Origin of the sequence: Bacillus sp. FJAT-45350 (assembly GCF_002335805.1) — a bacterium.
GTDB lineage: Bacteria > Bacillota > Bacilli > Bacillales > NISU01 > FJAT-45350.
On the sequence record NZ_NISU01000001.1, the window covers coordinates 2505268 to 2620610 of the forward strand.

Here is a 115343-nt window from a genome sequence, read left to right on the forward strand (position 1 = left end):
AAATATGTGCTTAAGCCCATTCGAACCATTTCGTGGTCATCCACAAGCAACACCTTAATCAATCAAGCCCTCTCCTTTACGATAGGAATCACCGCTTCAATTTGTGTTCCTTTTCCTTTAATAGACACAATTTCAAATACTCCCCCTACTTCATATACACGTTCACGCATCGTTTGTAATCCATATGAGCCCGTTTTTTTAGTAGACGTATCAAAACCAACTCCATTATCTATTATTTTTAAACGAATTTGCTCGTTGCTTTCCCGTAATTGAAGTTCCACCTTCTTTGCCTTCGCGTGACGTAATATATTCGAAAGTCCTTCTTGAACAATTCTAAAAAGGTGGTCTTCGATTCCTTTAGCGATATGGTCTGTAAGTTCATCAATTTTCCAAGTAATCGCTAATTCGTTTTTTGATTTTAGTTCAGTTAATAACTCTTCAATTCCTTGCTTTAACTTTTTTCCTTCTAAATGAGTTGGTCTTAAATGTAATAGCAACGCTCTCATTTCCGATTGAGCTGTGGCTGCCATAGTCTCCACTAATTCTATTTGTTTTTCTCCTTTGACTGGGTCTTTCTTCAACGTCGTCTTTAATGCTGCTGTCATCATTGAAATCGCGAATAGCTGTTGGCTGACCGCATCATGCAAGTCTCTTGCTAATCGTTGCCTCTCCTCACTAACTGCAGTTTGTTTAATGGTTTCCTGCCATCTCGATCGCTCTGCCGATAGCCTTTGGAGGGATGCAACTTGCTCTTCAATTCGGGTCGCCATCGTATTCATTCTCTGCCCCATTACGCCAATCTCATCATGACCTAATTCTGAAATACGATGGGCAAAGTTTCCTCGTTCATACGCCATCGTTCCTTCGGTTAATTGTTCTAATCGTTTTTTTACTCCATTCCCAATTAAATAACCAAAGATAGAGCCAATACTAATACATACGAAGGGAATCAGTAAAAAAAGTGGTGTCCCGAGGAGCTTTTTTTGAAACAAAACAGCAAACCCTTGCTGTTCACCATATGTTAAAACAAAAACAATAAATACACCTGTTAGTAAGCTAATCCAAACAGAGTTACGCATATATTGCCATTGTAAATTGACTAATTTATGATTCTTCATTACACATACCTCACATCAATATCACCAATAAATAGAGAAAGGACGATCTTTACCCTTCTTTCCGCTTCTTTATAATCTGATGTTGAATATTCAATGGTTGGGTTAAAGCCACTTTGTCTACTTTCTAGAACATTTAAATCCCCAATTGTCACCATTGACTGTACATGGACATCTAAATCATATGGAATATAAATATCTATATCACCTATCCACCCTTGAATAATAACGACCGTTTCTCCTTCAGGAATAATAGCCTTCGAAAGGTCAATTTTTATATCGCCAATTCCGTTTCTTATATTCATATCACGTAATTCAAACTGGTGATGCAATAGGTGAAGATCGCCAATAAACGTACTTTTAAAGGTTGGAGCTGTTAGAATCTTTTCCTTCTTTTTCTCTTCCTTTTGCTTCACACTTTTTTCTTCATATATTGTCTTATCAATTTCTTCGCTAAACCAGTCATCATCCTCTTTGCTTCTCTTTTGACTACCTGTTAAAAGGCGATAACCAAAATAAATGAAAGCAAGTGCCACTAATATACCTGCGATATTGATTCGAAAGACATTTTCAAATAGTGCAATGACTGCAATTAGAAAGAAGATAAGGCTAATAACCTTACGCTGCTTTTGATAGAAAAAAAGACCTATAACAAAAAAGATAAGGGGACCAATTATACTACCAAGATTGAAATTAAGATGGAACGTATTAAATAATACGCTTACTCCTATTAAAATGATAATCATACCTATTAATACATTTCGCGACGTTTTCACTTTAACCGTCCCCCTTTCTTACCTAATCACTACTTCTCCTGATGAAGTTCTAATATTGATTTGATTTGCTCCATCTCCAACTGTTCCTATATAATTCCTCTTCCCTAAGCTCGTATAAGATATTGGCAAGTTACTTACTACACTTCCTGAAGACGTATTAACTTCTAAAGTGAATGAAGGTTGTGGAATATGGAGCTCAATGTCTCCGGAGCTTGTTTGAAAGTCAATTGTACCATTTTCATTTATATAGGATAAAAATACATCCCCGGAAGATGTCCTTCCTCTAATCTCACCTGAAACTCCATCAATTACGATATTACCAGAGCTACTTGAAAGCGAGATTTCATTTGTTTGTAATTGAGTACCATTGAAGTCACCAGAAGAGCTTACAAACGTTAGCATATTAATCGTACCTCGAACACTTTTTACATCACCTGAGCTCATTTTAGCTGAAAATACATCTAATGTAACCTCATCATGAATTGAAATATCCCCAGAGCTTGACGTTATATGGAGCTCCTGCTGAAATTGCTCTGGTAAATCTAACTTTAAACTTACATGCGAACGTCCAAAGGAAAACCACCGATTTCTTTTGCTTACTTCAACCCTCAATGTAGAGCCTACTACCCTCGTAACTAAGTCCACGTCACCTTGTGATGAACGACCATGAAGATCTACTGTAATACCAGAATCAGACGTTGAAAAAATATTAACATCTGTACTTGAAGTCACAATTTCTACCTTCTCAATCTGCTCCAAACCAAACTCTTGTTTATCTTGTATATTCACTTGTTTAGAAAAAGATTGTGTAACTGTCATAATCCCCACTACAGCGCCAATAAAAATTAAAAGTATGCCGACGATCTTCTTCATTTTTCCAGCCTCCACCATTTTTTACTAACTAGCAACAGTTTACTATAACCCTTGATAAGTGCGTACAACAAATTAATAACAATCACTTTAATAGTTGTGAATTTGTAGTAATTTGTAATGATGCTGGGAGAAAAGGTCCGTTTTGACCTTTTCTCCCAGCATCGAACCTCATAAAAAATTCTTGACACCTTAATTAGTGACCCTCTGCTTGAGGTTAGTAAATTCCTGTTCTAGTTTTTCATCTAATAGTACAGGAGTTCCAACAAATTCTTTCTCGTCTACCATTGATACACGATTTCTTGTTTCCATTTCAAAGATTCGCTCTTCCATTCTTGCAAAACCTTTTTCAGCTTGTTCACTATCAAATTTAACGATTGCCTCATGCATTTTTTCTTTAGTTCGTGCTGCATTTGCTCTCGCAAGTAGAGCATTTTTCTTATCACGTAACTGAGTGAACTTCTCTAACATTGCCTCTAGATTTTCTTTTAAATCCAATACTTCAATTTGATTCTTTTCGGCTAAATCCTTGTAATACTCAGCCTTTTCTTCATATCGTTTCTTTTCATAGAATGCCTTACGAGCTAGTACCTCTTCTCCTGCCTTCAATGCTAATTCAGCCTGTTTTAATCTTTTAGCAGCTAGGAGCTCCATTTCTTGTTGTTGATTTTGAAATTTTGACTCTAACATCATTTGTTTAGTAATTGCTTCTTTTCCTTTGTTAATCTCCTCATCTAAATCACGTAAATACTGGTTTAACATACTTACTGGATTTTCTATTTGATTTAATCCCTCGTGAATTGTTGCCATTGTAATGTCTCGAATTCTTCTAAATACCATTATTTATTCCTCCTAAAATTTTGATTTTATCTTACTAATAAAACCTTATTTTTTCTCCATAATTCTTTCCCACTCATCATCAAATGAGCTTTCAATCTTTGCACCTTTTCCATCAATAATTACTTCTCCTTCGTTTGAATCAGCTTTTTGTACATAAGAAGAGCACTTAATCAAACGATAACCAAAGTAAATGATAGCTCCAGATACGAGTATCCCGATAAAAAGATGAGATTTCCCAATTAAGATAAGTGTACCTAAAGCTAAGACCACACCTCCAAAAAATTTCTGTCCATTCTGGATTTTGCTATAACCATAGATGATTAGTAACGCAGATAATGCTAACCCAATTAATCCGCCTAAATGAATCCCTAAAGTGGAAAGTAATAAGCTTCCACCGACGAATAACAAGAGCAAGCCTACGAGCGCTTTTCCTGACCAGTTCATTCAATATCGCCTCCTTCTGATTTCAGTTTAGGTCCTTTTTGTTTTTCGCAAAACGCTCATAAGAAGGGTTTTCATCTCAGTCTCTAGACTGAATTACAATGTGACACTTTACTGAATTAGTAGTCAGGTTAATATCATTTAAGATATAAATTCGGTATAATTACACTACGATGATAGAATAATGTTTTATTCTTTTACATACACATCAACATGATGAAAGTATGGACTATTACTGGAGGTGCTACATTAGTGTCAGAATTATCAATATGGCTTGCCTTTTTAGCAGGTATCGTCTCTTTTTTATCTCCATGTATTTTTCCGCTAGTTCCTGTCTATTTAGCTCAATTAACAGGGACAAACATTAGTGATAATCAAATCCATGCGGATAGAAAATTGATACTCACGAGAAGTATCGGTTTTATTATCGGGTTCACGACTATCTTTTTACTTTTAGGAGCATCCTCTTCCTTTATTGGACAAATTTTCTGGGAGAATCGTAAGCTTTTTGAACAAATTGGTGGAATTATTATTGTAGTGCTCGGTTTACAAATGTATGGAATTATTTCTATCCGAATGCTAATAAGCGAAAAAAGATTAAAAGACAATCCAAAGAAGTCCTCAAGTTTTGCTAGCTCAGTATTAATAGGCTTTCTCTTTGGTACAGGCTGGTCACCATGTATTGGTCTTGTTCTTTCTTCAATTCTTATACTAGCAAGTCAAGCTGAGACAATGTTTTATGGTATGTTTATGTTGTTTGTCTACTCTATGGGTCTTGGTATTCCATTTTTAATCGTCGCACTTATTTACTCTCGTTCATTAAATAAAATGAGAAAGTTAAACAAGATTTTACCTAAGATTCAGAAAATCAGCGGTGTCATTATGATTATTCTTGGTATTCTTTTATTTACTGGACAATTTGCTGTCATTTCAGCTTATTTAGCACGATTTATCCCAATAAACTTTTGAGAGGTGAGCTATTCATATGAATCAACTGCTTAACAAGGAGTTAGATGGACTATTTCAAGAAATGGTAGAGATTAGGCGTCATTTACACCAACACCCTGAGTTATCTTTTCAAGAAGTAAAAACGCCCGCTCTTATTGCGGAATTTCATCAAAATCTTGGTCATGAAGTCCGTACAAATGTCGGTAGTCGTGGGGTTGTGGCTACATTAAAAGGAGCAAAGCCAGGGAAAACAATTGCATTACGCGCTGATTTTGACGCCCTTCCAATTCAGGATGCAAAGGACGTATCTTATAAATCAACGATAGATGGTGTTATGCATGCATGTGGTCATGATGGACATACAGCCACACTCCTTTGTCTTGCGAAAGCGCTAAATAAAATACAAAAAGAACTGTCTGGTACGATTGTATTCATCCACCAACACGCAGAAGAATACGCACCAGGTGGAGCAATTGAAATGATTAAAGATGGATGCTTAGATGGTGTTGATTACATTTTCGGAACTCACTTATGGGCAACAGAGCCTTTAGGTAAATTACAATATTGCAAAGGTCCAGTTATGGCAGCCGCTGACCGATTTGAAATTACGATTCACGGTCAAGGTGGACATGGAGCGCAGCCTCACCTTACAAAAGATGCAATCGTTGTTGGGTCTCAGCTAGTTATGAATTTACAACAGCTTGTTAGCAGAAAAGTAGACCCATTAAAATCAGCTGTCCTCTCCATTGGCTCCTTTGATGCTAGAAATGCTTTTAATGTTATTGCCAATTCAGCAAAGTTAATTGGGACTGTTCGAACATTTGATGAAGGTGTTCGTGATTTAATGGAAGAAGAAATAAAAAGAGTCGTTGATGGAACATGCTTAGCTGCTGATGTAACAGCAGACTATGAGTATATTCGTGGATACCCTGCTGTTGTCAACCATGACGAGGAAACAGATACACTAGTAGAAATAGTATCGACCATTCCTGACCTAACAGAACTAGAACATATGACTCCTCAAATGGGTGGAGAAGACTTTGCCTACTACTTACAGCATGTCAAAGGTTCGTTCTTCTTTATTGGCGCTAGAAATCCAGAGTGGCAAGTTGCCTATCCTCACCACCATCCTAGATTCGATATTGATGAACGCTCAATGCTGATTGCAGCAAAAGCATTAGGAGAAATTGCGTTACACTATACAAATATCCAATAACTTTAGGAACAAAAACGGCAAAGCGGTCTTTTGTTTAAGTATTTTTTATTTTCCTAAGCCAGAAAAGGGCCGCTCATGATTGAGCGACCCTTTTCATATAAAACTCGTTATCAAACTTTTTGAGAAACATCTCCTAACACACGCAAGCGATATCCATTTATCGCTGTTTCACCTAGTACATCTAAGAAATGATAATTGGCAGCGGCTCCAACGATCGCACCAACCCCAGGTATCAACTGGAGCATTTTTAATAAATCAATATGGTCCCGGTATTCTAATTGAAATTCCTGCCAATTAATGTTCTTTAGATATGTTTTACTATCTGGTAAGGTCTTAACATACTCATTCCAGTTTGTTACAATTTCATATACTTCTTTTCGCTTTTCCACGCTTGAAAAAGCTAATTGAAACAAATAAAGAATATAGAGGCGCTCTCTGTAATCTTTTACATCATAACCATAGCTACTAGCTGTATCAAACAAGAACTTCATTTTAATTCCTAGTAGAAGAGGAAAGTCAGCTAGCCCAAGAAGAATGCCACCAGCTCCAGTACCTGCCCCTTCTGCAGCTGCTGTTTTCTTATATGCGTCTAGCGCTTTTCGAACCTCTTGTTCTCTTTCTTGTAAATTACTGCTTTCTAACGGTGTTTTTTTTGCTGTATATTCAGACCCAACAAGAGTTGCTTGAACCATATTTCTTATACTCGTTGTTATTACTTGGTGAATCTTTGCTGGTATCATTCCATTCATTTTCTTTTGAATTTTTTTTGCATACTTTGCCGTCATCGATTGCTGTTTTGTCATTTTTCTTTTCCATCGCTTTAACTCATCTGCTGCTTGTTGTTCGTAACTATTCATTTATCGACCTTCTCTCTAGAGCTTATTCACAATGGGTGTGTAAAAGATACCTTTAGTAATTCTTATGCGGCTTTCTTTCGCCGATGCACTAATTTATAGCCATATGTATAACTAAAGATAGCACCAATTAGTAAAAGAAGAATACTATTTAGACCTTCCCCAAGAACGAACAAGTAGGCAGATAAAATGATTGTTTTGATGACTAGTAACACAAAAACGACAAATGAAAATGCGGATGTTTTACTCTCTTTTTTTATAGGATATAAGTTCACCCAAATTTTTGTATCATGATGATGCCATAGTGTTGATAATTGCAGGCCGGACATATACAAAAATAACAGAAAGACAAGTAATCGAATAAAACCTTCGGGTACAACAGCTAGTAAAATGGCTGCAATGACTAATAGACGTATGTAAACCCCAAAATAATCATTTGCACGAACAAAAGATTTTATATATAAACGTGAAAACGTACTTCGTTTATTAAACGGAATGAAATCAACGATTGCATTAACCCACATTCTCCTTTTCACTGTAGATCGTAGTTTCGGTACATCTGTAAAAGCATTAGCCACTCGATAAAATAATGTTAACATTCGTTCTTCAACTTCTAGTAAATGCTCCCACTTCAAGCTATGCTTTAAGGACAACTTACGATAATATACTAATGATAATACGACCATCAATACACCGATTGCTGCTAGATAAGTAAAAGATGCCTGTACAAAAAGTAAAAACGTAAAGCTTACATTAATAGCAAAACGCAAACAAGCATGCCAAAAGCGCTCCTGTTGCGATGGAAGCATTTGTTCATACCAGCTGCTATGGACATTCCAAAACTTCACAAACAATAATAGAATTAATGTCATATAATAAACCATTCTTTCATCAACAATCCTCTGGGTAAACAAAGGCCCTAATACAATGAAGAAAAGAATAATAACAAAGGCTTGAAAGATGAAAGAATAAATCAGTGAAGCCCGAAAGTACGATTTCAGCCTAGGTTCTAATGGTAATAAAAATACGAGATCACCATGTTTGACAAATGTCCGCACCGGACTTCTGTTTAAATAAAATGCAAAGAAGAGAGTAAAGAATAATGGCACTGGCGCTGATTCAGGTAGCCAGCTTAAAAACACACTGTAATAATAGCCACCTATAATGATTAGTAAGTAAATCGTAAATAAAAATCCACTGTTTCCGATTAAGCGGAGATAACGTATTGCTTCATTCCAGTACTCTTTTACACGTATATTCCAAAGGTCTTTTACATCATTCATTCTAACTCTTCCTTTGTCACTTCAATATAAATATCATCCAATGTAGCGTTAGACATTCCTAACTTCCTTCGCATTTCTTCTAACGTTCCTTCAAGTACAATACTTCCTTGATGAAGAATAATGAATCTGTCACAATAACGCTCTGCCGTAGCAAGGATATGAGTAGACATTAGAACCCCTGCCCCTTTTTCTTTCATATCCTGTATTAAATCTAAGAATGCTTTAATACCAAGTGGATCTAATCCAACAATTGGCTCATCGACAATATAAAGACGTGGATGAACTAAGAAGGCACAAATAATCATTACCTTTTGTCTCATCCCTTTTGAAAAGTGACTAGGAAACCATTTTTTCATTTTTGTCATATTAAATTGTGCTAATAGCTTGTCTGCTCTCTCTTTGTACAGATTTTCTTCAATACCGTAGGCTAACGCAGTTAGCTCAAGGTGCTCCATCAACGTTAATTCCTCATACAATATAGGAGTCTCGGGTATAAAGGCATAGGATGAACGATACTTCTCAGGATTATCAAAAAAATGTTTACCATTAATTTTAATTGTTCCTTTTTTCGGTTCCATTAAGCCCAATATATGTTTAATTGTCGTACTTTTTCCCGCTCCATTTAATCCAATCAGTCCGACGATTTCATTTTCCTTTATCGAGAAATTCACATTTTCTATCACAGGCTTTTTCGGATGATATCCCCCTACTAAGCCTTCCACTTCTAATATCGTGTTCATTTCACTTCCCGCCTCTTCTAACTTGACTTGTTCTTTCTTATCCTTCTTATTGTAAAGAAAGATTTAGCTTGTGGCAAAAATCTCTTTCCTACATTTTCCGATATTGATCGACTTTTGGTCGATGGTAGGTACCTATTGAGTCACTACACAATCAAAATAAGCTAAAAAGCTAGAAATTCTCCTTAGCTTTTTAGCTTATTTTGTAGATTACTCTTTTATATAGGTAGGCATCGGGGTTTTCGTTGGTGGAGCAAAACCTTCTTTATATGATTCATCAATATATTGACGAATTTCCATTGTACTTACTCCTGCCTCACTCATTTGCATAGAATAATGAGCTGTTTCTAAACAAACTCCGCACTTCATCCCATGATCATCCCATACAACTGAATCGTCTCCACTATGTTCATTAATAAAGCAAGCATATACATCTCTATGACCAACAGTATCACCACAACCACAATAACATGGAATATATTCTAATACATCTTGATGATGTGGAACTCTTTCATAAACAGAAACTATATTTTCATGAACTTCATCCAAAAAGGTAGGAAGTACCTCTATCGATACTGTCGCTTCACGAATATCCCCCATAAAATGGTCATGCGCTGAACCTTCATTACTTGCTTCGTTATAACAACCAGCAAGTGTAAGCATAGCTATAATAAGTAGTAAAATGAGCTGCTTCATAGTCATCTCCCTCTAAATCTATATGTTTACAACTCATATTCTACCATGTAACTAATCACGAGAATAATTCAATTTTGTGAAATAATAAAGGACGGCTTTGCTGTCCTTTATTAAATACAATGTGCGAAGTCGCTGCTTTTCTTGAAGACCCATGACAAGTGGGTTTCTTGTCATGGGTCTTGCAGCGGACGAAGCCATTGCTCTTCTTTGAACACGCTATATGCACTGCGTTCTTAATCCCTTGCGTTGTTCTCCAATAAAAGACCCCAACAAAAAACATCCGCCCAACAATTGTCAGACGGATGTATGTTTAATTAGTTAACCAAACGTCCTTCGCCCCAAAATTCTTTGCGAATTTGGACCTTTTGGATTTTACCAGACGCTGTTTTTGGTAACGCATCAGCAAAAGTAATTGATTTTGGTGCTTTGAAATTGGCTAACTTACTTTTGGCAAATTGAATGACTTCCTCTTCTGTTAAGCTATGACCTTCTCTAAGAACAACAACTGCATGTGGGACCTCTCCCCACTTTTCATGAGGCACAGCGACAACAGCAGCTTCTAGTACAGATGGATGGTCATAAAGAACGCCTTCTACTTCGATTGATGAAATATTTTCTCCACCACTAATAATGACATCCTTTTTACGGTCTACAATATCAATATATCCATTTTCATCTACTGTAGCCATATCCCCTGTATGTAACCAGCCGTTTCGAATCGTTTCCGCTGTTGCTTCAGGGTTCTTTAAATATCCTTCCATTACTCCATTTGTTCTCGTAACAATCTCACCTATTGATGAACCATCATGAGGAACCTCATCTCCATTATCATTAACAACCTTAACTTGAGACCCTATCATCGAGTACCCAGCCTTGGCTTTTAGACGATACTGCTCCTCTTTTGGTAAGTCTAAATGATGAGAGCGAATTTGAGACGTTGTGATTAATGGTGAAATTTCCGTCATACCATATACTTGAATAAACTCCCAACCTAAGTCCTCTTCCACTCTCGTAACAAAAGCTGGTGGCGGAGCCGAACCTGCAATAACAACTCGAACATCTTGCTCAATTTTTGGCTTAGACGCATTGAATTCTTCTAAAATCATATTTAAAACAGTAGGTGCCATATGCATTACTGACACATTATGCTGTTGTATTTTATCAAGAATAAGCTTTGGATCGGCTTTACGTAACATAACTTGTGTTGCCCCATTTGCAGTATAATAAAATGGAGAACCCCAACCATTTACGTGGAACATTGGTAGTATATGAAGTAATGTATCACGATCGGATGTACGTAAATGATGCATTGTACATAAAGCGTGTAAATAATTTGAACGGTGAGTTAATAATACACCCTTTGGATTTCCTGTTGTACCACTTGTATATAACAAGCTAGCAATATCAGTTTCTTCTAGCTCCACACGTTCGAAACTATCTGGAGTATACTGGCTTAACCACTTCTCATAGTTTTCACAACCATCATACTCTTTAGTTGCCCCATGAACTATGATTTTCTTTAAAGTGGTTAACTGATCACGAATCGGTTCAATCAAAGAATATAATTCATAATCTACAAATAAAACCTGACTCTCACTATGATTTAAAATGAATACATAGTCTTCTGGCTTAAGGCGTGTATTTAATGGTGTCATAACTCCACCAACTTGGAATACTCCGTAAAAACCTTCAAGCATTTCAATTGTGTTAGGAGCTAAATACGCCACTTTATCGCCTTTATTTATCTTAAGCGCTTTCAAACCATGTGAAAGCTGATTTACTCTCTGATTTAACTGTGAATAAGTAAATGTTCTAGTATCATCAATTAAGGCTGGCTTATCCCCATACAAACTTACTGCTCTGTCCAGAAAACTTGTTAATACTAATGGTACGTGCATACTAGTTCCTCCTTTTAATACTCTCCCCACACTTATATGTGTTATTATTTAAATTTTCAAAATAATTATAGCATAATTACCAATATCTGTACCCCATCTTTCAACAAAAAAATAAACTGTTTTATAACAAAGTAAAGTAAAGTAAGGTAAGGAGATTACTTCCTATTAAATATGTCACTAGGTTGCAACAAACTTTCTCAAACGTTATTCTAATTATCATAACAAAGCTATAGTAGAAAGGTTGATTTTAATGACATACGAATCAAACTGTATTTTTTGTAAAATAATTAAAGATGAAATCCCCTCAGCAAAAGTATATGAAGATGAGAATGTACTTGCCTTTATTGATATTAGTCAAGTTACAAAAGGGCATACACTTGTCATCCCTAAAGTACATCAGGAAAATATATTTGAGCTTAAACCAGAAGTGGCTGCTCATCTATTTTCAGTTGTACCCAAAATTGCCAATGCGGTAAAGAAACAATTCAACCCAGTCGGATTAAACATTTTAAATAATAACGGTAAAGCCGCTGGACAAGCTGTATTCCATTATCACCTACACCTTATACCACGATACGGCGAAGGTGATGGCTACGGAGGCGTATGGAAGGATCATAGTAGCGAATATACTTCAGAAGATCTTCAACAAATAGCAAAAACAATTAAAGCAGGACTTGAATAAAAATATATCTAATTTCGAAATACATAAGGATATACGTACAGGCAAATTATTAGCCAAACGTATATCCTTCTTTTATTTATCTTTTCCTCAATTCAGATTTCTTTTTATGCTCATCTCTCCCATCACTTTTTTCTCTATCCCTATTCTCTTTTACTATTACTAAAAAGTGTCTTATTTAAAAAATAACGAATCTCTTCACCAATGAATATACTTTTCACATTTTATATACTTGCAATATTATTATTCAATGATAGAATAAATACAAATTTATTAAATATTTAAAAAGTAATAGATACGCTACTTAAATCATGTTACGATGAAACTATCATTTTTAACATTAATGTGTTAAAGAGATAAAGGAGTGGGGAAACCAAATGGAGAGAGCTTATAATTTTAATGCTGGACCATCAGCATTACCACTAGAGGTGCTACAGAAAGCACAAGCAGAGCTTATTAATTTTAATCAATCTGGCATGTCAGTTATGGAATTAAGCCACAGAAGTAAGGATTACGAGGGTGTTCATAACAATGCAAAGCAATTACTTGTTGAGTTGATGGGTATACCTGATAATTATGAGGTCCTATTTTTACAAGGTGGAGCAAGCCTGCAATTCTCAATGATTCCAATGAATCTATTAACTGCTGGTAAAGTAGGAAACTATGTTTTAACAGGATCATGGTCTGAAAAGGCAATTAAAGAAGGAAAGCTAATTGGGGAAACTAAGATTGGTGCTAGCAGTAAAGGAGCACAGTATAACTTTATCCCGAAAGCTGAAGACATAGAAACATCTGAGAATGACGCATATTTACACATTACATCTAACAACACAATCTATGGTACGCAATGGAACCAGTATCCCGTCATTGAAGGTGCAAATTTAATCGCTGATATGTCAAGTGACATCTTAAGTCGATCTGTCAATGTAAAGGACTTCGGAATGATTTATGCTGGAGCACAGAAGAATTTAGGTCCTTCTGGTGTAACTGTTGTAATTGTACGTAAAGATTTAATTGAGCATACTCCAGACAATGTTCCAACGATGCTTCGTTACGATACACATGCTAACTCTAACTCTTTATATAATACACCACCTACTTTTGGTATTTATATGTTAGCTAATGTATTAGAATGGGTAAAACAGCAAGGTGGAACTAAAGGAATTGAAGCTCGTAACATTGAGAAGGCAAACATAATCTATAAGGCAATTGATGAGAGCGATGGCTTCTATACTGGTCATGCAGTAAAAGATAGTCGTTCATTAATGAACATAACGTTTAACCTTCCATCTGACGAATTAAATAAGGCCTTCCTAGCGGAAGCAAAAGAGCGAGGATTTGTTGGTCTAAATGGACATCGTTCAGTAGGTGGTTGCCGTGCATCAACATACAATTCTGTTCCACTTGAAGCTTGTGAAGCATTAAGAAACTTTATGCTTGAATTTAAGGGTAAACAATAGCTTTTATACAAATGACAACAAGCACCTACCGCTACAACTATAACGGAGGTGCTTTCTTGAAAAACTATATTAGATTTCAAATATACTATGAAGAAGCGAGCCAGATAGCTATAATCAGTGAAACTAAACTTATTAATGCTTGTTTCATGCTATAAAAACGCCATTTCTTTTTTTCTGAATCTTCATTAGCTAACCGATAAGCTCGTAACAATGTGTTGGCAGTTCCATATGCGAGTAAAAGGGATATGGTAAATAGCGCAAAAATAAGTCCATTCATAGTAAGTCACCCTCCTTAATCAATACTATGATGGATGAGCATTATTCATGAATAATAATAGGTTAAAATAAAACTAGCATATTGTTAGATAAGGAGGCGATAGTATGTCTAAGAGATCATTGATGTATGGGATAATTGCCGGTGGAGCTATCGGAACTATTTGTGCATTACTTACAACACCTTCATCAGGGAAAAAACTACAAGCTTGTTGTAAAGATGGTTATAAAAAACTTGTAGTAAATTTTGAAAATGCAAAACAGCAAACACTTTTCTTAAAAAAACAAGCAGAAGAAACTGCAAAAATAAGTTCTTCATCAATTAAAACTGTTTCACAAGAACTAAAGGCTTCTGTTGATGAATGGAAACAAGAGGTTGAACCAAACCTTAAACAATTAAAAAATAATATCTCAGAGCTACAAGATACAATAGAGGATTCACGCAAGAGATAAATTAAAGTGTAGATTTTTTTGACAATATAGTGTTTTCTCTTTATTTCGAATTACTTTATTGTCAAAATAAAAAGAAAAAAATTTAAAAGATTATTGGGGGAGAACTATGGACAACAACCTGCCTTACTCCACAAAACAGTCGCTTTTGTTCAGTCACAAAGTTGCTCAGTTAAGTAAAGCTTTATGGAAGTCTGTAGAAAAGGATTGGCAAGCATGGATTAAACCATATGATCTAAATATTAATGAACATCATATCCTTGTTATTGCTTACCAACTAGAGGGAGCTTCTATTTCTGATATTGCTAAATTTGGCGTGATGCATGTATCAACTGCATTCAACTTCTCAAAAAAGCTCGAGGAAAGAGGGTACCTTACATTTTCTAAACGAGAAAATGATAAACGTAATACGTATATTTACCTAACAGATGAAGGAAAAGAGTTATTACTAAAGACACTCGAAGACTATAATCCAAGCAGTTATAGTGTGTACAGTGGTGCACTTCCTATCAAAGACTTATACGGTAAATTCCCAGAATTTTCGGAATTAATGAGTATTGTTCGCCATATATACGGGCAAGATTTTATGACTATTTTTGAAAAGTCTTTGGAAAAGTTTGATGAAGAGTTTACTGACGATGAAGGGCCTTTGAAGCCAAAGAAAAAAGAAGCTGAAATGAGCTAATCACTATACATGAGTACTCGTTCAGCTTTCTTCTATATTATGTTCTATCAATGCCTTAAGTAACACATCCATTAATGAACCGTACAGTGACTGTTGTTGCATTGCTTCAATAACAGCTTTTGGTTTAAGCTTTATTGTAAGCATCCCGACAAAATGAACGAGGAGTGAAGTATGTCGCACGTAGCCTAACTCCCTTTGCTCCTCTAATAGTTCATTTAATTCATTACATAAGATAAACAATTCCTTCATTTCTTCCTCAGTTACACCATTTCTAATCACTAACTGATAAAAAGGAAACTTCGATGTGTCCACCATATCTAATAATAGAGTTTGATAAAACCCTAATCTTCTTACTTGTGCGTCCAACGATTCCACGTCTACTCACCTTCTTCTTGTGAAACATTATCTTCCACTAGTTAAATTTACAATTCGACATGTAATTAATCTTTAATTTTTTTTGTCGAAACTATTGATTTATTATGTAAAACGTCGTAAATTAGTCAAGTCATATTAGTTTGGAGGTGCCTATTGTTTTGAATTGCTTAAAAACAATCAACATAACACGGGAATATGGCGTGTTACGTATAAATCTATTTTCAGTATCCGCGATTATTTTTTCATTCTTACTTCTTTACTTGTTTTTTAGTACACTGTTTCCAACACAAACAGTAACAGAATATGGCATCTTACCTTTGATTATTGGATTACTATTCATTTTACCGATACATAAAGCATTACACTGTATCCCTGTATGGATGTTAGGAAAGAAAGCTTACTTATCCTTTCAAAAGAAACATTCAACTTTATCTGGTATGATCCATTGTTATATTCCTTCTCCTTTATCAAGGAATGTATCTATTATCACACTTTTGTTTCCTGTAATCATTATAACTTTACTTTGTGCAATCGGCGCATACCTTTCACCTGAGCATATGCATTATTTTGTAATCATCTCATCGATTAACATGGGTATTAGCGTATATGATTTTGTGTATGTTTCCCATTTATTTAGGGCTCCAAGAAATTCTTTCATAGAAGATTTTCCTGAAGGATTTCATATCTTAGTCAATCGTACAAATGTTATCTTTACTGAAGGAGAGAGAGAATCTGTATAATTCCCTCTCCTTTTTCATATTTTAGACTGTCCTGACACTTTCATTTAACGAATACTCATTTCAAGTTCAAATTGATCTGTTTGCAAATCAAATTCAATAAACTGAAAGGCAAGACCTTGAGCTTTACCTACTTCACCCATATCCACATAAACTAGTTGCTCTACTGGATAAATTTGTACCCATTCAGGCAAAGTCCCATGGTTGTCTATTAATTGTAGAATTTGATCACTAGGCAATTGAAAGACCGCCACTGACAATGAGTCTACCTTTAGTACAATATTACCTCCCTCAACTACTTCTGGTAACAAACGCATTTCTATAGGGATAGACCTCCCAAGAACGGATATATTACTTTGGAATAAAACACTGGATTCCGTTAACTGAACAGAATATGGACTTTCATTTACCTTTGAAGCAATGACTCTGTTGAGATTCTCTCTTGTTGTCGTAATCGTAAAATGACCTTCTTCTAGGCTTCCATGTTCAACATGAAATGGCTTATCTTCTATAGCCGGAAAAATCCGAGTCAATAGTGAAAGGGAAAGTAATATTACGATAAATAAGAAAGCAACTAATGAAAAAAATGCGAGCTTCCAAGGACTATTTATTTTTTTAATCACAATTACCCTCCTCTTCAATTTAAGAGCATTCCTAGCTATTCTTATCATACTACGAATATTTCCAATTCGTCATTTTAAATTTATAAGTAATTCTCCTATCTTTTTTAGCCAACTTTTGATAAAGTTATTTTAAGTGAAGATGAATTGGAGGCAGACGAATGCTTTTCTTTTATATGATGTTTGCTTTATTTTTTTTATTTATCATTAATTCTATGACTAATGCTCTCTGTTTACAAAAAGAAATTCCTGAAGAGCGGCAGCCAAAAGTGTTTCGGACAATCAATGTGTTAATGACTATTTTATTAACATCAACTTATGTAAAGATTCTTTTTACATAAAAATGAACAGACTCATGTCCCACTTTTAACTAACATTTTACTTGTATATAGAATGGAAAAAAGGATGAAGTGTCAAGCACTTCATCCTTTTTTCTATTGATAATTAATACGTCCAAGACGCACCAATGATAATTAACAAGATAAACAACACAACGATTAACGCAAATCCTCCAGTGTAAGCGTGGCTCATGAATATTACCTCCTATAAATTAGTTTGTTATTTTACTAATGGCTGATATAAACATTAAGCTCATATCACGTTTCTTCACCTTAGCACCATGCAGCACCAACGATGATTAATAAGATAAACAACACAACGATTAACGCGAAACCACCATAGTAAGGAGTAGTCATTTTCTTACACCCCCTCATTTCGTTGTTACTTCATCCTATGCAAACCTGGCTAATACGTACTAGGCTGATAACCTATTTTAACTAACTTATTGATTTTAACCCTACAAAACCCTTGCTCTAGAGGGACTTTCAAAGTTTTTTCCAAATCATATATAAATGTGATATAGTAAAGATTGTGTAAAATGTACATTGATAACAAGAAGATTGAGGAGTGGACAAGCATGAAGAAAAAATTATTATTAACACTTAGTTTAGCAGGGGTAATTGCACTCGCTGGATGTAATGGCAATGCTGCTGAAGATAAAACAATAGTTGAAGTAAACAACCAAGTGATTACTGAGTCAGAATTTGTTGCAGAGTTAAAAGAAAGACACGGTGAGCTTATCCTTCGTGAAATAGTACAACGTCACTTATTACAACAAGAGGCAGAAGCATTAAATATTGGCGAAGACGCTGTAGATGCTGAATTGAACTCTATCAAAGAAGATTTCGGTATAACAGAAGATAGTGAATTACTTGAGCTATTACAAGGTACTTTCCAACTTCCTGTATCGTCAATTGAAGAGTTCCGTGAGCAATATGTGAAGCCACAATTAGTCCTACAAGAGCTTGCTAATGAAGGAGTAGACGTATCCGAGGTTGAAGTCGTAAGAGCAAGTCATATCCTTGTAGAAGATGAAGAAACAGTAGCAGAAGTACTTGAAAAGCTTGAAGCTGGAGAAGACTTTGCTTCATTAGCTGAAGAATATTCTACAGACCCTGGTTCAGCTGCTCAAGGTGGAGATTTAAGCTATTTCACAAGAGGAAAAATGGTTCCAGAATTTGAAGAAGTAGCATTCACTCTTGAGGAAGGCGAAATTAGTGAACCAGTAGAATCTCAATTCGGATACCACATTATAAAAGTTACTGAAAAAGACGTTTCAGTTGATGAGTTACCTGAAGCTCAACGTGCTGAAATCATTCAAGATCAAGCACGTCCAATTGAAGAAGTAATTCAAGAACTATTTGAACAAGCGAATATCGATGTAAAAGACCCTGCATTCCAAAATTTATTCTAATAAAATACTAAAGAAGCCTCCGATACATATCGAGCCCACTGAAAAAGTCCAATCTAGACGATTCGAGAAGTGGTAATGGCTCCGCACGTTGCACGCTTGCTATGAAAAAACCACTCATAGCGCGCTTTTGAAAAGAGGCAACGGCTTCGCGCATTACTTAAAGGCCGCTGAAAAAGTGAAAATCACACTTTTTCAGCGGCCTCATACATATCGGAGGCTTCTTTAGTTACGTTCAATATACAATTAACCTTGAGGCAAATTCTTTCTTTCCTTTTCTTCTTCCATACGTCTAATGAATACTTCTCCTTCTTGCTCAATCCATTTTTGCTCCATTTTACGGTCTTCAACAGAATACCTTAATGCTAAATATCCACTTAAGACGATACCAACTATCGTCACATGAACCCAAAATGGTGCTGCAAGTATAGAACTAACAACTGCACTTTCTCTAGTTGAAACAACAATTAATAATAACGCTATGATACCTAAAATTAAAGCATGTCCTTTTTTTGGCTTATTCATTATCTACACCTCACCCTAATAGCTATACTTAAGCCTATGCTTGTCTACTTCGGGATATGAACAAAATGATTAAATTCTGAGTTATGAGTTTTTAATTAAATTCCAAAAACTATGAATTCTAATCTCCTTATAAAAACAAAAAAAGCAAGCCCTTGGCTTACTTTTTTTTAAATTCATAATTCATACCTCAGAACTCATAATTCCACTCATAAATCTAGTGGTTTTTCATGGAAGCTAGGTTTGTACATGGAGCGATTTTCTAATGCCATCACTCGTTCAGAAAACTCCCCTGGCATTACTCCTTCTAAAGCTCTATCCATCATATTCATTTTTGCATCTACATTATCAATCATATGCAAAATTTCAGCTTCTCTAATAAGAGGTGGTTTTGGGCTTCCCCATTCGCCTTTGGAATGGTGACTAAGGACAAGATGTTGAAGTATTAAAATCTCTTCACCTGTAATATCAAGTTCTTTTGCTGCTTCTCCTATCTCATTAACCATAATTGAAATATGTCCTAGTAATTTACCTTCTAACGTATATGTAGTATCAACTGGCCCTGAAAGCTCTCGTACCTTACCTAAATCATGAAGGATAACCCCTGAATACAATAAATCTGTATCAAGACTAGGATATAAAGTAGCAATAGCTCTAGCTAAATCCAACATGCATACTACATGATAAGCAAGTCCCGAGACGAATTCATGGTGATTTTTCGTAGCTGCGGGGGATTCAATAAACGCATTTTGGTGCTTTTTCAGTAAATGCCTTGTAATTCGTTGTATATTTGCATTTTTCATCTCAAAGATATATTGCGTAATCCTACTTAGCATTTCTTCTGGGTCAATTGGAGCTGAACGAATGAAATCAGCCATCTTAACATTATCCATTGCCGTCGTTGGGCGAATACTAGAAATCTTTAATTGATGTCGACCTCTATATTCAATAACATCCCCACCTATATGAACAATAGACATATTCACAAACGTAGCTTCATCCTCAGGAGAACACCCCCAGAGCTTAGATTCAATCTCACCAGTATTATCAGCTAAAACTAATGTCAAAAAAGGCTTCCCATTACTTGCTAAGCCCTTTGTAGCAGTTTTGATAAGAAGATAACGTTCGACCCGCTCACCAACCTGAAAGTAGTTTATTCCTTTACTCATTTGGTACACCCCGATTTTTCACCGTATATTTTAACAAAAGTATAGCATAGATTTGTCCATTTGAATCTGTTAAAGTGGATGAAAACTTACAATTCTATAAAACTGCTATCACTAACTTTTCTCTCTTTTTCTTTACTGTCCAAGAACAAAAGAGTTTGTCTCAAAAAGGTGATATTAACCTCCTGAGACAACTAACTTGTTTTACTCAAGTATTTTTCCTCACATCAACAGGCATTTTTACGCCAAATGAAACTCCTCTATCGGTATTCTCAACATAAGGTGTACCAAAATGAAGCTCTGCAATTCTTTTTACAATTGCTAGCCCTAAGCCAAATTGACCTTTGTTGCCTTTATGGAATGGAACAAAAAGAACAGACATATCTTCCTCATCTATTTTTTCCCCATTATTTTCAACAGTAAGAATGACCTCATCATCTTCAACAATCGCTCTAATCCATATTTTATCTTTTGCATATCTTAGTGCATTTTCAATAAAATTTTCTAGTAACACTTGGATTTGTTCAGAATCTCCCCAAAAACGCACGTCCGCACCCTCAATCATAAATGTTACATCTTCTCTCTGTACACGAAAGCGCTCTTCTAATTGAAATGCAACCGAACCAAAAATGACCTCATCTACTTTAGGCTTTACTTCAGATAGAGAATCTAGTTTCGTAAAGTAAATCATGTCCTTTACACGACGCTCCATTCTCTGTGCTTCCTCCATAATTACATCCATTGTTTGTTCGATATTCTCTTTCGGAAGAATCCCATCTTTTACTGATTGAGCGTAGCTTTTTATGATCATAATTGGCGTTTTAAGTTCATGTGAAGCATGTTGAATAAAGGTTTTCTGCGCTCGGTCATATCTCATTAAGTTTTGTCTCATCATCTCAAATTGGTCAGATAGCTTTTGGAAATCTTCGTCACCTTTCCATTTAAACGGTTCCTGCCAATTCCTTTTTGAAATTTGCTCGAAATGATTCCCTAGTATAATAAGGGGCTGACGTAAGTAGCCCTTTAACCAAAGAGCTGGAATTAAACTTAATGCACTCGTTACAATCATAATATAAACAAGCCTTTCCCACATGCGATTAACCATCTGGTCTCTATATGTATCCCACATGTAGGAAATTTGATAGGCTTCTTCATTCGATGTTTGAACTTTAGAAATAACGTAAAACAGTGTCGCTCCACCGTAGGTTAGCTCGTAACGCCCTCTTCTCGTTTGCTGTTTAAATGCGTTCTCACCCATTTCCTGAACAACTTCATTAGGCACAGGATCGCCACGTAATGTCCCATATTGATTTAGTAAAAATAAATGGCCTACTGAACGTTCAGCCTCTCGCCGCTCAATAAAATCAAGCTCAGATGTCGGTGGATTGAAATAATCACTATAGGGATTCGCAAATCTTGCCTGCTCTTGTTCAATAATTCGATACGTTTCCTCTGTGAGTGTTCCTTTAATAGAAATCGGATAGATAAGGACGATTGAAAGTCCTACTAAAACAATTAACGAGATAAAAGAAAGCCAAATACGTTGTGTTAAATTAACGCGAATCATGAAGAGAGAATCCTATACCCATAACCATATAAAGTTTCAAGATGAATTCGCTCCATTTTCTTACGGACTCTCCTCACAACATCATCGACTGCTCTTTCTGAACCGTAATAATTTTCTCCCCATACATGTTCTATTATCTTTTCTCTTGATAACGCCTTACCAACTTCTGCTGTCAGTAATAGAATTAAATCCATTTCTTTCGTTGTTAAATCAATCGGTTGCTCACTATTACTAGTTTTATCAACAATTGTTCGAGCAACAGGGTCAATAACATACCCATTAAGCTCTATTTTCCTTTGACCACCTTGATTCGTACCATAAACTCTAGATAATAACCTCTTCGCACGAATAACTAGTTCCTGAGGGAGAAATGGTTTCGCTAAATAGTCATCACTCCCCATTTCAAGACCTAATACTCTATCCAAGTCTTGATCACGAGCTGAAATGAAAATAACTGGTGTATCATCAAAATTCTTAATTTCCTTTAGCAACTGGTACCCATCTGTCCCAGGAAGCATAATATCTAGAATCCAAAGATGAGGCTTTTCACTTACCATTTTCATTGCCTCATCACCATCATTGAATGTTTGAACTTTCCATTTCTCTTTTTCCAGATAAGCCTTTAATACTTGAGATAAATTTTCTTCATCCTCAACTAAATAAATGAGGTATTCACTCATATGATTTCCTCCTAAAAAAATTTTCTACATCTATTATAAAAACTATTTGGTAGTTAAACGCAATGTTACAATGTCTTTGACACAAAATTGTTTAAATAAATCAACAATATGAGCATGACATGTAAAAAATAATATCTGATGTTTTTCTGAAATAGATGCCATTAGTTTCACCGCAGTCTCTTTACGTGCATCATCAAAGTTGACTAATATATCATCCATAATAATAGGATATGGTGAAGGCGAGCGATAAACCGTAGCTAAAGCAAAGCGAATGGATAAGTACAGTTGCTCGGAAGTACCCTGGCTCAACTCTTCTGGAAAAAAGCGAACTCCATCCTTCCTCTCAACTATAAATGTTTCCTCACCCGCAGGGGCAAATACTTTTATATATTCCCTATTCGTCAGCTCTGAAAAATAGTTTGTCGCCTTTTGAAGGACTAATGGTTGTCGTTCATTTTCATATATTTCTTTTGCCTTTTTTAATAATAGGCTAGCTGCTCGGTATACTGCCCATTCTCTTGCCTGTTCCTTTAAATGATGCTTCTCAATCTCAAATGTTTGCAATAATTCGGAATAACTTTGTCCCTCTTCAAGCTGTTTCATTTCGTGCTCAATCTCAGCAAGTTGATTTATTAATTTATCTTCTTTTACTTCTAGTTCTTTAATGTTAGACTCTATATCTTGAATTTGAAGCTTTGTATCGTGTCCTTGATTTATCAAGTCCTCCACTTTATGTAATTCTTCTTTGCTAGTAATAGATACAACTAGTTGGCTTTCCACTAATGATAATTCCTGTTGTACAATTTCTCTATCGAGTACAGCTTTCCCTATCGCACGAAACTCATCTTCATCCTTTGCAGATATTAAGGCAAAAAGTTTCTCCTTTTCTTCATAATAATAATTCATTTTTTGGCTTAAAAGCTCTTGTTCATTTGAAATCTCCGCGAGTTGATCTTCGAGAGACTGTTTCCTTTGCCATATTATCTTTTCTTCATTTAATTTATCTGTAAGTTGATTTACAAGAAATATCACTGGCTGGTCAGCTTCAAAATTCACATCAGCACATAAAGTTTTCACTTTATTTTCAAACTGGTAAATTCTTTCATTCACTTCTTTCACTTGCTTTTGTAGATTTTGTTGATGTCTAATTAATTGCTTCCCTTTATCAACGATCGAGATAATTTCTAATACTGAATGATAACTATCTACAATAGCAAATTTATAACGATTTTTCCAACTTAAGTACATATCCTCCACTTGCATAATTTCACTTTCTACTTGATCGATCTGTTCTACGATGCTTAAATACCCTTTTTCTTCTTGCTCTACACGCATATGCTGTAATTCTAACTCTTGCTTTAGCTTATCATCGCGTTTTAATATATTCTCCACTTGTAACCAATCGTCTTCATCATCTCTATCTTGTAAATATCTTAACTCTTCTTCCGTTCTCTTTATCTTCTCTTTAAGCCCTTTGATTAACGTTTTTTTGTTAGTTTTTTTACTTATAAAGAAAACAATTAAACCAACAATAAAAAATAAAGTTGGAAGCAGCCAGTCTTGTCGATAAATGCCCCAAGTTAAGGAAAATACTACCCAAATAAATAAAAGATAAATAAGTGGAGATTGTTTTTGTTCTAAGACAGCAAACTCAAATTGTAACTTTTTTAGACTATTCTCAAGTACTCCTCTATTAGCAACAGACTGTTCTTTCTCTACAACTAGACGTTTTTCTAGTTGTACTCTTTCTTCGTTATCTAACAGTGACAGATGTAAATCTTTTCTTCTTGCTTCTGCCTCTTCCAAGATTAAACGCTTTTTTTCTAATTCATTACCTAAATATGATTTTTTTTGTAAAAGCTGTTCTTGCCATATGAGAATCTCTTTCACTTGCTCTTTAGCAGAAATACTTGTGTTTCCTTCAGCTACCATTTCAACTGTCCAAGGAGTACCAAGTGTTTCTAATAAAAGTTCAATTTCTTCATCGATACCTTGTATCTCATGAGTTAATCGTGTTACTTCTTCTTTCCAGCCTGTATATACGTTTATATTTTTATCCAATTCAGAAATACTATCTTCTTTCTCTATCAGCAAATATGAAGTTGGAAGATTTTTTAGTTGAAGATTCATATTCTTCTCTTTTGTTTTCCACTCAATTTTTCTTTCTTCTAATCCTTTCAATGTACCTTGAATTACTTCAAGCTTCTTAACGCCATCTTCTGGAAATTTCCTATCAGGTAAATGATTAAACTGCTCTAGTAGTATTTTCTTCTTTTTTAATGTAGGTTCAAGCAATTGAACCTTCTCCCACTCCCTTAGCAACTTCTTCTTATGTGTCTTATTCGTAGCCGTAGATTCGTGCTCCAACTCGATTTTACTTTTCTGACTATGTAACTCCTCGTATTGGCTATTTTTATTTTGCCATTGTAAGATGTTACTCTCGATTTTTTCAAGCTCACTAATTCTTTGGTTCATTAGAGGCTTCTTACCCTGTGCTTTAAATAAATCTGCTTGCTTCTTTTCTAATGTCTTCTCTAATACTTTCATTGTAGCTCTCCCCGTCATACTCGCACCATAAATAAATTCTCCTAGTTGAGCTGAACGAAATTGCTCTACTCCTTGCAAATCATTCACACCAAAAGAAAAAACCCCTCGGAAGACACTACGATCCATTCCAGCAAATAATGATACTAATACTTCTTCTCCACCGCTTGTACCATCCTCAAATTCCACTCTTACATTACCAGTGGCTTTACCTTTTACACGTTCAATTGAAACAATTCCATATTTCTCATTTTGCAAGGTAACTTTTCCACCATAGGCTGAAGAAAATTTCGGTTCATATCTAAGCTCCTTTTGTTGCTTAGTTGGAAAACCAAATAATACACTTTGAATAAATGCCATAATTGTTGATTTTCCTGCCTCATTCTCTCCATAAAAAACTTGTAACGAAGGTGATAAATTATCTATGTAAACATCTTCTAATCGACCATAACCATAGATATGTAGAGAAATAATTCTCATTCCTCCCACTCCTTAACTAAAGTACTCAATATTAAATCTTCAGCCTCCTCAATAATCTTTTGTTCATCTTCACTAGTAAACTTCTCAAAAAAACGTTTTCCTTTAGAATGACTCATAATTTCTTTACAAACCTCTTCATGAAAAGCCTTGTCTTCTTTATATCTATCTACAAGATTAACTATATCTCCTGTAACATGTTCCTCTTGCCTAAGCTTCTCTCTATTCCAATCTGTTACAGACTTATTTTCAATGTCAACTACCCATACAAAATCCCGTCGATATTCTTCTCCATCATTTAAAATTTCCAAGAGTTCATCTTTTTGAGGAAGATGAATTCTATTTCTACCAAAATATTTTATTATAATTATTTTTCCATTATCGTTTCTTCTCTGTTCTTCTTTTTTCTCTTCAGCTGTGTTCATTAACTCTTGCAATGAATTCAAGTTAGAAAGATCGACTTCTATTTCATCCCAAATAATCTTTGCTGTGGGAAAAAAGGTTGTCTTTAAATCGTATGAAGTTAATTCAGCAAGGATACAACCTTTGTCACCAATTTCTTTCTTGTTTCGACCTTGAATATTTCCCGGGTAAAGTATAGAAGACGACAATTTCTGAAACTGATGGATATGACCTAACGCCCAATAATTAAAACCTTTTTCTACTAGTTCTTTTACAGTAAAAGGGGCATATGAGGCATGCTCAGTATTACCTTCTGCCTGACCGTGAAGCATGCCTATATGAAAATCAGCCTCATCTACCTTTTCGTATTGTTTTACTCGTCTCTCTAACACTTCCCTTGTCGGATAACTAAATCCATAGATGTGAACAATTGCCCCATTATCCTTCTCAAATCTTTTACACTCTACATCGTCCGAGAAAAACACGACATTACTAGGCCACTCTATAGGAACCCAATTTCCCGATAGGTGATCATGGTTACCATGAATAATATACACCTTTATATTCTCTCGTTCTAAACGAACTAGCTCCTTTTTAAATCTAGCCTGAGCTTTCAAGCTTCTGTCCTGTCCATCATAAATATCTCCTGCTATTAAAACAAAGTCTACTTTTTCTTTAATAGCATAACTAACAATTCTCGTAAAAGATTCAAAGGTACTTTCTTGGACCTGGCTATGTATTCTATCTGGCAAATAACGTAATCCTTTAAAAGGGCTATCTAAATGTAAATCTGCTGTATGTATAAATTTAATTGATTTCATCTACTCACTTCCTTCCCATCTCTTTCTAGTATTATAACAAAAGATAACAAACAAACGTTCTTAAATCAGTTTTTCTATATTGTTTTTTACTGTTTCATTTCTCACAATATAGCCGTTATACATAAAATGAGGTTGCTTAAGAGGATCGAACCCCTTTAAGACAACCTCACATACACTCATTAAAGTACAAATGGTAATACTGCTAGCGTTCCTAATGCTGCTAATGGTAGTGCCAATCGACGAAAGCCACCTGGACGTGGTCTTGGATAAGGATAGGGATAAGGACCGTAACCATATCCTGGGAATCCACCAAATCCAAAGCCTGGTCTTGGTCCATAAAATCCTCCATAACCAGCACCGAAACCTGGTCCATATCCCGGTCCAAAGAACTGTCGTTCATCAGCTGAACGATAATCTTGAGTGTCTTCAGGAACCATTAGATATACATTTTCATCATCAACATACTCAATATACCCTTGAATAGTTTGATTATCTAAGGTTTGAGCCATAACAGGCTGATGTAAATACTGCTGACACATTGATTTCATATAATCTTTATGATGCATAATAAGCCCTCCTAATAACTATTCTTAGGCATCATATTCATACCATAGGCGAATGGTTACTAGTTAATTATTACTCGGTGATATTAATAATTTACATTTAAAAAGTCTCGGATGGATAATATCCAACCGAGACACAAAAATTCTAATATTTTTTTATAAGTTTCTAATTAATAATTAACCATTTACAATGTCTTTACGATAGTAGACAAAATATGATTGGATTACCATAAATAAGTTACCAATGACCCAATATAATGAAAGAGCTGATGGCATTGCAACTGCAGCTACTAATATCATAATAGGCATAATATACATTGTAATTTTCATATTATCTGGTAAGGTACTCATCGTCATTTTAGTTTGCAAATATGTTGTACTTGCTGCCACCACTGGTAAGATAAAAAGTGGATCTGGGTTACCAAGGTCAAACCAGAGAAATGTATGCAAGGCTATTTCTTCTGTTCTCATTATTGCATAATAAAAAGCCATCATTATTGGTAACTGAATGAAAATAGGCAAGCATCCACCAACAGGATTGACCCCGTTAGTTTTATAAAGCTCTAACATTTCTTGTTGAAGCTTTTGTTGGGATTTTTGGTCTTTAGTAGCATAGCGTTTCTTAATTGCTTCCATTTCTGGTTGAAGCGTACGCATTGCTTTTGTATTTTTATTTTGCTGAAGCATTAGTGGCAACAAAATAAGCCTTATTAGGATCGTTACAATAATAATCGCTAGACCATAGCTACCATTCATCTGTTCAGCCATAAAAATAATCAACCATGACAATGGATAAACAAAAAAGTGATTCCAAATTCCTTCACTTTCTGCTGTAATCGGCTGTGCATTTTGACAACCTGATAGCACTAATCCCCCTATAAGGACCATAAAAAATAATAACTGTCTATTTAATTTCAAGAATATTCCTCCTTTGTATTATATCAATTGAAATAATACAAAAGGGACCCTTCTTCATCATCACTATGACTCTTGTCAGATTTTGATGGGATTTTTCTTTGTAAATACGTAAAGCGATTAGCAATGAGTGGGAGCTCAGTTAAACGAACTATAGTAGGCATACGTTTCTTTTCATTAAGAAATCTATTGTAATTACAATGGTCATATAACATCTTACCTGTCATACTCGCAACTACATATAGAAATAACATACCTATTATCATCCAGATAACCGGAAACTCAAAATACAATTCAAACACACTCATCGCCTCCCTTCTAACTACTTTGTATGGATTGTACCACAACTTTCGATTGATACAAAACAATAAAAAGTTATACTTTTCAGAACATTTTACTTGAATTATACTGAAATTGTTTTTACACTATTTTTAAGTTAGCAATATGATCCCCCTTATTACAACCGTCTTTATAAAATAATATTTTCGAGGTGAAGATTATGAAAGACTACTTTTTAACTGTATTTTCATCTGATGGTGAAAAGCTTTTAGGAGAAAATTTTCAGGCATCTACAGACGATGAAGCAAAGCAAATAGCTGAAAAGCGCCTTACTGAAGAAAATTTACAGGAACACACGAGTAGACTAACTAGTGCCGGTAAACTTCTCTTGTTTCACAGATAATACAGAGTCATAGAAAAAACGCCTCTAGGGCGTTTTTTCTATGACTCTATTCGTAATTGCTTTCTAAATACTTCTCTCACCATATAAGAAACACCATTCTGATTATTAGAGCGAGTAACCCAATCTGCTACATCCCTTACTTCCTTAGGGGCATTCCCCATACTTACACCTAGTCCCACTTGAGTGATCATCTCAATATCATTTACACGAGAACCTATTGCAACCATTTCATTTAATGAAATTCCTAACTTGTTCCCCAACACTTGTAAGCCTCTAGCCTTTGAAACTCCATCTTGGACAATATCTATACGTCCATCCTTTGAGTCAATTAGCTTGATATCAGGAACCATCTCTTGTAATTCTTTTAATGCAAGCTCTTTCTCTTTCTCTTCAAAAAATTTCACTTGAATCTTCGGTGGACTACTAGGGTTTTCAAGCATGTAATCACATAAAGAATCAACAAACGTGACTGGATAAAATAATGGGTCGCCGATGCCAATAGTCATTTTAGCAATCAATTGATTCTTTTGTTTCACTTTATTTCCAACTGAATAGCTTTCATTCAATAATCGAATATGACAATGGTAACTTTCAAGGATTTCAACTATATGAAAAGCCTTATCTTCATTTAATCGACGCTCAAATAATGGATCCTCTAAATCATTTGAAACATATGCACCATCAAGAGTGATAAGGTGCCCATCTAACTTCAGTGCTTTGGCAATTTTTTTTGCAGCAGGAAAGGACTGCTCTGTTGCAAGTGTTACATATACACCTTTTTTCTTTACATATTCAATTGCATCCTTCGTTTGTCGACTTAGACGAGAATTATCCTTTAATAATGTTCCATCAATGTTTAATGCAAGTAGACGATAAGTCAAAATGATCCCCCTTTTCAATTTCTCCGTCGTTTTCAACCAGTAAGTATAGTTTTCATTCACTTTCATTTTGACGGTTTTCGGCACTTTGGAATGACTTGTTTTGTCATTAGCTATGACTAAAACAACTTCTACCAGTAGCACTCGTTTATAGTAAAGCCTATGAGTAACATGTCTTGATTAGAACTAAATCACTATTCACTTGCACTAATAAGAATCCCAATACTAAAAAAATCTCCACTACCGATTGATAGTGGAGATTCTTCTAGATATTATTCAGCTTTTCCGTATAATTCTTCTAATGGTTCAGTAATGATACGGTTTAAGTCACCGATAATCTCACTTAAACGTTGCTCTGCTTCCATTAATTTCGAAATCGTTTCATGTTGTTGCACAAGTTCGAATTGTTGTTGAGCTTGGATTGCTTCCTCTTCTGTAATTTGAACTCCTTGCATTTGCTTTTGTTGAAGCTCAATTTGAAGGTTACGGAAGTTTTCAAGCATACGGTTTGCAACCTCATCATTATTCACTTCTTCATGAAGTTGTTTTAACTGTGTAAATTCAGCGCTTTCCTTAAGTACGTTTCCTAACTCACGTGCCTTTTCATTCAAATTTGACATTAAATGTCCTCCTAACAATTTTAATCTTACCGACTATAACATGTTTCGACATGAAATTCAGCTAATATGGTGTTATTTTATGTATAATTCTACTTCAGTCAGTCTAACCAAAGATAATATTTATAGACATTTATGCCATAAGTAACACGATAATTCCTTGAACAAACCCTATCGCTCCACCAAGTAGGGCTCCTAAGTAAGTAATCATTTTAAATTCTCTTCGTGATATGGAAAGAACCATTTCCTCCAACCTTTCAACAGAAAAAGTCTCTACCTGTTCTTTTACCACTTCATCTAAGCCAATTTTACGTAGCATTGGTTCAACACGAACTGATAGACCTTCCCCAATCATTTCAATAATTTTAGGGAGCCACTGTTGAGTAATCTTTGATTCATAATGACCTGTCCAAGCTGATAATGGCTTGTCTAGTAGTTGAAACAACGGAAGCTCTTCTTTTATTACACGAGTTAATGGCTGAACAACATCTTCTTTTTCTAGTTTCTTTAAAAATACATGAATGTCTTTGTCCTTTAAATTAATCCACTCTTTAGTTAGAAGCTTTTCGAGTAAGTCATTAGCACCCTTATCTTGGAGGAATTTAATGATTTCAGGCTGAACCTTATCCACTAATCGTTCATTACCTAAAAACATTGAGATCATGTTTCCTAGTGTGCCTTTTCCGTACAAAAATCGGTCAATCATATCGCTTAGCTTTTCTTTTCCTTCGCGACTTTCAAAAAAGTCTCTCCCCTTAATTAAAACCATATCTGCTAGCGTAGGAATAAAGCCTTCTATTTTAATCTGCCATTTATCTGGAACGACCTCTCCCACTTTCTTTCCTTGTAACTTAGCAAGAATTTCGTCATATTTTTCATCGATTAGAGAGTCTGTCTTTTCCTCTAACATTACTCTTACATTATCAATTGATAAATGTTCGTTTGCTAATTCGTTGATTGTCTTCTCACTTCTAAGAAACTGCAACGTTTCTTTTTCTGCAAAAGACGTCATTTCCTTTACAAAGGACGCATTCTTTAACTTTTTCTGAATACCTTCTGGGGTTAATAAATGCTTCATTACCATATGGCCTAATTGCTCAGCCAACTCCCCACGACGCTTAGGGATTAAACCTGGAGTAAAAGGCACACGCCATTTTCCAAAATATATGGGCTTGTACGGGCGAAACAGCATACGAATGGCTAGTGAGTTCGTCATACCACCAATTATAGCCCCAATTATTATCATCATTAAAAGTAAAAATAAAGTGCTCATTTTGTTCATTCCTCCTTTATCGTTCTTATCTTCACAAAAAAACCTATTGCCACATACAATACTTTATCAGCATATGCCTAGATTATATTCATTACAGCTTTACTCCACTATTCTCTACAAAAGTTGCAAAAATGTAAAGGAGATGTTGTAGAAACGTGTGTAAACAACACTAACGTGACAACTAATAAAATGAGGGAATACTTATGATTTCTTTCCAAAGAGTATCTATACAATCAATAGATGATTCATTGCTCACACATCAGCATGAAATACGTCTTAGTGAAAAGTTATTTAAGACATGGAAATTAAATTTGCATCAAGTAATTCCTGTGGTATGTGGAAACAAGAAAGTAGATGTAGAATGCATGCCTCTTGATCAAAATGATGAATTGATTTTACAATGCAGTTCATCTTTACTTCAAGAGCTCAACTTACCAGAAAAATTACTTTCTCTCCACCTGTCCTACCATAAAGAATTACTACAATTTCAGCTTGGACCTATTATCTCTGTTCTAACACTTGTCAATCAAAACAGAACAGACGAACCTTTTGGAACAGTGAGTAAATTTTGTGAAGAACTTGCTGACTATGCAAAGATGCACCATTTGTTCTTTTACGTATTTAGTATACAGCAATGGGATAATGAGAAACCAAAAGGATATATATTTGAAGATGGACAATGGGATGAAGTGAACGTACCTATACCTGATGTCATTTACAACCGAATTGGTTCTAGGAAGGTTGAACAGAGCACAAATATGGCTCAGCTACTTACAGAGTGTTCAATTTTAAACATTCCTTACTTTAATGAAAAATTTCTAAGTAAGTGGGATGTATACAGTACATTGCACAATTATATTGAGATTAAGCCACACCTTCCTACTACGGAGCTCTATACTGATGAACAAAGCCTAAAAACGATGCTAGATGCCTACTCATTGCTATTCCTTAAGCCTGATAATGGCAGTCAAGGTAAAGGTATTTATCAGATTGGCTATGATGAAAAAGAAGATCAGTATTTCATTCGATATTCAACACTTTCAGGTAAACAGGAAAGAATTTTTCAATCTACTAAAGTTTTACACAGTCTTCTTAGTAAACGAATTGGGAAGCGCTCTTATTTATTACAAGAAGCTATTCCGTTAAAGAAGTGGAAGGATCGTCCACTCGACTTTCGAATATTATGTTGCCGAACACTTAAAGGAGAGTGGAATGTAATATCTGCAGTTGCTCGAGTATCCGCTGAAGAGAAGTTTGTCGCCAACTTAGCCCAAGGAGGAGAAATTGTACCCGTTGATGAGGTATTACTTGAATGGTTTCCAACAGAAGAAAGCAAGCAACTAAAATCACTACTCTATGAAATAGCCCTTGAATCATCACGCTTACTAAACGAAGAATCTACAGGTGAATACGGTGAATTTGGTGTCGATATCGGGATAGATGAAGAAGGGTTTCCTTGGATTATTGAACTAAATACAAAGCCTTCTAAAAATGACTGGACTGTACAAGAAAAAAAGAAAATTCGTCCATCAGCAAAAACAGTTATTCAATTTGCTTTCTTCCTATCTAAGTTTCCTTATACTCATTTACGCTAGGAGGAATAACATGTTATCGCTAGGTATACTTTCCTTAGATGAAAACCAAGAGTCCCATTATTATAAGGAATTAGCTATCAAAGGAAAGCAATTTTTCTATGAAGTGGTTTTATTTCACCCTGCTGATGTAAATTTCGAATCTAACACAATTAAAGGAAGAGTTTATAACCAACAAAAAAGACAATGGGAAAAGCAGCGTTGTACATTCCCAACTTTTATTTATGACCGATGCTTTTACCCTACTAATACACAGTATAAGGAATATAAAACGACTATTAAACAATTACGAAGTAGAATTCCCTTTATAGGCTATGGATTACCAGATAAGTGGAGTATTCATGAAACGTTAATTAAGCAGCCCACTCTCACTAGCTTCATTCCAAATACAATTCATTTCACTTCAGCTAAGGACATTCTTCCTTTGATACAAGAACAGGGTGAAGTAGTTGTTAAGCCTGCAAGTGGTTCACAAGGACGGGGAATCTTTTTCATTCGATACAAAAAAGAACAAATAGAGGTTAGGACACAAGTAGGAGAATCTATCATATCGAGAAGGTCTAAAGATTTTTCTAGATTTATTAGTTGGCTCAATAACTTAATTGAAGAGTACACTTACCTTTGTCAGCCTAGCCTCTCTCTCCGAACATCTAAAAATGAGCCTTTTGATTTTCGAATTTTTCTTCAAAAGGACGGTGACGGACAATGGCAAGAACTAGGGAGAGCAGTTAGAAAAGGAGAAAAAGAGAAGCTCATTTCTAATCTACATGGTGGTGCTTCTTCTATGGACTTCTTTAAGTGGATACAAGATTACTCTATTGATACTCAAAAAGCGATTTGCAATCAAATTTGCAATTTAATAAACGATATTCCACCCATTCTAGAATCAACATATGGGCCATTATTTGAGTTAGGGCTTGATGTAGCACTTGACCAGGATTATAAACTCTGGTTACTAGAAGTAAACTCTAAGCCAGGTCGTAGCATCCTTCTTTCAAGTCCAAATTTCGAAAATGAAAAGCTATATAGAGCTCCCTTTGAATATATAACATTTTTAAGCCGAAACCTCAATGAAGATAATAAAAATCTGGTGTACTACAAATAAGGAGTTGGTTATCATGAGTAACACAAAAGCACTACCTTTGAAAATTATTTCAGATTATATAGAAACGATTTTCGTTCCTGAAAGCCTCTTTCGGACTTGGGTTATAAACAAAAGGTTCCCTGAGTATATCGCTTTCGGCTCAGAACGAATCCCTTGTAAGCCCGCTCCTCATCCAGATAAAAAAAATGAATATCTCCTTTCAGAAGACTGCTTTCAAGCTCTTTCATTACCATATGAAGGAGTAGTTCATGTATTCCAACATGATAATACATTGCATATTGGTCCACTAGTAGGAATTTTCACTGCAGGATTTCAAAGCTCTTCCCTTCGCCCGATTGGAGAGCGTTCCATGTTTTTTGCTCGATTGCTTTCTTCAGAGCAAAAGGTTGGTTCCTACTATTTCGTGTTTGGTGCACACCATGTTAATTGGGAAAGTGCCACAGTGAAAGGATACTTCTACACAGGAAAAGGGTGGAAACAAGTTACCGTTCCTTTTCCAAATGTAGTATATAACCGTTTACCAAATCGGCGCATTGAAAATGTAGAATCCTTTCAAAAGTTAAAGGAACGCTTTGAAAAAGACTATCTAATTCCTTGGTTCAACCCGAGCTTCTTTGATAAGTGGGATATTTATATAAAGCTTATGGATGACAAGGGCACAGCTATGTATCTACCAGAAAGCTTTTTAAATCCAACAAACGCAAATATTGAACAGCTTCTCGAAAAACACCATCACGTATATCTCAAACCAGCAGCCGGAAGCTTAGGCCTAGGTATCCACCAAATCATAAAATTAAAAGATGACCCTTATTATTATTGCCGCTTTCGAAAAGATGAACAAAATCGTTTAAGGCGGTACTCTTCTCTTGAACGATTAATGAAACAGCACTTCCCTAATGGAGTTAAAAACTTCATTGCTCAACAAGGGATCCATTTAATCAAAATTAAGAATAACCCTGTTGATTTTAGAATTCACACAAATAAGGATGAACAAGGCAAATGGCAAATTAGTGCAATTGCAGCAAAAGTAGCAGGTAAGGGCAGTGTTACGACACATGTAAAAAGTGGCGGTGAAATTAAAACAGCAGCTGAAACGATAACAGAAGCTGGATTGTCTAAAGAACAGTTAGAAGAGCTGAAAGAATGTGCATTACAAATTAGTAAAAGGATCGACCATACAACGGAAGGGTTTATCGGTGAAATTGGCTTCGACTTAGGCATCGACAAATCAGGGCATATATGGATGTTCGAAGCGAATTCAAAGCCTGGTCGTACGATTTTCTCTCATGCTAAGCTACGTCATAATGATTTAATGTCAAGACGTTTACCACTAGCATATGCTGTTTATTTAGCAAAACAAAGTATTACCCAGCCAGAGCTGTTGCTAACATGACCACCATTTATTTTAACCAAGAATCATCTACATGGGGGCTTCAGGAAAACGAAGGTTTAGTTTGGGGGTTCGATAAGAAGCGAATCCCTATGATTGCCCCCTCACCCGAATCGGTTCCATTTTACGTGAAAAGACATGAGAGAAGTCTAGGTCCAATTGTTGGCCTCTTAACAAGTGACCACTCCAAGAAATTGTTTTCTGGCAATAAACAAACATTTAGACGCATTCATGATGGGTTACAACAAACAGGTGGTCTTTGCTTTGTCATTACACCTGATACGATCTGTTATTCTCAACTACATGGGTATGTATTAATCAATAATAACTGGGTACTAACGGCTATTCCATTACCTGATGTCATTTACAACCGTGTCCCTACCCCACGTACTGAGAAATCAGAGAGAATGAAGCGTGTCTTTGAGTGGATCAAACAGATGAATATTCCTTTTTTTAATCCTCATTTTTTTAATAAATGGGATGTTCATCAAACCCTTTCAACAGAACCAACAATAGCTAATCATCTACTCTTTACAGATGTGGTCACTTCGAAAGAAACATTTAGAGAAGCTCTTGCCAACTATAAGTTTCTTTATTTAAAACCAAAAGAAGGACAAAAAGGAGATGGGATTTTCAAACTAACTACTGGACCTAATCAGACTTACTTGATTCACGATCATACAACATCGGTCACTTTATTTTCCTTTGAGTCTCTTTGGACTTCAGTTAATGACAAAGTTGATTTGTCTAATTACCTGTTACAAGAAGGTATTCATTTAAATCAATTGAACGATAAAAAATACGATTTTCGTATTCTATGCCACAAGGTTCAGGGTGAATGGAATACAAGTGGAATTGGTGTACGCTCTAGCAAAGGAATTACAACTCACGTACCAAAAGGAGGAATGATTCTATCCCTGAAAGACATTTCTCCCCCTATTAATTTTGAAAAAATTAACCTCTTAATTGCTACTATTGGAAAAAGACTAGAACAGTCTTATGGAAATCTTGGAGAGTTCTCAGTTGATATTGGTCGGGATACAACTGGTCGCTACTGGTTATTTGAAGTCAATGCAAAGCCGATGATTTTTGATGAGCCAACAATCCAAAAACAAGGCTTACACAACCTCATTCAAGCCTTTTATTCAGAAAGCGGTTATCTTGAGGAGTGATAAAAGTGAAGACCATCAATGTAGAAGTGAAAACTTGGGAAAAATATAGAAGACCTCTTTTAAATTTCGTCAAACGATATGATAAAAATGTAGACTGGATTTTTAAATTACGCAGACACCATTTAAGCCAAACAGGTACGATAATTAAATTAGCCTTATGGGAAGGAAAAATTATTGCTGCTTTTGCATTTTTAGATTATGGCACAAAAGAATCTCTATTTATAATTTCACCTAGCTACCAAAATACACACATTGGAACGAAGCTTCTGAAAGAAGTTATCCATGAATTAGGCGTTTGTTACACAAAGCTACCTTACGAACAAGCTGCTCTTCTTAAAACTGCTCTTCTATCAGGCATGGTAGCATTTAATTATACAGTTGATAATAATGGAAGTATGTTACTTTGGTTGGGTGGAGGACAATGGCATATTGATGACATTTCAGAACAAGAAGCCTCATGTGAATAGAAAGAGAAAGGGAATTCTCAAACCGTGGGTGTGAGAGTTCCCTTTTACATTAAACAATCACTTTTCTCCCGCTTTTGTTTATCATATAGTATGCTTATATTATATAGAAGAAAAGGAGCATGATTCATGATCTCACATTTTAATTGGAAAGAACGAGACGCAACACTTATAAAAAAAGAAATTCAATTCTCATTTTTCTTTAAAGGGGAATACTATCAAGGAATGTACTACTCAGATGGAACAATCACTTGGACTGAACGGCAGCCAGATGGACAAGCTAAAGAAAATTTAGAAATGCAAATCCATGATTTAATCTTATATCATGTTTACGAAGACCATTAAGCAGGAGGCTGGGACAAAAGGTCTTTTGTCCCAGCCTCCGAAGCAATGAGCGAAGTCGCTACATCTTTTACAAGGCTTGAAAGGAGTATTTTTTGCCTTTCAAGGCGCGTAGCGAACGGAGCCATTGCACCCTCTATATAAGACTTGTTTCTCAACCTCTCCAATTACATTTATTTATCTTTATAACAGAACCACCAATCTAAACAGTTAAACTTACCTTCTCCAGCAGCTTCCACTCGTTCTTTTGCTTTCATTATTAAGTCAGTATTTAACTCTTCAAATATGTTATTCGTCTATAGGTAAATGCGAACCGTGGTTATGTAATTATTTCCACCTTGTATATTTTTCACTATGTTCCTTAAACTAAACTGAAGGGGTGAGATTGAATGAAAAAAGCACGTAATGATTCTTATCAAAAAGCTGAAAAAGAGTACTATGATGATGTAGATCGTATGATTAATGAAGGGTTAGGTGGAGGAACAGTTGATATGAAGGATGACTCAGGTATCATTGAAGAAGCACCTGAAATCCCTGATGAAGAGCCACCTCCACATAAAGCATAATCTAAAAGGCTGACACATGGTCAGCCTTTTATTTGTACATATAAAATTAAGTATAAAAACTATTGTCCAAACCGTTCTTACTGATCTTTGTAAGTAATTTCTTTAACAAGCAAAGTCGATTCACTATGACAATTAGGACAATATAATATATGTGGACATTGGTGTTCACTATAATCATTTTGAATACCATCTATTTTTTTCATATCATCAATATCTAAGTAGGCACTATAATCGTCAAAGTAATCAATAATTCTCCCCTTATCTTCTAGAGCTGTACTACAGTTAGTACAAGAGATTCGTACAGGTTCCATACCATTACACAGCGGACACATATGTGGATTAAGCATTGTAATTGCCCCTTTAAAAATAAAGCTATTTACTGAAAAGAAGAGATGGGTACTCCCACCTCTTCCATGCCATATAATTATTATTGTTGTTGGTAACCACTCATTTGTTGTTCAGCCATTTGAACTAGGCGTTTCGTAATTTCTCCACCTACAGACCCGTTTGCACGAGAAGTTGCATCTGGCCCAAGTTGAACACCAAACTCTTGAGCGATTTCATACTTCATTTGGTCTAAAGCTTGTTGAACGCCAGGTACTACTAATTGGTTAGAGCTGTTATTGTTGTTCGTTGCCATGTGAATCACCTCCCTTTGTAATACTATTGTGAGACAAAAGGGCCTATCCTATGTAAAAACCTCATTAGTAATATTTAGGGAAAAGTCAAGATAAATTATGAGTTACGGGTTATGAATTATGAACAAAATCCGATAGCGAAATTTATTAAAAGCAATGTGGGAAGCCACTACATGTTTTCTTGTCACTGAACGAGTAGTGCGCGAAGCCATTGCCCTTCTTTGAATACACTTTCAATTTTCCACATTAAAGAATTTTAAAATTCCTAAGCAACAATGAAAAGCTACACAAAAGTAACCTTGGTTACTTTTGTGTAGCTTAAAAATTCATAACTCATAATTTATCATTACTAATTTACTTACCAAGTTTTCTTATCGCATCTACTGCTTGTGGATTTTCTAATGACGATAAGTCTCCTGCATCTTTATCTAAGTATGCAGCCTTAATTGCTCGACGCATAACTTTTGCATTCCTCGTTTTTGGGAGGTCTTTGACAAAGTGAATTGATTTTGGTCGTAATGCCTTACCCATCTTTTCTGCTACTAAGTTTAATAATTCTTTCTTTAGTTCCTCTGATTCTTCAACACCTGAATGGAGCACTGCAAAGCAAACTGCTGCTTCTCCTTTTACCTCATCTGGAATTCCAATTGTACCTGCTTCAATGACAGATGAGTGCTCTACTAAAATAGATTCAACCTCTGCAGGACCTAATCGTTTACCAGCAACATTCAAAATATCATCAGACCGTCCAGTAATTGTCCAGAACCCTTCATCGTCTTTTATAACCCAATCACCATGAACCCAAACATCACTCCATCGACTCCAGTAAGCCTCCTCATAACGCTCAGGCTCTTTCCAAAATCCATTTGTCATTCCTACCCAAGGTTTCGTCAACACTAACTCTCCTACTTCATTCGTAACAGGCTTTCCTTCATCATTAAATACATTAACGTCCATTCCAGGTAGTGGCGAATTAAACGTAATTGGCCCTATTGGTCTAATTAATACATTGCCTAAAATCCCACCAGATATTTCTGTTCCACCTGAATAATTAAATATAGGTATTCTAGACTTTCCAATTTTCTCGAATAGCCACATCCACGGCTCAGGGTTCCACGGCTCACCAGTTGACCCAATAACCTTTAAACTACTAATATCATGCTGATTAGCCCACGATTCTCCATGCTTCATCATACCTCTAATAAGAGTAGGAGAAATTCCGAGATGCGTTACCTTATGGTCTTCTACAAGCTTCCATAGACGGTTTGGCTCCGGAAAATCAGGTGTTCCTTCATAGAGGACTATTGATGCACCATTTAATAATCCACCAAAAACTAAAAATGGACCCATCATCCATCCCATATCAGTGAACCAAAACAGTCTTTCACCTTTTTGGACATCCATACCGATTCCAGCATCAAAAGCAGATTTCAAAGGAAATCCTGCATGGGTATGTACTGCACCCTTTGGTCTTCCTGTTGTACCTGATGTATAGATAAGCATAAGTGGATCGGAACTGTTCATTTTTTCTGTCTCATTTAACGGCTCTGACTCTGCAATTGCCTGCCAATCAACGTCACGTTTATCATCCCAAGGAATATCTCTTTCTAAGCGACGATATACTACTACTTTTTCAATAGACGGTGAAATCGCTACAGCTTTATCCGCCTCTTCCTTCATAGCGACAGGCTTTCCTCTACGCAAAAATCCATCCGCTGTAATTAGCATTTTTGCTTCAGATGCATTTAACCTTGTTGCAATTGCATCTGCTCCATAACCAGAAAAAACAGGAGAGTATATAGCTCCTATTTTTGAAATGGCTAGCATGGCAATAACGGTTTGAGGAACCATTGGCATATAAATCGCAGCAATATCTCCTTTTCCTAACCCATTTACTTTTAACCCTTTAGATACTTTAGCAATTTCTTCACTTAATTCGGCAAACGTATACTGTTCAACAATACCATCTTCACCTTCCCAGATGAGTGCGATGTTAGCTGCAGTTTCTTTATTTTGAGCCCATTTTTCAACAGCATTATGTACAGTATTCATTTCACCATTCACATACCATTCGGGCCATTTCATACCTTTTGATAAATCTAATGTTTGATTATATTGCTTGTACCAATCAATTTCTAGAACCTTTTCCGCCTCTGTCCAAAACCAAGAAACGTCATCTGTACATGCTTTTAGAAATTCCTCATAATCAGTAAACCCTAATTGATTCATCCACTGATACAATCGTGACGATTGAATTAACTCTTCAGTAGGAAACCAAACTGCTTTTTCTGTCATAAACATCACCCCTAAGAACAAAATTCGCAAAGCGAACTTTTATTGGATACAATGAGCGAAGCCACTACCTAGTTTAAAGTCCAGTGAGAAGCAATTTTCTTGTCACTGGACGAGTAGTGTGCGAAGCCATTGCTCATCTTGCATATTTGTATATACTTTTACTCCTTAAATTACTTTTGAATACTTTTTAGACAGGATATACTGGGTGTTTGCGTTCAGTAAATACTAAATATTTTGACATATATGCTGATAATCGCTTATTAAGTTCATCTCTTAATGAGTTTGCTGGAATAACACCATCAATAACCATTTCAGATGCTAAACGATAAATATCTATATTTTCTTTATACTCTTCACGTTTTTGAGCGATAAAATCTTGTCGCTCTTCCTCTGGTAATGCTGCTATTTTATTAGCGTATACTGCATTTACAGCTGCTTCAGGTCCCATTACGGCAATTTGTGCACTTGGTAATGCTAAGCAACAATCTGGCTCGAACGCTGGACCTGCCATTGCATATAAACCAGCACCGTATGCTTTTCGCACAATAATAGAAATCTTAGGTACTGATGCTTCTGACATAGCTGAAATCATTTTTGCCCCGTGACGAATAATCCCTGCTCGTTCTACCTTTGTACCAATCATAAAGCCTGGAATATCAGCTAAGAACACTAATGGGATGTTATAGGCATCACATAGCGTAATAAACTTTGCTGCCTTATCTGCAGAATCGTGGAACAATACGCCACCCTTCATTCGAGGCTGATTCGCAATAATTCCAACAGATTGACCATTCATTCTCGCTAACCCAGTAATTAATTCTGGTGCAAAAAGTTTCTTGATTTCGAAAAATGAGTCTTCATCAATAATTCTATTAATCAAATCATGCATATTAAATGGTGCGTTTTGATTTTTAGGAATTAACTCCTCTAATGTTTTTTCAAAATGCTTAGGTTCTTTAACCTCTTGAACTGGAGGCTTTTCACTATAATTAGACGGGAAATAGGATAGGTAATTACGAGCCATTTCAATTGCTTCCTGCTCAGTCTTAGCCAAAATATCACCACAACCAGATACTGAGCAATGCATCTTAGCACCACCCATTTCTTCTAATGACACTTTTTCACCAATAACCATTTCTGCCATGCGTGGTGAACCTAAGTACATTGAAGCATTTCCGTCTACCATCACGACAATATCACAAAAAGCAGGAATATACGCGCCACCGGCAGCTGATGGACCAAATAATAAACAAATTTGAGGAACACGACCTGATAACTTTACTTGATTATAGAAAATTCTCCCTGCACCACGTCTACCTGGGAACATTTCTATTTGGTCTGTAATTCTCGCGCCAGCAGAGTCAACAAGATAAAGCATAGGTACATTTAGCTTTTCTGCTGTTTCCTGAATACGAATGATTTTCTCAACCGTTCGCGCTCCCCAAGAACCTGCCTTTACTGTAGAATCATTTGCCATAACACATACCGTTTGGCCATTTACTTTACCAATGCCAGTAACAACCCCATCTGCTGGTAATCCTTCCGCCATACAATTCGCGAAGAAACCATCTTCTACTTCAACACCTTCATCAAACAATAGTTCTAAACGTTCACGTACAAATAACTTTCCCTTTTCAGCATTACTTTCATGGTATTTAGGAGAACCCCCCTTTTCAATTGCTTCGACACGTTCTTGTAAATCTTTTTCAAATGACATCTATTCCGCCTCCTTTAATAAGATATTGTCTATAGTAGGAATTTACGTTTGCTCTTATTTATTCACCTTTGTAACTCGGAGATCTTTTTTCCTTAAAGGCAGCTAAACCCTCTAACCTGTCTTTAGTTGGAATTGTGATTTCATACGCTTTTTGCTCTATTGATAAGCCAGTAGCAATATCAGTTTCTAATCCTTTTTCAATTGCAAACTTTGCCTGTTGAATTGCCACAGGACCATTTGCAGAAATTTGTTTTGCTATTTCTAATGCCTTATCCATTAGTAAACCAATGGGAACAACATGCTCTACTAAACCAATTTTTTCTGCCTCTATCGCATCAATTCGTTTAGCCGTATAAATCATTTCCTTCGCTTTTCCTTTTCCGACTAATCTTGGAAGACGCTGAGTACCACCTGCTCCAGGAATAATTGCTAAGGAGGTTTCTGTTAATCCCATCTTGCAATGATCTGATGCTATTCGAATGTCTGATGCAAGAGCTAGCTCTAACCCACCACCAAACGCAACACCGTTTAATGCAGTAATAACAGGCTGTGGTAATGCTTCTACATCATCAACATTCCCCCTTATAAGAGAAACCGTTCGTTTCACTTCAGTAGGACTCATAGTCGCACGTTCCTTTAAATCTGCTCCAGCACAAAATGCTTTTTCACCAGAACCTGTAATGATGACACAACGTACCTCTGGGTTAAACTTTATCTCCATCAATACTTCATGAAGGTCATAAAGCATTTGAACTGATAATGCATTGGCTGCATTGGCTCTATTTAACGTAACTGTAGCTACTCCTTCGTTAAGTGAAAAGAGAACTTGCTTTTCCATTTCCATCTCCTCCTCACTCAAATTGTCTAACTATGTAAGACAACCTGATGCTTTAGCTGCTTGTAAATTATGACTAGGCAACGGTTTTTCCATCTTTTCTTCAATCCATTTTGCTGCTTGAATCAGCTTATCTTGATTAACTCCAGTTTCAATTCCCATGCCTTGTAGCATATAAACTAAATCATCAGTTGCCACGTTACCTGAAGCACCTGGTGCATAAGGACAACCACCTAATCCACCAATTGCACTATCAAAATTCGTAATTCCCATATCAAGAGAAGCAACAATGTTTGCTAGGGCAGTTCCTCGTGTATCATGAAAATGCATCGCTAGCTGATCAGATGAAAAACGTTTTAGAAGAACTTCTAGCACTCGTTGTATTTGAGCTGGATTGGCAACTCCTATCGTATCTCCGAGTGATAGCTCGTCAATTCCGATTTCAAATAGCGATTCTGAAACTCTAATAACGTTTTCAACGTCAACATCATTTTCATATGGACAACCAAACACGGTTGAAACATACCCTCTTGTCGTTTTATCTGCTTCTTTCGCCCCATCGATTACTTCTTTTAAAACGGGAAAAGTTTCGGCTATCGATTTGTTTATGTTTTTCTGGTTATGTGTTTCACTTGCTGACATAAACACAGATACTTCATCGATATTGGCAGATAACGCACGGTCGAGCCCTCGCATATTCGGTACTAACGCTGCATAAATGATGTCCTTATGACGTTCAACACCCTTTGATACCTCGAGTGCATCTGCCAAGGCAGGAATCCACTTCGGATGAACAAAGGATGTAATTTCTATATAAGAAAGACCGGTATTTGAAAGCTGATTAATCCACGCAATTTTATCTTCTGTATCAATAAATTTTGTCTCATTCTGAAGACCATCTCTTGGTCCAACTTCTTTAATCTTCACTTTATTTGGGAACTTCATTGTTTCTCCCCTTTCTTGCCATCAAGATTATGTTCAACAGGGAATAACGAGAGAAAAATTTCAGTTAAGAAAACTGTCTCCCGTTCCCCAAACTTTGAACATTCACTGCGTGATCGTTTTTATTCAAGCTCTAGCAATACCTCGCCCTCATCAACAAAATCCCCTTCATTTTTGAATAGTTCTTTTACCGTTCCACTTTCTTCAGAAGCAATTGGAATTTCCATTTTCATTGATTCTAAGATTGCAACATCCTGTCCCTCTTCAACTGTATCTCCTACCTGAACTAATACTTTCCATAGGTTTCCTGCCATATTTGATGTAACTTGACTCATATATAATTCCCCCTAGTATGTTTGAATGATTTATTTTACTTTGTTTTTTTGTAGATACTCTTGAACAAAATTTGTTGTAACATTTCCATTTATAAACTCTTCGTGAGAGGCAACTTCCTTAAGCATTGGTATATTGGTTTTTATTCCTTCTACTTCATACTCTTCAAGCGCCTTTTGCAGATGATTAATTGCCTCAAGACGATTCCCACCTGTAACGACTAACTTAGCAATCATCGGGTCGTAAAACGGGGTAACAACTGAGCCTTCGCTCACTGCACACTCATGGCGAGTGTATGGCTGTTCTGGAAGTTTCAATTTTGTTATCTTTCCAGGTGATGGGAAGAATGTCTTTGGGTCTTCAGCATAGATACGAACTTCAATTGCATGCCCAAGCATTTGTACATCCTCTTGTGAGAAAGAAATAGCTTCTCCATTGGCAATCTTCAACTGTTGCTCTACTAAATCTAAGCCTGTTATTTCTTCAGTAACTGGATGCTCAACTTGAAGACGAGTATTCATTTCTAAGAAATAAAAATTCTTTTCACCATCTACTAAGAACTCAATTGTTCCAGCATTTGAGTAGCCAATTGATTTTGCTGCTCGAACAGCTGCTTCTCCCATTTTCTTTCTTGTTTCTTCGTCTAAAAATGGAGATGGTGCCTCTTCCACTACTTTTTGATGACGGCGTTGTACTGAGCAATCACGCTCCCAAAGGTACACTGCATTACCTTCTCTATCAGCCAAAATCTGTACTTCAATGTGACGAGGGTTTTCTACATATTTTTCAATATACATCGCTCCATCACCGAAGAAGTCAGTTGCTCTCTTCTTATTTCCTTCAAAAGCTTTAACCATTTCTGCTTCATCTCTCACCACTTGCATCCCAATTCCGCCACCACCAGCTGAAGCTTTAAGCATGACTGGGAAACCAATGTCTAGAGCTACTTGACATGCTTCACTTGCATCCTTTAACTCACGAGTTACCCCTGGTACAAACGGAACACCTGCTGCTTCCATCGCTTTCCTAGCCTCGATTTTACTTCCCATTTGAGAAATAACATCAGCATTAGGACCAATGAAAACAATCCCTGCTTCCTCACAACGTTTTGCAAAATCGGTATTTTCAGATAAAAGACCATAACCTGGATGAACTGCATCTGTCTTTGTTTCTTTCGCTACTTCTAAAATTTTATCAACATTTAAATAGCTTTCATTTACTCTTGGCTTTCCAATAAGAAACGCCTCATCTGCAGCCTTCACATGTAGAGAGTCTGCATCTGCTTCTGAATAAACAGCAACCGTAGCAATACCTAAACGTTGGCAAGTTCGAATAACACGTAAAGCAATTTCTCCTCGATTTGCAATAAGTACTTTTTTAAACAATGTCTATCACCTCATTTTTTTATTTAGGAGGGACTGACTCATAACTATGTGGTTGTTTGACCTTTATGAGTCAGTCTCCAGTTAAGCTTTTTTCGACGTAATCATACTTTTTTTGACAACGCTTACATTTTTACACGCCTGAACTAGATCTTGATAGATTGTACTGACTTATTGCTTGTTCTCTTAACTTAAACTTTTGAATTTTTCCAGATGCAGTCATCGGATACTCTTCAACGACAGAAATATATCGAGGTATCTTATATCTAGCAATCTTTCCTTTGCAATAATTACGTATTTCGTCAGCAGTTGCTGATTCTCCTTCTTTTAAAACAATCCAAGCAGAAACTTCTTCTCCAAATTTTTCATCTGGAACACCAACGACTTGCACATCTAAAACCTTTGGATGTTGATATAGAAACTCTTCAATCTCTCTTGGATAAATATTTTCTCCACCACGGATAATCATATCTTTCAATCTACCAGTAATGCGGCAATAACCATGCTCATCCATAATTGCTAGGTCACCTGTGTGAAGCCAGCCGTCATTTGTAATGGCTGCAGATGTTGCTTCTGGGTTTTTATAATAGCCTTTCATAACATGGTATCCTCTTGTACATAATTCACCTTGAACACCTCTTGGAACTTCTTCATCCGTCCCTGGCTGAACAATTTTCACCTCTACATTAGGTAAGGCTCTCCCAACTGTTTCTACTTTTCTTTCAAGCGAATCATCTACCCTCGTTTGTGTAATTACTGGAGAAGATTCTGTTTGTCCGTATGCAATCGTAATTTCACTAGCGCCCATTTTTTCTATGACTGCTTTCATTACTTCAATTGGACAATTGGAACCAGCCATAATTCCAGTTCGAAGTGTAGATAAATCATACTTAGCAAAGTCCTTACTATTTAATTCTGCAATGAACATTGTCGGTACACCGTGTAATGCCGTACATTTCTCAGCCTGAACCGCTTGTAAAACCAAATCTGGATCAAATTCTTGAACTGGTACCATTGTTGCTCCTACTGTTACACAGGCAAGAGTACCAAGTACACAACCAAAACAATGGAAGAATGGTACAGGTATACACATTCTGTCATTCGCTGATAAATTCATACACTCAGCAATATTTGCTGCATTATTCGTTAAGTTATTATGTGTTAGCATAACACCCTTAGGGAACCCTGTCGTTCCAGATGTATACTGCATATTAATTACATCATCTGGCTCTAGGCTATCCATACGCTCTTCTAATTCTTCGTCTGTTACCGCTTTGCCCATCTCTACAATATCAGACCACAAATACATCCCTGGCTTTCGTTCATCACCTAAGAATATGATATTTTTTAAGAATGGTAACTTCTCAGATTGCAATTGCCCCGGCTCTGAACCTCTTAATTCAGGAAGAATTTCATATAGCATCTCTGTATAGGATGCATCACGATATGAATCCATTAAAATTAATGTTGTTGAATCTGATTGCTTAAGTAAATACTCTAGCTCAGCTGTACGATAATTTGTATTGACAGTAACTAATACAGCACCCATTTTTCCAGTAGCAAATTGAGAAGTTAACCATTCAGGGCGATTAGTAGACCAGATTGCTACATGCTCTCCACGTTCAACACCCAACTTCATTAATCCCTTGGCTACATCCCGGCATAAATCATCAAATTGCTGATACGTATATCTCAACCCTCTATCAGGATAAACAACCGCCTCATGCTCAGGTTGGTTCTTTGCAATTTTCTCTAAAAGCCTGCCAACCGATAAATCAATTTTCTCAGCCAACACTAATTCCTCCTTATTAATAGTTTAAGAGCTCAATCTAAGGTGAAATCAATCTAATGATTTTGAACGAGTTTGCTCCAGCAACTTATCATCGACTGGAACAAACTCTATTACAAGACTCTTATTATGCTTTTGCCTTCACTTTTGGTTTGTCTCCACAACCTAACTGCCTTGCGATTACAAGTCTTTGGATTTCTGAAGTACCTTCTCCAATTTCTAATAGTTTCGCATCTCTTAGCATGCGTTCTACTCCATACTCTCTCATATAACCGTATCCACCATGTATTTGAATTGCTTGGTTACATACTCTAGTTGCCGTTTCCGAAGCATATAACTTAGCAAATGCTGACTCCTTCGTAAATGAACGGTTTTGGTCTTTTAACCATGCTGATTTCAATACCATATTACGAGCTAACTCGATTTCCATTGCCATATCAGCAAGCTTAAACTGAATTGCTTGGAAATTCGAAATCGATTGACCAAATTGTTTTCTTTCTTTTGAATATTGCAGTGCCGCATCAAATGCTCCTTGAGCAATACCAACTCCTAATGCTGCAATTGAAATTCGACCACCATCTAATGTATATAAAAATTGCTTAAATCCTCTTTCAGGATCTCCTAATAGATTCTCTTTAGGAACTCGCACATCCTCTAAAATTAATTCTGCTGTATCTGAACCTCGAACACCCATTTTTTCATAGTTACTATTAATCGTGAATCCAGGTGTATCCGTTGGAACGATAAGTGCAGAGATAATGTTCTTTCCATTTGCATCCTTACCTGTTACAGCAGTTACTATGACCGTTCTTGCAAAGCTTGCATTCGTAATCCAGCACTTCTCACCATTTATGACGTATTCATCACCATCTAATACCGCCTTAGTTTGAGTGCCACCAGCATCTGAACCTGCATTCGGTTCTGTTAACCCAAATGAACCTAGTGATTGACCCGAAGCTAACGGAACTAAATGCTCTTGCTTTTGTTGTTCAGTTCCAAAATAATAAAGTGGACTTGCTCCAAGGGAAACTGCTGCAGCATAGCTTAATCCAGTTCCACCACAAGCACGGCCAATCTCTTCAACAGCTAAGGCGTACGAAATAGTATCCCCACCAGAACCACCGTACTCTTCAGGAAAAGGAATCCCCAACATGCCAAGCTCCCCCATCTTTTTAAACGTTTCTTTTGGAAACTCAGCCGTTCTATCTACATATTCCGCATTAGGTGCTACCTCATTTTGTGCAAAATCTCTTACCATATCTCTAATCATTTGTTGGTCCTGTGTTAATTCAAAGTTCATAATTTGCTTCCTCCTTATAATAGATAGATTAGTTTTAAATAACTGAGCAAACGCTCAACATTGGAAAGAACATAAGTATTTGATCCTTCTAACATAAAAATAGTATGAAAACTCTTAAAACATTCCTATTATTTTATAAAACTAGATTTTACTTAGATGTGCATGTTCAAAAAGGGAATCATAAGCCTTTTTGAACATGCTATTCTTCTCAAACAAATCTTTTCACTCTTTTGTAAGACTTCACTTCACGGAAGCTCTTCTTACCTTCCTTACTCATTCCGAGATACGATTCGCGGACCCCCTCATTAGTCAAAAGACTATCAACTGGGCCCTCCATTACAATTCTTCCATTTTCCATAATATATCCAAAATCAGCAATGGAAAGAGCGACATTTGCATTTTGTTCAACAACTAAAATAGAGGTCCCTTCCTCCTGATTTATTTGCTTAATGTTTTGGAATATCTCCTTTACTAGTAATGGAGCAATTCCTAGTGATGGTTCATCTAATAATAATAGCTTTGGCTTTGCCATAATTCCCCGGCCAATAGCTAACATTTGTTGTTCCCCACCAGATAATAATCCAGCATGCCTATTTCGAAGCATTTTTAATTTAGTAAAATAATGATACACTCTCTCAAGATCAGATTTAATATTATTTCGATCTTTTCTCGTATATGCACCTGCCATCAGATTTTCTTCCACTGTTAAATGTTTAAAGACTCTTCTTCCTTCAATACATTGAAAGATTCCATCTTTTACAATACGGTCTGGATCAATACCATTAATGTTTTTCCCATCAAATTCGATTTGACCATCTACTACTTGACCGCCATCACTTTTTAATAAACCAGAAATTGCTTTTAATGTTGTTGATTTTCCTGCTCCATTACTTCCTAATAGGGCAACGATTTTTCCGTCAGGAACCTCAAGTGACATTCCCTTTAATACTAAGATGATTTTTGAATATACAACTTCAACATTACTAAGACGGAGCATGTGTCAACCTCCTATATTTTAGAAGTAAGAGAGGGCAAAAGATTGTTACCCTCTCTTAAAATTTCTTTAGTCGTTAATTCCGAAGTAATCTGTTAGCATTACCCATTCACCACTTTGTAATTGACCTAAACGAATTTGGTCAGTACCTGCATGGTTATCAGGTGAGAATGAAACATTAGCACCTAGACCACCTAAATCAAGATTATTAATTGACTCAATTGCTGCTTTTACATCTGAACCAGTTACTTCTCCACCTGTTTGCTCTACTGCTACCCGAACTGCTTCAGCATAGATTGCAGCTGTCGCCCAACCTTGAACAAACTTCTGGTTAATGTCATCAACTGATTGTCCTTTAGAGTCTAAATACTCAACGATAGCACCCATACCTGGAATGTCTTCACTAGGAAATGCATGTGTTACAACTGCAATAAAGTCATCTAACGCTTCAACCCATTGTGCGTTGTCACTACCTTCAGGAATTAGACCTTCCCCAGCAGTCCAGTTTAATCCCATAAATTGTGTATCCCAGCCTAGGAATTTACCATCACGAACGACATTCCTTGTTTGACCCCAAGTGTAGTTAATGATTGCGTAATCTGGAACATCATTATTTCTTTCCCATGATTGTAAAGTCGTTTGAGGGTCAGTATCACCAAGCTCAATTAAAATGTCTGGTGTAATTTCAATAACGCCAGCTAAATTTTCTTCCGCATATGCTTTAATGTCTTTAATTGGTGATTCACTAAATGGATGCCCCTCATGGTAAACTAACGCAACACTTGCAGGTGTGCTTCCTTCGTGGTTTTCAGCAATCCATTCAAGCATTGCACGGCCTTGATCCGAATAGCTTGCAGCTGTTAAGAAGTTATATCCACTTTGAGAACCTGTATCCTTTAAGTTCTCTGAATATGATCCAGAGAAAAATGGTATTTCATCGGCAATAATCTGACTACGTAATGCTTCTGTATCACCTGTTCCCCATCCAATAATTGCAGCTACCTCATGTCTATCTCTTAAAGATTGATAAATTTGTTGCGCTCGACTTACATCATACGCATAATCTTCTCCAATTAAATCAATCTTGAAGTCATTATCTTGAGAGTTGAAATATTCATAGTATGCTCTTGCTCCATCTGCGTATGGTGCACCTACATCTCCAGTGGCTCCTGTTTCATCAAAAATACCGCCAATTTTAACGACTGTATCAGATTCACTTATTCCATCGTCTGTAGAACCACCTGGTGTATTTGATGCCTCATTACCTCCACACCCTGCAAGTAACCCTAGCGCAAGCACTGAACTAGCTACTGCAGCAGTTACTTTGTTTAAACGAAACTTCTTCATCAAATTTCCCCCTTTTTTTTGATAGAGCATATATTGGATGAAGCCCTCAAACTATGTAAGAACCTCTAAATCCCTTAGTAGTGAAACTTTTCAAACTGATAGTAAACAAGTTAATCCTTTGGTGAGATAATAAGCTCCTCTCTAATACGAGAATGGCCAGAGCCTTATATAGTTCTTGAAATTATTCCATATATGAACCAATCCTCCAGGCTCGAAAATAAGGAATAGGATAATTACTAGACCAAAGACAAATTCACGGAACGATGTAAGCATGTGATAAGCGTTAGGCATATAAATCGTAAGGAACTCAACCATAAAACCTAACCCTACAGGCAATAATGTAATGAAAATTGCACCTAGAATTGCACCAAAGACACTACCTAGACCACCTACTAGAATCATTGCTAAATACTGAATTGAAACTTGGATACTATAAAGCTCGACTGTTACAACCATTGTGTAATGAGCAAGTAAAGCCCCACCAATCCCAACGATGAAAGAACTTATGGCAAAGGACATAACTTTATAGCTAAACAAGTTAATCCCCATAATTTGTGCTGCAACATCTCTGTCACGAACTGCTAAAAAGGCACGACCTGTACGAGTTCTAAATAGATTAAGAGCATAAATCGTTGTCAAAATCGCAATCGTTAAACATAAAAAGTAATAGCTATTGTGACTAGAGAATGTATATCCTCCAATAGATGGACGGCTTAAAAGCATTCCAGCTCCTCCACCAGTAAGGCCACTTGCTCGACCGATAATCCAAAGAATTACTACTTGAGCTGCTAAGGTTGCAATCGCTAAGTATAACCCTTTTAATCTCAATGATGGAATACCAAACAATCCACCAATAACAGCTGTAACTAGACCTGCTAAAGGAAGTGAAATCCAGAAGCTCCATCCAAGGGTTGTTGTTAATATTGCGGATGTATAGCCTCCTACCGCTAAGAACGCCCCTACCCCCACTGAAATTTGTCCTGTAAACCCGGTTAAAATATTTAATCCAATTGCCCCAATAACAGCAATCGCACATAATGTAGCTAAACCAACTACATAGTTTGAAGCGAATAACGGAAACATAAATAACAATATGACAATGACCAACATCCTCAGTTTTACTTGAGGAATCTTAAACAACTCCATATCCTTACTGTAACTCGTCTTGTAATTCCCACATTCCATGACAAATGGATTTTTCATTCATTCACACCCTTTCGATTCCACCTTTTCCAAATAGACCATGTGGTTTAAGCATCAAAATAATTGTTACAATAATAAACGGAATGACTTCCTTAATTCCTCCACCTAAAATCGGTTGTAAGTAACCTGCAGCTAGATTTTGAATAATCCCGATAATAAATCCACCAACGATCGCTCCTGGAATACTATCAAGACCACCTAAAATAACAACAGGTAACACTGTTAGACCAATCGTTGCCATGGAAGCGTTTACACCATTGATATTACCTAATAAAACCCCACCTACTGCTGCAACTAGTGCTGCAATACCCCAGGTAATAGCGTAAACCTGTTTAACACTTATCCCCATTGACAGGGCAGCCATTTGGTCATCTGCAACACTACGCATTGCAAGACCCATTTTTGAAAATTTGAAGAATAACGTAAAAGCAACAAGTAAAATCATTACGATGATGAAAGACCATAAATAGACTGGAGCAATGACAACGTCACCCATTCTGATTGGAGTGGCAGGAAAAATTGGTGGGTATGATTTTGTTTGGTGTCCCCAAATCATATGAACCAAACCGGCTAGTAAACTAGCAAGACCGATTGTTGCCATTATGACAGATATTACTGGTGCATTTATAAGAGGTCTTAGTACGACTCGTTCAACGGTCATTCCAAGAATGGCATTGAACACTAGTGTGATTAAGAGTGCTAGAATGAATGGAATATCATAAACTGCGACTAGAGTAAGACAGATATAGGAACCGATTAAAACGAATTCACCATTGGCTAAATTTAATGCATCACTAGCTTTATAAATAAGGACAAACCCTAAAGCTACTAATGCGTAGATACTACCAACAACAATCCCTGTAATAACCATCTGCAAGAAAAAGCTCATTTACTTATGCCACCTCCTTATTTGCTTCTAAATCAATGACTTGTAAGTCAGTTTCTGCATCATTTCCATCATTGATTTTGAGCCTGAGTTGAGAGCTTGACGAGTATAAACCATCAAAAACGATTTGATATTTTTCTTCAAGATAGCTTCTTCGTACCTTTTGTGTACGAGTTAGTTCTTCATCGTCGGCATCTAACTCTTTATGGAGGATAACTATTTTCTTCACACGCATAGATTCTGGTAAGTCTTTCATAATTGAAGCAACTTCTTTTTCGATTAAGCTGATTACTTCTTTTTTCGTAGATAAATCAGCATATGTTGTGTAGACAATTTGATTTTTCTCTGCCCACCTTCCAACATTCGCCATATCAATGTTAATCATTGACACTAAATATGGTTTTGCTTTTCCAAAGACTATCGCCTCTTTTATAAAACGGCTATGCTTTAGTTTGTTTTCTATTTCCGTTGGTGCTACCTTCTCACCATTAGATAGAATTTGAATATCTTCTAACGGATCCGTAATATAGAGATGTCCATTCTCGTCAAGTTCTCCTCGGTCCCCCAATGAAACCCAACCGTCCTGAACATTGTTTTTATATGAGATATCATCTTTATAATATCCTTTAAAAACACTAGGACTCTTTACAAGAACCACTTCATTTTCGGATAACATCACTTCTGTACTAGGTAGTGGTACCCCAACACTTCGTTCGTTAATATCATTATCCCTTTGTAAGAACGACACCCCACATACTTCCGTTGCACCGTAGCACTGCTTTACATTAATTCCATGTGCTTGAAAGAAGTGCACTGCATCTGTTCCTAAGGAGCCACCCCCACTATAGGCTCGTTTAATTCTAGCTAACCCTATATGGTCACGAATGGCACTGAATACTAGAAAATCTCCTATAACGTACATAAGCTTTGTTCCAAAAGAAATCGATTCATTATTTACTTTTGCCTTGGCAACTTTATCACCATATGACTTAAAGAAATTATAAACCTTTTTCTTTAACCAACTAGAACCATCCATTCTCAGTTTAAATCTAGAGATAATATTTTCGTATGTTTTTGGTGGAGCAAACATCGTATGTGGTCCAATTTCACGCAAATCACTAAGTACTGTCGTAGGTTCCTCTGAAAAATTTATTTTTACATTTTTATACAAGGACATTGTAACAGAGATAACCTGTTCCCCTATCCAAGCTAAAGGTAAGAAAGATAACTGGTCATTGTTCTCTTCGAATCTATCAACTTCTGATAACGAATGTGCAGTAGCAAGCAAGTTACTATGACTAAGCATAACACCTTTAGGTTTCCCAGATGTACCTGCTGTATAAGATATAATTGCGATATCCTCACTATTTACTTTGTTTACTTGTTCCTCAAAGTAGGTAGGATTCTTTTGAACAAACACTTCCCCTTTCTTCTGTAAATCTGACATATAAAAGAGTTTACTATTTTTATAGCTACGTAAACTTTTATCGTTGTAATAGATGATTTTCTCTACCAGAGGTATCTTTTCCTCTATTTCAAGTAATTTATCAACTTGCTCTTGGTCTTCAGCGATGACGATTTTTGCTTCACAATGATTTAAATAGTACACAAGTTGGTCTGGAAGTGATTCCTGATAAATTCCTACTACAATTCCACCAATACTTTGTGCTGCAAGCTCCGAATAAACCCAATGTGGTCTGTTATCACCAAGAATGGCAAGCCTATCACCTTTTTCAAAGCCACACTCACTAGAAAGAGCTGCACTAAGGTTTTTTACATTTTCTAGGTATTCTCTCCATGTAATTTCATTCCAAATCCCTAATTTCTTCTGCCTTAAAGCAACAGTCTCTTTTGACGTTGTACCTCTTTCAAGTAATAATTTCGGTAATGTTTTATCAGTACTCATTACTGTTTCCCTCCCTTCACTACATAGCTTCTTCTTCACCGATGTATGCTTTAATAACCTCTGGGTTACTCTGTATTTCTTCAGGAGTACCAAAACCTATTTGTTTACCAAAATCAAGTACAGCAATATTATCTGACAAGTCCATTACTACACCTAAGTCATGCTCAATTAACACAACAGTAATGTCTTTCAGTTCATGCATATCAATAATGAATCGGGACATATCTTCTTTCTCTGAGCTATTCATCCCTGCCATCGGTTCATCTAGTAAAATTAAGTCAGGCTCTAGAGCCAATGCTCTTCCTACCTCAACCCGCTTCTGCAACCCATAAGACAAGGTCCCAACTGGTGTATGACGAATATCTTGCAATTGTAGAAACTCAATTACCTCTTCAACTGCTAGACGATGCTTAACTTCCTCCTTCTGAGCCGAGCCCCAGTAGAGGCCGCCAGCTAACAAGCCTGATTTCATTAACGTATGTCTACCTAGCTTTAAATTATCCAAAACAGACATATGTGCAAATAATGCGATATTCTGAAAGGCTCTGGCTATTCCTAAAGCAGTTCGCTTATAAGGCTTCACACCTAAGATTTCTTTGCCATTATAGCGGATAGAGCCATTAGAAGGCTGATACAATCCACTAATGCAATTCAACATACTTGTTTTCCCAGCTCCATTTGGACCAATGAGTGAAAAAATTTCCCCTTTGTTAATATGAAAGCTAACATCATTTAAGGCTTTTACACCACCGAACTGGAGTGAGACGTTCTCAATCTCCAATATTTTTGTCATTCATTGTTCCCCCTTTTTTGTAGCAAATTAAATGTAAGCGTTAACATGATTTTAAAATGAGCAGGTGCTCAATGTCAATACACAATTATAAATTTTACGAAAATTCTAAATTGTCGAAAATTGGAGCAGTTTATCCTTTCCTGTCTTATCTCCCCCTACACGTAAGATTAATAGGCTAATGTTAGATTTACTACTTCTACTGTAATTACATGCTAGTGAAATAGTTGCATGTTATGATAAAAAGATAAATAAACAAAATCGTTCTTTTACTATAATATCTGTGAGGGGAATATCGTGAATTTATTTTTATTAGGTGGAACTGGAAGAGTCGGTTCGGAAATTTTAAACTTAGCAGTTGAAGAAAATTATAATATAACTGTTTTTACTCGCTCACCAGATAAAATTGAGAAGAGTTATGTCCAAATCATCGACGGTAATGTATTAGACCCTACCTCCCTTAGTAATCAAATGAAAGGAGCAGATATCGTTGTAAGTGCTTTAAGTACAGACGGCTGCGATACTATTTCCAAAAGTATGCCATATATAATAGAAGAAATGAATAAATCACAAGTGAATAGGATTGTTACAGTTGGAACAGCTGGCATTCTACAAAGTCGTTTAGAACCTTTGAAGTTTCGATTTCAATCTGCAGAATCAAAAAGGAAAAGCACAAAAGCAGCTGAGGATCACCTCAAAGCATATCTCCTACTAAAGAAATCAAGCTTATGCTGGACGATTGTTTGTCCAACGTATTTACCTGAAGGGGAGTATACAGGGATCTACCGTGTTGAAAAGGATTTTCTCCCACTAGATGGTGAAAAAATCTCTGTTCCTGATACCGCTGAGTTTACTTTTAAACAAATAACAAATACACAGTATCTAAATACAAGAGTTGGAATTTCTTATTAAAAATATGTTTGAAGTTTCCTGGATACCATCCTTGGTTACGTTCTATTAAGATAATAGTACACTAATAAACTATTAACGAATTAACGTTCCTGAATAGATTCTATTTTATGAAAAAATACCTATACCAATGTTCAATTTAATATTAAATGATTGGAACAAATGAAGTAAAAAACTTTATTTGTTCTTTTTTATTATAGAAAAAAAGCCATTTTCATATAAATGCTACTTAAAATGCCCTTGTTTCTGCACATTCAAGTCACCAAGGTAAATAAAGGAAACTATGTTAAAATAAAAATTTATCAGATTATATCGAATTTTATCGAAACATATGGTATATTATTTTTACTCATCAGATAATTTTAGTCATTTAAAGGAGGAATACGTTAGTGAATAACTTAAACGACCAAAACAGGGAACAGTGGGCATCACGTCTAGGTTTTATGCTTGCTGCCATGGGTTCTGCTGTTGGATTAGGTAATATATGGAGATTCTCTTACGTTACTGGAGAGAATGGTGGAGCTGCCTTTCTATTACTCTATATTATTTGTATTGTCATGATTGGTATCCCAATCCTGATGGCAGAGTTCACTATTGGTAGACGAGCTCAAAGCGATGTCATTGGCTCTTTCCAGAAACTATCCCCAGGAACGCCATGGGTACTTGGTGGGTTTCTCGGTGTAGCATCCGCATTTATTATTTTATCTTTCTATGGAGTTATTGCAGGTTGGACTTTACATTATTTCACAAGTTATTTAACAGGTGGGCTATGGTCACAACCTCAAGAAGGCTACGGAGATTACTTTGGGGGATTCATTACTGACCCTATCAAACCAATCTTCTGGCAAGTTATTTTCATGGCTTTAACAATAAGTATTGTTGCAATAGGTGTTAAAAAAGGAATTGAAACTACAAATAAAATATTAATGCCTCTTCTAGCTATCTTATTAATTATCCTTGCTGGTTATAGCTTAACTCTAGGTGGAGCTAAGGAAGGACTAGCTTTCTTATTCAAACCGGACTGGTCAGTATTATCTAACCCAGACGTTTATTTAGCAGCACTAGGTCAAGCCTTCTTTTCGCTTAGCTTAGGAATGGGTGCCTTAATCACGTATGGTAGCTATCTTTCTAAAAAAGAAAGGCTTCCAGGGGCAGCTGTAGGTGTTGCTTCATTAGATACGGTATTTGCAATTATTGCTGGTATCATGATTTTCCCAGCTGTATTCGCCTTTGGTATCGACCCTGCAGATGGACCCGGGCTTGTATTTGTAACTTTACCAGGTATCTTTGATAGCATTGCGTTTGGAGGAATTGTAGGGATTGCGTTCTTCTTCTTATTAGCTGCGGCTGGCCTTTCTTCTGCAGTTTCATTATTAGAAGTTGCTGTTGCCTACTTCATGCGAAAATTTCAGTGGAGCCGAAGAAAAGCTGCTGTATTAATTGGAGGTATAATCTTCTTACTAGGAATTCCTTCATCATTAGGAATTGGACCATTATCTCATGTTACATTCTTTGGAAAAGACATTCTTGATAGTATGGACTTCATCGCATCAAACATTTTCCTACCGTTAGGTGGTTTAATTATTGCATTATTTGTTGGTTGGGGATGGAAAAAAACCGAGGCATTGGAAGAATCAGATTTCGGTAATACATTTATCGGTAACGCTTGGTTATTAATACTACGTTATATCGCTCCAATTGCCATCTTAATTATCTTCTTACGCTCAATCGGATTATTTTAATAAAACAATAGAAGGATAGGCTATGCAGTGAGTAATATCTGCTTGGCCTATCCTTTTCTACTATCATAAAACTAGAGAATTAATCGTTCAGCATAAATAATGGTTTTTCAGTAGCCTAATTAATCTCTTTTTTCTTTACTCAACTATTTAATAATCTCACAGTTTTCTTCTTCTAGTTTATTATAAAGCCAGTCTAAGTCCATCCCATTTCCAGCTTCAATTCTCTCTATAGTTGCGATTTCTTTCTTTTCTATCTCCAGTGCCTTTTGTTGTAAATCTTTTGCATCCTCAGGCCTTACCACAATCACTCCATCACTATCCCCTATAATAATGTCTCCAGGGAAAATGACTTTTCTTCCAATACTAATAGGCGAATTGATTTCACCAGGACCATTTCGATATGGACCATTCGGTGTACGACCTTTTGCAAAAATTGGGATATCCATTTTAAGTAACGCATCATAATCTCTAATACATCCGTTAATAACAAAACCACCTAATTTTTTTGATTCTGCAAATTTAGCTAGTATTTCACCAACTAATGCACGTTCCATATTACCGTCACCATCAATTACAAGAATATCTCCTGGCTTGGCTTTTTCTACAGCAAGAAAAATCATTAAATTATCTCCACTCGGTACTTTCACAGTGAAGGCAGGTCCGAGTATATTTTTGCTGTTCATTTGATGAATCGATTCGTTAATAGCACCCATACGATTCATTGAATCATCAATATTAGCCACTTGGATACGTTCAAAACCTTTAATTAACTCTTTTGATGGTCTTTCAATTGTTTCAATAACACGATAACCTAGATTTGACATAAAAAAATTCACCTTTCTTAAATTTATTAAATTCATTAAATTTATTAAAAACTCTTTTTGCATTGTTTGAATAATAAGTGTGAAGCATTATTTTAATTAAATCAATATTAACATTCATCCTAGGGTATGTAATCATTATTAACATTAATGATTCTGACTAAACTACCTGTCCAGAAGTTAATAATATTCTAAATATAGAAAAGAAGTGGTTAAATTAACCACTTCTTTCATTTTTGTAATCTATTTATTCATTTTCTTATTCATACTTCTTGCAACCCATACCCCTGTAGCTCCTGCTTGAGCAAGTCCTCGAGTAATACCTGCACCATCTCCACCACAGTAAAGTCCTTCAATCTCTGTCTCTAGCTCTTCTGTTAATTTAGGGCGGGCAGAATAGAATTTCGCTTCTACACCGTAGAATAATGTATGCTCAGATGCTAACCCTGGAGTAACCTTATCAAGAGCTTCGACCATTTCTACTAAACTTTTCATTGTGTTATAAGGTAAAACTAACCCTAAATCACCTGGTACCGCCTCTTTTAATGTTGGTTCTAAAAATCCTTCTTTAATACGTTTCTCCGTTGAACGCCTGCCCTTCATGATATCGCCAAACTTTTGAACGATGACCCCACCATTTGATAAATCATTAGCACGTTCACAGATTTCTCTAGCATACTCATTCGGCTTCTCAAATGGTTCAGTAAATTTATGAGATACTAATAATGCAAAATTAGTATTTTCTGATCCTAACGCTTCATCTTTATAGGAATGACCATTTGCTGCCATAACTCCACTATGGTTTTCAACTACTACATGACCTGAAGGATTACTACAGAAAGTTCTAACTTGAGTACCTACAGACGTATTATAAATAAATTTCCCTTCATATAAATGCTTATTAATCTCACGCATAACAATATCAGACGTCTCGACACGTACACCAACATCCACTTGATTGTTATACATTTTTAATTTTCTTTTCTTCATGATATCTGTCAGCCATGCAGAACCATCTCTACCAGGAGCTATAAAAACAAAATCACTTTCATACACTTCATCATTTTTCAGTATGATTCCGGTTACTTTATGCTTACCATCTTCTTTAACTGTTGTAATATCTTTTACTTCCGTTTTGTAAAGCATATCAACCTTATCTGTTAGATATTCATAAATAGATTTTAAAATTTCAAGATTTTGCTCAGTCCCTAAGTGTCTTACTTGTGCTCTTAGTAGCTTAAGCCCTGCACCATATCCTCTTTGTTCAATATCTCTTACAGCTTCTGTAGTAGGATCAGTAATTGATTCTGTTGCACCATGCTTTAAATTAATCTCATCAACATACTTAATTAATTCGAGAACCTTTGAAGGTGTTAGATAATCTGTCATCCATCCACCAAATTCAGTAGTGATATTAAACTTTCCGTCACTATATGCTCCTGCTCCACCAAAACCATTCGTAATTGAACAAGCAGGCAAACATCCAGCAAAGTCTTTCTTTCCTGCAGCTGGTGGACATAATTTAATTTTATCTTCTAAAATTGGACAGCTTCTACGGTATATATCATGGCCCTTATCAACTAATAATACTTTTGTATTTGGCGCTTGTAATAATAGTTCATAGCTAGCAAAAATTCCCGCAGGTCCTGCACCAACTATAATTGCATCATATCTTTTCATAAGTAATTCCTCCAAAAGTAATCTATTTTTGGCAAAAAAAAATCCCAAACTATAAACGGGTACACTTTGCCCCGTTCGTAGTTAGGAATTATTGGTTCCTTCTAGAGACCCTTAAACCATATCATTAAGGATATACGAACTTTTTGTAATTGAATTTAATTTCTTATCCATAGATGATTATAAAGGATTTTTACACTATGTCAATAACAAATAACATTTTTATTCGTGTTTACATACCTTTATCTTTCATATACTAATTATCGATTAAATAACATCACTAAAAACCGAACATTATTACCACAACTCATTCCATAAGTTAAAATGTATATGGCATTAATCAAATGAGAATTGAATCTGTTAATTAGGAAGGTTCGATTTGTGATTAAAACCAAACTATCGACATGTACAAAATATGTAATATAATAACAATACAGGAAAGGGGGACTTACTATTTTAACTAAAAGGATTCTATGGACGATGTCTGTAGCTCAATTTTTAGCCATGCAAATTTGGTTTAACTTTTCAGCTGTTATGCCCGTTATTGAACAGGAATGGGGACTTACCCCAACTCAATCTGGTATCATCATCGCCTTTTTTCATGTAGGCTATGTCATTGCCATACTTTTCTACAGCTTTTTAATAGATAAATATAATCCAAAGTATTCCTTTGTCTTTGGAGCTTTAGTAGCAGGGATTGCTGGGATTATATTCGCCCTCTTTGCTCAAGGCTTTTGGTCTACTCTAATATTACGTATGATCTCAGGAATTGGGATCGCAGGAATTTATGTACCTGGTATGCGTATTCTTTCAGGTTTGTTTCCTCCTAAAGAACGTGGAAAAGCTCTTGGAGTATATGTTGGCTCTCTCGTAGTTGGTTCAGGATTTTCTCTTTTTGTTTCAGGTTTATTTATTGAATTTATCGGTTGGCAAGGTGTAATTCTCTTAACCTCTAGCTTCTGTATTATTGCTGCTATTCTCATGTATACACTTTCTATTCCAACTGTTAAGAGCACAGGGCAAAACCTAGCTCTACAATGGCAAACGTTCAAGAAAGTCTTTAGAAAGCCAAACCTACTTGTAAATGGAGGTTATGCAGGGCATTGCTGGGAGCTTTATGCAATGTGGGCATGGATTGGTCCATTTTTAGTTTACTATTTTACAGTTCAAGGCTTTGCACAATCTGACGCTATACGTTTTGGAAACATGGCTGGGGCACTTGTAATTATGATAGGTGGTATTGCTACATATATTGGTGGAAGATTATCAGACCATATCGGGAGAATTAAAGCTATCAATCTATTTCTAGTTATTAGCATTCTTTGCTCATTATTTATCGGTTGGTTAACTACTTTGCCACTGATTGTTATGCTTACCCTTGCTAGTATTTATGGTTTCACTATTGTTGCAGATTCACCAATTTATAATGTATCAATTACAGAAGTTGCTGACCCGGAAGTTCTAGGTTTAGCATTAGGAGTACAGTCAGTATTAGGGTTCTCTGTCACGATATTCTCTCCCATTATTTTCGGTATCGTATTAGAATCATTCAGTTGGGGTATGGCATTTACAGTAATTGGTATCGGTACTATCCTTGCTCCTATTTGCATGCTTTTATTAAGTAAAATACAACATCAGACGAACTTGCTTAGAGGTAGTAAATAAGATTATTTAAAAATCCAACCGACAGACTTTTCTAAATCTGTCGGTTGGATTTAATTATTTCCAAACTAATTCGATTGGTAAAACTTCTTGAATATCGTTAAATTGTTTCTCTTTTTGCTCTTCTGTCATCCAAATGTGAACAACGCCTTCATCCTCACTACTTCTTATTAAACGCCCAATCCCCTGACGTAAACGAAGTAGCATATAAGGTGCATCAACATCCTTTAATGGATCTTCTGCATGCTTCCTTTTTGCTTGGAACACGGGGTCATGAGGTGGAAACGGAAGCGAAGAGATAATGACCTGTGTTAAGGATTGACCTGGTACATCTAACCCTTCCCATAAATGATAAGCACATAACACTGTCTCTTCATTATTTTGGAATTGGTCTACAGTTGCACTGATCTCTCGGTCACCTTCATAAACAATGTCAAAATTCCAACTCTGTTCTTTCGCCCATATTCTGAAACGGTTCATCTCTTCAAATGATGTGAATAAAACTAACGATTTTCCTCCACGCTCAATTAAGTTTTGGCCAATTTGAGCCCACTTATCATCTTCCATCCCTTGAATATGACCATATAAACTCATTTGCTCTTCATAATCAAATGGAGAAGCTACAGTAAATGATAAATAATCGTTTATCCCCAAGTTTTTAGCTATGTAAGAAAAATCTCCTGCCCTAGATAACGTTGCAGATGAAAAGATAAACGGAATTTTTTGTGAGAAGACCTCTTTCTCCAAGATATCTTCCACTAGTCTTGGCATGATAACAAACGAAGATTCTGTTTCAGTTTCTTCAAGCCAGAAAATACCTTCGCCATCCTTTAATAATATCGATAACCCATAGGAAAAGAACTCTAAATATTCTTCTATTATTTTCACATGATAATCTTCTAATACGTGCAACTCAGCATCAAAAACGAGCTGTTCTAAAAGGTCTTGTACACTTTTATCCATTTTCTCAACGATGGCTATCATCGCTTCTGTCCGTGGCACTTCTTTACGGTTAGAACCTTCAACCATAACAGCTGCACCGCTTAATATATCAAACCATTCATCATGTAAGGCTAGAATATCTTCTATTAAATATAAAGACTCTTCCCTTACATCTTGACTCATATATGCGGTTAAAACTGTTGTTAATGTCTCAGAATGAAAACGATACGTTAATGCTTTTTGCGCGGAGAACTCCAATAAATGTCCTTCATCAAACACAACACAGCTTGCATCTGGTAATAATGTTAGCTGTCCCTCACGCTTCCTAGATTCCTTAGTCCACACATGCTCCATGTAAAAATCATGAGAACAAATAATGAGATCTGCTGCTTCTCTATAATAATTACGGTGAAGGGTTTGTCCACAACGGTGGCGCCAATCACAGGTTGAGCATTGTTGTAGAGTATCCCAGGCAACAGTTTCCCACTTATCATTTGGAACCCATGGGTAATCTTTTCTATCACCGTAACGCTCTAATAATGATGAGCCACTATCAAAAGCGAAATCAGGTATCTCATCATGAACACGTAAGATGTCGTCATCATCAGTTTGATTTGAAAGTTTGTCTAATTTCTTCACACATACGTATTGCTCTCTTGCCTTCGCTAAACGTACATCAACCTTCAGCCCTAATGCTTTTTGTAACTTTTCAATATCGCCACCCTCTTTTACAAGCTGCTCAATCAATGTCTCATCGGCACATGAAATAATTGCAGGCTTTCTCATATAGCGGGCATAACAAATTGCATAGAGAAGGTAAACAAAGGTTTTTCCTGTACCAACTCCAGCTTCAGCAAATATAACGCTTTTATTTTTAAAGGCTTGTTCTACTTGAAAAGCCATAAAGATTTGTTCGTCTCGTAACTCATATCCTTTTTCAGGTAGGATATCATAAAAAACATCACCAATATAGTCACCTAATTGGTCAAAGAAGTTTTCTGTTTTCGAGATTTTAAATGGAAGTGATTTTATCATAACTATCCCCTTTTCTTAACCATACATATCAGTCTATTAACTAAAATAAAAATTTGCAAGACATATTAGTTGAATACTTCTATACAGGGGTATCGTTTGCCTCTATTTGCTAAATAGTTTATACTAAAAAATGTTTTTTAATTACCTTTACTTTTCCATTTCTTTACATGACTTACGCTTATATTACACAAAATAGGGTAAACAGACTAATAGTTCGTCTATCTAGTTTCTTTTTTAGAGCTACTATTTCTAGTTCATTCTAACTACGAAAGGTTTTGATTTTATATGAATGAAGGGAAGGAACATACAAAAAACAAACCAGGTAGTGTACTTTATATCTCTGCCATTTTTGTTGCATTATTCGTTTTGTGGGGATTCATAGCACCACACCAGCTTGAAAGAGTAGCTAGTGATATGCTTGCCTTCACAATAGACACGTTTGGCTGGTATTACATGATTGTTGCTGCAATATTCGTATTCTTTATTATTTTCTTAGCTGTCAGTCCTTTTGGACGTTTACGACTTGGGAAACAAGATGACCGACCTCAGTATAGCTATTATACATGGATTGGTATGTTGTTTTCTGCTGGAATTGGTGTCGGCTTTGTCTTCTGGGGCGTTGCAGAGCCAGTTCTTTATTATCTCGATCCACCAGCCGGCATTGAAGCAGGAAGTAATGCTGCCGCACTTATTGGATTACGATATTCCGTTTATCATTGGGCACTTCATCCGTGGGCTATTTTTTCACTTGTTGCCTTAGCCCTTGGTTATGTTCAATTTCGTAAAGATCAACCAGCGCTAATAAGCTCAGTTTTCTACCCACTGATCGGTAACAGAGTAAACGGTGTATTCGGACGTGGAATTGATATTTTAGCTGTACTTGCAACTTCAACAGGTGTTGCTACAACCTTTGGTTTAAGTGCAATGCAAATTACCGGTGGTCTATCCTATTTAACTAATATTCCTAATACAGTAACAACACAGCTTGTCATTATTGCAATAGTGTCAGTTCTATTTATGCTATCTGCAGCAACAGGAGTAGATAAAGGTATCCGCTATTTAAGTGTTATCAACTTAACAATTGCTGGGCTTTTGCTTATCTTTATGATGATTGTTGGACCAACTGTTTACATTTTTGAAAACATTGTAACGACCATTGGTGGCTATGTGGCAAACATTATCCCAATGAGCTTAACAATGACTCCATTTACTGATAATCCGTGGCTCGGTTCTTTTACTATTTTCTACTGGGCATGGCATATAGCATGGGCACCATTCATGGGGCTATTTATTGCTCGAATATCAAGAGGTAGAACGATTCGTGAATTTGTTATCGGTGTACTATTAGTACCATCATTACTAGCAGTAATTTGGTTTTCGACTTTCGGTGGTTCAGCTCTGCATATCGAAGTTATCCAAAACGGGTCGATTGCAAATGCGATCGTAGACAATGTTGAACTAGCATTGTTTATGTTATTAGGTGAATTCCCACTCGGACAACTTATGAGTGGTTTAGCCGTGGTTCTCATTTTAATATTCTTTATTACTTCAGCTGACTCAGCAACCTATGTATTAGGGGCTATGACATCAAAAGGAAGTCTTTCACCAAGATTAGGTATTAAATTACTATGGGGTATTCTTATCGCTGGAACAGCTAGTGTGTTACTTCTAAGTGGTGGCTTAACTGGATTACAGACCGCATCTATAGTAGCAGCGTTACCATTCTCAATGATAATGATTGTAATGATTGCCTCTATGCTCAAAATGTTTACTGCAGATCTAAAAGAAGAAAAGCGTGAACGGAAGAAACAAGAAATAACACGTATTAAAAAAGAACTTATTAAAGCAATGGAACAAAACTTTGAAGGTAAGCTGGAAGAAAAATTCGACGATGCCTTTGACGAAAGACTTGTTGATAAACTTGATGATGCATTTAATGAGAAATTAGATGACAAATTTGAAGACGCATTCGAAGAAAAACTAGAAAATAAATTTGAAGATGCCTTCGAGGAAAAATTCGAGGACAAGATTGGAACTGTAATTGAAGATAAATTTGAAGAAGTGTTAGAAGACAAACTAGAGGACTATACGAAAGAACAAATTAATAAAGATAAAAAGTAAAAAAAGTCTGTGTCAGAAAATTACTTTTGACACAGACTTTCCTCTTTTACTGATTTACACGCTAGCTAAACTAAACCTTATTACTTATGATGTTTAGGGTGTTTACCAACTAAGTAAATAGCACTAATGATTCGCTTATTTATCCACTTTAAGTTTTCATGTGTATTCAAACTATTGAATACATTTTGTCTTCCCTCTTCAGATGTAACATAATGTACTGGTAGTGTATTAAGGCTTAAAGCAATAATATCATTTCTACATTTTAAACATTTACAGAACGTTTGAAAGTCAGCACCTAACATTTGGATATTAACTAACGTTTCTACTAGTTCTTCCATAACATTTTCATAATTGCGATTCATTTTTTTATCCCCATAATTATTTTATTTCGATGTATAGATAGTCTATTCATTCCCGTTACTATTACTTCCAATACAATTAATAAAAAGAATGTAAAAGAAGAATAAACACCACTCCAAATACTAGCATTGAACATACATATATTCCGTTCCACATAAGCCCAATCGTAATCCCATCCCTCTTAACAATCCCACTTACTAACATATTTGTTGCATTCAATGGACTTATAATTGATGACATCGACCATGCTAACGTAAAAAGTAAGGCTAGAGCTAGTGGACTTGTACCTATAACCGAAGCATCAATTTGCATTGCTAAAATAGGTACAACAACAATTTGATGAATACCAATAAAAGCAAAAAGAGAAATAATACCAATCACAAATAAAACAAACACTAAGAAAGAAAAAGATGCAATACTAGTTATAAACGCTTCCACAGAATTGGCAAAGACAGAATTAGCTAAGGCGTTTCCAAATAGACCAGCACAAAGAAATAACACAATCTCATTATTCATACTTCCTGAAAGACGTTCCTTATATTGTTGGAATTCCACCCTAAGAGATCCCCATTGTGTTGTAAATAATCCCCATACTATTGGAAATAAGATTGCAATTAAACTAACTAACAACAGCATTGGCAAAGGAGTAATATACTCTAAAAATAGTAAAAATAAAATTAAAAAAGCCAGCATGGATGCTAGTTTAAGTAGTTTAGTCTTATATATTACTTCTCCGTCTTTCTCTACTTTAGGTCCTTCCTTTGCACTAAAGGATTCTTTGTCCTTTTTCTCCCAAGACCGAAATAATAGATAGCCAACAATTAATTGGATAATCGCTAACGTCAGGCCAATAAACATATAATCGAGTATCCGAACATCTACATAGAACAAAACTAAGGCGACAGACGCAAAGTATGGTGACCAAAGCATCGTTGTAGAAAAGCCTACTAAATAGGCTTTAGCAAGGATAGCAGGTTTGATTTTTAAACTTTCTACCATATCATGCGTAATTCTTATACTCCCAAGGTTTAGAATCGGGCCAACAAGGGAAATGAACCCTGATAACCCCATATAGGTTTTTTTTGAATCCTTTTTCCATTGATCCATGTAATAACTTGCCGCTTGGAAATAGCCACTCATTTTCATTGGTATTGCAATTAATGGAACTAAAAGGAGCAACGTTAAAATAGGCAAGTTAATCAGCAAACCTTCTAAGTTACTAAAAAGTCCATTTCCACTTCGATAGTTAATCAATATACCTAATGAGACTAGTGTAAGCCCTATTACTCTAGGAACTATCTTTACTGAAAACATACTAGAAACTAAGACGAAAAAAGTGAACACCGCAAGACCATAATAAAAAGCATTTATTGGAATGAAATAATCAAATATATAAAGCAAACACATTCCCAAAATAAAATAGCTTTTTAAACTAGTAAATAGTAACTTATTCATTTTCATACTCCTGAACACACATATATCTTCCTATTATTATGTTCCTTACATTGATTCATGTATACAATACGATTTCTATTCATTAATAGAAACCACTCCTTTTTTCTAAGACTGTAGTAAATTATGACATACTATACCCTATTTGAAAATATTTCACATGCTGTTCAACATGTCTGTTACTTTAAAAGAAAATTTAATCTGCTATATCCTAATTATTTTGTCGTATTTTTTATTGCTAAGTACTAAATTTCTACAAATTATGTTAAATTATCGGTAGACTCTGTTGTTAAATACTAGATTTTTTTTATGTAAATACGTATAATTTATAAATATTTTGGACATCATGTTAGTAAAATTGACGAATATAAATTAAGGAGATGATAGTTTTGCTTGAGAATTCTATCTATGAAATTGGTATCTTACTAGAGAATTATCACGAAGAGGAAAAGGTTAATTCTATTGGTCACAACGTATTTGAAATCAGCATGATGATTAATGATTATAAAGAATCTAATCAACAATAGTAGGTGGAGGATGTCTCTTGTAGACATCCTCTTTTATTATATTACGTTAGCTTTCTCTCCTTTTTTATTAAATTCCTCTATACTTCCACACACATAAATATTACTGACTTTAATCTTTTTTTAAAGTTTTTTCTCCTAATTTCGTTATTTTAATCACTTTTTATTACTTAAGTAGAAAAATGTAATAATTTTTGGAATTATTTAAATTGTATATTACTGGAATCCTTTTTATACTTTAAATTGACAAAAGAAATGAAAGAGGGAGATTGTACATGTCTAACCAAAAAACCTACGACCCGTTTTCAACCTGGAAGGAACTATACAGTAATACTGAGAATTACTGGGGACAAGCAATGGAAGACAAGATGAAGACAGAGGAATTTTCAGAATGGCTTGGTAAAGTCGTGGATTCCAATCTGTTATATAAACAGATGACTGATAAAGCAACAAAGCAGTATCTAGATCAAATGAACCTTCCTTCTCGTGAGGATTTAGCAAATCTATCATCTCTAATTGTCAATCTAGATACAAAAGTAGATGACCTTGAGGAACAAATAGAAGAAAGTCTCGAGAATCAAACATCGCCTGCAGTGGTCAAAAGAGAGATGACAACGCTAAAAAAGGAAGTTAAGGACATTAGTAATAAATTAGATGAAGTACTTGAATTCCTTAAAGAAAGCGCTCAATCAAAAAATAAGTCTGGTAACCCAACAACGGATAAAAAATAAGATTAAGGGGATAGAAATATGAATAATTTACAAGGAAAAGTTGCGATTGTCACTGGTGGAGCTGTAGGTATTGGAGCTGCAATTTCAAAGGAATTAGCTCAAAATGGTGTTAAAGTCATCTTAAATTACAATCGTAGCAGTGCTGAAGCTGAGAAATTAGTTTCATTTATTAGAGAAACTGGTGGCGAAGCAATTGCAGTTCAATCAGATGTATCTAAATCAGAGGAAGCTGCAAAGCTAGTAAACATTGCTATAGAAAGCTTTGGTCAACTTGATATTTTAGTAAATAATGCTGGAATTACAAGAGATCGTTCGTTCAAAAAGCTTTCTGAAGAAGACTGGAGAAGTGTAATTGATGTTAATCTAAATAGTGTTTACAATACTTCATCTCCTGCATTAACTCACATTCTCAATTCAGATACAGGAAGAATTATTAATATTTCTTCAATTATTGGACAAACAGGTGCGTTTGGACAAGCAAACTATTCAGCTGCTAAGGCAGGGATGATTGGTTTCACAAAATCTCTAGCTCTGGAATTAGCAAAGACAAATGTAACAGTTAATGCTATTTGCCCTGGTTTCATTGAAACAAGCATGATTTCAGAAATACCTGACAACGTTAAAGAACAAATTCAAGCAAAAATCCCACAAAAACGCTTTGGTCAAGCGGAGGAAATTGCCAAAGGCGTCCTTTACTTATGTAAAGATGGTGCTTATATTACAGGACAGCAATTAAATATTAACGGTGGTCTTCACATGTAATAGAGTTACCATTAAGAAAGGTGTGGATAAAATATGATTGCAGAAAAAGAATTGAGTAACATACTTGATTTAATGCCTGATGAGACGAAGCGCTCATATCAGAGATTAAAAAGAACAATGGAAGTATTAACTACAGAGCCAGAACCTGAAGTTGGATTAACACCAAAAGAAACAATTTGGACAAAAAATAAGACAAAGCTATATCGTTATATCTCAGACCAACCAAAAAAGTATAAAACACCTCTTTTAATGACATATGCCTTAATTAACAAACCATATATTCTTGACTTAACTAAAGGAAATAGCTTAGTAGAATATCTCCTTGAACAAGGCTTTGATGTGTATATGCTTGATTGGGGTACACCTAGTTTGGAAGACAAACACATGAAGCTTGATGATTATATTCTAGATTATTACCCACGAGCAGTTAAAAAGGTGCTCCGTACATCAAAAGCAACGGAAGTTTCTGTATTAGGTTATTGCATGGGTGGAACGATGACTTCTATCTTCGCTTCCCTTCACCCTGACCTACCAATACGAAACTTAATTTTTATGACAAGTCCTTTCGACTTCTCTAACACTGGATTATATGGATGTTTCCTTAACGACAAATACTTTGATGTTGATAATGTTGTAGAAACTCTAGGTAATGTTCCACCGGAAATGATTGATTTCGGAAACAAAATGCTAAAGCCTTTGACCAATTTTCATGGTCCATATACGAGCTTATATGAACGCTCAGATAATCCAAAGTTTGTTGAAAGCTGGAAGCTAATGCAGAAATGGCTTACTGATGGGATTCCGTTTCCTGGTGAAGCTTATCGGCAATGGATTCGAGAATTCTATCAACAAAATAAGCTCATAAATGGAGAGTTAGTAATACGTGGGCGTAAGGTAGATTTAAGTAACATTTCAGCTAATGTCTTAAATCTTTCTGCTGAACGTGACCATATTGCAATGCCACACCAAGTGGAAGCACTTATGGATAAAATCTCGAGCAAAGATAAGCAATATGTCTCTCTTCCTACAGGACATGTCTCAGTTACATTTGGTCCAAAAGCAGTGAAAATAACGTACCCAACTGTTGGTGATTGGCTAGCAGAACGTTCGAATTAAGATAATTTCTTATGTGTATATTTTTAAAAGGACAACAACAAGTAATGTCTTAGTTGTTGTCCTTTTAATGTACGACGAACCTAATTGCAGATCATTAGCTATATAATACTGTAGCTATCCAGTAGTAATAAGGAATCCCAATAATCAAGTTAAACGGTAATGTTAACCCGAGTGACGACCCAATATAAATACCTGAGTTAGCATTGGGCATACTCTGACCTACAGCGGCAGGAGCCGCAATATAGGAAGCACTTCCCGTTAGAAAGGCAAGGACAACCGAACCACCTAAAGATAACCCTAATAGACTACCAGCTAAAACACCTAATGTTCCTCCGATAATAGGTAATATAAATGCAAACAGCAGAGACCTTATCTTGAAATTCTCGATATTTCGGATGCTTTGTGTTGCTACCATCCCCATGTGTAATAAAAAGATACATAAAATACCGTAAAATAAATCCCCGAAAAACGGAGTAATTTTAGTAATGCCATCTGTATGGGCAGTCATCCCTATAAAGATACCACCTAGAAGCAAAAAAATACTCTTTCCAAAAAATGCCTCTTTAACCACGTGTTTTAAACCAGAGTTAGCTGAATCTGCTCCATTCTCCTGTTTTTGAAGATACATTTTATACAGAATAATTGCGAGAATAATTGCAGGACCTTCCATAATAACAAGAACCGCAGACATATATGGTTCATAATAAATAGCAAGTTTATCTAAAAAGGCTATCCCAGCAATAAATGTGACGGCACTTACAGATCCATAATGCGCCGAAAGAGCTAATGCATTCGTTACCGAGTATTTAAACAAAAAGCGTACAATTAAATATGTTATAAAAAACATTAAAATACTTAATAAAATTGCTGTAATAATTGTTGGAACCATTTCAATTAATCGCACATTCCGGAGTTCTACGCCTCCTTTAATTCCAATTGTCAAAAGAATAATCATGGTATAGCCTGTATATAAAGCCTCTGGAACCTTTAAATCAGAGTTAACAAGAATCGCGATAATGCCAATGATGAAAAATAAAACCATTGGTGAAAATAAGTTCATATAAGCTATATCTAAAATTAAATCCACTCCAGCCCATCCTTTCTATTCCTTCTTATATTTATATCCTTTCACACATTATGATAATCTAATTAAAATTCGACAGAACGAAATCAATTTCCTCTTTTTAGAAAATCCTCACAGAAAAAAACCACACCCGCTTTGGATGTGGTACTCATTTTAAATATACTTTCTATGAATCTTCTTGCCATCGTAAATAAAGGCAATCTTCTTGTCATTCACAATTGATTCCATATGAACGGGTCTACCCCATAGCTGATAAATATAAGGAAGTACTTTTTCAAGATAACTTACGTCTAGCTCTGTATCTTCAAAATGGTGAGTAATATAAAGCTCTCCGGTTTTTAAATAATCACCATCAGTTACAGTTAAATATGGAAAACCACCATTTACCCTTGACAGGACCAATTGGTCACGTACTTGTTTCCACTCTTTATCAACGATCTTGTAGTCAGGTCCTTGTTTTTGGAATAAATACATATCCTCTCGTGTAACAAGATCCTTTGTTAAATAGTTACGAATGAAGGAAATATCAGATTCAATTTCTCTAACTTCAAAAATCTTTTCTCGTCCACTACCTGGTTTTACACCTTGAATTTCCATCATTTCTTTCGTTGGATTATCATAGCGTTCTTCAATATCCTCAAAGATTTTTAACCCGAGATAATATGGATTAATCTGTGTTTTTGATGGCTGCACTACACCTGCATTCAGCTTTGCAAATTCAATGGCTTCTTCTGATGTAAGATCCATTTCTCTTAGAATTCGTTGATGCCAATAGGAAGCCCAGCCTTCGTTCATGATCTTCGTTTCTAATTGTGGCCAAAAATAGAGCATTTCTTCTCGCATCATCGTTAGAATATCTCGTTGCCACGCCTCTAATTCACGACTATATTCTTCAATGAAAAGAAGGAGGTCTTTTTCCGGTTTAGGTGGGAATTTCTTCTTTTTCTTCTTAGGCTGCTCCTCTTGCTTTGTTTCATCCAAATCCCATAAGTCATCAAATGGTGTCGAGCGCTTGCTTTCAACCTCTTCTTCATCATCATCCAATGACCACGTAAGCTTCGGTCTTACAATACTAGGGTCAATATGTTCCTGGATAGCAAGTACTGCATCTAAAAATTTCTCGACTTCCTCTTTACCATGGACTCGTTCATAATAAGCGACACGTTCTGCTGTTGCACTCATACTTTCAACCATGTCTTTACGGGTATTCGAGAAGCGAACATTATTTTTAAAGAAGTCACAATGAGCTAATACATGGGCAATGATTAATTTATTTTGAATCAAACTGTTTGAATCAAGCAGGAACGCATAACACGGATCGGAATTAATAACTAGCTCATAGATTTTACTCAAACCTAAATCATACTGAAGTTTCATTTTGTGAAATTGTTTACCAAAGCTCCAGTGGGCAAATCGTGTCGGCATACCGTATGCACCGAAAGTATAAATAATATCTGCTGGACATACCTCATATCTCATTGGATAAAAGTCTAGACCAAAATCACTCGCAATTTCCGTTATCTCATCAATGGCGTACTCTAAACCTCTGTTTTCTTCCATAGTAGATTCCCCTCCTAAAAGGCCTTTACTTTAATTTATGAGACGACTGTCTAAATGATGATCTAACTCGTTATTTTTTCGTTCCATCTAACATAAAAAATAATTACAGTAATCAAAAAAGAAAGATGCGTCCAATCGGATACACACCTTTCTTCTAATTTTAATAATAAGAAACACCTATAGCTGTTTCTTCACTTCTCCCATAAGTTCAGTTGATAACTTCTCTAACCACTTTTTGCTCTCGTCTAAGGTTGAACGTTTAACACCAAAGTAGAACTTCACCTTTGGTTCAGTACCTGATGGGCGCATACATACCCATGAACCATCAGCTAATGTATACTTCAACACATTCGATGTTGGGAGCATGATTCTTTCGCTTGTACCATCAAGCAAACAACGTTTTTCACTTATATTATAGTCCTCAACATGTGTTACCTTTTCACCAGCAAGAGTTGTCAATGGATTTTTTCGGAAGTGAGTTAGAATTGATTGAATCGTTTCAATTCCCGTTTTTCCTTTTAATGTGAGAGATTCAAGACCTTCTTGATAGTAACCATACTTCTCAAATACTTCGATTAAGCCTTCGTATAGAGTCATTCCTTTTGACTTATAGTAGGTTGCGACTTCCGCAGCCATTAAACATGCTTGAATCGCATCCTTATCACGAACAAAGTCACCAATTAAATAACCATAGCTTTCTTCATAGCCGAAAAGGAATTGATGTTCACCTGTTTGTTCATACTCTTTAATTTTTTCCCCAATAAACTTAAATCCTGTTAATGTATCAACTGTTTTAAGATTATATTCTTCTGCAATTTTACGTCCAATCTCAGATGTTACTATTGTTTTTAGAACAACTCCATTAGCAGGTAGAGTACCATTTTTTTCTTTCTGGGATAAGATGTATTCTAATAGTAAAGCTCCTGTTTGGTTTCCTGTCAGAACTACATACTCCCCTTGAAGGTTTTTCGTAGCAATTCCCACTCGGTCTGCATCTGGATCTGTTGCGATTAATATATCTGCATTGATTTTTTTCCCATATTGAATAGCAAGTTCAAATGCCGCATGCTCTTCTGGATTTGGTGACTTCACGGTTGAAAAGTCTGGATCAGGTAGTTCCTGCTCTTTTACAATCGTCACATTTGTAAATCCACTTGATTGAAAGACTCGACGAACAGGACGATTAGATGTTCCATGTAATGGAGAAAAGACAATGTTAACGTCCTTTCCTTTTTGCAGCACTAGCTCTTTATCAACAATAATTGTTTGAAGCTGGTCATTATATACACGGTCCACTTGCTCACCAATCATGTTCAATAAACCATTTTCTAGAGCCTCTTTTTCATCAGCTACTTCAATTGCTAATTCATTTACAACTTCATTTACTTTTTCCACAAGTTCATCTGCCGGCCCTGGTGGAAGTTGACCTCCATCTGGTCCATACACTTTAAATCCATTGTATTCAGGAGGATTATGACTTGCTGTTATAACAATACCTGCATATGCATGTAAATAACGAACAGCGAATGATAATTCTGGTGTTGCCCTAAGTTCCTCGTAAAGATATGTTTGGATATTATGTTTCGCTAACGTCAGTGCTGCTTCTTTCGCAAATTCAGGAGATTTATGGCGACAATCGTAGGCGATAACAACCCCGCGATTTTTTGCTTCGTCCCCAAACTGCTCAATATACCGAGCTAGTCCTTCCGATGCTTTACGAATTGTATATGTATTCATACGGTTTATACCTGGTCCAATTTCTCCACGCATTCCACCCGTACCAAATTCTAAATTTTTATAAAAACAATCCTCTAATGCAACTTCATCATCCTTTATTGAAAGTAAAAAGTCTTTCAATTCTTGCTCCAATGGTTCAAATTGACTCCATCTCTCATAAGCTTGTTTATAGTCCATATGCTCCTCCTTGACACCCACTATTTTCAATATTAATCATACTATACTAAAACTATCGAAAAAAGAAGTTACTCCATTATCATTTCCACTTCTTTACTGTAAATCCTTCACATTGTATGTATACTTGTAAATAAAAAAGCTATAGCAATTTAGATTCACTCTAATTCGCTACAGCTATTTATAATTATCTTTTATATTATAAACTCAGAATGGCTTTACTTTTCCCGTCTAATTAGATGAATACCACTCCCATTTATACTAAAGACTACTTTTTGGTCCCTCAATTATACTATTTTTCTACCTTTATCCACTTCTTCACCTACTGGATTCTTCGCGTAGAATAACTCTGATTCTAGGTAGGCAGTGAACTTCATTGTTTGTTGTTTAGTCCAATTGCATTCCTTTTTCATATAATCTATTACTGGTGCCTTCCATTCTCTTGCCCAGTCAATGTTAAAAAATAAAGCTGCTGTACGACGATTAAAGAAATCAATTGGAGTTGAGACCATTTCTTCATCAATTCCATAACGTAGCTGAGCATAGACAACTGAAGAAAGTTTATTTGCTTTTGCCTCACTTTCTCCATTGCGTATTAGTTCGAATACTTTATCAACATTTGAACCGTAAAGCTTTACTAACTTACGTGCTACACCAACCGAAATCCCAAGAGATGTCCCTTCTTTTGTTTTCTCTTCGATGAAAGTTTGAAGGTTATCTGAGCCACCAACACCTCCGCCAGATAGCTTAATTTTATCTGTTGTACATCCTTGTGTGTTCCCTAGCTCTTTAGCGACAACATCAACAACTCTCTCTGCCATTTTACGATAACCCGTTAATTTTCCACCGGCGATTGAAATTAAGCCAGAGTCCGAGAAGAAAATTTCATCTTTTCGAGAAATTTTAGATGCGCTCTTTCCTTCTTCATGAATTAATGGTCGTAATCCAGTCCAGCTAGATTCAATGTCATTAACAGCTAATTTAACAGCTGGAAACATGTAGTTTACAGCGTTAATAATATAGTCTCTATCCTCCTTCGTCATGCGAGGATGTGCAATTTCTTCATTATAAAATGTATCTGTTGTTCCTACATACGTTTTTCCATCTCTTGGGATTGCGAAAACCATTCGTCCATCTTTTTCTGTATCAAAGTAGACTGCTTGCTTTAATGGAAAACGACTACCATCTATAACTAGATGAACCCCTTTTGTTAAGTGAAGGTATTTCCCCATCTTTGAACCGTCTTTCCCCCGTAACGTGTCTACCCAAGGTCCCGCCGCATTAACGATTTTTTTTGCATGAATTTCGTATTCCTTCTTTGTTAGTAAATCTACCGCTTTCACTGCGACTACCTTTTTATTTTCATAGACAAAACCGGTAACCTTTGCATAGTTCACGGCCTTTGTCCCTCTATTTACCGCTTCCTTTAAAACCTCTAACGTGAGTCTCGCATCATCTGTACGGTACTCAACATAAACACCACTACCTTTTAATTTATCACTACGAATTAAAGGCTCTTTGTCTAATGTTTGATTTTTATTTAACATTTTACGACGCTCACCTTTTTTAACCCCTGCTAAACAGTCATAAACCTTCAAACCGACTGACGTTGCTGTTTTGCCAAATGTACCTCCTTCAATCATCGGTAGTAACATCCATTCTGGTGTAGTTACATGAGGTGCATTTTCATAAACAATCGCTCTTTCCTTTCCAACCTCGGCTACTAGCTTTATTTCAAACTGCTTTAAATATCTTAATCCTCCATGCACTAGCTTCGTAGAACGGCTAGATGTTCCAGCAGCAAAATCCTGCATTTCTACTAAACCAGTAGTTAAGCCTCGAACTTGTGCATCTAAAGCAATTCCAGCACCAGTAATACCTCCTCCAATTACTAATATATCTAACTCTTTCTTTGACATTTCCTCTAAATATGAAGAGCGATTAACACTCGAGAAATTCCCCATATAATAACACCCTTTCAAAGGTAGGTTATGGAGATACAAAAAGAGACCACAACATCCCTATCCAACTACATACATAGTAAAATAGAGTGTTGTGGTCTCTCCAATTCTCCGACCAATTTATTAACTTATCATTATTGTACCATAAATTGCTGAAATATCAATCTTTTACTTTTTTCTAGGAATTCCATTGAATACTATTTATACGCCATTGTCGCCTTAATTGCTTTTTCCCAACCATTATATAATGAACTCCGTGTTTCTTCGTTCATCTTCACTTCAAATCGATTTTCTACCTTCCATTGTTTCGCAATATCCGTACGATCCTGCCAAAACTCTACTGCAAGCCCTGCTAAATAAGCTGCTCCTAGCGCAGTAGTCTCTTGAATTATTGGTCTCTCTACAGGTACATTTAAAATATCACTCTGAAACTGCATTAAGAAATTATTTGCTACAGCCCCTCCATCTACTCGTAACGTTCTCAGCTTGATACCTGAATCAGCTTCCATTGCCTTTAATACATCCTTTGTTTGATAAGCAAGAGATTCTAATGTTGCACGAATAAAATGTTCTTTCTCGGTCCCTCGTGTTAACCCAAAAATAGCGCCCCGAACGTCACTATCCCAATATGGTGTACCAAGTCCAACAAATGCCGGTACAACATAAACTCCTTCCGTTGATTCAACCCTTGATGCATAATCCTCAGACTCTTTTGAGTTCTTAAGCATTCTTAGACCATCACGTAACCATTGAATGGAAGAACCCGCTACAAAAATACTTCCTTCTAAGGCATATTCAACTTTTCCATCAATCCCCCAAGCGAGTGTCGTCAGTAATCCATGTTCAGACTTCACAGCTTTTTGCCCCGTATTCATGAGCATGAAGCATCCTGTACCGTACGTATTTTTCGCCATCCCTTCCTCAAAGCAGGCTTGACCAAACAAAGCAGCCTGTTGATCCCCTGCGGCCCCAGCAATCGGTATTTGTTCACCGAAGAAATGATAATCAACTGTATGACCATAAACTTCAGAAGAAGGTCGTACCTCAGGTAACATTTGCTTTGGTACAGATAGAATGTCTAGTAATTCATCATCCCACCTAAGCTCATGAATATTGTACAACAAAGTGCGTGATGCATTTGAGTAATCAGTCACATGTGCAGCTCCGCCCGAAAGCTTCCATATTAACCACGTATCAATCGTTCCAAATAAAAGATCTCCTTTTTCAGCCTTTTCTCTTGCCCCTTCCACATTATCAAGAATCCATTTTACCTTTGTACCAGAGAAGTATGCATCTACTAATAAGCCTGTCTTCTCACGAAACAACTGCTCATGGCCTTGATTTTTAAGCTGTTCACAAATATCAACTGTTTGTCTAGATTGCCAGACAATCGCATTATAGACCGGCACGCCTGTGTTTTTATTCCAAACAACCGTTGTTTCACGTTGATTTGTAATCCCAATTCCAGCAACTTCGCTTGCCTGCACGTTAGTTTTTAGTAATACACCAGATATAACGGCAAGAACAGATGCCCATATTTCATTTGCACTGTGCTCGACCCAACCTGGTTTAGGAAAAATTTGTGTAAACTCCTTTTGTTCAATATCTACAATTTCACCGCTCTTATTAAATAGAATTGCTCTTGAGCTCGTTGTTCCTTGGTCTAATGCTAAAATATATTTTTTCTCCATTATAGATCCCCCATTATCTTTTAATCTATTGTATGTGACATGCTGCAATACCTGCCTTATTTTTAACTATAATCTCTCCACGTTGTTCCAATTAATTCACCAACAAAAGGCAACATACAATCTCCCCCTTTTCATTTAGTAAGCCTGTCCTTTTCCTAATACAAAATAAGATACAAAAAAGGAGACCAACAAATCCAGCCCATCAAATAAAACTATTTGAAAGGTGAAATATTAGTCTCCGATTCTCCGTCACATATATTAACTTACTTAGTATTTAATCACGGTATGAAAACGTTGTCAATATGGTTTTTGTTATCTAACTATCCCACAAATCTTTACGTGAGGTTGTCACAGCAACTGCTCCAGACTTCAGTGCTCTTTCAACTTCTACCTTCTCACGAATTAGTCCTCCAGCTATAATTGGTATACCTGTTTTTTCAAATACTTCCTGAATTATATGAGGCATCACCCCTGGAAGAACTTCGATATAATCAGGTTTAGTAGTCTCTAAAAGCTTATAACTTGATTCTAGTGCAATTGAATCAAGGAGAAATAGTCGCTGAACGGCGATAATTCCATTCTTCTTTGCTGTTAATACAACATTTTTTCGAGTTGATATCAGTCCTGTTGGTCTAATATCCTGACAAAGAAATTGCGCTGCATATTCATCATTTTTTAACCCCTGAACAAGATCTGCATGCATAAACACTTTTTTCTGTTCTTTTTTTGCCAACCTTATTAAGCTCTTTAGCTGACCAATATGACTATTCAAAAGGATGATATTTTGAAAGTCACTTTTGATTAGCTCCTCAAATTCTTTTAATGTACGCGCCGCAGGTAAAATATGCTGTCCATCAAAATGAACTCCATTCATAGAAACGCAGTCCTTTCCATCAATTCTTTTTAGTAACTTTAACTAATGTAGAATTAGACTGTCAATTCTAGACGTAATCAAATGGCTAATTTGTCCACTTAGAATTTATAATCGACTGTTCTAGGTGAAAATGATCTGTCGGATCACGATACTCCTCAGAAACAAGGTTTCCATCAATATCTATGTAAAATTGATTACGATATACATTACTCGCAACCTTCGCCTCAACAATACCTACCCACTTTCCACCGATTGAAAATATCGCTTCTGTTTCATATAATCCGTCCTCTACATGGTGCATCGTTTTTTGAATGTTATGTACCGTCTCTGGTCGGTCTAAAATAAGCTGGACATTTGCATTTGTAATAGGTTGTCCTGCGCTATCTTCTAAAAATAATTGGATATCCGTAGCCTTACCAGATTGATATGTAGAATCTAGTCCAACAACATCCATTCGCCAATCCGTTATAAGAGTTTCTTTTTCAATAAATGCAAAAATGCTCCAAATCGTAAGAAAAATAAAAGCTCCTGCCCCTAATAATGAAAGTAGAGGATACTTGTATAATGTCTTTTCCATTTTCAAATTACCCACCCCCAATCTCTAACATTTTTTCCTATTTTATAATTTCTAAACAAAGCGTATCCGTTCACATTGCACATTTGTAGTAATTTTAGGCAAACAAAAAGAAGACTTGCCATTAATAGTTGGCCAGTCTTCTTTCGTTTTAGTTTTCATCTAATTTATATGTCGTTTTATAGATATCATGACGACGATCTCGTAATTGATTAACACTACCAGATTTACGATGACGACGTAGTATTTCTAGATCCACATCTCCTACAACTACTGTATCAATATTAGGATTACACTCTCCTACAACACCATCTCTTGAAAAAGAGAAATCCGATGGAGAGAAAATACCTGACTGAGCGTATTGAATATCCATATTCTCTACTTGTGGTAAATTACCTACCGTACCTGATAGAACTGTATATACTTGATTCTCTACCGCTCTAGCTTGAGAACAATATCTAACACGTAAATATCCTTGTCTATCGTCTGTACAGAATGGAGTAAAAATAATATTAGCACCTTTATCTACTGCAATTCGCGCAAGCTCTGGAAATTCAATATCGTAACAAATTTGAATTGCAATCTTCCCACAATCTGTGTCAAAGACACGAACTTCATTACCTGGGGAAATCCCCCACCATTTACGTTCATTTGGTGTAATGTGAAGCTTGTATTGCTTTTCAATAGTCCCATCTCGTCTAAATAAATAAGCGATATTATAAACTTTATTCCCCTCTTCAACAAAGTGAGAACCACCAATAATATTAATATTGTATTTAACAGCAAGATTCGTAAACAATTCAATATAGTCCTCTGTATATTCAGCTAACTTACGAATTGCTCTACTTGGGCTTTTCTCTGGTAAAAAAGATAACAGCTGTAATGTAAAGATTTCTGGGAACACTGCAAAATCAGAACCATAGCCTGATGCTACATCAGTATAATATTCACATTGAGTAGCAAATTCATCGAAAGAATCGATTTTCTTCATCATATATTGAATCGTCGTAATTCGTACTGGGAATGCTGTACGGAACTGCCTTCTTGTTTTCGGTTGATAGTCAATATTATTCCATTCCATCAACGTCGCATATCTCATTGAGGCTTTGTCATCTTCTAAGTAATTTTTATTAATTCTCTTAAGAGTGAATCCGTTCATTACTTGAAAAGTAAGTACTGGGTCAAAAATATTATGAATCATAACCTCTTCAACATACTGTCGAGGCGTTAGCTCATTTCCGAACTTATAGTAGTTTGGAATCCGTCCGCCAATAACAATACTCTTAAGATTCAATTCCCTTGCTAAGTCTTTTCTCGCTTCATATAAACGACGACCGATTTTCATTCTTCTATATTCAGGGTGAACCATTACTTCCATCCCATAAAGATTGTATCCCTCTGGGTCATGATTTGTTATATAGCCCTCATCGGTAATTTCATCCCATGTATGTTGGTCATCATATTCATCAAAATTAATAATCAAACTGCTACATGAACCAATAATTTTTCCGTCATATTCCACACAAAGCTGTCCCTCTGGAAATATGCTTATATGGCTTTCTAAATGTTCACTTTTCCATGGCTCCATATTAGGAAAACAAAGCTTTTGTAATTCTACAATCTCTGCAAAGTCTGTTTCTTTTATCCTTCTTATTTCAATCTTTTTCTCAAAATTGGATAAATCAATTTTTAACATTTCTCTAGTCTCCCTTCGATAGCAAATCCACTATTTAAGAGTGTACCCTTTTTGCTTGTATGTGAACAGAATTTTGCATAGAAAACAGCAGTTTTAGTTTCTTAACATTTATATAATAGCAAAGAGCTTTACAAATCGATGATTTGTAAAGCTCTTTATAGACGTCTCCCCAAAGTAACCTTCTATTTCTCTTCTTCTTTAACAGAAATATGTACATCTAAATTACCTATTTGAGTCTCTAATGGGACACTTACAAACATTTTATTTGAACGAAAATTTGAGATACCTTCATTTATAATTGGTGGTGTTACATCGATGATGCAATCTTCCTTAGAAAGTTCTGTTGCTGTCGTACCAGCTACCCAATTTCCGAACTCTTGAACTGCACTCCATCCCATATCATCCAATTCAACAACTTCCATACCGCCCATCATAACTCCTACAAGCTTCTTAGCTGTATCGTCAGAAAAAGAACAAATAATTTGTCCATTTAATTGACCATTAATACCTAGTATAACGGATATATGATTCGATGCGACTGGACTTTTCCCTGCTGATGCTTGCAGAGGTATTACTTCTAAACCAAAATGACTTTGCAAAATCGATTTAGTTGCTCGACAAATAGCATTTACATGTTTTACGTTCATTTTGAGTCCCCCATATTTATACAATCTAAACTTTTTTAGCTGTATTTATAATTTTTCAATAAATCAGATAGTAAATAATAACCATGCTCTATTTTACCATGTTTTAGTGAGTTAGTCCTTTTTTTTATATTCTTGTTTGACTTTTGTCATATTAATTTATGACTATAATTCCATTAATTTTATTCCTCTTCTTTATTCCGAATGACATACCACTGCTCTCTAGCCATCTCGACTGTTTTCGTTTCAAAAGAACGACTCTTATGTTCAATGACCATCGAAAAGTAGCGGACTGCTTCTTGCTCATTTCCAGCTCTTCTACTTAATTCCCCTAATAAGTAGAGTAACTTAATTTCAGACATTTGAGTACCAAGAAAGTCAGACTGCTCATAAGCACTTTTATAATAGTTTAACGATAGCCTTAAAAATCGCATCTCTTGTTTCTCTTCTTCCTTCATACGGTAGAGCCAAGCTAACCGAAGACAAAGACCCGCCATCACAATATGCTTTTCTTTTTTTAACGTACCAGCAACGATGCCAAGCTTATACGTTTCAATTGCATCATCAACGGTACGAATATCTCCAAAGTCTCTTGGAAGCCACCTTTTTGAAACTTGCTCGTAAATAGCTTCCTCTGCTCCTGGAGGAAAATTATTTGAGAACATATCAGAAAACGCATAGCCACACTTAGGGCATACAATGATTTCATATAATGCAGGATTATATTCCGGGTTCTTATATGTAGTATGAAAGTCAGTATCTATCATATCTACCCGAATAAAACGAGAACGGAGCTTTTTTGAGGTATGCCTTTCATTACAAAGTAAACAAGTATGTTCTTTATCATAAAACGGTTCTATTTCCTGGGACAACTAAATCACCTCTCCTATAACTACTGTCTCTTTATTTCATTTTAGTACAAAAGCAATAGCGCTTCTAGGTGTTGAAGTAAAATAATAGTTATATTACTTCAACCATTACTTATGTATGAGAACAAAAAATACCCCCCCTCTAGCAAAGAGGCCGCTAAAAAAGTGAAAATCACACTTTTTCAGCGGCCTCCTAGCAAACGGAGGGAGTTACTATATTATCTAGAGCCTTTCTCATATGGCTTACCTATTGCTTTTGGTGCATCTGCTTTTCCAACAAATCCAGCTAACGCTAATATTGTTAGTACATAAGGTGCTATTAGCAAAAAGACCTGTGGTATATCTCGTAACATTGGTATTTGCTGACCAATGACACTTAATGAATTGGCCAATCCAAAGAAAAGTGCTGCTCCAAGTGCACCTATTGGATGCCACTTACCGAAAATTAATGCTGCTAGGGACATGAAACCCTGTCCTGCAATTGTATTTGCAGCAAAATTTAATGAAATTGATAAGGCGAATATTGCTCCGCCAAATCCTGCTAAAGCACCACTTAACATAACCCCTACATACCTCATTTTAATGACATTAACACCCATCGTATCTGCCGCCATTGGGTGCTCACCAACAGAACGAAGTCGAAGTCCAAACGGTGTCTTATATATAACATACCAAACTAGAAATGCAATAATAATTGCAATATACGAGGTTGGATAAATATTTGTAAAGAACAACCGTCCAATAATAGGTATATCACTCAAGAGAGGAATCGTTTCCGGATAGATTCTGTAGTTGATAAAGTCTGTTTGCCCTTTTCCATAGATATTTTTTACTAAGAAAACCGATAAACCAACAGCAAGGAAGTTAAGTGCTACCCCACTTACAATTTGATCAGCTTTAAAGGTAATCGAAGCGACAGCATGAAAGAGAGAGAATAGTGCCCCGGCAATGATTGCTACTATGAAAGCGAGCCAAGGTGATGCTGCTCCTAGCCCTGCATTTTCAAAAATCAGTGTAAATACAACACCTACAAAAGCACCAATAACCATTAACCCTTCTAATCCAATATTAACAATACCTGATCGTTCACTAAATAAGCCACCTAATGCCGTTAAAACTAATGGGCTTGCTGAAAAAATGGCTGCAGGAATTACAAGAGATAAAACTTGCATAAAATCCATTTAAATCTCCTCCTTTTTCACCCTGTTCATTATCCAGCGAATGAGATAACTAGAGGCAACGAAGAAAATAATTAAGGCGATGACAATATCAACTAACTCGGTTGGTACACCTGCTTGTGATTGCATATTTAATGCACCAATTTTCAGCCCTCCAAAAAGACCAGCAGCTAATATGACACCTAGCGCACTATTAGCACCAAGTAATGCGACTGCGATACCATCAAACCCAACGCCCGTAAAACCAGACATGATTGACATATACTGATACGTACCTAAGCCTTCCATTGCTCCTGCAACACCAGCAAAGGCTCCTGAAATGACTAGGGAAAGTACGATATTTGTTTTAACACTTATCCCTGCATATTCAGATGCATGTTGATTAAAGCCTACCGCCCGTAGCTCAAAACCTCTAGTTGTCTTCCAAAGAACGAACCACATCACAACACTTCCAAGAATAGCAATGAGAATCCCATAATGAAGTCTTGAAAAGTCCGTAACTGACTGTAAAAAAGGAGACGCTAGAGACGCTGTTTCACTAATTCTATCCGTCCGTTCACCTGGTACTAACAGATAAGAACGTATTAGAAAGTTTACCGTGTGTAAGGCAATATAGTTCATCATGATTGTAACAATCACTTCATGAACCTGAAATCGAGCCTTTAAAAAACCTGGGATTAGCCCCCACAGAGCTCCGGCTAATGCACCAGCCAAGATTGCTAGCGGCAAATGAATAATCGAAGGTAAATCTAAGGCAACCCCTACGTAAACTGATGCTAACCATCCAACAATTAATTGGCCTTCTACACCAATATTGAACAGTCCAGTTCTAAAGGCAAAGGCAACTGCCAGACCCGCTAAAATCAGAGGTGTCATCGTCCTTAATGTCTCACCTATGTAGTACATTTCACCGAAAATCCCTCGTAGGAGAGAAAAGTAACCAGTGATCGGATTATAGCCACTTAGTAGCATAATTATTGCCCCCACTAGTATTCCGAAAAACACAGCAATAATAGGGACTGATAAACTTACTAGCCGTTCTGCAGGTATCCATTTTTTCATCATTTGCTTTCACCTGCCTCTTCCTTCTTACCGCCAGCCATTAGTAAACCTAGCTCTCGTTCATCTGTTTCTTTAGCGTCAACGATAGCAACAATCTCTCCTTCAAAAATAACAGCAATTCTATCACTAACATTCAGTACTTCATCTAATTCTAATGAAATTAGAAGAACAGCTTTACCTAAATCCCTCTCTTTAACCAAACGAGAATGAATCGATTCAATTGCCCCTACATCAAGTCCACGGGTTGGTTGAGCAGCGATCAATAAATCAGGTGACCTGTCTACTTCACGAGCAATGATAGCTTTCTGTTGATTACCTCCTGATAAAGCTCGAGCAAGAGTGTATTCTGAAGGTGTCCGAACATCATATTCTTCAATTAACTCTCTAGCTTTCTTAAATATTTCATTAAAATTCAAGATTGAATTTCTTGAATAAGGTTTTTGGTAATATGTTTGTAATACAATATTTTCACCGACTGAGAAATCAAGAACTAAGCCATGCTTATGTCGGTCTTGTGGAATATGACCAACCCCTTCTTCTGTCACTTTTCGGGGAACTAAATGTGTAATATCTTTTTTATTTAAAAATACGCTTCCACTTTCTACCTTTGATAACCCAGTAATTGCTTGGATTAGTTCGGTTTGACCATTTCCGTCAACACCAGCAATTCCTAGAATTTCACCAGCTTTCACTTCTAAGTTAAGTTTATTGAGAGCTGCTATATCTCTCGAATCTTTGACAACTAAATCTTCAACTTTTAATACCGTATCCTTTGGTGTAGCAGGTCCCTTTTCAACTGAAAAATTAACTTCTCTTCCTACCATCATCGCAGCTAGTTGATCAGGATTTGTTTCTGAAATATTTACTGTTCCAATACCTCGACCACGTCGTATCACTGTACAACGAGTACATACTTCCATTATTTCCTTCAGCTTATGGGTAATCAAAATAATCGATTTTCCTTCAGCCGTTAATGTTTTCATGATTCCAATAAGCTCTGTTATTTCTTGTGGTGTTAAAGCTGCTGTTGGCTCGTCAAAAATTAAAATTTCAGCGCCACGGTATAACGTTTTAATAATTTCAACCCTCTGTTGCATTCCTACAGAAATATCTTCTATTTTTGCGTAAGGATCAACCGCTAAACCATACCTCTTTGAAAGCTCATCAATATCCTTAGCTGCCTTACTTAGGTTAAGCTGTCCTGCCTGTGTCGGTTCTTTACCTAAAATAATGTTTTCTGTTACCGTAAATGTATCGACTAACATAAAATGTTGATGGACCATTCCAATACCAAGACGATTGGCGACATTAGGGTCAGTGATTTCCACCTTTTTCCCTTTAACATAAATCTCCCCTCGTTCTGGTTGATAGAGTCCAAATAATACATTCATTAATGTTGATTTCCCTGCACCATTTTCACCAAGTAGTGCATGAATTTCTCCTTTTTCAACTTGGAGAGTTACATTATCGTTTGCTACAATCCCTGGAAATTCCTTACGAATGTCTCTCATTTCTATGACGTAACTCAACCAGATCACCCCTATCAGTAAACCTTCGAATTAAGAAGAGCTAGTAGTTAGTCTTTTCATCAATTAGTACTTCTTAAAGTCGCTTTTATTTTTCAAAAAAAGGTTGTTAAAAAAGAATGCTATTTATCTTTTTTAACAACCTAGCTTAGCTTGTCTATTGCTGCGCCTCTAAAAATTCTGCATATTCATCATCTGTCATCGGTACTTCTATTTCTCCGTTTTGAATCATTGTTCTATGTTCTTCAACTGCTTCCAACGCTTCTTCTGTAACATTTTCTTGAGTATCTGCAATACCTACACCATCTTCTTCAAGTCCAAATTCAATTACTTCTCCACCAGGGTAATTTCCATTCATTGTTTGCTCAGATACTGCATATACAGCATTATCAACACGTTTTACCATTGAAGTTAGTGTTACGTTTTCAGGGAGACCTTCTTCATGTTGGTCTCTATCTACACCAATAGCCCATACTTCTTCACCAGCTCGCTTACGGTTTTTTGCCTCTGTAAATAAACCATTACCTGTTCCACCAGCTGCATGATAAATGATATCTGCACCTTGAGCGTACATCGTATTTGCAATTGCTTGTCCTCTAGTTGCATCATTGAATGATTCAGCATATTGCACAGAAACTTCAGCTTCTGGGTTTACCATCTTTACACCGGCTTTAAAACCATTCTCAAACTTCTTAATTAAAGAACCTTCCACTCCACCAATAAAGCCAACTTGATTTGTTTCTGTTTGAAGCCCTGCAACAACACCTACAAGAAAAGAACCTTCATGTTCTTTGAAAGTGATATTTGCTACATTTGGTAGCGTCTCTCCATTCGTATCGACAACAACATCATCAACAATTGCTAATTGAGCATCAGACTGTTGCGTTGCAATTGTGGCAATGTCATTTGCCATTAAGAATCCAATCCCCCAAACTAAATCAATTCCTTCACGAACTAATGAGTTTAAGTTAGGGCCATAATCCCCTGCGTCACCTGATTGTAAGTATTTGAAATCTTGTCCCTCTGTTAAGTCATTATCTGCACCAAAACGTTGCATCCCTTCCCAAGCTGATTGGTTAAATGACTTGTCATCAACTCCACCAACATCTGTAACCATCCCAACTGAAAAGTCAGTAGCGTCATCAGTTGCTTCTTCACCTGGTGCCTCTTCTGTTACTGGGTCTTCCTCAACAGGAGCTGGATCAGCTGCTGTTCCACAAGCACCTAATACAGTACCTGTAGCTAAAATAAGTGACAAAAACATCGAAAGTTTTTTCTTCATTATTTTTTCCTCCTACTTTTCATTGTTACGTCCTCCTTATATCTTTTTTCATAAATGGATTCTTTATGCAAAATGTTACTTATAAACGTTTAAATGCATTTATGTTCCTTACAGTTAACCAATATAATCAGATTTTGTTGGTTACTGTCAGATTTTTTGATATGAAATAAATCGGTACGAGAGAGGATTTAGATATCTAGTAGCGAAATGGATTACTAGCAGTCATTTGATCGTTCCATTCATACATCTACTACTTAGAAACCCATACATGATGCCTACATCTATCTTTTTAATATCCATAAATTTGAAATACAACTTCGACTTTTACTTAAAATTGGAAGGTTGTGAACACCAATATGAACAGCAATGGCCCAACTGAGCATGATATTTTTCTCTTCCATCAAGGCAATCTTTTTCATAGCTATGAAATGCTAGGGGCTCATCTGATAACTGAAAATAATATATCAGGGGTACGCTTTACTGTTTGGGCTCCAAATGCCCAACAAATAAATGTTATTGGGGATTTTAATAATTGGAATGGGATAAACCATCCAATGCATAAGATAGATCATTGTGGAATTTGGTCTACCTTTATTCCAGTTAGTGTTCATACAAACTATAAATATGAAATTCTAACAACTAATAACGAGTTATTAGTAAAAGCAGACCCTTATGCTTTTTATTCGGAAGTTCGTCCTAATACAGCGTCAACAGTCGTAGATTTACATCAATACAAATGGAATGACGAAAAATGGCAAAAGGAAAAACAAGAAAAAAACATATATGAACAACCATTATCCATATATGAAGTTCACCTCGGTTCTTGGAAAAGAAAAGAAAACGGCGATTTTTATTCGTACCGAGAATTAGCAGATGAGTTAATCGATTATGTTGCTGAATTAGGATACACACATATCGAAATTCTTCCAGTAACAGAGCACCCCTATGACAGATCGTGGGGGTATCAAACTACTGGATATTTTTCATTAACAAGTCGTTTTGGTACACCTGATGACTTTATGTATTTTGTTGATCAATGTCATCAAAAAGGAATTGGTGTGTTTCTAGATTGGGTACCTAGTCACTTTTGTAAAGATTCACATGGATTACGGCTATTTGATGGAACACCACTATATGAATATAGCGATTCTCGAAAGGCAGATAAAGGAGAATGGGGAACATTAAGCTTTGATTTCGGAAAACCCGAAGTAAATAGTTTCTTAATTTCAAACGCAATTTTTTGGCTAGATATGTACCATATTGATGGACTTCGTGTTGATGCTGTCTCTAGTATGCTCTATTTGAATTATGGAAAAGAAAAGCACCTTCACACAAAAAATCAGTATGGTGGAGATGAAAATATCGAGGCAATTCAATTTTTACGAAGGTTAAATGGGGCGGTTTTCGAACAATTTCCAAATACTTATATGATGGCTGAGGAGTCTACCGCTTGGCCACTTGTAAGTTCTCCTGTTTATCTAGGTGGACTAGGTTTTAATTACAAATGGAATATGGGTTGGATGAATGACATGCTGAAATACATGGAAATGGACCCTATTCACCGAAAATGGCATCATCAGTTAATTACATTTTCTTTCTTCTATACATTTTCAGAAAATTATATTCTTCCTTTATCCCATGATGAAGTTGTCCATGGGAAGAAATCACTTCTTAATAAAATGCCCGGAGATTACTGGCAAAAGTTTGCAAACTTACGCTTACTTCTTGGCTATATGACGACACACCCCGGAAAGAAACTTCTTTTCATGGGTGGTGAATTTGGACAATTTGATGAATGGAAAGACCTTGAAGACCTAGATTGGGAGGTGCTTGACTATCCTTTACATCAGTCCATGAACGAGTACGTAAAGCAATTAAATACTTTTTACTTAAAAGAAAATTCACTATGGGAATTAGACCACGTTGAAGAAGGGTTTCAATGGATTGATCCTCATGACTATAACCAAAGCATTATTTCTTTTATCCGAAAAGGTAAATCAAAAAAAGACTTTATCATTGTTATTTGTAACTTTACTCCCAATGTCCATTACGACCACCACATCGGTGTTCCTTATGAAGGTGTATATTATGAGACATTCAATAGTGATCACGAACTCTTTGGGGGTTCGGGACAATGTCACGACACTAAACTTCATAGTGAAAAAATAAAATGGCACAACCAACCTCATCGAATTACAATCAAAATCCCTCCATTAGGGATGACTTTATTGAAATTAGATAAATCTTAACTTGAAAGAGCGAGGAGAATTGCAATGAATCGAAAAAATGAATGTGTCGGTATGTTACTAGCAGGCGGAGAAGGAAAACGTCTCGGACTTCTTACAAAGAAAATCGCAAAACCAGCTGTTCACTTTGGTGGAAAGTATCGAATCATCGACTTCACATTAAGTAATTGCACAAATTCAGGAATTAATGCTGTTGGAGTACTCACTCAATACGAGCCACTTGCTTTAAATACTCATCTAGGGATAGGAAGCCCTTGGGATTTAGATAGAAGAGACGGAGGGTTATCTGTCCTTTCACCATTTATCGAAAAACAAGGTGGGTCTTGGTACAAGGGGACAGCTGATGCTATCTATCAAAATATCAATTTCATTGAACAACATAACCCGGAATACGTGTTGATAATTTCTGGTGACCACATATATAAAATGAATTATGCCGCGATGCTTTCTTACCATAAAGATCTCTCTGCTGATGCTACGATCTCTGTCATTGAGGTACCTTGGGAAGAAGCGAATCGATTCGGTATTATGAATACTAATGAGGAACTTACCGTTACAGAATTTGAAGAAAAACCGGAAAATCCTCAAAATAACCTTGCTTCAATGGGAATTTATATTTTCAAATGGGAGGTACTTCGTAACTATCTAATAAATGATGCAAAAAAACCTGAGTCTAGCCATGACTTCGGAAAAGATATTATCCCAGAGATGCTAAAAGATCAACGTAAAATGGTTGCCTTTCCGTTCAGAGGATATTGGAAGGATGTTGGAACGGTTCAAAGCTTCTGGGAAGCAAACATGGATTTATTAAAGGATAAACCTTCACTCCAGTTAAATGAGCATAATTTGAGAATTTATTCGGTAAACCCTAACCAACCCCCTCAATACATTGCCTCTTCAGCAAAAGTAAGTTGCTCACTTATTAATGAAGGATGCCTTATTTACGGCTCAGTTGATCATTCTGTTCTTTTTTACGGTGTTGAAGTGCAAAAAAATAGTCAAATCAATCATTCAGTCATTATGCCAAATGTAAAAATTGGTGAAAATGTTGTTATTGAAAGAGCTATTATTAATGAAGGAACTGTTATTCCAAATAACACACATATAAAACCGATAGACCCAAACGAAATAATTGTTTTAGATAAAGATTCTTTTATTAATGAACATGTAGTTACCAATTAACGATAGTGAGCAGGAGGCTTATTTAAAAAATGAAAACGCTAATGGGAGTTATTAACTTAGATTCTGAAATGGATTACTTAAATGAATTAACATATTTTCGATGTGGAGCAGCAGTACCTTTTGGTGGCCGCTATCGTTTAATAGATTTTGTTCTCTCTAATATGGTCAATTCAAACATGAGTGATATTGCTGTGTTTACTAGAAAAAAATACCGTTCGTTAATGGACCATCTTGGTACGGGAGCAGCATGGGACTTAGATAGAAAACGAGGTGGGCTTTTTATTCTTCCCCCTGATTGGAATGACCCAACCGATATTTCCAAAGGTGATTTGCAACATTTTCATAATAACCGAGATTTCTTTCATCGAGGTCTATCTCAATATGTCCTTATAACTGGTAGTCAAAACATATGTAATATTGACTATTCTAAGGCTTTTCAAGCTCATTTGGATAGCGACGCAGATATTACCGTCATCTACAAACCAGTTGACCAATTAGAAGAGGAGCATCGCCAATGCCACAAACTAGAATTAGATGTTAATAAACAAGTTTTGAATATTACAAACGATCATCACAATTCTAATATAGGGATGGGTATGTATATCATGAGTAAGAAGCTATTACTAGAGCTTGTTGAGCATTGCATTGCTAGAGGTATGGATAACCTCTTTAGAGATGGTGTAATCGGAAACCTCGACCGCTTAAACGTTCATGCCTATGAATACAACGGCTATTTAGCTGTAATTAATTCGATTGAAAGTTACTACAAACACAGCATGTCCCTATTGTGCCCTACCGTTTATTCCAACTTATTTTTTAACGAACAAGTCATTTATACAAAGGTAAAGGATGAACCACCAGCAAAGTATTTAAAAGGTGCAACTGTTCAAAATTCACTAATTGCCAATGGTTGTGTCATTGATGGTCATGTTGAAAATAGTATTTTATTTAGAGGTGTTCATATTGAAAAAGGTGCCTCAGTCAAAAATTCTATTATCATGCAACGCTCCGATGTAAAAGAAAACGTTCAGCTAGAAAACGTCATATTAGATAAAGATATTATACTCTCACCTGATCGAACATTCATAGGAGCTACTGAACAACCGTACGTACTAGCAAAAAGAAGAGTAATGTAAGAGAACAATATAAGCAAAGCCGACTTTTGTATGAGCGTAATTATTACCCTACTATTCAAACAATTGTTCAATCACTATAAATAATTTAATAAAGAGATTACTCGTGGTGTAAGAAATACTTGCACCACTTTCTAGTAGTTTATAAAAGGAGAGAAAATCATGAAAGTGCTTTTCGTTGCATCTGAATGCACACCATTTATGAAAACAGGAGGACTCGCCGATGTTATCGGCTCTCTTCCAAAAGCATTACAAAAATTACATATCGATGTTCGTGTTATCTTACCTAAGTTTGATGAAATCCCACAGCATTTTAAAGAAAAAATGACATATCTGAAAGAAATTAATGTTCCAGTTGGGTGGAGAAACCAATATTGTGGCATTCAAGAATTACAGCATGAGAATATTACATACTATTTTATTGACAATGAGTACTACTTTAAACGTCCTGGTTTGTACGGCTATTATGATGAAGCAGAGCGCTTTGTCTATTTTTGTCATGCTGTCATAGAGGGAATTAAACTAATTGACTTTCAACCTGACGTGATTCATTGTCATGATTGGCAAACAGCTCTTATTCCTTCTTATTTAAGAACGGTGTATTCAGAGGATTCTTTTTATAAACAGATTAAAACGATGTTTACAATCCATAATCTTGCGTACCAAGGGATTTTTTCTAAGTCGATTTATCAAGATATGCTTCATTTTGCCCCTGAACACTATTTTGGGATTGAGTATAACGGTGACATAAACTTTTTAAAAGGAGCACTTGTTCATTCTGACGTTGTAACAACTGTTAGTGAAACGTATGCACATGAAATTAAAACACCCTATTTTGGTGAAGGCTTAGATTCATTACTTAAAGAACGTTCCATTTACGGAATTGTGAATGGAATCGATTATGATGAGTTTAATCCGGGTACGGACCAGTATCTTACACATCACTTTACACACTCTGTACAAGACAAGAGAAAAAATAAGTTAGAACTTCAAAAGGAGTTAGGATTGCCTGTTTCCGAACAAAAACCGATGATCGCACTCGTATCAAGATTAGTAGAACAAAAGGGCTTACCTTTAATTACTTCTCTACTCGATGAAATAGCTTCTTTCGATATACAGTTTGTAATTCTAGGAACTGGTGATAAGGAATTTGAGCAAGCTTTTCAAAAGGCATCAACACGCTATCCAACGAAGATATCGACCCAACTCTTTTTTAATGAAAAACTAGCGAGAAAAATTTATGCAGCATCCGATATGTTCTTAATGCCCTCCCGCTTTGAACCGTGTGGCATTGGACAATTGATTGCTTTACGTTACGAAAGCGTACCCATAGTTAGAGAAACAGGTGGATTAAACGACACTATAAAATCATTTTGTGAGTTTTCAAAGGAAGGTAATGGCTTTACATTTACGAATTACAATGCTCATGACATGCTTCATACGATCAAAAGAGCTCTTCATTTTTATGAAGATGAAGTGATTTGGAGTGAGTTGTTACAGAATATTTATAGAACGAACTTTAGTTGGGATAATTCCGCAAACCAATACAAACAGCTTTATGTTACTAATCATAAGGAGTGGTAAATCAATGTTTTCAAGTAAGGATAAATTTAAAGAAGCATTTATTGAAAAATTAGAGACATCATTCGGTAAAACCTTGCAAAGTGCTTCACCAATGGAGATTTACCAAACAATAGGTTCGTTAGTGAAAGAGAAAATTAATCGGAATTGGCTTGATACGAATGAGCAATATCATAATAACCAAGAAAAACAAGTTTACTATTTTTCTATGGAGTTCTTGCTTGGGCGTTTGACTGAAAGTAATTTGTTAAACACCGGTACGTTAACAATTTGTAAAGAAGGATTAGAAGACTTAGGGATTAATGTAGAAGAAGTATTCGCACAAGAACACGATGCTGGATTAGGAAACGGAGGACTAGGACGTCTAGCAGCTTGCTTTCTAGACTCTATGGCCTCTCTTAGCTTACCTGGTCATGGCTGTGGTATTCGATATAAATATGGATTATTCCAACAAAAAATGATTGATGGTTATCAAGTAGAGCTTCCTGATTACTGGCTTAAAGAAGAATACGTTTGGGAAGTACGTCGTTCTGACAAGGCAGTAAAAGTTCAATTTGGTGGTAGAGTTGAGATGGAAGATACAGGAGATAAACTTCTTTTCCATCAACGAGATTGTGAAACAGTCATTGCTGTACCATATGATGTACCGATTGTTGGCTATAAAAATAAAACAGTAAATACATTAAGACTTTGGAGTGCAGAATCAACTTCAAATGATTTTAATTTCCATACATCTAACCGCCATGATTACCATAATTACTTAGATTATAAACGGTCTATTGAAACAATTTCCGAATTTCTATATCCTGACGATTCTTATTTTGAAGGTAAACTTTTGCGCTTGAAACAGCAATATTTCCTTGTCTCTGCTGGCTTACAAAGTGTTATTCGAACATTCAAGGAAAAATATAATTGCAGTCTCACTTGTCTACCAGAAAAAGTAGCAATTCAAATCAATGATACTCATCCAAGCTTAATTGTGCCTGAGTTAATGAGAATTCTAGTTGATGAAGAAGGTTTCGATTGGGACGAAGCGTGGAATATAACAACAGAAACTCTAGCATATACGAACCATACGACACTTAGCGAAGCACTTGAGAAATGGCCTGTGCACATGGTTCAGTCACTTCTTCCTCGAATCTATATGATTATCGAAGAAATTAATGAAAGGTTTTGTCGAAGCTTATGGGATAAATACCCGGAACTACGTGACAATATTGCTGAGCTTGCAATTATCGCTTATGACCAAGTTCACATGGCGCACCTAGCAATAGTAGGAAGCCATAGTGTGAATGGTGTTGCGAAAATCCATACCGATATACTTAAGAAAAAAGAAATGAAGAAGTTTTATCATATCTATCCAGATAAATTTAATAACAAAACAAATGGAATTACACACAGAAGATGGCTTCTTAATGCTAATCCAAAACTCGCATCCATTGTCTCTAATGCAATTGGTGAACGCTGGATTCAACAACCAAAAGAGCTAATTGATCTAATCAAGTATACATCGGACTCATCCTTCCAAGAAAAAGTAGCCCAAGTAAAAAAAGAAAATAAAATCGAGCTTGCTTCACTCATTAATGCCCAATGTGGAATCAAAGTTGATGAGCATTCTATTTTTGACGTTCAAATCAAACGACTTCATGGATACAAAAGACAGCTACTTAATATCTTTCACATCATTCATATGTACAATGTCATAAAGGAAAATCCAAATCTAGATATTACACCCCGTACCTTTATTTTTGGTGCGAAAGCTGCGCCAAGCTATCATTTTGCTAAAAAGGTAATCAAATTAATTTTAACAACTGCTAATATCGTTAATAATGACCCGTCAATTAATAACAAGATAAAAATCGTTTTCTTAGAAAATTATAGTGTATCCCTAGCAGAGAAAATCATTCCAGCTGCAGATGTAAGTGAACAAATCTCTACCGCTAGTAAAGAAGCATCCGGAACTGGAAATATGAAGTTAATGATGAATGGTGCATTAACTCTCGGGACATTGGATGGAGCAAATGTAGAGATAAAGGATATGGTCGGCAATGATAATATATTTATTTTTGGCCTAACATCTGACGAAGTACTCCATTATCAACAACATGGTGGCTACCGAGCACGCGATATTTATAATTCAGACAACCGAGTTAGAACAGTCCTTGACCAACTAGTTAATGGCTTCTTTAGTAAAGATGAAGTAGAGTTTAAAGATATTTTTTATACGATTCTATCAAACAATGACGAATACTTTGTTTTAAAAGATTTTGATAGTTATGCAGAGTCTCAAGTAATTGTCGATCAAAATTACCGTAATCCATCACAGTGGCTTAAGAAGAGTATTACTAACATCGCTCATTCCGGGAAATTTTCAAGTGACCGTACAATTTCAGAGTACGCAAGTGAAATATGGGGAATACGCCCTATAACGATTCAATAACGTTTCTACCGTGTCTATATTACTAATTATTCTATGAATATAAATCCTTACCATTTTTCTAAATAAATGATAAAATACTGATTACTAGCTATGAATACTTCAATTGTAGTGATTTATTCACTTATCAGTACACAACTAAATTCCTAGGAAAATTTAAGGAGGTTTTTGACTCATGCAAGTTAAAGATTTAAAAGTATTAGTTTGTGATGACTCTATGCTAATTAGAAAGAAGATGAAGGATGCCCTAGCGAAAGCAGGTTGTGAAAACATCCAAGAGGCAGAAAACGGACAAATTGCGGTAGACAAATGTAAGGAAGATGCTCCACACATCGTGTTTATGGATATTGTTATGCCTGATAAAGATGGAATCAAAGCATTGACCGAAATAAAAGAATTTAACTCAAAAATAAAAGTCATTATGGCATCATCAGCAGGTACACAATCACACTTAAAAAAGGCGATTCACCTTGGGGCGTACGATTTCATCCAAAAGCCTATTGCGCAAAATTCTATCGATTCAATTATTGATAAAATTTTGAAAGAAGGTGAAGAGTCTCGTGTTTAGTCAATATTTTGGTAATTATTTATTAAATAAGGGATTACTCAGCCCAGAGCAATTAGAAACAGCTTTAGAATTACAAAAGTCAACTCACCTTAAACTAGGAGTTCTTTCTGTGAACGCAGGATATATGTCAGCTGCACAAGTAGAAGAAGTACACCAAAAACAAATGCAAGTAGATAAACGGTTTGGTGAGATTGCCATCGATTTAGGATACATGACAGATGCACAGCTAGAGGATCTACTATCCTCACAAAAACATAGTCATCTTCTTCTAGGGCAAGTTTTACTAGATGAAAATATTATGACTCTTGAGCAGTTCTCACAAACATTAAACGAATATAAAGAAGAAAACGGTCTTTCTGATGAGCAATTTTCTTCTATTAAAAGAGGAGACATTAATACACTAGTTGATACGATGATTAATGTTGACGATTCTTCAAACAGTGATTTATACAAAGATTATCTATCGCTATTTGCTAAAAATATGATTCGTTTTGTAGATGATCAAATTCGCATTGAGTCATTAAGCACTCCAGAGCTTCTTGAAACAGAATGGCTAGTACATCAAAATATTTCTGGTGAAAACAATCTATACACAGCGATACTTGCTGACGAAAAAGTTTTTATAGACGTTGCTAAAAAATACTCTCAAGAAGATATTACTGAGCCCGACGAATTAGCTCAAGCATCAGTAAGTGAATTCTTGAACCTTCATAATGGTATTTTCCTAGTGAATATGTCTAATAGAGATGTTGAGTTAGAAATGGCGCCTCAACAAGTTGAACAAAAGAAAACTCTATCTAACCTTGAGCGTGTGCTTCTTGTATCTGTTCACGTTCCAGCAGGAATATTTCACGTAGCACTAGCAAAAGAACCACCAACTGTAAAATAAAATCTCGTAGACTTTATTTATTGCAGCGGAGTCTGTGCCTATTTATAAGTCAAATGATAAGCGGTTTCTTATCATTTGACGCGCACAGTGCGGAGCCATTGCCACCTTGAATACACTTCCACCACATATAAAAAAGCTGATTACAATGTAACCAACTTCACCATACTTAAAGTTTACTTTCTAAACCACCTCTTATATACTCTCACTAACTATCACTGACCAACCTTTTCCTCTATACGCGTTATAACCCTTTGTTTTACAGTAAGCAAAGATTTTATCCTTATGTGAAGAATCTCGTTCAATTGTGTATCCTCTATCTGATTCATTGGAACAAACTTTTTTTACTGCCTCTAAGTAAGTTAAATCCCTCTCTAAAATACCAACTCTGTCCTTTGAAGCAATAACAACGCCTTGACTATTAATCAAATACAACTCACTTTCTTCATCAACTTTTACATTATCGATAATCTCATAGACATATTCCCAGTTAAAACGAGTCGTAAATACACCTAATACCTCTCCATTATCATCAAAAACAGGAGCAGAATAATTCATAGCATGTCCATTAATTACGGAAGAGAAATACATATCAGAAACGTATACATCTTTTCTTTGAATTGTTTCTTTAAACCAATCACGGTCAGACATATCTCTTCCCACTTGAGATTGGTTGTTGCCAGCAGCAACGATAATACCTTCTTTATTTACAACAAAAAGGTCATAGTATACCTCATAAATATCGATAATCTTTTTCATTAATGTCTTAGCAGTTGCTACATGCTCCATTGTCCCTTCTCTAAGACAGTTTTTTATAGCGTTAAAGGCTGCCCATGCTTGAACATCACAGTTTCTCTCAAACAAGTTTCTATCAATTTTATCAATTGTATCAAAAGCGACATCGACTGTACGTACAGCAATAACTTCATTTGCCTTTTGTTGAATATTCTCTATCAAAATATTACTTTCTTTATTTGCTTTTAAACTTTGGTCAGCAAACTTTTTAATTTCTCCTGCGACAACCGAGAATCCCCGTCCTGCTTCCCCAGCTCTAGCAGCTTCTATCGCTGAATTCAAGGCAAGTAAATTAGCATGAGTTGCAACCTGATTAACTGTCTTCATGACTAATTCCATTTCTTTATTAGCCTCTTTTAATTCATTCAATAGATTAGAAACATTAAGTGAATCAATTTTCTCTTTCTCCATCAAAAACAGCCCTTTCCTACCTACTAAATCTCATAATCTAAATTTTCTAAAATAATCATTAATTATATCATATATAGGAAAAGTGGACTATGAAAAGTTAAAAACCAAAAATCGTTAGTTAATTACTTTTTCAGGATGGTTTGTACATATTACAATATCAGGATGTATTAATTTCACAAAGACAATCTCTTCTTCAGTATTCGGTGTCCATGTAACTATTTTATAACCACGTGCAATATAATGCTCTGCAAATTCTTTAGTCAAAAAAGGAAAAGCGATTGAAATAACTGTAGAACCTGTTAACTCAAGCTGTTCCTCTAGTAATGTAACACTCCCCGCAAACACTAATCCAGTTTCTATTAAAGGTTCATTTTTTAATTCCTTTATTTTCTGATGATCAAATGATGTGATAACAACCTCATGTTCCATCTCATATTTTTTAACTAAAGCAACAACCGTATTAATTATCTTTGGATAAAAATAACCAGCAGACTTTAATTCCAGGTTCAACCGTATTCTTCCTTTTGCTCTTATTAGTAATTCTTCTAACGTAGGTATCTTCTCTCCTTCATACTCTTCTGAGTACCATGACCCTGCATCAAGTTCTTTAAGTTCAGACAAGGTTTTGCCATTTACTAACCCCGTACCATTCGTTGTTCGTTCTAATGTAAAATCATGAATTAAAACCGGTACACCGTCTTTAGACATGTGAACATCTGTCTCTATCGAATCAATCTTATCTTCATTAATAGCCAACTCAAAAGCTGCTAATGTATTTTCAGGTGCCTTACCTGACCAGCCTCGATGCGCCATGCACTTATTCATCTACAACACACCCTTTCGAGAGCAATTGTTTATTGTTAATGATTAATTAGGAAAAACTTTATTTCCAGTTCATACAAGAAAAGGACTTATTATATTTTACTAGTTATATTTTACCTAGAATATATACTCATAAGTTAGCTCCTAGAAGCTATTCTTCCTTTATAGGTAGTTTAGTAATACTATTCGCGATAAAGTGGATAAATCCATCCTTTAGAAATAACTTTTTTAGTACTAACGAAATAAATTTTTGTAATATTTTGTCGAGTGTATTGCTGTTTTATCATATTTTGTTTATAATTGTCTAAACGCTATATTCAAAGTGTTTATAATAAAAATAACGATAATGGCAAACTTATTTAAAGATAAGGACGCAAAGCCACGGACCTAAGTCACATGTTGATATGGTAGCCGAGCCGCCGAAGGATACTGGATCAAAAAGGTGAACCTATTCTTGAGGTTTACCTTTTTTTATTAAGTAAATAAAGGATGGGTCGATTATTTTGTCTATTGAAATGTTTATTCGAGAAGAGGAATTCTATCATTATTTTCAGCCAATCTACAGCTTAGGATCTTTTGAAAGGTTGGGGTATGAGGTCCTACTTAGGTCTAATGTTTATGCTAATCCTGAAATCGCTTTCTTAGAAGCAAAAAAAGCAAAAAAGCTTTATGAGTTGGATTCGCGGTCCATTCATAAAGCCCTCTGCACCTACCATTCAGCAGGACAATCAAAAAATGGAGAAACTTTATTTTTAAATGTCTTTCCATCGACGATTTTACATAATAACTTTCCCATTTTTCTCAAGAGAATTATTACTGAAAACTATCTAACTAGTCAACAGATTGTACTTGAAATTTCCGAATCTGAGGTTATTGATGATTTTTGCATATTTAAATCAAGGATACTAGAACTAAAAAAACTGGGTTTCTTAATTGCAATTGACGATATTGGAAGAGGTTATGCTAATTTTCAATCAATAATTGAACTAGATCCGGATTATCTTAAATTGGATCGATATTTAGCAAAAGATTTACATTTGTCAAAGCAAAAACAAAACCTTATTACCTTCCTACACAGCTATTGTGAGCGAGAAAATAAACATCTAATATTAGAAGGTTTAGAAGATGATAATGAATTATCCGTAGCTAAAACATTGGGAATTCCTTATGGACAAGGGTATTTATTAGGAAAACCAGCTTCATTAAGTAATGTTGTTATGTGTTAATATCAAGTGCTAGCCACTTAAACAAAAAATCGATAAAGTATACATTATGTATACTTTATCGATTTTTAATAAGATAACACTGTTTTGTTACGTCCTTCTCTTTTTGATTGATATAACGCACCATCTACCCGTTTAAGAAATGAATTTATATCTTCACCTGCCTGATAACAACCCACACCTAAAGAAATTGTAATATATCCACCAGTAGGACTAATTGTATGGCTTACATTTTCACGCATTCTCTCAGCAATATTCATCGCATCATTATCATTTGTATTTGGCAACAAAATAATGAACTCTTCACCACCTAGTCTCACACATACATCAACACTTCTGACAAACTCTTTCATCTTCTTAGATAAAAATATTAAGACTTCGTCACCCATCTGATGGCCAAATTCGTCGTTAACTTTTTTAAAGTAATCAATATCAATAATAATGAGGGAGAAAGGCTTTTGTTCATTCTTCAATTGAACTAATGTTTCATCGAAATATCGTCTATTTCCGAGTCCTGTTAGTGGATCGGTCAGTGAATTAGTTTTATAGGTATTAATACTACTTTCTTTTATTTGCACAAAATTTTCTAATGTTTTATTTAATTGTTCAGCCTCAAAATACCATGTTGGAATATCTGGCTTTTCAGTTTTTAACGTATCTGACTCATTATTAAAAATAAAAAGTGCTAATTTTCGAAGCGGAGAAGCTAATCTATCTGTGAAAAACACAGTGCATATAATAAGCAAGATTACAAATGGGATTGAATACAAAAAGACCTTCTGAACCAAGTTCCAAACCGGAGCAATTGCCACACTATAAGGAGTTTGTGATACGACGCCCCACTGGCTAGACGGTATATATGTGTATCCTGCAAGAAAGTCTATCCCCTGTGAGTTTGTAATGAATTGCGAACCACTTTCACCATCAATTAAGCTTTCAATTACTTCATTATTCCTAACAACTTCTCCAATACGATTTACATCAGGATGATATAATAATGTGCCATTATTATCTACAACGTAAACATATGAACCATCTTTAGCATAATGTTCACCTAATATCGTTCTTATAATATTATCTTCTTGTAAATAAACAGTACCTGCTAAAAAACCTATATAATTTCCTTCTTCACCCCATAATGGCGTAGACACCATAAGAATCAAGCGATTGGAAATAGAAATATAAGGATCTGATATGAGAGTTTTTTTATGCAGTAGAGATTCGTTCGCCCCCAAGGATGTAAGTTTTTCACCTTCAATACCTACGTAGGGTGATGCACTTATGATAATACCCTCATTATTAACTACTGCGACTGAATTAAAATCCTTACTACTATGCAACAATCGCTCTAATTTTCCATCTATATTACGACCATGAGTTAAATCATCCGCAATATCATATTGTCTTTGTTTTAATACAAATGTCATTGTTGTAAAAACTTCATCTGCTAATTGTGCAAGCTTTTCAGAATATACACTGTTAATTTCTAATGAATGATTGACTACGTTTTGCTTAGTTACAACATAGGCAGAGAATAACGTAGAAAATAATATACTTATGATAACGAAAAAAGTAAGTAATAATATCCAGAAGCGTAAAGTTTTCTTCATGATCCATTCCTTTAACTATCAATTCAATATTTTAACAATTAATAGTATAACAAATATTTGAAGAAAAGTATTATCTTTTAAAAGAATCAACATGGTTTATCTTCCTCAATAAAAAGCCTACTAAGTATATAATTAACTATATCTTAGTAGGCTTTCCTTTTTTGTTACTATACAGTTGTTGTTTCGTTTAATAGCGCATTTTCAATCGTAACATAATCATATCCTAAGTCTCTAGCAACAGCTTCATACGTAACTGCTCCACCTGCAACATTTAACCCTAATGCTAATGCTGGATTTTCTTGTAATGCTTGTGTCACACCTTTGTTAGCAATCTGAAGTGCATATGGTACTGTGACATTTGTAAGAGCTAATGTCGATGTTCTTGGTACAGCACCTGGCATGTTTGCTACAGCATAGTGTACAACGTCATGCTTAACATATGTTGGGTTATCATGCGTTGTAATTTTGTCTACAGTCTCAATAATTCCACCTTGATCAATTGCTACATCAACGACTACTGAACCTGGTTTCATTGACTTAATCATGTCTTCGGTCACTAATTTAGGTGCTTTTGCTCCTGGAATTAGTACAGCTCCAATTAATAAATCACTCTCAGCAACTGCTTCAGCAATGTTTAATGGGTTTGACATTAATGTATTAATTTCATTACCAAAGATATCATCAAGCTGACGTAAGCGTTCCGGACTTAAATCAATAATTGTTACGTCTGCTCCTAATCCCATTGCAAGCTTAGCTGCATTCGTTCCAACAACTCCACCACCGATAACCGTTACCTTACCACGTTTCACTCCTGGTACACCAGCTAACAGAATTCCCTTACCACCCTTTGGCTTCTCAAGAAATTGAGCTCCAATTTGTGCAGCCATTCTTCCTGCTACTTCACTCATTGGCGTAAGTAATGGTAATGTACGATTTACCTCTACTGTTTCATAAGCAATTGCAGTAACCTCACTCTTTACTAGAGCTTCTGCTAGCTTAGGTTCTGCAGCTAAATGAAGATAAGTGAATAAGATATGTCCCTTTTTAAAATAAGCATACTCCTCTTGAAGAGGTTCTTTTACCTTCATCACCATTTCAGCACGAGCCCATACTTCGGCAGATTGTTCTACCATTTCTGCCCCCGCTGCTACATAAGCTATATCTTCAAAACCACTGCCTTCTCCTGCACTTTTTTCTATTAAAACCGTATGTCCTCCATTTACAAAGCTAAGTACTCCTGCCGGTGTTAAAGCCACACGATTTTCATTATTTTTAATTTCCTTAGGTACACCAATAATCATTTATCTTCCTCCTCCAAGTTCTTCTATAATAAGTATACAAGGATAGGAAAATAGTTACTTTGTTTAGAATATAAAAAGTTAGGAAGACTCTTTGTGTAATTTTACAAACCTAATAGTAGGGAGCAAGGCAAAAGAGAAAAAAACCCTTTTCCTTTCTCCCTACAATAACCTACGTAATTTATACTCTAAGTATAAATCTAATTTCTCTTTCGGATCAGACAGGTTAATATTAGTTAATTCAACGATACGTTTTATTCGATAATTTAGTGTGTTTGGATGAATATGAAGGATTTTTGCTGCTTCATTTACATGACAATCAGAGTCTAAATAGACCTCAAGAGATTGAAAGAGTTCTGTTTGATTTTTATCGTCATAGGACTTTAATGTTAGTAATGACAATGGGAAGTGACTCTCATTTTCTCTATTCTCTACTATTCCTTCTAAATAACGATAAATCCCAAGCCCTTGATAGCTAAGAACATTTTCTAGCTCTTTAGGGAATTGCTCTTTTAATGCTAATGCCTTTAACGCCTCTTTATAACTGTTCTCCGTTTTAAGAACATCCTGATAAATAAAACCATGGCAGCTTTTTACGTTTTTTATGTGATAGCGTAGATCCCATTGCTCAATAGCAAACCGAATAAATTCACGTAACATCGTTTCATCTAGATTCCCTTTGTTTTTTACAACAAACAGAGTTAATTCATTTTCTTGAAATAAAAAGAAGGGAATATCCACATGTTCACTAGCATGCAAAAAATACGTTATCTGTCTTTTTAATGCCTCAGACAAAGAGGTTTCAAAATGAAAAACTATGACAGAAAAGGATGACGGTAAGGCTAGTGCTAATTTATGAAAATTAGCTTCTATTCTATCTCTTGAACGAATTCCTCCGGTAAGTAACTGCCAAAAGAATTGTTGGTAGCCTTCTTCCTTCCTCTTTTCCTGCAAACTTCTTTTTAATAAGAATGTCTTCACTGTTTCTGTTGCCTCTTGTAAAAAAGATAAACCAGCATTCGTTAACGACTTATCTAGCTCTAGTATCCAAATATACCCTAGTATTTCTTGTTGCTTACGAATCGAGATTGCTACACGATTTCCTAGCCCGATATCATCTATCGCCTTAATCCTAACGGGCTTTTCATCTTGATGTAATTTTTCTATTATCCCTTTTTTCCATAAGCGATGAATGACAGACTGTGGGACTTGTCTCGAAATAATTGTCTCTATCCTAGCGGTATCTGTTCTTATATCATGTTTACTATATGCCAAAAGTCTATGACTACCATCTTCAAGTGTCACAGGACATCCAAGCATATCACTTATATAATCAACAATACCTTCTAGGTCATAGAAGTTTGATTTTAGTGGATTATCTTTTTCTGTAGGCTGGAACATAGCTTAACTCCTATCATTACAAACTCCATATCTTTCTTTTATTATAAACTCATTTTGATAAAAAACGAACATAAGGTGTTCCTAAAAAACACCTTATTTCATCGTTACTTTGTACCATATTTATACATTTGAATTGTGCTATACTACGCCTATTTACCCTTATTAGCAACACACGCCCTTCACTAAATAGACAAACTAACATAGCGTATTATTAGAATATAGTTTTCTTAAGTAGGGATTGGTAAGTATGATTATGAAAAAGCTTAAAGATGCATACGCAGATGAAATAATAGCTAAAGATGTTTACTATCAAAACAAACTTATCCTCAAAGAAGGAACCACGTTAACAAAATCCTTAAAGGAAAAGCTGAAAAAATTGGGAGTAAACGAAATCTATGTCCAATCAGATACACCAGAAAAGAAGAAAAAAATAACTACCACTGGTCAAACTCAGAGTAATAGTCAATCTCAGCAAATAGAAGAAAACTCGTATTTGTTCTATGAAACATTAAAAGAAATTTTTCTTGAATCTCGATACGGATTAGCTTTAAACAATATTGAGGAAATTCATTGGCTATCCAACCTCTTTACTAAAATAATCACTAATGATAGTAAAAAACTACTCACACAGTTAAAAGAATGGGATTATGACAGCTTTCTGCATTCATTTGATGTATTTATCATCAGCTCATTGATAGCCAAAATGCTAAAGGTTAAAAATATTGAAGAGTTCGCTTCTGGTTGTTTACTACATGACATAGGGAAAAAGTCGATTCAAAAGTCAGTTTTACAGAAAACAGATAAGTTGACAATCGAGGAGTACAATCAATTAAAAGAGCATGTGAACCACGGTGAAAAAATCTTATCAAAAATGAATTTCTCGCAAAAAATACTAAAATTAACCAAACACCATCACGAAAGACTAGATGGGAACGGATATCCCAGTCAACTAAAAGAAAATGAAATTGATACAGAGTTACGAATACTTTCAGTTGTTGATGTCTTTTCAGCTCTATCCTTAAAACGTCACTATCGAAAAGCTCTTAGTTCAATTGAAGCCATACAATTTTTATTAAACAACGATGAACAATTTGATTTAGAAATTATTAAGCATCTCTGTCTTCTCCTTCAAATATACCCACCACAGACCACTGTACGTTTATCTAATGAAAAGCTTGCAAAAATTATGTATGTAAATCATGCAAAACCCTACCTTCCACTCATTCAAGAAATCCAAACAGAATCTACCTTTGAACTCCCCACCGACTTTACAATTAAAGTTACTCATATCAACACATTTGACCAATCCTTGGTCAAACATGAACAGGAAGAAAAGCATGAATGGAAAAAATTCTTCTATAGCCTCATACAAGGTCAGCGAAACGATGCAATATATTATTTCGAAAAACTTGCTGATGGAATGAGAGTTGAAGACATCTATACAAATATATTTGCAAAAATCTTGAAGGAAATCGGTGATAAATGGGAAGTTGGAGAACTCACAATTGCCGAAGAGCACATTGTTTCTGTTCTAATAAGAGAAATAATGAATATTAAGCTACCGAATTACATTCAGGAAGGTATAACAAAAGGTAAGGTTGCACTATTAACTTTAGGAACTGAACAACATAAACTACCTCTAAAAATAGTTTCCGATGCTCTCGAGGTTAATGGATGGAACATTCACAACCTCGAAGTCACCTTACCAGTCAATGATTTACTTGCATTTTTAAATAAGAAGAAAATCGATTATGTTGGCTTTTCTGTGACAATGCCTCATAACCTTCAATTATTAAAAAGAGTCATTGAAAGAATTCAGGGGCACTCCCCTCATATTGGCATTCTACTAGGTGGTTTAGCCCTCGATTCAAATCATGGTTTTAAGGGATGCTTATATGCAAATGATGCGAAAGAAGCTGTTAGAATAATGAATGAACATTATCAGCAGCATAAAAATTAAATAAAATCGGTCCAAAAGAATATTTCTCTCTCTTGGACCGACCTATTGAATACTATAATCCAGCTTCTCTTTGCAATCGTTTCGCTATTTCATTAAAGTCTTCATGTGATATACCAGGCGCAAACAGTTGAGGGACTTCCTCATAATCAGGCATTGGCGCTCCTTCTGGTGAACCTATAATCACTTCTACAGGCTGACCATCACTAGGGTGTTTTCCTTTCCAAATTTTATCAATGTCACGATAATCTGAAGGACTCCATGTATATAACTTACGATGAATTCCTTGCTCTTCAAACTTTCGAGTAGCATCAAACTTTTTATTATCAAGATCTGGAATAGGAATCATCTTGGTCATATCTACACCTGTCGCAACTTCAAGAGCTTTGGCATATGCGACAACATGCACTCCTCCTCGAACAAGTAAGTAACCAATCATTTCACGAGCTACAGGATTATCAGTCATCTCATACACCCTCATCTTATGGGTACGTGCTCCGCATTCTAAGAAGAAATTATGAAGTAAGTCTAATATTAAATTACCACTATTAAATACATTTCTTCCATCCCAAGGCCTACCCATATTATCTCCAGGCGTAGACGTTTGCGCTGTTGCAATAAAATGATCGAGACTTCTCTTATCTACTGCATTACGAAGTGGTTGATTATCTGGATCTCCTGGGTATGTGGCACCCTCGAGCATCAAATTCACTGTATTTGCAACTAACTCAACATGGCCGAATTCTTCAGCAGTAATACTAGCAATTAAATCATAAAAAGGCTTTAACTTGCGCTTTTGTCGAAAGTTAAACGATTGGTACATATAATTATTTAACGTAGACATTTCACCGAATTCTCCACCCAATAACTCTTGCACTGCCGTCGCAGCATTTGGGTCAGCATGTTTGGGTCGTGGTAAATCGATTAACAATTTATCAATTCGATGAATCATAACAATCCCTCCAAAAATCTTAGTTAAATCTAGAAAAGATACTGGTGCTTTCTTTCCCAAATTAAAGGAACACGCATCACTAGGAAAATATGTCATTCACTAAGATCTATGAAGGATTATGTCATGATATAACAAAAAATTAGTTGAATTCTTGTACCAATTTAAAGATTATATCAGAATCCTGTCCAAATTAAGAGCGGAACACAAATAAGAGGCTAGGATAAAAGGTCCTTTTGACCTTTTATCCCAGCCTCGGAGCAATCAGCGGAGTCGCTACATCTTTTTAAAGCCATGAAAGGAGTGGGTTTCTCCTTTCATGGCGCGTAGCGAACGGAGCCATTGCACCCTCTATCGAAGACTTGTATCCCAACTTCTTATCTTTAAAACGTATTAATGTTGTGCTCCATTAATTAGAATATACTTCTAGCTATGTTTTTAAAGCTTCAGATGTACCTAATTATTCTCATTTTGTTGACCTAATTCCTTATCAGCAACAAAAGATTCATTTGCTTCCTTCAACTCATTATACTGGTCTACTGAGTCACCACCATAATATGGTGTGGTACTTCGTGGTGCTTTAGGGTTTATATCAGACCTAATCGTTATTTCTTCTTGTTCAGGAGTATCAGTTAAAACATCCTTAATTGATTTATTTAGGTTAGGCTGTTGGTCTTTCATGTTCTACACCCCTTTCTTATTTTAATGAGATCTTTGCCTCATTCCTTTTGCATCCTGACTAATTTCTTCCTGAATATCTGCCTGGATCATCTTATCTGATAACTCTCGCTTATCGGTTTTTACTGGACGTGGTTGATTATTATTTCGACTAGCTTGCTCATTCCAATCACCCATCTAATCTCCTCCAATTTTTTTAGTAGTTTCAGTCGTTATTTTCTTCAATTGAAAGAAATTTCATGCAAACTTTTCCTGATGAACAAGACGACTTAATTTCTCATTCATTTCTTCTAGTTCATTAAAGCGATTTACGACATTTTCGATATACTCATGTTGTTCTTCAACGCTTGCAAACACTTCTTCTACCATAGCTGTATCTCCACCTAAACCAACAAACATCGTGTCTCTAAGAGTCAGGAAAAAATAATTAGTCAAAAGTAACCCACCAATTCCTGATAAAGCAATTGAACGATAATTATGGTACAGAGTAATAAATACGAGGCTTACATAAACCATTAGATAGTTTGATAGTTTAGGTGAAGTTATACCCATAACAAAAGTTAACGTTAAAAATGCGATTGCTACTATATATTGCAGGTGAAATGGAATTAATTCTCTATATGCAAATGTAGAAATTACTATTGAGGCTATTAAACCTGCAATAGAATAGGCTATCAATCCGTTCAATGGAACATTGCTAATAAAATTACTTACTAGCCCAAGTATGAATGCCCCCCAAACCAAATTGGATAGCAACTTATTTCTTTTAACAAACACATCTCGTTTTGAATTCACGTAACAAGTCTCCTTTCATTAGTAGATATAAAAAACAACAATGAATGAATAATCATTCATTAAGTGGGTAAAAAAATAACACCGGAACAGTGTTATTCTACTAGTATACTAATTTTCTGAAAATTATGCAAACATTTCTACCAAAGTAAATTTTCCCCTAATAGGGAAGCTATTAAGGCTACAGCAACCGTCGCTGTTTTATTTTTGTCGTCTAGTATTGGGTTAACCTCTACAAATTCAGCTGATGTAATAACATTTGCTTCTGCTAGCATTTCCATCGCCAAATGACTTTCTCTGTAGCTAATTCCTCCAATAACAGGTGTTCCAACACCTGGAGCATCGTTAGGGTCAATTCCATCTAAATCTAGACTAAGGTGAACTCCGTCTGTTCCATTAGATACGTGTTGTATCGTTTCTTCCATTACCTTTGTCATCCCGATACGATCTATTTCATGCATTGTATAAACTTTAATTCCTTTTTCCTTAATTAACTTCTTTTCTCCTTCATCTAAACATCTTGCTCCAATTATAACGATGTTCTCAGGAGATATTTTTGCACGCTCTCCTCCAATTCCAGTTAATGAAGGGTGCCCGATACCTAAGCTAACAGCTAATGGCATCCCATGAATATTGCCTGAAGGAGATGTCTCATTACAATTTAAATCACCGTGTGCATCAAACCAAATGACACCAAGTTTTTTTCTTGTTTGAGTGACGCCAGCAATGGAACCAATCGCAATGCTATGGTCTCCACCTAACATAAGAGGAAAATCACCATCCTCTGACATCTCTGCAATTTTTGAATATAAAGTTGTATTTGCTGACACTACTTCTTGTAAATTATTTAATTCATCTTTATCTTTCTTAACTTGACGTCCCGGACGATTGATTGGGATATCCCCATAGTCACGCACGTTATAACCCAATGTTTCTAGCCTTTCAATTACACCGGCATAGCGCATAGCACTTGGTCCCATGTCTACACCACGACGATTTTGACCTAAATCCATAGGCACACCAATTACACCAATCTTCTTTTTCAATCTACTCCCACCCTCTTTATGAGTTATGAATTATGAGTTATGAGTTATGAATTGTTAATGGTTAAAAATTAAATACATTCTGTTTCTAGTATTATAGATAGAGAGTTTTAAAGTACTTGTTTGATTTTTTGGAAGGCCCAGTCTATTTCTTCTTTTTTTATGACAAGGGGAGGTGCTAATCGAATAACATTTTCATGCGTCTCTTTACAAAGGATACCTAATTGTTTCAATTTTTCACAGTACTTTCTTGCTGGTTGAGTTAATTCAATCCCAATAAATAGCCCTCTTCCTCGTACTTCTTTTACAATATCACTCTGTAACCCTTGCAACTTCTTTATTAAATAGTCTCCTAATTGACGTGAATTAGTTACTAGTTTCTCGTCTTCTATGACTTTGAGAGCTGCAATTGCTGTAGCGCAAGCAAGGGGATTGCCCCCAAATGTAGAGCCGTGAGAGCCTGGATTAAAGACAGATAATATTTCGTGATTTGCTACCACTGAGGAAATTGGCATTACCCCTCCACCTAATGCCTTTCCTAAAATGTACATATCAGGTGTAACCTGTTCCCAATCACAAGCAAACCACTGTCCAGACCGCCCTAATCCAGATTGTATTTCGTCAGCAATAAATAATACATTTTTTCGAGAGCAAATCTCTCTCACTTCTTTTAGATAACCGTCCGGTGGAATAACAATTCCTGCCTCTCCTTGAATTGGCTCTACTAGAAAAGCAGCTGTATTTTCTGTAATAGCTTCTTCAAGTGCTTTACTATCACCATAAGGGATAACCTTAATTCCTGGAAGCATTGGTCCAAAATCTTCTTTATATTCATCATTAGATGACAAGGAGACAGCAGCTAGCGTTCGACCATGAAAGTTATTCTCACAAACGATAATTTCAGCTTTGTCTTTAGTTATCCCTTTGTTTCGATAACCCCAACGCCTTGCTGCTTTAATCGCTGTTTCCACTGCCTCTGCCCCAGTATTCATTGGTAGCACTTTAGTTTTGCCTGTTAATTCTACAACTTTATGATAAAAGGAACCTAGCTGATCATTATAGAATGCCCGTGATGTTAGGGTGATTTTATCTGCTTGCTTCTTTAAGGCATCAATAATTCTTGGGTGTCTATGTCCTTGATTTAGTGCTGAATAGGCACTTAGCATATCTAGGTACCGGTTTCCTTCAGGGTCCCTCACCCAAACCCCTTCAGCTTCGGATATGACAATAGGAAGTGGCAGATAATTTTTTGCTCCGTACTGTTCAGTTTGTTGGATTATATTTTTCGATTGATTCATCCTAGCCTCCATTTTTTAGTTTATTTCGAGAACAAACCTCTCAATGCAAAGCTTACATTTTGAGGTCGTTCTGCTAATCGTCGCATGAAATAACCAAACCAATCATCACCAAATGGAATATACACTCTCATTTTATAGCCTTCTTTTACTAAAGCTATCTGTAGATTCGTTCGAAAACCATAAAGCATTTGAAATTCAAATTGGTCCTTCGGGATACTTTCTCTTTCAGCAAATTTCTTTACTCTTTCAATTATGCGGTGGTCATGTGTTGCGATAGCGGTATAGCTTCCACTTTTTAAATGGGACTGAATTATTTTATAATAGTTTTCATCAATTTTTTTCTTATTTTGAATAGCTACTTTACTCGATTCTTTGTAGGCTCCTTTTACTAGCCTAAGAGGAATGCCTTGTAGTTTTGTCACATCATCTTCGGAACGAAATAAATAAGCTTGAATGACGGTACCTACAT

The 115343-nt window shown here is 35.8% G+C and carries 108 protein-coding genes, 2 pseudogenes and 2 riboswitches (2 of these 112 only partly in view); of the genes and pseudogenes, 34 read left to right on the forward strand and 76 right to left on the reverse strand.

From position 1 onward, the window contains the following. From CD003_RS12640 to CD003_RS12665, 6 genes are all read right to left on the reverse strand, one after another. Positions 1-62, reverse strand: partial view of a response regulator transcription factor gene (locus CD003_RS12640; protein WP_096201461.1) — the start only. It extends 571 nt beyond the left edge of the window; the window shows 62 of its 633 coding nt (coding positions 1-62); it begins with the start codon at positions 60-62; the stop codon falls past the left edge of the window. Beyond that, positions 63-1118 (reverse strand): HAMP domain-containing sensor histidine kinase, encoded by a 1056-nt coding sequence (locus CD003_RS12645; protein WP_096201462.1) that lies wholly within the window; start codon positions 1116-1118, stop codon positions 63-65. It lies immediately after the preceding gene. Then, positions 1118-1891 carry a cell wall-active antibiotics response protein LiaF gene (gene liaF, locus CD003_RS12650; RefSeq protein ID WP_096201463.1) on the reverse strand — a complete coding sequence of 258 codons (774 nt, stop codon included), beginning with the start codon at positions 1889-1891 and terminating at the stop codon, positions 1118-1120. The genes CD003_RS12645 and liaF overlap by 1 nt, the downstream gene beginning before the upstream one ends. Before the next feature lie 18 nt (positions 1892-1909). Then, positions 1910-2764 carry a DUF4097 family beta strand repeat-containing protein gene (locus tag CD003_RS12655; protein ID WP_179295538.1) on the reverse strand — a complete coding sequence of 285 codons (855 nt, stop codon included), beginning with the start codon at positions 2762-2764 and terminating at the stop codon, positions 1910-1912. A 189-nt stretch (positions 2765-2953) separates the two neighbouring features. Continuing rightward, positions 2954-3601 (reverse strand): PspA/IM30 family protein, encoded by a 648-nt coding sequence (locus CD003_RS12660; RefSeq protein ID WP_096201465.1) that lies wholly within the window; start codon positions 3599-3601, stop codon positions 2954-2956. Between the two features lie 45 nt (positions 3602-3646). Next, on the reverse strand, positions 3647-4045 hold the full coding sequence (locus CD003_RS12665; protein WP_096201466.1) for a LiaF transmembrane domain-containing protein: 399 nt from the start codon (positions 4043-4045) through the stop codon (positions 3647-3649). Positions 4046-4294: 249 nt separating this feature from the next. Between CD003_RS12665 and CD003_RS12670 the strand changes: the two genes are divergently transcribed. Further along, a complete protein-coding gene (locus tag CD003_RS12670; protein ID WP_096201467.1) occupies positions 4295-5011 on the forward strand; it encodes a cytochrome c biogenesis CcdA family protein in 717 nt (238 codons plus the stop codon). A gap of 16 nt (positions 5012-5027) precedes the next feature. After that, positions 5028-6206: a M20 metallopeptidase family protein gene (locus CD003_RS12675; RefSeq protein WP_179295539.1), complete on the forward strand. Its 1179-nt coding sequence runs from the start codon at positions 5028-5030 to the stop codon at positions 6204-6206. Positions 6207-6316: 110 nt separating this feature from the next. On the opposite strand, the gene CD003_RS12680 is transcribed toward CD003_RS12675, so the two are convergent. The 5 genes from CD003_RS12680 to CD003_RS12700 all read right to left on the reverse strand — a co-directional run bounded on the left by CD003_RS12680 (position 6317) and on the right by CD003_RS12700 (position 11674). Then, positions 6317-7063, reverse strand: a complete 747-nt coding sequence (locus tag CD003_RS12680; RefSeq protein WP_096201469.1) for an EcsC family protein — start codon at positions 7061-7063, stop codon at positions 6317-6319. Between the two features lie 62 nt (positions 7064-7125). Then, entirely contained in the window at positions 7126-8343 is a 1218-nt protein-coding gene (locus CD003_RS12685) for an ABC transporter permease (RefSeq protein WP_096201470.1), read from the reverse strand. Then, positions 8340-9083 carry an ABC transporter ATP-binding protein gene (locus tag CD003_RS12690; RefSeq protein ID WP_096201471.1) on the reverse strand — a complete coding sequence of 248 codons (744 nt, stop codon included), beginning with the start codon at positions 9081-9083 and terminating at the stop codon, positions 8340-8342. The genes CD003_RS12685 and CD003_RS12690 overlap by 4 nt, the downstream gene beginning before the upstream one ends. Before the next feature lie 207 nt (positions 9084-9290). Further along, complete coding sequence (locus CD003_RS12695) at positions 9291-9776, reverse strand: PCYCGC motif-containing (lipo)protein (RefSeq protein ID WP_096201472.1); 486 nt, start codon at positions 9774-9776, stop codon at positions 9291-9293. Between the two features lie 314 nt (positions 9777-10090). Then, on the reverse strand, positions 10091-11674 hold the full coding sequence (locus CD003_RS12700; protein ID WP_096201473.1) for a long-chain-fatty-acid--CoA ligase: 1584 nt from the start codon (positions 11672-11674) through the stop codon (positions 10091-10093). A 250-nt stretch (positions 11675-11924) separates the two neighbouring features. Here CD003_RS12700 and CD003_RS12705 point away from each other — a divergent pair, with 250 nt between their 5' ends. After that, the gene (locus CD003_RS12705) at positions 11925-12356 is read left to right on the forward strand and encodes an HIT family protein (RefSeq protein ID WP_096201474.1); all 432 of its coding nucleotides are present in this window, start codon (positions 11925-11927) and stop codon (positions 12354-12356) included. 374 nt (positions 12357-12730) lie between these two features. After that, positions 12731-13813, forward strand: a complete 1083-nt coding sequence (serC, locus tag CD003_RS12710) for a 3-phosphoserine/phosphohydroxythreonine transaminase (RefSeq protein WP_096201475.1) — start codon at positions 12731-12733, stop codon at positions 13811-13813. A gap of 85 nt (positions 13814-13898) precedes the next feature. Here the strand turns inward: serC and CD003_RS12715 are convergent, their stop codons facing one another. Next, a complete protein-coding gene (locus tag CD003_RS12715; RefSeq protein ID WP_096201476.1) occupies positions 13899-14090 on the reverse strand; it encodes a hypothetical protein in 192 nt (63 codons plus the stop codon). Between the two features lie 104 nt (positions 14091-14194). Here CD003_RS12715 and CD003_RS12720 point away from each other — a divergent pair, with 104 nt between their 5' ends. Together CD003_RS12720 and CD003_RS12725 are read left to right on the forward strand one after the other, a co-directional pair. Beyond that, positions 14195-14539 carry a YtxH domain-containing protein gene (locus CD003_RS12720; protein ID WP_096201477.1) on the forward strand — a complete coding sequence of 115 codons (345 nt, stop codon included), beginning with the start codon at positions 14195-14197 and terminating at the stop codon, positions 14537-14539. A 106-nt stretch (positions 14540-14645) separates the two neighbouring features. Further along, positions 14646-15221 (forward strand): HTH-type transcriptional regulator Hpr, encoded by a 576-nt coding sequence (locus CD003_RS12725; protein WP_096201478.1) that lies wholly within the window; start codon positions 14646-14648, stop codon positions 15219-15221. A gap of 21 nt (positions 15222-15242) precedes the next feature. On the opposite strand, the gene CD003_RS12730 is transcribed toward CD003_RS12725, so the two are convergent. Further along, on the reverse strand, positions 15243-15596 hold the full coding sequence (locus tag CD003_RS12730; protein WP_096201479.1) for a DUF1878 family protein: 354 nt from the start codon (positions 15594-15596) through the stop codon (positions 15243-15245). A 158-nt stretch (positions 15597-15754) separates the two neighbouring features. Between CD003_RS12730 and CD003_RS12735 the strand changes: the two genes are divergently transcribed. Next, positions 15755-16336 carry a DUF3267 domain-containing protein gene (locus CD003_RS12735; RefSeq protein ID WP_179295540.1) on the forward strand — a complete coding sequence of 194 codons (582 nt, stop codon included), beginning with the start codon at positions 15755-15757 and terminating at the stop codon, positions 16334-16336. Positions 16337-16380: 44 nt separating this feature from the next. Here the strand turns inward: CD003_RS12735 and CD003_RS12740 are convergent, their stop codons facing one another. Further along, positions 16381-16956, reverse strand: a complete 576-nt coding sequence (locus CD003_RS12740; RefSeq protein ID WP_179295541.1) for a YpmS family protein — start codon at positions 16954-16956, stop codon at positions 16381-16383. Positions 16957-17114: 158 nt separating this feature from the next. Here CD003_RS12740 and CD003_RS12745 point away from each other — a divergent pair, with 158 nt between their 5' ends. Continuing rightward, complete coding sequence (locus CD003_RS12745) at positions 17115-17294, forward strand: hypothetical protein (protein WP_096201482.1); 180 nt, start codon at positions 17115-17117, stop codon at positions 17292-17294. A 103-nt stretch (positions 17295-17397) separates the two neighbouring features. On the opposite strand, the gene CD003_RS12750 is transcribed toward CD003_RS12745, so the two are convergent. After that, positions 17398-17484, reverse strand: coding sequence for a YjcZ family sporulation protein (locus CD003_RS12750; protein WP_096201483.1), 87 nt, complete (start codon positions 17482-17484; stop codon positions 17398-17400). 80 nt (positions 17485-17564) lie between these two features. Continuing rightward, positions 17565-17633: pseudogene (locus CD003_RS12755) on the reverse strand (YjcZ family sporulation protein); the annotation flags it as partial. A gap of 236 nt (positions 17634-17869) precedes the next feature. Here CD003_RS12755 and CD003_RS12760 point away from each other — a divergent pair. After that, a complete protein-coding gene (locus CD003_RS12760) occupies positions 17870-18706 on the forward strand; it encodes a peptidylprolyl isomerase (RefSeq protein ID WP_179295542.1) in 837 nt (278 codons plus the stop codon). A 243-nt stretch (positions 18707-18949) separates the two neighbouring features. Here the strand turns inward: CD003_RS12760 and CD003_RS12765 are convergent, their stop codons facing one another. The 9 genes from CD003_RS12765 to CD003_RS12805 all read right to left on the reverse strand — a co-directional run bounded on the left by CD003_RS12765 (position 18950) and on the right by CD003_RS12805 (position 28662). Further along, complete coding sequence (locus tag CD003_RS12765) at positions 18950-19228, reverse strand: sporulation YhaL family protein (protein ID WP_257008310.1); 279 nt, start codon at positions 19226-19228, stop codon at positions 18950-18952. A gap of 206 nt (positions 19229-19434) precedes the next feature. Next, on the reverse strand, positions 19435-20394 hold the full coding sequence (yhaM, locus tag CD003_RS12770) for a 3'-5' exoribonuclease YhaM (RefSeq protein ID WP_096201486.1): 960 nt from the start codon (positions 20392-20394) through the stop codon (positions 19435-19437). A 205-nt stretch (positions 20395-20599) separates the two neighbouring features. Further along, positions 20600-21958 carry a sensor histidine kinase gene (locus CD003_RS12775; RefSeq protein WP_096201487.1) on the reverse strand — a complete coding sequence of 453 codons (1359 nt, stop codon included), beginning with the start codon at positions 21956-21958 and terminating at the stop codon, positions 20600-20602. Beyond that, positions 21955-22638, reverse strand: coding sequence for a response regulator transcription factor (locus CD003_RS12780; protein ID WP_096201488.1), 684 nt, complete (start codon positions 22636-22638; stop codon positions 21955-21957). The genes CD003_RS12775 and CD003_RS12780 overlap by 4 nt, the downstream gene beginning before the upstream one ends. A 42-nt stretch (positions 22639-22680) precedes the next feature. Next, positions 22681-25662 carry an ATP-binding protein gene (locus CD003_RS12785; protein ID WP_096201489.1) on the reverse strand — a complete coding sequence of 994 codons (2982 nt, stop codon included), beginning with the start codon at positions 25660-25662 and terminating at the stop codon, positions 22681-22683. Then, a complete protein-coding gene (locus CD003_RS12790; RefSeq protein WP_096201490.1) occupies positions 25659-26882 on the reverse strand; it encodes a metallophosphoesterase family protein in 1224 nt (407 codons plus the stop codon). Before CD003_RS12790 ends, CD003_RS12785 begins: the two co-directional genes overlap by 4 nt. Positions 26883-27061: 179 nt before the next feature. Next, positions 27062-27448, reverse strand: coding sequence for a hypothetical protein (locus CD003_RS12795; RefSeq protein WP_096201491.1), 387 nt, complete (start codon positions 27446-27448; stop codon positions 27062-27064). Positions 27449-27622: 174 nt separating this feature from the next. Next, positions 27623-28333 carry a membrane protein insertase YidC gene (gene yidC / locus CD003_RS12800; protein WP_096202346.1) on the reverse strand — a complete coding sequence of 237 codons (711 nt, stop codon included), beginning with the start codon at positions 28331-28333 and terminating at the stop codon, positions 27623-27625. Positions 28334-28386: 53 nt separating this feature from the next. Next, positions 28387-28662 (reverse strand): hypothetical protein, encoded by a 276-nt coding sequence (locus CD003_RS12805; protein ID WP_096201492.1) that lies wholly within the window; start codon positions 28660-28662, stop codon positions 28387-28389. A 197-nt stretch (positions 28663-28859) separates the two neighbouring features. Here CD003_RS12805 and CD003_RS12810 point away from each other — a divergent pair, with 197 nt between their 5' ends. Next, positions 28860-29042, forward strand: a complete 183-nt coding sequence (locus tag CD003_RS12810) for a YhzD family protein (protein WP_096201493.1) — start codon at positions 28860-28862, stop codon at positions 29040-29042. 38 nt (positions 29043-29080) lie between these two features. Here CD003_RS12810 and CD003_RS12815 read toward each other — a convergent pair whose 3' ends face one another. The 3 genes from CD003_RS12815 to CD003_RS12825 all read right to left on the reverse strand — a co-directional run bounded on the left by CD003_RS12815 (position 29081) and on the right by CD003_RS12825 (position 31810). Then, positions 29081-29923, reverse strand: a complete 843-nt coding sequence (locus CD003_RS12815; protein WP_096201494.1) for a Cof-type HAD-IIB family hydrolase — start codon at positions 29921-29923, stop codon at positions 29081-29083. Positions 29924-30192: 269 nt separating this feature from the next. Next, entirely contained in the window at positions 30193-30540 is a 348-nt protein-coding gene (locus CD003_RS12820) for a YlbF family regulator (protein WP_096201495.1), read from the reverse strand. Between the two features lie 130 nt (positions 30541-30670). Beyond that, the gene (locus CD003_RS12825; protein WP_096201496.1) at positions 30671-31810 is read right to left on the reverse strand and encodes a DUF445 domain-containing protein; all 1140 of its coding nucleotides are present in this window, start codon (positions 31808-31810) and stop codon (positions 30671-30673) included. A 203-nt stretch (positions 31811-32013) separates the two neighbouring features. On the opposite strand from CD003_RS12825, the gene CD003_RS12830 reads away from it, so the two are divergent. The 7 genes from CD003_RS12830 (at position 32014) to CD003_RS21895 (ending at position 38441) form a co-directional block, all read left to right on the forward strand. Continuing rightward, entirely contained in the window at positions 32014-33405 is a 1392-nt protein-coding gene (locus CD003_RS12830; protein WP_096201497.1) for a YheC/YheD family endospore coat-associated protein, read from the forward strand. Positions 33406-33415: 10 nt separating this feature from the next. Then, the gene (locus CD003_RS12835; protein WP_179295543.1) at positions 33416-34507 is read left to right on the forward strand and encodes a YheC/YheD family endospore coat-associated protein; all 1092 of its coding nucleotides are present in this window, start codon (positions 33416-33418) and stop codon (positions 34505-34507) included. Positions 34508-34520: 13 nt separating this feature from the next. Beyond that, a complete protein-coding gene (locus tag CD003_RS12840; protein WP_096201499.1) occupies positions 34521-35900 on the forward strand; it encodes a YheC/YheD family endospore coat-associated protein in 1380 nt (459 codons plus the stop codon). Then, positions 35897-37069 (forward strand): YheC/YheD family endospore coat-associated protein, encoded by a 1173-nt coding sequence (locus CD003_RS12845; protein WP_096201500.1) that lies wholly within the window; start codon positions 35897-35899, stop codon positions 37067-37069. The genes CD003_RS12840 and CD003_RS12845 overlap by 4 nt, the downstream gene beginning before the upstream one ends. A 5-nt stretch (positions 37070-37074) precedes the next feature. Beyond that, positions 37075-37536, forward strand: a complete 462-nt coding sequence (locus CD003_RS12850) for a GNAT family N-acetyltransferase (protein ID WP_096201501.1) — start codon at positions 37075-37077, stop codon at positions 37534-37536. A 126-nt stretch (positions 37537-37662) separates the two neighbouring features. Further along, positions 37663-37878, forward strand: coding sequence for a DUF5342 family protein (locus CD003_RS12855; RefSeq protein ID WP_096201502.1), 216 nt, complete (start codon positions 37663-37665; stop codon positions 37876-37878). Positions 37879-38264: 386 nt separating this feature from the next. After that, complete coding sequence (locus tag CD003_RS21895; RefSeq protein WP_179295544.1) at positions 38265-38441, forward strand: hypothetical protein; 177 nt, start codon at positions 38265-38267, stop codon at positions 38439-38441. A 77-nt stretch (positions 38442-38518) separates the two neighbouring features. Here the strand turns inward: CD003_RS21895 and CD003_RS12860 are convergent, their stop codons facing one another. From CD003_RS12860 to CD003_RS12935, 16 genes are all read right to left on the reverse strand, one after another. After that, positions 38519-38788, reverse strand: coding sequence for a hypothetical protein (locus CD003_RS12860; RefSeq protein WP_096201503.1), 270 nt, complete (start codon positions 38786-38788; stop codon positions 38519-38521). Between the two features lie 80 nt (positions 38789-38868). Further along, positions 38869-39081: an alpha/beta-type small acid-soluble spore protein gene (locus CD003_RS12865; protein WP_096201504.1), complete on the reverse strand. Its 213-nt coding sequence runs from the start codon at positions 39079-39081 to the stop codon at positions 38869-38871. 352 nt (positions 39082-39433) lie between these two features. Beyond that, positions 39434-41374, reverse strand: a complete 1941-nt coding sequence (locus CD003_RS12870; RefSeq protein WP_096201505.1) for an AMP-binding protein — start codon at positions 41372-41374, stop codon at positions 39434-39436. Between the two features lie 187 nt (positions 41375-41561). Continuing rightward, on the reverse strand, positions 41562-43091 hold the full coding sequence (locus CD003_RS12875; RefSeq protein ID WP_096201506.1) for an acyl-CoA carboxylase subunit beta: 1530 nt from the start codon (positions 43089-43091) through the stop codon (positions 41562-41564). Positions 43092-43149: 58 nt separating this feature from the next. After that, positions 43150-43929, reverse strand: coding sequence for an enoyl-CoA hydratase (locus CD003_RS12880; RefSeq protein WP_096201507.1), 780 nt, complete (start codon positions 43927-43929; stop codon positions 43150-43152). A 30-nt stretch (positions 43930-43959) separates the two neighbouring features. Beyond that, positions 43960-44871 (reverse strand): hydroxymethylglutaryl-CoA lyase, encoded by a 912-nt coding sequence (locus tag CD003_RS12885; protein ID WP_096201508.1) that lies wholly within the window; start codon positions 44869-44871, stop codon positions 43960-43962. Positions 44872-44990: 119 nt separating this feature from the next. Then, a complete protein-coding gene (locus CD003_RS12890) occupies positions 44991-45203 on the reverse strand; it encodes an acetyl-CoA carboxylase biotin carboxyl carrier protein subunit (RefSeq protein ID WP_096201509.1) in 213 nt (70 codons plus the stop codon). Between the two features lie 30 nt (positions 45204-45233). Beyond that, the gene (locus CD003_RS12895) at positions 45234-46586 is read right to left on the reverse strand and encodes an acetyl-CoA carboxylase biotin carboxylase subunit (RefSeq protein WP_096201510.1); all 1353 of its coding nucleotides are present in this window, start codon (positions 46584-46586) and stop codon (positions 45234-45236) included. Positions 46587-46716: 130 nt separating this feature from the next. Next, the gene (locus tag CD003_RS12900; RefSeq protein ID WP_096201511.1) at positions 46717-48375 is read right to left on the reverse strand and encodes an AMP-binding protein; all 1659 of its coding nucleotides are present in this window, start codon (positions 48373-48375) and stop codon (positions 46717-46719) included. A gap of 124 nt (positions 48376-48499) precedes the next feature. Next, entirely contained in the window at positions 48500-49672 is a 1173-nt protein-coding gene (locus tag CD003_RS12905; RefSeq protein ID WP_096201512.1) for an acyl-CoA dehydrogenase, read from the reverse strand. A 208-nt stretch (positions 49673-49880) separates the two neighbouring features. Beyond that, positions 49881-50669, reverse strand: a complete 789-nt coding sequence (locus CD003_RS12910; RefSeq protein WP_096201513.1) for an ABC transporter ATP-binding protein — start codon at positions 50667-50669, stop codon at positions 49881-49883. A gap of 66 nt (positions 50670-50735) precedes the next feature. Continuing rightward, positions 50736-52013 (reverse strand): ABC transporter substrate-binding protein, encoded by a 1278-nt coding sequence (locus CD003_RS12915; protein WP_096201514.1) that lies wholly within the window; start codon positions 52011-52013, stop codon positions 50736-50738. A gap of 141 nt (positions 52014-52154) precedes the next feature. After that, positions 52155-53216, reverse strand: a complete 1062-nt coding sequence (locus CD003_RS12920) for a branched-chain amino acid ABC transporter permease (protein ID WP_096201515.1) — start codon at positions 53214-53216, stop codon at positions 52155-52157. Between the two features lie 4 nt (positions 53217-53220). Next, positions 53221-54105 carry a branched-chain amino acid ABC transporter permease gene (locus tag CD003_RS12925; RefSeq protein ID WP_096201516.1) on the reverse strand — a complete coding sequence of 295 codons (885 nt, stop codon included), beginning with the start codon at positions 54103-54105 and terminating at the stop codon, positions 53221-53223. A gap of 4 nt (positions 54106-54109) precedes the next feature. Further along, positions 54110-56008: an AMP-dependent synthetase/ligase gene (locus tag CD003_RS12930; RefSeq protein WP_096201517.1), complete on the reverse strand. Its 1899-nt coding sequence runs from the start codon at positions 56006-56008 to the stop codon at positions 54110-54112. Positions 56009-56027: 19 nt separating this feature from the next. Further along, complete coding sequence (locus CD003_RS12935; RefSeq protein WP_096201518.1) at positions 56028-56801, reverse strand: ABC transporter ATP-binding protein; 774 nt, start codon at positions 56799-56801, stop codon at positions 56028-56030. Between the two features lie 294 nt (positions 56802-57095). On the opposite strand from CD003_RS12935, the gene CD003_RS12940 reads away from it, so the two are divergent. Further along, positions 57096-57710, forward strand: coding sequence for an NAD(P)-dependent oxidoreductase (locus tag CD003_RS12940; protein WP_096201519.1), 615 nt, complete (start codon positions 57096-57098; stop codon positions 57708-57710). A 386-nt stretch (positions 57711-58096) separates the two neighbouring features. Next, positions 58097-59449, forward strand: coding sequence for a sodium-dependent transporter (locus tag CD003_RS12945; RefSeq protein ID WP_096201520.1), 1353 nt, complete (start codon positions 58097-58099; stop codon positions 59447-59449). A 143-nt stretch (positions 59450-59592) separates the two neighbouring features. On the opposite strand, the gene CD003_RS12950 is transcribed toward CD003_RS12945, so the two are convergent. Both CD003_RS12950 and CD003_RS12955 read right to left on the reverse strand, forming a co-directional pair. Beyond that, positions 59593-60273 carry an RraA family protein gene (locus tag CD003_RS12950; RefSeq protein WP_096201521.1) on the reverse strand — a complete coding sequence of 227 codons (681 nt, stop codon included), beginning with the start codon at positions 60271-60273 and terminating at the stop codon, positions 59593-59595. A 240-nt stretch (positions 60274-60513) separates the two neighbouring features. Further along, entirely contained in the window at positions 60514-61950 is a 1437-nt protein-coding gene (locus tag CD003_RS12955; RefSeq protein WP_096201522.1) for an NAD(P)/FAD-dependent oxidoreductase, read from the reverse strand. A gap of 58 nt (positions 61951-62008) precedes the next feature. Then, positions 62009-62108, reverse strand: a riboswitch (purine riboswitch). Positions 62109-62427: 319 nt separating this feature from the next. Between CD003_RS12955 and CD003_RS12960 the strand changes: the two genes are divergently transcribed. Continuing rightward, on the forward strand, positions 62428-63612 hold the full coding sequence (locus CD003_RS12960) for an MFS transporter (protein WP_257008313.1): 1185 nt from the start codon (positions 62428-62430) through the stop codon (positions 63610-63612). A gap of 54 nt (positions 63613-63666) precedes the next feature. On the opposite strand, the gene CD003_RS12965 is transcribed toward CD003_RS12960, so the two are convergent. Next, complete coding sequence (locus tag CD003_RS12965) at positions 63667-65586, reverse strand: ATP-dependent DNA helicase (protein WP_096201524.1); 1920 nt, start codon at positions 65584-65586, stop codon at positions 63667-63669. A gap of 285 nt (positions 65587-65871) precedes the next feature. Between CD003_RS12965 and CD003_RS12970 the strand changes: the two genes are divergently transcribed. After that, complete coding sequence (locus CD003_RS12970; RefSeq protein ID WP_096201525.1) at positions 65872-67707, forward strand: BCCT family transporter; 1836 nt, start codon at positions 65872-65874, stop codon at positions 67705-67707. Between the two features lie 80 nt (positions 67708-67787). On the opposite strand, the gene CD003_RS12975 is transcribed toward CD003_RS12970, so the two are convergent. Together CD003_RS12975 and CD003_RS12980 are read right to left on the reverse strand one after the other, a co-directional pair. Further along, complete coding sequence (locus tag CD003_RS12975; protein ID WP_257008314.1) at positions 67788-68069, reverse strand: late competence development ComFB family protein; 282 nt, start codon at positions 68067-68069, stop codon at positions 67788-67790. A 76-nt stretch (positions 68070-68145) separates the two neighbouring features. Next, entirely contained in the window at positions 68146-69522 is a 1377-nt protein-coding gene (locus CD003_RS12980; RefSeq protein ID WP_096201526.1) for a hypothetical protein, read from the reverse strand. A gap of 386 nt (positions 69523-69908) precedes the next feature. Here CD003_RS12980 and CD003_RS21900 point away from each other — a divergent pair, with 386 nt between their 5' ends. From CD003_RS21900 to phaC, 4 genes are all read left to right on the forward strand, one after another. After that, positions 69909-70046, forward strand: coding sequence for a hypothetical protein (locus tag CD003_RS21900; RefSeq protein WP_179295545.1), 138 nt, complete (start codon positions 69909-69911; stop codon positions 70044-70046). Between the two features lie 272 nt (positions 70047-70318). After that, a complete protein-coding gene (gene phaR, locus CD003_RS12985; RefSeq protein WP_096201527.1) occupies positions 70319-70774 on the forward strand; it encodes a polyhydroxyalkanoic acid synthase subunit PhaR in 456 nt (151 codons plus the stop codon). 18 nt (positions 70775-70792) lie between these two features. After that, a complete protein-coding gene (locus tag CD003_RS12990) occupies positions 70793-71536 on the forward strand; it encodes a 3-oxoacyl-ACP reductase (RefSeq protein WP_096201528.1) in 744 nt (247 codons plus the stop codon). 33 nt (positions 71537-71569) lie between these two features. Further along, the gene (gene phaC, locus CD003_RS12995; protein ID WP_096201529.1) at positions 71570-72652 is read left to right on the forward strand and encodes a class III poly(R)-hydroxyalkanoic acid synthase subunit PhaC; all 1083 of its coding nucleotides are present in this window, start codon (positions 71570-71572) and stop codon (positions 72650-72652) included. Between the two features lie 94 nt (positions 72653-72746). Here the strand turns inward: phaC and CD003_RS13000 are convergent, their stop codons facing one another. The 14 genes from CD003_RS13000 to CD003_RS13065 form a co-directional block, all read right to left on the reverse strand. Further along, a complete protein-coding gene (locus CD003_RS13000; protein WP_096201530.1) occupies positions 72747-73739 on the reverse strand; it encodes a sodium-dependent bicarbonate transport family permease in 993 nt (330 codons plus the stop codon). A gap of 150 nt (positions 73740-73889) precedes the next feature. After that, complete coding sequence (locus CD003_RS13005) at positions 73890-75296, reverse strand: SpoVR family protein (RefSeq protein WP_096201531.1); 1407 nt, start codon at positions 75294-75296, stop codon at positions 73890-73892. A gap of 177 nt (positions 75297-75473) precedes the next feature. Beyond that, a complete protein-coding gene (locus CD003_RS13010; RefSeq protein ID WP_096201532.1) occupies positions 75474-77210 on the reverse strand; it encodes a phospho-sugar mutase in 1737 nt (578 codons plus the stop codon). Positions 77211-77494: 284 nt separating this feature from the next. After that, positions 77495-79171: a glycerol-3-phosphate dehydrogenase/oxidase gene (locus tag CD003_RS13015; RefSeq protein ID WP_096201533.1), complete on the reverse strand. Its 1677-nt coding sequence runs from the start codon at positions 79169-79171 to the stop codon at positions 77495-77497. Positions 79172-79365: 194 nt separating this feature from the next. Continuing rightward, positions 79366-80859 (reverse strand): glycerol kinase GlpK, encoded by a 1494-nt coding sequence (glpK, locus tag CD003_RS13020; RefSeq protein ID WP_096201534.1) that lies wholly within the window; start codon positions 80857-80859, stop codon positions 79366-79368. Positions 80860-81175: 316 nt separating this feature from the next. Continuing rightward, the gene (locus CD003_RS13025) at positions 81176-81733 is read right to left on the reverse strand and encodes a glycerol-3-phosphate responsive antiterminator (RefSeq protein ID WP_096201535.1); all 558 of its coding nucleotides are present in this window, start codon (positions 81731-81733) and stop codon (positions 81176-81178) included. An 85-nt stretch (positions 81734-81818) separates the two neighbouring features. Continuing rightward, positions 81819-82310, reverse strand: coding sequence for a FixH family protein (locus tag CD003_RS13030; protein ID WP_142302873.1), 492 nt, complete (start codon positions 82308-82310; stop codon positions 81819-81821). Between the two features lie 148 nt (positions 82311-82458). Next, positions 82459-84003, reverse strand: coding sequence for a bifunctional GNAT family N-acetyltransferase/carbon-nitrogen hydrolase family protein (locus CD003_RS13035; protein ID WP_096201537.1), 1545 nt, complete (start codon positions 84001-84003; stop codon positions 82459-82461). A 182-nt stretch (positions 84004-84185) separates the two neighbouring features. After that, positions 84186-84650, reverse strand: coding sequence for a chemotaxis protein CheX (locus CD003_RS13040; protein ID WP_096201538.1), 465 nt, complete (start codon positions 84648-84650; stop codon positions 84186-84188). Positions 84651-84829: 179 nt separating this feature from the next. Beyond that, positions 84830-85519, reverse strand: a complete 690-nt coding sequence (locus CD003_RS13045) for a DUF2225 domain-containing protein (protein ID WP_096201539.1) — start codon at positions 85517-85519, stop codon at positions 84830-84832. Positions 85520-85734: 215 nt separating this feature from the next. Then, on the reverse strand, positions 85735-86697 hold the full coding sequence (locus tag CD003_RS13050; protein ID WP_096201540.1) for an ABC transporter permease: 963 nt from the start codon (positions 86695-86697) through the stop codon (positions 85735-85737). Continuing rightward, entirely contained in the window at positions 86698-87744 is a 1047-nt protein-coding gene (locus tag CD003_RS13055) for an ABC transporter permease (RefSeq protein ID WP_096202348.1), read from the reverse strand. 11 nt (positions 87745-87755) lie between these two features. Further along, the gene (locus CD003_RS13060) at positions 87756-89285 is read right to left on the reverse strand and encodes an ABC transporter ATP-binding protein (RefSeq protein ID WP_096201541.1); all 1530 of its coding nucleotides are present in this window, start codon (positions 89283-89285) and stop codon (positions 87756-87758) included. 154 nt (positions 89286-89439) lie between these two features. After that, positions 89440-90564, reverse strand: coding sequence for a BMP family lipoprotein (locus CD003_RS13065; RefSeq protein ID WP_306453949.1), 1125 nt, complete (start codon positions 90562-90564; stop codon positions 89440-89442). 356 nt (positions 90565-90920) lie between these two features. Between CD003_RS13065 and glgB the strand changes: the two genes are divergently transcribed. From glgB to CD003_RS13100, 7 genes are all read left to right on the forward strand, one after another. Beyond that, entirely contained in the window at positions 90921-92813 is a 1893-nt protein-coding gene (glgB, locus tag CD003_RS13070) for a 1,4-alpha-glucan branching protein GlgB (protein ID WP_096201543.1), read from the forward strand. A 24-nt stretch (positions 92814-92837) separates the two neighbouring features. Further along, the gene (locus CD003_RS13075; protein ID WP_096201544.1) at positions 92838-93992 is read left to right on the forward strand and encodes a glucose-1-phosphate adenylyltransferase; all 1155 of its coding nucleotides are present in this window, start codon (positions 92838-92840) and stop codon (positions 93990-93992) included. A 29-nt stretch (positions 93993-94021) separates the two neighbouring features. Continuing rightward, positions 94022-95128 carry a glucose-1-phosphate adenylyltransferase subunit GlgD gene (gene glgD / locus CD003_RS13080; protein WP_096201545.1) on the forward strand — a complete coding sequence of 369 codons (1107 nt, stop codon included), beginning with the start codon at positions 94022-94024 and terminating at the stop codon, positions 95126-95128. 159 nt (positions 95129-95287) lie between these two features. Further along, on the forward strand, positions 95288-96709 hold the full coding sequence (glgA, locus tag CD003_RS13085; protein WP_096201546.1) for a glycogen synthase GlgA: 1422 nt from the start codon (positions 95288-95290) through the stop codon (positions 96707-96709). Between the two features lie 4 nt (positions 96710-96713). Beyond that, positions 96714-99146, forward strand: a complete 2433-nt coding sequence (locus CD003_RS13090) for a glycogen/starch/alpha-glucan phosphorylase (RefSeq protein ID WP_096201547.1) — start codon at positions 96714-96716, stop codon at positions 99144-99146. 172 nt (positions 99147-99318) lie between these two features. Then, the gene (locus tag CD003_RS13095; RefSeq protein ID WP_096201548.1) at positions 99319-99711 is read left to right on the forward strand and encodes a response regulator; all 393 of its coding nucleotides are present in this window, start codon (positions 99319-99321) and stop codon (positions 99709-99711) included. Then, on the forward strand, positions 99704-100600 hold the full coding sequence (locus CD003_RS13100; protein ID WP_096201549.1) for a hypothetical protein: 897 nt from the start codon (positions 99704-99706) through the stop codon (positions 100598-100600). Before CD003_RS13095 ends, CD003_RS13100 begins: the two co-directional genes overlap by 8 nt. 192 nt (positions 100601-100792) lie before the next feature. Here CD003_RS13100 and CD003_RS22685 read toward each other — a convergent pair whose 3' ends face one another. The 3 genes and pseudogenes from CD003_RS22685 to CD003_RS13110 all read right to left on the reverse strand — a co-directional run bounded on the left by CD003_RS22685 (position 100793) and on the right by CD003_RS13110 (position 102628). Beyond that, entirely contained in the window at positions 100793-101386 is a 594-nt protein-coding gene (locus CD003_RS22685) for a cache domain-containing protein (protein WP_373558572.1), read from the reverse strand. Between the two features lie 183 nt (positions 101387-101569). Beyond that, a pseudogene (locus tag CD003_RS22690) lies at positions 101570-101803 on the reverse strand (methyl-accepting chemotaxis protein); the annotation flags it as partial. A gap of 114 nt (positions 101804-101917) precedes the next feature. After that, the gene (locus tag CD003_RS13110) at positions 101918-102628 is read right to left on the reverse strand and encodes a glycerophosphodiester phosphodiesterase (protein ID WP_096201551.1); all 711 of its coding nucleotides are present in this window, start codon (positions 102626-102628) and stop codon (positions 101918-101920) included. Positions 102629-102963: 335 nt separating this feature from the next. Beyond that, a riboswitch (cyclic di-GMP riboswitch) is annotated at positions 102964-103049 on the forward strand. A gap of 79 nt (positions 103050-103128) precedes the next feature. On the opposite strand from CD003_RS13110, the gene CD003_RS13115 reads away from it, so the two are divergent. Next, the gene (locus CD003_RS13115) at positions 103129-103851 is read left to right on the forward strand and encodes an EAL domain-containing protein (RefSeq protein WP_096201552.1); all 723 of its coding nucleotides are present in this window, start codon (positions 103129-103131) and stop codon (positions 103849-103851) included. Between the two features lie 65 nt (positions 103852-103916). On the opposite strand, the gene CD003_RS13120 is transcribed toward CD003_RS13115, so the two are convergent. The 3 genes from CD003_RS13120 to CD003_RS13130 form a co-directional block, all read right to left on the reverse strand. Then, a complete protein-coding gene (locus CD003_RS13120) occupies positions 103917-105458 on the reverse strand; it encodes a sensor domain-containing diguanylate cyclase (RefSeq protein ID WP_096201553.1) in 1542 nt (513 codons plus the stop codon). Positions 105459-105625: 167 nt separating this feature from the next. Then, on the reverse strand, positions 105626-106759 hold the full coding sequence (ald, locus tag CD003_RS13125; RefSeq protein ID WP_096201554.1) for an alanine dehydrogenase: 1134 nt from the start codon (positions 106757-106759) through the stop codon (positions 105626-105628). A gap of 159 nt (positions 106760-106918) precedes the next feature. Beyond that, complete coding sequence (locus CD003_RS13130) at positions 106919-108157, reverse strand: PucR family transcriptional regulator (protein WP_096201555.1); 1239 nt, start codon at positions 108155-108157, stop codon at positions 106919-106921. Positions 108158-108404: 247 nt separating this feature from the next. On the opposite strand from CD003_RS13130, the gene CD003_RS13135 reads away from it, so the two are divergent. After that, complete coding sequence (locus CD003_RS13135; RefSeq protein WP_096201556.1) at positions 108405-110117, forward strand: HD domain-containing phosphohydrolase; 1713 nt, start codon at positions 108405-108407, stop codon at positions 110115-110117. A gap of 52 nt (positions 110118-110169) precedes the next feature. On the opposite strand, the gene CD003_RS13140 is transcribed toward CD003_RS13135, so the two are convergent. The 7 genes from CD003_RS13140 to CD003_RS13165 form a co-directional block, all read right to left on the reverse strand. Continuing rightward, positions 110170-111066 carry a manganese catalase family protein gene (locus tag CD003_RS13140; protein ID WP_096201557.1) on the reverse strand — a complete coding sequence of 299 codons (897 nt, stop codon included), beginning with the start codon at positions 111064-111066 and terminating at the stop codon, positions 110170-110172. 453 nt (positions 111067-111519) lie between these two features. Continuing rightward, entirely contained in the window at positions 111520-111744 is a 225-nt protein-coding gene (locus CD003_RS13145; RefSeq protein WP_096201558.1) for a hypothetical protein, read from the reverse strand. 21 nt (positions 111745-111765) lie between these two features. Beyond that, a complete protein-coding gene (locus CD003_RS21905) occupies positions 111766-111918 on the reverse strand; it encodes a hypothetical protein (protein WP_179295546.1) in 153 nt (50 codons plus the stop codon). Between the two features lie 60 nt (positions 111919-111978). Then, positions 111979-112536 carry a hypothetical protein gene (locus CD003_RS13150; protein WP_096201559.1) on the reverse strand — a complete coding sequence of 186 codons (558 nt, stop codon included), beginning with the start codon at positions 112534-112536 and terminating at the stop codon, positions 111979-111981. Between the two features lie 137 nt (positions 112537-112673). Next, the gene (rocF, locus tag CD003_RS13155; RefSeq protein WP_373558573.1) at positions 112674-113546 is read right to left on the reverse strand and encodes an arginase; all 873 of its coding nucleotides are present in this window, start codon (positions 113544-113546) and stop codon (positions 112674-112676) included. A 140-nt stretch (positions 113547-113686) separates the two neighbouring features. After that, on the reverse strand, positions 113687-114874 hold the full coding sequence (locus tag CD003_RS13160) for an ornithine--oxo-acid transaminase (RefSeq protein WP_096201561.1): 1188 nt from the start codon (positions 114872-114874) through the stop codon (positions 113687-113689). A 20-nt stretch (positions 114875-114894) separates the two neighbouring features. Further along, a protein-coding gene (locus CD003_RS13165) for a proline dehydrogenase family protein (RefSeq protein ID WP_096201562.1) crosses the window boundary here: on the reverse strand, positions 114895-115343 show its end. It continues 469 nt past the right edge of the window; the window shows 449 of its 918 coding nt (coding positions 470-918); the start codon falls outside the window, past its right edge; the stop codon is at positions 114895-114897.

Excerpts from the sequence above, each read along its gene's own strand:
- CD003_RS12930 (WP_096201517.1), bottom strand. The coding sequence starts at position 56,008 with ATGAGTACTGATAAAACATTACCGAAATTATTACTTGAAAGAGGTACA.
- CD003_RS12725 (WP_096201478.1), top strand. The coding sequence starts at position 14,646 with ATGGACAACAACCTGCCTTACTCCACAAAACAGTCGCTTTTGTTCAGT.
- glgB (WP_096201543.1), top strand. The coding sequence starts at position 90,921 with ATGAACAGCAATGGCCCAACTGAGCATGATATTTTTCTCTTCCATCAA.
- CD003_RS12675 (WP_179295539.1), top strand. The coding sequence starts at position 5,028 with ATGAATCAACTGCTTAACAAGGAGTTAGATGGACTATTTCAAGAAATG.
- CD003_RS12860 (WP_096201503.1), bottom strand. The coding sequence starts at position 38,788 with ATGCTTAATCCACATATGTGTCCGCTGTGTAATGGTATGGAACCTGTA.
- CD003_RS12915 (WP_096201514.1), bottom strand. The coding sequence starts at position 52,013 with ATGAAGAAGTTTCGTTTAAACAAAGTAACTGCTGCAGTAGCTAGTTCA.
- CD003_RS12680 (WP_096201469.1), bottom strand. The coding sequence starts at position 7,063 with ATGAATAGTTACGAACAACAAGCAGCAGATGAGTTAAAGCGATGGAAA.
- serC (WP_096201475.1), top strand. The coding sequence starts at position 12,731 with ATGGAGAGAGCTTATAATTTTAATGCTGGACCATCAGCATTACCACTA.
- CD003_RS12720 (WP_096201477.1), top strand. The coding sequence starts at position 14,195 with ATGTCTAAGAGATCATTGATGTATGGGATAATTGCCGGTGGAGCTATC.
- CD003_RS13110 (WP_096201551.1), bottom strand. The coding sequence starts at position 102,628 with ATGAATAAGTGCATGGCGCATCGAGGCTGGTCAGGTAAGGCACCTGAA.
- CD003_RS12690 (WP_096201471.1), bottom strand. The coding sequence starts at position 9,083 with ATGAACACGATATTAGAAGTGGAAGGCTTAGTAGGGGGATATCATCCG.
- CD003_RS12645 (WP_096201462.1), bottom strand. The coding sequence starts at position 1,118 with ATGAAGAATCATAAATTAGTCAATTTACAATGGCAATATATGCGTAAC.
- CD003_RS12705 (WP_096201474.1), top strand. The coding sequence starts at position 11,925 with ATGACATACGAATCAAACTGTATTTTTTGTAAAATAATTAAAGATGAA.
- CD003_RS12910 (WP_096201513.1), bottom strand. The coding sequence starts at position 50,669 with ATGCTCCGTCTTAGTAATGTTGAAGTTGTATATTCAAAAATCATCTTA.
- CD003_RS12795 (WP_096201491.1), bottom strand. The coding sequence starts at position 27,448 with ATGCATCATAAAGATTATATGAAATCAATGTGTCAGCAGTATTTACAT.
- CD003_RS12775 (WP_096201487.1), bottom strand. The coding sequence starts at position 21,958 with ATGATTCGCGTTAATTTAACACAACGTATTTGGCTTTCTTTTATCTCG.
- glgD (WP_096201545.1), top strand. The coding sequence starts at position 94,022 with ATGAAAACGCTAATGGGAGTTATTAACTTAGATTCTGAAATGGATTAC.
- CD003_RS12760 (WP_179295542.1), top strand. The coding sequence starts at position 17,870 with ATGAAGAAAAAATTATTATTAACACTTAGTTTAGCAGGGGTAATTGCA.
- phaC (WP_096201529.1), top strand. The coding sequence starts at position 71,570 with ATGATTGCAGAAAAAGAATTGAGTAACATACTTGATTTAATGCCTGAT.
- CD003_RS12765 (WP_257008310.1), bottom strand. The coding sequence starts at position 19,228 with ATGAATAAGCCAAAAAAAGGACATGCTTTAATTTTAGGTATCATAGCG.
- rocF (WP_373558573.1), bottom strand. The coding sequence starts at position 113,546 with ATGGATTTAGGTCAAAATCGTCGTGGTGTAGACATGGGACCAAGTGCT.
- CD003_RS13035 (WP_096201537.1), bottom strand. The coding sequence starts at position 84,003 with ATGTTAAAAATTGATTTATCCAATTTTGAGAAAAAGATTGAAATAAGA.
- yidC (WP_096202346.1), bottom strand. The coding sequence starts at position 28,333 with ATGGTCCTTATAGGGGGATTAGTGCTATCAGGTTGTCAAAATGCACAG.
- CD003_RS12715 (WP_096201476.1), bottom strand. The coding sequence starts at position 14,090 with ATGAATGGACTTATTTTTGCGCTATTTACCATATCCCTTTTACTCGCA.
- CD003_RS12875 (WP_096201506.1), bottom strand. The coding sequence starts at position 43,091 with ATGTCATTTGAAAAAGATTTACAAGAACGTGTCGAAGCAATTGAAAAG.
- CD003_RS12700 (WP_096201473.1), bottom strand. The coding sequence starts at position 11,674 with ATGCACGTACCATTAGTATTAACAAGTTTTCTGGACAGAGCAGTAAGT.
- CD003_RS12660 (WP_096201465.1), bottom strand. The coding sequence starts at position 3,601 with ATGGTATTTAGAAGAATTCGAGACATTACAATGGCAACAATTCACGAG.
- CD003_RS12965 (WP_096201524.1), bottom strand. The coding sequence starts at position 65,586 with ATGATAAAATCACTTCCATTTAAAATCTCGAAAACAGAAAACTTCTTT.
- CD003_RS22685 (WP_373558572.1), bottom strand. The coding sequence starts at position 101,386 with ATGGAGCATGTAGCAACTGCTAAGACATTAATGAAAAAGATTATCGAT.
- CD003_RS13040 (WP_096201538.1), bottom strand. The coding sequence starts at position 84,650 with ATGAACGTAAAACATGTAAATGCTATTTGTCGAGCAACTAAATCGATT.
- CD003_RS21905 (WP_179295546.1), bottom strand. The coding sequence starts at position 111,918 with ATGGGTGATTGGAATGAGCAAGCTAGTCGAAATAATAATCAACCACGT.
- CD003_RS12655 (WP_179295538.1), bottom strand. The coding sequence starts at position 2,764 with ATGAAGAAGATCGTCGGCATACTTTTAATTTTTATTGGCGCTGTAGTG.
- CD003_RS12990 (WP_096201528.1), top strand. The coding sequence starts at position 70,793 with ATGAATAATTTACAAGGAAAAGTTGCGATTGTCACTGGTGGAGCTGTA.
- CD003_RS12840 (WP_096201499.1), top strand. The coding sequence starts at position 34,521 with ATGAGTAACACAAAAGCACTACCTTTGAAAATTATTTCAGATTATATA.
- CD003_RS13010 (WP_096201532.1), bottom strand. The coding sequence starts at position 77,210 with ATGGACTATAAACAAGCTTATGAGAGATGGAGTCAATTTGAACCATTG.
- CD003_RS12785 (WP_096201489.1), bottom strand. The coding sequence starts at position 25,662 with ATGAGAATTATTTCTCTACATATCTATGGTTATGGTCGATTAGAAGAT.
- CD003_RS13005 (WP_096201531.1), bottom strand. The coding sequence starts at position 75,296 with ATGGAAGAAAACAGAGGTTTAGAGTACGCCATTGATGAGATAACGGAA.
- CD003_RS12935 (WP_096201518.1), bottom strand. The coding sequence starts at position 56,801 with ATGACAAAAATATTGGAGATTGAGAACGTCTCACTCCAGTTCGGTGGT.
- CD003_RS12980 (WP_096201526.1), bottom strand. The coding sequence starts at position 69,522 with ATGAATAAGTTACTATTTACTAGTTTAAAAAGCTATTTTATTTTGGGA.
- CD003_RS12970 (WP_096201525.1), top strand. The coding sequence starts at position 65,872 with ATGAATGAAGGGAAGGAACATACAAAAAACAAACCAGGTAGTGTACTT.
- CD003_RS12810 (WP_096201493.1), top strand. The coding sequence starts at position 28,860 with ATGAAAGACTACTTTTTAACTGTATTTTCATCTGATGGTGAAAAGCTT.
- CD003_RS13160 (WP_096201561.1), bottom strand. The coding sequence starts at position 114,874 with ATGAATCAATCGAAAAATATAATCCAACAAACTGAACAGTACGGAGCA.
- CD003_RS12790 (WP_096201490.1), bottom strand. The coding sequence starts at position 26,882 with ATGAAATCAATTAAATTTATACATACAGCAGATTTACATTTAGATAGC.
- CD003_RS12665 (WP_096201466.1), bottom strand. The coding sequence starts at position 4,045 with ATGAACTGGTCAGGAAAAGCGCTCGTAGGCTTGCTCTTGTTATTCGTC.
- CD003_RS12880 (WP_096201507.1), bottom strand. The coding sequence starts at position 43,929 with ATGGAAAAGCAAGTTCTCTTTTCACTTAACGAAGGAGTAGCTACAGTT.
- CD003_RS13140 (WP_096201557.1), bottom strand. The coding sequence starts at position 111,066 with ATGATTCATCGAATTGATAAATTGTTAATCGATTTACCACGACCCAAA.
- CD003_RS12960 (WP_257008313.1), top strand. The coding sequence starts at position 62,428 with ATGTCTGTAGCTCAATTTTTAGCCATGCAAATTTGGTTTAACTTTTCA.
- CD003_RS13015 (WP_096201533.1), bottom strand. The coding sequence starts at position 79,171 with ATGGGGAATTTCTCGAGTGTTAATCGCTCTTCATATTTAGAGGAAATG.
- CD003_RS12975 (WP_257008314.1), bottom strand. The coding sequence starts at position 68,069 with ATGAATCGCAATTATGAAAATGTTATGGAAGAACTAGTAGAAACGTTA.
- CD003_RS12870 (WP_096201505.1), bottom strand. The coding sequence starts at position 41,374 with ATGACAGAAAAAGCAGTTTGGTTTCCTACTGAAGAGTTAATTCAATCG.
- CD003_RS21895 (WP_179295544.1), top strand. The coding sequence starts at position 38,265 with ATGAAAAAAGCACGTAATGATTCTTATCAAAAAGCTGAAAAAGAGTAC.
- CD003_RS12925 (WP_096201516.1), bottom strand. The coding sequence starts at position 54,105 with ATGAGCTTTTTCTTGCAGATGGTTATTACAGGGATTGTTGTTGGTAGT.
- CD003_RS12855 (WP_096201502.1), top strand. The coding sequence starts at position 37,663 with ATGATCTCACATTTTAATTGGAAAGAACGAGACGCAACACTTATAAAA.
- CD003_RS12780 (WP_096201488.1), bottom strand. The coding sequence starts at position 22,638 with ATGAGTGAATACCTCATTTATTTAGTTGAGGATGAAGAAAATTTATCT.
- CD003_RS13130 (WP_096201555.1), bottom strand. The coding sequence starts at position 108,157 with ATGTTCCAGCCTACAGAAAAAGATAATCCACTAAAATCAAACTTCTAT.
- CD003_RS12950 (WP_096201521.1), bottom strand. The coding sequence starts at position 60,273 with ATGTCAAATCTAGGTTATCGTGTTATTGAAACAATTGAAAGACCATCA.
- CD003_RS12745 (WP_096201482.1), top strand. The coding sequence starts at position 17,115 with ATGCTTTTCTTTTATATGATGTTTGCTTTATTTTTTTTATTTATCATT.
- CD003_RS12820 (WP_096201495.1), bottom strand. The coding sequence starts at position 30,540 with ATGTCAAATTTGAATGAAAAGGCACGTGAGTTAGGAAACGTACTTAAG.
- CD003_RS13030 (WP_142302873.1), bottom strand. The coding sequence starts at position 82,310 with ATGGAAAAGACATTATACAAGTATCCTCTACTTTCATTATTAGGGGCA.
- CD003_RS12955 (WP_096201522.1), bottom strand. The coding sequence starts at position 61,950 with ATGAAAAGATATGATGCAATTATAGTTGGTGCAGGACCTGCGGGAATT.
- phaR (WP_096201527.1), top strand. The coding sequence starts at position 70,319 with ATGTCTAACCAAAAAACCTACGACCCGTTTTCAACCTGGAAGGAACTA.
- CD003_RS12845 (WP_096201500.1), top strand. The coding sequence starts at position 35,897 with ATGACCACCATTTATTTTAACCAAGAATCATCTACATGGGGGCTTCAG.
- CD003_RS12885 (WP_096201508.1), bottom strand. The coding sequence starts at position 44,871 with ATGAAGTTCCCAAATAAAGTGAAGATTAAAGAAGTTGGACCAAGAGAT.
- ald (WP_096201554.1), bottom strand. The coding sequence starts at position 106,759 with ATGATTATTGGTGTACCTAAGGAAATTAAAAATAATGAAAATCGTGTG.
- CD003_RS13065 (WP_306453949.1), bottom strand. The coding sequence starts at position 90,564 with ATGAAGAAAAAACTTTCGATGTTTTTGTCACTTATTTTAGCTACAGGT.
- CD003_RS13075 (WP_096201544.1), top strand. The coding sequence starts at position 92,838 with ATGAATCGAAAAAATGAATGTGTCGGTATGTTACTAGCAGGCGGAGAA.
- CD003_RS12865 (WP_096201504.1), bottom strand. The coding sequence starts at position 39,081 with ATGGCAACGAACAACAATAACAGCTCTAACCAATTAGTAGTACCTGGC.
- CD003_RS12750 (WP_096201483.1), bottom strand. The coding sequence starts at position 17,484 with ATGAGCCACGCTTACACTGGAGGATTTGCGTTAATCGTTGTGTTGTTT.
- CD003_RS12835 (WP_179295543.1), top strand. The coding sequence starts at position 33,416 with ATGTTATCGCTAGGTATACTTTCCTTAGATGAAAACCAAGAGTCCCAT.
- CD003_RS12825 (WP_096201496.1), bottom strand. The coding sequence starts at position 31,810 with ATGAGCACTTTATTTTTACTTTTAATGATGATAATAATTGGGGCTATA.
- yhaM (WP_096201486.1), bottom strand. The coding sequence starts at position 20,394 with ATGAGTAAAGGAATAAACTACTTTCAGGTTGGTGAGCGGGTCGAACGT.
- CD003_RS12890 (WP_096201509.1), bottom strand. The coding sequence starts at position 45,203 with ATGAGTCAAGTTACATCAAATATGGCAGGAAACCTATGGAAAGTATTA.
- CD003_RS12920 (WP_096201515.1), bottom strand. The coding sequence starts at position 53,216 with ATGAAAAATCCATTTGTCATGGAATGTGGGAATTACAAGACGAGTTAC.
- CD003_RS12685 (WP_096201470.1), bottom strand. The coding sequence starts at position 8,343 with ATGAATGATGTAAAAGACCTTTGGAATATACGTGTAAAAGAGTACTGG.
- CD003_RS13090 (WP_096201547.1), top strand. The coding sequence starts at position 96,714 with ATGTTTTCAAGTAAGGATAAATTTAAAGAAGCATTTATTGAAAAATTA.
- glpK (WP_096201534.1), bottom strand. The coding sequence starts at position 80,859 with ATGGAGAAAAAATATATTTTAGCATTAGACCAAGGAACAACGAGCTCA.
- CD003_RS12905 (WP_096201512.1), bottom strand. The coding sequence starts at position 49,672 with ATGAACTTTGAATTAACACAGGACCAACAAATGATTAGAGATATGGTA.
- CD003_RS13135 (WP_096201556.1), top strand. The coding sequence starts at position 108,405 with ATGATTATGAAAAAGCTTAAAGATGCATACGCAGATGAAATAATAGCT.
- glgA (WP_096201546.1), top strand. The coding sequence starts at position 95,288 with ATGAAAGTGCTTTTCGTTGCATCTGAATGCACACCATTTATGAAAACA.
- CD003_RS13025 (WP_096201535.1), bottom strand. The coding sequence starts at position 81,733 with ATGAATGGAGTTCATTTTGATGGACAGCATATTTTACCTGCGGCGCGT.
- CD003_RS12695 (WP_096201472.1), bottom strand. The coding sequence starts at position 9,776 with ATGAAGCAGCTCATTTTACTACTTATTATAGCTATGCTTACACTTGCT.
- CD003_RS13095 (WP_096201548.1), top strand. The coding sequence starts at position 99,319 with ATGCAAGTTAAAGATTTAAAAGTATTAGTTTGTGATGACTCTATGCTA.
- CD003_RS13050 (WP_096201540.1), bottom strand. The coding sequence starts at position 86,697 with ATGGATTTTATGCAAGTTTTATCTCTTGTAATTCCTGCAGCCATTTTT.
- CD003_RS13120 (WP_096201553.1), bottom strand. The coding sequence starts at position 105,458 with ATGAAGAAAACTTTACGCTTCTGGATATTATTACTTACTTTTTTCGTT.
- CD003_RS12830 (WP_096201497.1), top strand. The coding sequence starts at position 32,014 with ATGATTTCTTTCCAAAGAGTATCTATACAATCAATAGATGATTCATTG.
- CD003_RS13145 (WP_096201558.1), bottom strand. The coding sequence starts at position 111,744 with ATGAAAGACCAACAGCCTAACCTAAATAAATCAATTAAGGATGTTTTA.